The following is a 108,414-nucleotide window of genomic DNA, read 5'->3' on the forward strand; positions in this document are numbered from 1 at the left end:
TCCCCCACTCTCGGCTTCGCTCGAGCGGGGGGACCCCCATCGCGGCGGAGCCGCAGGTCGACGCCGCCCCGCGCCCCTTTGGGGCGCGGCCTTGCTGCTCCGGAAGCGGCCTGTGAGCCAGGCTGTCAGGGCGACCGTCAGACCCAGGGTGATCAAGATCCAGCACGCCTCGCGGAGGGTTGCCGTCAGGGCGTCGTAGACGGCGGCCGCGGCCGGCTGCTGGGTCTCGTCGGGGAGGCCGGCGAGGGTGAAGTGGCGGCCGATGGTGACGGCGAGGGCGAGCAGCGCGCCGCCGAGTGCCGTGCCGAGGGCGGTCGCGGTGACCGCGCGGCGGCGGCAGGCGGCGACGGCGATCCCGGTCACGGCGAAGACGACGGCCGCCACCGGCAGCCAGAAACCGGCGACTTCCAGCACGTGGAATCCCTTCCGGAGGCGGTCCAGTTCCTGGGCCGGGAGTACCGGGACCTCGGTGTGCTCGACCGGGATGCGGTTCGCGAACGGGACGTGGTCCACGGCGAGTTGACGCTTGACCTGGGCGGTGACGGGGGCGAGGTCGACGGTGACGTCGCGGTCGCTCTCGTCGTGCAGGGCGCGCAGCACCGCGTCGTGGACCGCCCGGTTCCCGGAGTCCCAGGCCAGCCGGAAGGCCTCGGTGCCGGTGAAGGAGTGCACCGCGTCGTGCACGAAGGGGCGCACGGTGCCCCGCAGCGGCCGTACGTCCCGCCGGTCGTCGACCTGCTCCATGATCCCCGCGCCGACGGTGTCCGCGACGGCGTCCCGCACGGCGGGGTCCCCGGCCAGCGGTGCCATCGTCGTGACGTAGCGGCTCGTGTCGGTCAGGTCGTACGCCGCCCAGGCCGCGAGCGTGCCGCACGGCGCGAGCAGACACGCGAGGGCGATCAGTGCCGCCGACAGGGCGTGCCGCACGCGCTCAGGTCGCTTGGGGGCCACCTCTCCAGGCAACGGCCCGGGGGCGGGGTCCGCGAGCGGGGCGCCTCCATACGGGTTCCGTCCGGGTGCGCCGCACCCGGGGGCCGGTCAGCGGATGCGGTTGCCGACGGCGTCCTCCCGCGTGTAGTAGCGGTAGAAGAACACCAGGAAGATGCCCGCCGTGACGACCACGCCCAGGGCCACGGAGCGGTAGACCGACTCTCCGGTCTGGCTGTAGAGGAAGCCGACCGCGGCGCCCGCGAAGCCGGACTTCACCAGTGAGTGCAGTTCACGCTTGAGCAGCGGTGCGAACGTCGCGACGGCGATGCACAGCACGATGAACACGGCCGCCGTGACGAAGCCGAACAGGATGTTCCAGCCGGTGATCTCGCCGCCGCCGCGCCGGTTGGCGGCGCACCAGAAGCCGTAGACGAGTCCGAGGACGACGGGGATCCCGTACCGCCCGACGGTGTGGACCCGCTCGTCGAACAGGTCGGGTGTGCGAGTGGGCCGGGCCGCGCGGTTCAGCCTGACCTTGCCCATCATTCCGCCGGACGTGGGTGCCGCTTGAGCCATGAGAGCACTCCTCTCTCTCCTCGCCCCTGCCTACCAGAGCACACCTGGAGGCAGGGCCTGGCAAGTCGGTGGACGGGGGCAGTTCCGGGTGCGGCGCGCGCGAAGAGGGGGCGAGGGACATCTTTACGTGATCTTGACCGGGATTGGATCTCCCTTTTCCACGGCTTGGCGGGGCCCCTACCGGGCGTTCCTAGACTCCGGGGAGCAACGCACGCGCTTGCAAACGATGGGGGACTCATGGGGGACGGCTTCCACGTCGACCCGGACATGCTGCTGAAGTACGCGGCACAGGCCGAGCAACACCTCGACGATCTGCCACGGGTGGCCTCCGCGCTCGCCCACATCACCGTGCCGGGCGGTGCGTTCGGCAAGCTGCCGGACTCCGACGAGCTGCATTCCGCCTATCTGGAACACGCGGCCGCCGCCGAGCACAACGTGCGGGACCTCGTCTCGGTCCTGGCGGACGTGGCCCAGAGGCTTCGGGACGTCGGAGGCCAGTATCTGAGCAACGAGTACGACCTGGGCCAGGGGATGGACGGCATCGGCGCATGAGCGACACGGCAGCCGCCTACGCCTGGACGAGGAAGGAACCCGCGCCGCTCCCGCCGCTGGAGGACGTGGGGCCCAGCCAGGAACACGGCCTGGACGCCGGCATCGACGACCTCGTCCGGGGCGTCCTGGAGGCGACCGGCATGCTCGACGAGCTGGAGAAGGTCACCGGCATGCCGGCGCAGCTGCAGGAAGCGGCGCAGAGCTGGCACGGCCAGGCGAAGGCGCTCCAGTCGCTGGCCGACACCCTGCGCATGGGCGCCGCGAAGCTCCCCGAGCACTGGGAGGGGGAGGCTTCGGAGGCCTTCGGCCGCGGTATGGGCGAGTTCGTCGACGCCATCGACGGCACCGCCGAGGACATGGGCCGGACCGCGGAGATCCTGTGCAGTGCCGCGAAGGAGTGCAAGCTGGCCGAGGACACCGTCGTCGCCATCATCCGCGAGGCGATCGAGATGATCGCCATGACGGTGGCCGCGGGACTCGTCGTCGACCTGCTGACGGCAGGACTCGCCACGGCTGTGGACGCGCTGGCGGTGGACGCCGAGGTCACCGTCTACGTGGAGCGGGTGGAGCAGGTCTCCTCCAAGCTGGGCAAAGCCCTGCGGGAGCTGATGGACGCCGTGAAGGACATGAAGAAGGGGGAGAAGACCTTCAAGGACGTGCGCAAGGCCGCCAAGGGTGTCCGCAAGATGGCCGGCTGGCGCGGCATGGGGGGTGAGGGGACGCACAAGGGCCTTGTCTGGGCCGCGCACCACGAAGGGATGAAGCAGCTCAAGGAGCATGTCTTCAAGCCCGCGTTCGGGCAGGTCCCCGGGCTCACCGGAGACCCGGCGGGGCCCGTCAAGGAGGCGCTCCACAGCGACACCGTGAAGGAGGCTCTGGTGCGGGACCAGCAACTGGCCGACGACCAGCCCTACCGGGTCAACAAGCGCAGCATCGAAGAGGACTTCGGCTGAGCGCCGGGTCGCTAGGGAGAAGCCAGCCGTGTCACAGCATGCCCAGCCGAATGACCCGCCCCGGCGGATGACGAAGCGGGACGCGCGTGGTCAGGAGGACGACGCACGCCGTCAGGAGTACGCCGCCCGGTGCCTCGCGGGCGGTGAGCGGCTGCTCCGTGCCTTCTCGGCCCGGCTGGATCCGCTGGCGCCGGAGCGGGTTCCGCGCCGCCATCGACCGCCGCGGCCGCCTCGTGCGCCGCAGCGCGGGACGCAGGACCGGAGCTTCCGAGGCCTGGGGGTGCTGCTGCTTCCCTTCTACTGGATTGCCGCGGCGGGTGCCGTGCTGATGGCCCCGGTGGAGGCCCTGGCCGACAAGCTGCTGGAGTGGATGTGGCGTGGCTTCGGCATCCGGCGGCTGGTGCGCGGCCGGGTGTGGCAGGGCGGCTGGCAGAGTGACGCGGGCCGCTGCGTGATCGCTGTGCGGGCGGCCGACGGACGCGGGCTCTACGAGAACGACAGCTTCCTGCTGACGTTCACCGACCGCCGGGTGCTGCTGCTCAGCTCGCCCCGCTCGCCGGAACGCGATACCCCGGAGCTCCTCGCGGAGTATCCGCGGCAGGTGCTCGCCCCGCGCAGCGAGCCGCACCCGGCCCGCCACCGCAACCGTGTGGACGTCGCCTTCCCGGACGGCTCCTGGGTCGCGCTCGCGATCGGCAGCCGGGACCGGGTCGGCGAGGTACGGCAGTCCCTCGCGGCGGGCCGCCCGACGTCGGGTTTTCGGTCCTGACACCCACCTTTGCACCCGCAGCGGTTACGGTGCTGCCGTAAGTGATCGACGGGGGATGGGGAGGGAACGATGCCCGGAACCGTGCTGTTGCTCGCCGCGTCCCCGGCGGGCAAGGGGTGCCTGGTGGACGCGGCGTCCGTGCTCCCCGTCCTCGCGGCCGTCCCGCCCGCCGTCCTGTCCGGCACGGACACGGCGAACGTCGTCGAGCTCGCCGACCCGCTGGAACCGCAGGCCGTGCTCACCCGGTTGCGGGCCGCCGCGGGGGCCCCGGGGCCGCTCGCCGTGTTCGTGACCGGTCAGCTCCAGCTCGACCGGCGACAGCGGCTGCCGCACCTGGCGCTGGCCCGTACGACGCCCGCGACGGTGCGCTACACCGGGCTGCCCTGGCACTGGATCAGGGAGGAACTGCGGCTGCGGGCGGCCGGTTCCACCACGCTGTTCCTGGATCTGCACGCGGATGCCGAGGCCTGGGAGTGGTTGCGGAGCGCTCCGCTGGACTGCGGGGCCAACAACGCCGTCTACGGCCGCGTGGCACCTCCGCCGTCGCGGCGGGCGGTGGCGGTACCCGCGTATATGAAGGCCGTGGCGACGATTCTGCGCAGTGGGCTGCGGCCTCCTGCGGAGCAGTTGCACCAGCAGGCGCTGGGCCGGGTGGGTGCGGAGGGGTATGCGGACCTGGTGCTGGGCGCGCCCGGCGTGGGGGGTCCCGTCCCTGGGGGCTTCGCCCCCAGACCCCCTTATCGGCCTGAACGGCCTCGTCCTCAATCGCCGGACGGGCCGGGTATCGCCGACCGGCCGCGGAGCAGGGACGCCGACAACCGCGCGGCCGACCCGCACGTCCTCATCTCCGCCGCCGTCGAGTCCGGTCGCCACTCCGACGCCGACGCCCTCGCCGCCCGTCACGAGCAGGCCGCCGTGCACGCGCACGGGCCCGGATCCGAGGAGGCCTTGCACTGGGCCGAAGTGCGGGCGGATCTGGCGATGTTCGCCGGGGATCCGGTGCGCAGCTGCCGGACCTGGCTGGGGGTGGCGGCCGCGCGGCTGGCGGCGGGGCAGGCGGCGGACGCGCCGGCCGTGGAGGCGGCCGTGGACCGGGCGCACCACCAGTGGGGGCAGGTCCGGGATGCGGCGGCGGCGCGGGAACTCGGGGCGGCGCTCGCCGGGTTGCGCTCGCGGGTGCCGGGGCGCAGGCGGGGTGCGCTGGACCATGTGCGGCGCCAGCTGCGGCAGTTGCAGACCCAGGGCTGAGCGGGCCCTACACCTCGGCGGTGGCGAACAGTTCCAGGTGCCCGCACTTGGGGCAGCGGTACGCCTCGATCTGCCGCCGGGGCCGGCCCATCCGCCTGGCACCCCCGAAGGGCCCCCGCTCCAAGGCGCCCTCGATCCAGCGCGCGTACCCGTGCGTGCCCTGGCCCTCGTCCTCGATGAAGCCGTCCATCAGGCCGATGGTGCCGCAATAGGTGCACTTGTAGTTGTTCACGCGGTGAGTGTAGGAGCGCGATCACCCCGTGAGACGGGCGAGCTATGTGAGATACGCGAGGGCCCCCGACACCAGCGTCCGCACGCCCGGTGTGACCGTCGACAGGTCCGGCGCGAAGTGCGGGCTGTGGTTGCTCGGGACCGCCAGGAACTTCTCCATCAGGTCGGTGCCGGGTGCCGCGTCCCACACGTCGGCCGGGGTGGTCGTGACGAACCAGTAGGAGTACGGGATCGAGTCCTGCGCCAGGTGCGGGAAGTCCTCGCTGCCCATCACCGGGCCGAAGTCCAGCACCGTCCCGGCCCCGAGGACCTCCTCGTGCACGGCGGCGATCCGCCGGTCGGTGCCGGCGTCGTTCGTGGTCACCGGGAAGGTCGCGCCGACCGTGACCTCCGGCTCCCGCGGGCAGCCGGCGGCCAGGGCCTCGCCCGCCGCGATGCGCCGGATCGCCGCGATCATCCGCTCGCGCACCTCGTCGGACTGGGTGCGCAGGTTCAGGGCGATGCGCGCCTCGGACGGGATGATGTTGTGCCGGGTGCCCGCCTCGATCCTTCCGACGGTCAGCACGGCGGACTCGCGGGCGGCGATCTCCCGGGCGACGACGGTCTGGAGACGGGTGACGAGGTAGGCGGCGGTGACGACGGGGTCGACGGTCGTCTCGGGGCGGGAGCCGTGGCCGCCGCGGCCGTGGATGACGATGTCGATGTCCGTCGACGCCGACATGATCAGGCCGGGTGAGTGGGCGTAGAAGCCGACGGGGCCGGGCGCCGCGTGCTGGCCGAGCAGGACGTCGGGGCGCGGGTGGCGCTCGTACAGGCCGTCCGCGATCATCCGCTGCGCGCCCTGGCCGGTCTCCTCGGCGGGCTGGCCCACCACCAGCAGGGTGCCGGACCAGGTGTCGCGCCCGGCGGCCAGCGCCGCGGCCGCGCCCGCCAGCCAGGTCACGTGCAGGTCGTGCCCGCAGGCGTGCATCACGCCGGGCGTGGTGGAGGCGTACGGCAGGCCCGTCTCCTCCTGCACCGGCAGCGCGTCCATGTCGGCGCGCAGGAGGACCGTCGGGCCCTCGCCGTTGCGCAGGACGCCCGCGACCCCGGTGCCGCCGACGCCCTCGGTGGTGTCGTAGCCCGCCTTGATGAGCCGCTCGGCCAGTTTGGCGGCCGTGCGGTGCTCCTGGAGCGACAGCTCGGGGTGGCGGTGCAGGTCCCGGTAGAAGTCCTCCAGGTCGGAGACCGGGAGTTCGGCGGTGAGGTCCAGGGCGGTGCGGGCGGCGGGAGACGGCATGGGGGCAGCGTAGGCGGCGCCGGGCTCCGGGAGGACGGAATGCCCCCACAGGGCGAGGGCCGCGCGAGGGCAGTGCGGCCGCCGACGCGAAGGGGGGAGTTTGCGTCGGCGGCCGCGAGGGGGGGGGTTCCCGGTGAAGAGCCTGGCAGGCGGGGAGTTGATCGGCACCCCGGTCCTTGGAGGTAATCAATTCCGCGGGCCCGTCGTCTGTGGGGCGGGGGCCGGTCAGGCGTACGGGTCGAAGGGGATGCCGCTCGGCTTGGCCTTGTTCAGGTGGTCGGCGAACCTGGAGTCCTGGAGCGGGAAGTTCGCGCTGCCCCAGTCGGAGGCGTTCAGCTTGTCGCGCAGGCCGGACGCCAGGCCGGACCAGCTGAGCAGGTTCTCCTGGTGCCAGGCACCGGTGTCGTTCTCCGGTGTCTCGCCCCACTTGGCGAAGCGGAAGGCATGGGTGGAGGCGCCGTCCTTGTGGTAGACGGCCTCGACGCGCTGCCCGCTCATGGGCACGTCGGCAAGGGGGTGGGTGCTGAAGCCGCCGTGCGCGGAGGCGGACAGATAGGCCGGGGTGGACGCGCCGTCCTGGACCCAGACGACCATGCACTCCCAGTCGTGGCGGTGCCCTATGCCGGGGGAGGCCTCGTCCTTCTCGAAGTAGCTGGCGTAGATGATCCCGCACCAGCCGTTGTTGCACTTGGACCGCGAGTAGGTGTTGGCGTGGCCGAGGTGGCCGGAGCGGCACTCGCCGGTGATCGGGCCGGTCGGCTTCAGACCGCCGTTGAGGTTGCCGTCCGGGTCGATCGCGGCGGCCGGGTAGCAGGCGTCCGTGTCGTAGTCGTAGAGCGGCTCGAAGTTCTTCTCGAACGAGGTCGCGTTCTCGGGCAGGTTCTGCAGCACCCCGGCGAAGGCGCTGCCCGGCAGGGCGAGGGCGAGCACGGCGGCGCTGCCGGCGACGGCGGCGGCCCTGGCGAGGCGGTGGGACCTGGCGCTGCTGGCTGCTGGGGACATGGGGGCTCCAGTCGACGGTCCGTTCGTTGCGGACATGACATCCGGGTGCGGGACGAAGACTGTCGCAGGTCGAGAGTTCACTGGAAGGGCTTTCCGTCAAACTCGCGGCGGCTTTTGGCGGTGAACCGGTACCGCGTTATTTGGCGGGACGTCAGGTCGCCGTTTCTCCGGGCGCGTACGAAAGCCGTACTCGCGGGCGCGGTGGAAGGTCCTCATCGCCAGGTGTGCGGGGCCCGACTGCGACCGGGAACGTCGGGTGCGTCAGCGTCCGTGGTGGACCTGCTGCACCTGGTCGACCGGCCTCGTGTCGGCCGCCTTCGCCGGGCCCGCGTTGGCTGCCAGGACCAGGGCGGCCACTGCGACGATGGCTGCGCCGAACCCTCGGGCATAACGCTCGGAGATGTGTCGGAGCACGGCAACCTCTCAACAGCGTCTCAACAGTGTTGTATTAAACGTGCTTAAGACGCCGTTTAACGTAGGGGTCGACGGGGGCCAACGGCAAGAGGTTCAGGGGGAGTTGTCGTGTCGGACCGTGACGATCCAGTGACCATCGGTCGCAGAGTCCAGCAATTGCGGTCCGAACGTGGGCTCACACAACGGCAGTTGGCGGAGCCCGCCTACACCCCCGCCTACATCTCCACCCTGGAGGCCGGCCGGGTCCGCCCCTCCGACGAGGCGCTGCGGCACATCGCCGAGCGCCTGGGGATCGCCTACGAGGAGCTGGTCACCGGGCGTCCGGCCCGCCTCGCCACCGATCTGCGCCTGAGACTGACCGAGGCGCAGCGCACGCTCGCGGGCGGCGGGGCCGAGCAGGCGGCGGAGCAGTACGCCGCGCTGCTCGCCGAGGCCGAGAGCCACGAACTCGTCGACGTCCAGGCGGTGGCGCTGCTCGGGCTCGGCGAGTGCGCCCTGGACACCGGAGAGCTGGAGGCCGCCCGGCAGTACTTCGAACACTCCGAGCGCGCACTCGCCGACCTGCCGCTGCCCGCCCGGGTGCCCGCCCTGCGCGGTCGTGCCGTCTCCCACTACCTGGCCGGTGAACTCCGTTACGCCGTCTATCTGCTGGAGTCCGCCCTCGACGAGCTCAACCGCGGCGGACTGCACGACCCGGATGCGCTGCTCCTCCTCTACGCCAGTGTCATCGGCCCCTACATGGACATGGGCGCCCAGGCCCGTGCCGCCCAGGCCGCCGAGTTCGCGCTCGCCCTCGCCCCGCGGTCCGGGGACCCCGCGCTCGTCGCCCGTATGCACCGCTCGGTGGCCCGCACCCTGCTCGCCGAGGGCCGCATCGCCGAGGCCGACGCCTCCCTCGCCAAGGCCGCCGAGCTGTACCGCACCCTCCAGATCCGCACCGAACTGGCCAACTGCCACTGGATGCGCGGCTACGTGTACGCCCAGAACGGGGAACTCGACCGCGCGGAAAGCGAGTTGAGGAAGGCGCTCGACATGCTGTCCGCGGGGCGCGCCGCCCTCTACAGCAGCCAGGTCGCCGTCGAGCTCGCCGACGTACTGCACCGGCGCGGCAAGTCCGACGAGGCCGCGGCCCTCCTGCGCGACGTGCTCAGCGACGATCTCGGCCCCGAGCGCGGGGCCCTGCACTCCGCCGCGGCCCACCGGCTGCTCGGCATCATCGCCGAGGACGCCGGTGACTCGGAGGCCGCCGAGGAGCACTACGTCCGTGCCCTGAGCATGCTGGAGCGGGCGGGCGCGGCCGGTGACCTGGCCGACCTGTGCCGGCTGCTGGGCGATCTGCTGCGCCGCACCGGCCGGGTGGAGGCGGCCCTGGACGCGTACCGCACGGGCCTCGGCCACCGCACGGCCCTCGGCACCACCACCCTCGGCCCCGCACCCGCACAGCCGCCTCTGTGACCCGTCCGAGGGGCGTCACGCGGACGGCGTTTCGTCCCTCGGGGCAGGGGTAGTCGGGCAGCGCCCCCAGATGCAGGCCCCCCACTGCGATCGGAGGAGGCGATGGCCGTGGACGCAGTAAGGGCCATCGACATGATCGCCGAGGTGGTGCGTGATGCCCGGCCCGGGGAGGCACCTGCACGGCTGTGCACGGTGGCGGAGAAGCTGCTGCCGGTCGTCGGCGCGAGCGTGTCGCTGCGCAGCAGCGGAATGCCCATCCGGCTCGCCGCGAGCAACTCCCTTGCCGCGTATCTCGCGGAGGTCCAGACCACCCTCGGGGACGGCCCGTGGCTGCACGCCTACCTGATCGGCGCCCCCGTGCTCGCCTGCGACCTGACGGGCGGCCGGGACATGCGCCGCTGGCCGCTGTTCGCGCGGCAGGCGGCGGCCGTCGGCGTCCGGGCCGTGTACTCGATGCCGCTGGGCACCGACGACGGCCTGACCGTGGGCACGCTCGACCTCTACCGCGACAGCCCGGGCGACCTGACCGAGGACGAGCTGCGCCGTGCCCAGCTGGTGGCCGCCGTCATGACGCTGGCCCTGACGACCCTGCCACGGGAGGAGAACGGCGGCGGCGAGGAGGCCTGGCTGGGCGGTCTGGCCGCCCAGCACGACGAGGTCTACCAGGCCATCGGCATGGTCATGGCGCAGCTCGGCGTGGCCGCAGAGGAGGCCTCGGCCCGGCTGCGCGGCCGCGCCTTCGCGCAGGGCCGCACCGTCCTGGAGGTGGCGCACGACGTCATCTCGCACCGGGAGAGACTGGACGGCGACTGAGCGACCGCCGGACCGGGCCCCGGATCCGGGGTCCTTATGATCATGGCATGGACATACTGGGTTTCTCCCTGCTCACCCTGCTGGTGCTCTTCGGTATCGGCAGCGTCGAGAGCCGGATCTCCCGCGCGGACAGCCGGGCTGCCCGGATCGAGCGCAAACTCGACCTGATCCTCGGCCACCTGGGGCTCAGCGAGCCCGAACCGTGGTCGGACGAGGTGAACGCACTGCTGCGGGACGGCAAGAAGATCCAGGCGATCAAGGTGTACCGGCAGGCGACGGGGGCGGGCCTGAGGGAGGCCAAGGAGGCCGTGGAGAAGCTCGGCTAGACCTCCGCCGGGCGGAGCGCCGGTCAGACGCGGAGCCGCGGCTGCTTCCTGACGTCGGCCAGTCGCTGCGCACCCACCTGTACGAAGGCCTTCGTGGTGTCGGCGGACACGTCGCCCGTGCCGCCGTGACTGAGGGCGATCGTGTCGTCGCCGACGCGGACCACGGCGACGTCGAGGGTGAGCAGGGTCTGTTCCCCGGTGGCGGTCGCGCCGGTGAACGTGATCCGCAGCCCCTGCCGGTCGTCTCCGACCACCGGCAGTGCGGCCTCGTCGACCCGGACGTTCTGGAGCGCGCCGCGCCCGGTCACCGCCGTGAACTTGGCGCAGGCCTTCGGCAGGGTCCGCATCCAGGCCAGCGTCCGGCCCACGGCGGCGGGCTTCAGCGACAGCACCTGGTAGCGCAGCTGCGTCTGGTCCATGGCGTCGTCGAGCCCGGTCACGGCCCGCGTCCCGGCGGCGTCCGCACCGAACAGGTCGTCCGTGTACAGCGCCTCCAGCAGCTTGCGGCATTCGGGCACGTCGGCGTGGGCCTTGAGCACCCCGTCCCGCCAGGTCGCGGCCCCCTGCGTGGGCGCCCACGGCGCACCCAGATCCGCCTGGGTCACCAGCGCGGCCTGAGCCTGCGCCTCGGTGAGGGGCGGCGGTGCGGCGGGGGCCGTGGGGGACGGCTTCGCACGGTGCACGGCACTGTGCGAAGCGGTCGGCGACGGCTCCTTCGCCCCCGGCTCCGGGCCCACACCCACGATGAGACCGCACGCACTCACGCTCATCAGCGCCCCCGCGGACATCGCGGCGACGACGAGGACACGGGACGGGATGCGGGTCATCGGACGCCTCCTGGCCACCTCAAGATCGGTTACGTCTCCAAGGGACCACCGCGCACGACACCCCACCAGCGCGCCGGGCCGTCCGGGTTACGCCCCACACAAAAACCCTTCGCACCCGTCCCCGCCCCGCGTTACCGTCCTCCCATGCAGCGCGCACAGTCGTTCCTCACGACGACGCCGGAGAGTGTCCCGGCGCGCTGATCCATGGACTGGACGTCAAAAGCCCCGGGGCGAGTGCCCCGGGGTTTCGTCGTGGGTCTCTCGCCCCGTACCACGAGGAGAGAGACCATGTACGACCACCGTCGGCTCGGCCGTGAGCTGGACCTGTTCGACACCGACCCGCTGATGGGCGCGGGGCTGCCGTACTGGCTGCCCGACGGCGCGATCGTGCGGCACGCCCTGGAGGAGTACATCCGCGAGGTGGAACGCGCGGCCGGCTACCGGCACGTGTACTCGCCCGTCCTCGGCAAACGCGAGCTGTACGAGATCTCGGGGCACTGGTCGCACTACAGCGACGACATGTTCCCGCCGATGGAGCTGGGCGGCGAACAGGTCGTCATGCGGCCCAGCCTCTGCCCCCATCACGCCCTCATCTACCGGTCCCGCTCGCACAGCTACCGCGAACTGCCGCTCCGTGTCGCCGAGTTGGGTGGCATGTACCGCTCCGAGCTGTCCGGCGTGCTCGGCGGGCTGACCCGCGTACGGTCCATCCAGCTCAACGACGCCCATGTCTTCTGCACCCTGGACCAGGCCGTGGACGAGGCCCGCGACGCGCTGGAGCTGATCGGCCGCGCCTACGCCGACCTCGGCATCCGCGCGTCCCGCCACCGGCTGTCCCTGCCGGGGGAGGGCGGCAAGTACGTCGCCGACCCGGAGCTGTGGAAGCGGGCCACCGGGCTGCTGGAGGAGGTGCTGGCGGGCGCCGGTGTCGCGTACGAGGCGGCTCAGGGCGAGGCCGCCTTCTACGGGCCCAAGATCGACGTCCAGGTCGTCGACTCCGCCGGCCGCGAGGCCACCCTGTCCACCGTCCAGATCGACTTCCACCAGCCCGAACGCTTCGATCTGCACTACATCGGCGCCGACGGCGCGAAACACCGGCCGGTCATGGTCCACCGCAGCATCATCGGCAGCGTGGAGCGGGCGGTGGCGCAGATGATCGAGGAGCACGGCGGAGCCTTCCCGGCCTGGGTCGCACCCGTCCAGCTCGTGGTGCTGCCGGTGTCGCAGGCTCAGGAGGAGCAGGCGCACGACCTCGTACGGCGGGCCGTGGCACGCGGACTGCGCGCGGAGGTGGCCGCTCCCGAGCAGGGCAGCCTCGGTGCCCGCGTCCGGGCGGCGCGTCTGGTGCCGTACCAGGCGGTGATCGGCGAACGGGAGGCCGAGGGCGACCTGGCGGCCCTGCGGCTGCGGGACGGACGGCGGCCGGGGGCCGTACCGGTGGAACGGCTGCTGGAGCGGATCGGGGAGTGCGTCCGGACCCGTGGCGCCGAACTGTGGGCGGCTGCGTAAGGTCACTGTCGTAGCCCCCGGCGCGCAGCCCGTGTCGTAGCGACCCGCGTCGTCGTAGTGAGAGGAGCCCGGCCGTGACCGGTCAGCCCATCCCGGTGATCATCGACTGCGACACGGGTGTCGACGACGCCCTGGCCCTGCTCTTCGCCGTCCGCCACCCGGGGATCGACCTGCGCGCGGTCACCTGCGTCGCCGGGAACACGGACGTGGACGGCGTCGTCCGCAACACCCTCACCGTGCTGGAGCAGGCCGGCGCCCCCGACATCCCCGTGGGCCGCGGAGCCGAGCGTCCGCTGATCGAGCCGGCGCGCTCGGCGCGGCATGTGCACGGCTCCGACGGCATGGGCGACCTCGGCCTGCCCGCGCCCACCCGCACCTCCGCCGACGTGGACGCGATCACCCTGCTGCGCCGGGAGATCCTCGCCTCGCCGCGCCCGGTCACCCTCGTCCCCACCGCGCCCCTGACCAACATCGCCCTGCTGCTGCGCACCCACCCCGACGTCACCCGCAACATCGAGCGGATCGTGTTCATGGGCGGCGCGGTGGCCACCGGGAACGCCACGGCGGTCGCCGAGTTCAACGTCTGGCACGACCCGGAGGCGGCCGCCGTCCTGCTCACCGCCGGGGTGCCGATCACGATGTACGGCCTGGACGTGTTCACGCAGGTCGTCGTCCCCGGCGCCGATGTGCACCGGCTGCGCGCGAGCACCGAGCCCGGCACCCGGCTGGCCGGCGAGCTCCTCGCGCACCGGCCGGCCCACCCGGGCGAGGCCCCCGAGGCGGAGGAGGCCGGCGGCCTCGGGGACGCGGGCGCGGTCTGCACGGTCGTCGACCCTGCGGGCATCACCACCCGCCTGCTCCCCGTCGAGGTCTCCCTCGCCCCCGGCCCGACCCGCGGTCAGACGATGGTCGACCGCCGCCCCCGCCCCGGAGAGTCCGAGATCCACGAGGGAGCCCGCCGACAGCCGCTGGTGGACGTGGCGTTGGACGTGGACGTGAACCGGTTCGTGAAGCTGTACCTGGAGACGGTGGAACGCTGAGCGGGCCGGGCGAAAGGCCGGTGGGCACCCCGCTCGAGCGAAGCCGAGAGTTCATGAACGTGCCGTCGAGCGTGTCGACCAGGCTCATGCGGTCACGCTCCAGCACCTCGTGGAGCGTACGGCTGCTGCTCAAGCCCTGCGTGGCGGACGGGAGTTGACCGGTTCGCGGATCCGGCGGCACGAACGCCCCGGAGCGGGGGTCTCCGGGGCGTTCGTATCGGGAGTGGCTATCGGGATGTCCGCCGGTCCGCCGGGCGGGGGCGGATCACTGGTGGGCCGTGCGGCGGCGCCTGGTCACGACGACGATCGCTCCGCCGGCGGCCAGGAGCGCCGCGGCGCCGCCGGCGATGATGCCGGAGTCGCTGCCGCCGCCGGTCTGCGCGAGGCCACCGCCGCCGCTCGGGGTGGCCGCGGGAGCGGTGGTCGACGCGGAGGCGACGGGGGTGTCGGTCCCGCTCGGCGTCGACTCGGAGGCGCTCGGGGTCGGGGTGGGGCTCTCCTCGGCCGGCGTGGAGGGCTGCCCGGCCGGCGGGGTCGAGGCGGGCGGGGTGGACGGCGGCTGCGACTCGGTGTTCGTGCAGTCCTTCGTGCCGCCGTTCCAGGAGGCGATCAGCTTGTCCTTGATGACCGGGTGGTCGGGGCCCTTGGGCAGATCGCCGTGCTCGAAGCCGTCCTTCGCGTCCAGCTTGCCGTCGAACTTCACGGCGCCCCGGTAGAGGTCGATCTGCGCGAAGCAGCCCGCGTCGGGCACTGCGATGTCGAGGGAGTCGGTCTGGCCCTGCTTGACCGTCACCGAGTCGAAGTCGACGAAGACCTGCTCGCCGGAGGTGGCGAAGGACGGGCCGTGGGCCAGGTAGGAGGCCAGGGAGGCCGTGCAGGTCGTGGCGTCGCCCGCGGTACGGACCTTGATGTGGATCTTGCCGTCGTCGGTGGGCTTCAGGGTCTGGTCGTCGACCTTGACCGAGTCGTAGAAGTTGCTGCCGTCCAGCGAGAACTGGCAGCGGTCCGTCTCCGTCTTGGTGCCGGCCCCGGTGCCGGGCCGGTAGCCGTCGGCATGCTTCCAGCCGTCACCGCCGGGCGTGCCGGTGGCCCAGGCTCCCGAGGCCGCGGCGACGGTGGCGGCGCACAGGGCGAGCGAGGCGGCGCCCGTTCCCAGGAGGCGGCGCGCGGTGACACGTCTGGCTATGGACATGCAGATCCCCATCTTGGCGTGTGCAGTTCCCGGCGCGGCGGCGCAGGGCAGCACGCCGCGCCCGGCCGCACCGGGGGTGAATGGTCTGAGGAACACCGGGCCCATTGGTCACATGAACCCCAGTGCGATCACATCGTGGATCTGTTGGCGGAACGCTGTCAACCTGCGGTAACCGACGAGTAGTTCAATCGTCTATTACAATTTCGCCACAGACGGAAGGGGCGGCTCCTGTACTGCGGAGCCGCCCGGATCTCACCTCACGGTCGGGCTCGGAGCGGCGTTCTGGCCGGTCGAGGACTCACCCGGCAGGATCGGCGGCTGGGTGGTGCTGTCCACCGGTGGGGTGAGGACGACCTCCGGCTGGCCCGCGACCGGGGGCGGCGGGGTCAGGTCCGTGGCGGGCAGCTTCGGCGGGGTGGTCTCCTGGAAGAGGACCTGGTCGAAGTTGACCAGACCGGTCTCCTCCATGACCGTGATGTGGTCCAGGACCGTCGCGTTGGCCTGGTTGGCCAGCACGCGCACCACCGTGTTCTTGGTCGTCGAGCGGATCTTCGCGATCGTGTTGAAGATCGAACCGTGCGTCACACGCAGGATGTTGGCGAAGTCCGTGTCGAACTGCTTGCCCTGGTCCGCGGCGAGCGTGTTGACGAAGCCGACCTGCTGGGGGCTGGCCACGTTGGGGATCGTGATGTTCAGCATCGTGCTGATCTTGCGGCAGCTGGCGTCCAGCGCGGCGTGCCCGTCGATGAGGTGCTTGCTCGCGGTGATCACCGCCTTGCTCTGCCCCTTCTTCAGGCCCATCTGGCCCACGGGGTACTCCCACAGCCCCGCCGCACGCACCTTGACCACGAAGTCCCGGTCGGCCTCCGTCAGCGGCCCCCACTGGGTCTGCGCGATGACGCGGTCCCCCGAGCTCGACACGGTGTTGACTCCGAGCATCGCGGGATAGGCGAGCGCGGCCAGGGTCAAGCTCAGAGCCCCGCCCACGAAGAGAGTTCCCGTCGCATTCCGCGAAAAGCGCACCGTGCCTCCTGTCCGGTCGGGGGTCCCGCCGGTGGGTGGCGGGAGGGTCGACGGAGAGGAGTACGGATGAGGTTCCGGCCCGGAACCTTTTGGTTTGGTAAAACCCTGCGGGTGTGAGGCAGGTAACGGCCACTGGACCCCGGCCGGTTGACGGAATGTTGACCATTTCACGGGAGAGACGAGACGAACTCCAGACCTAGATTCGCCCCATGCCCCCACAGCCCCGGAAAGCCCCGACGGTCCTTCCCGTCCTCCCCTACCGCAAGCCCACCAAGGGCCGCGACTACTGGGTCATCGACGACGTCCTGGCCGACGTGGACGCCGTACGGGAGCGCTGTCTCGCCAAGGACGACTGGGTCAAGGGTTACCCGTACACCTCGGAGACCTGGCCGGGCCTGCGCACCATGCCGGGCCTGGAGCCCGCCGAACTCGCCCGTGTGGAACGCCTGGTGAAGAAGGCGACCGGCGCGAAGGAACTCTGGGTGCAGGAGGCCCCCGGCGGCGGCACCCTCAACCACAACTGCATCCAGGTCGTCGGCAAGGGCGAGAGCGAGCCGCGCCCGCACACCGACTCCCGTGCGCTGTGCCGCTACGCGGCCGTGCTGTACCTCAACCCCGACGTCCCCAAGGACTGCGGAACCGCCTTCTACCGCCAGTCCCTGCCCGGCGGCCGGCTCGGCGGCAACATCGTGCAGGCCCCGCACAACAACCTCGTCGAGGCCCTTGGCACACGGTTCGTGCCGGGGGACCACTTCGAGGAGGACGTGCGGGTCCCGCACAAGTACAACCGCCTGCTCCTCTACAACGCCAACCTGGTGCACAGCGCGACGGGCTACTCCGGCACCACGCTGGAGGAGAAGCGCATGACGGCGGTGTTCTTCTGGATGGCGTGAGCCCCCGGGACGTCAGAGGCGTCCCAGGCCGCCGCCTCCGAAGGAGCCGCTGGAGCCGGGCAGCCAGCGCCTGCGGTGCTGGTCCTTCCCTGTCTTCGTCCCGGATGGATGGAGCTCGTACGGCATCAGCCGTTCCTTGCCCTCCGAGTGCGGCACCTCGTCGGGTTCCCGCACCTCGCGCGTCTCCCGGACGGGACCGCCGTCGGGGAGGTGGGGATGCTCGTCCGGATTGGGCCGCGGCAGTTCGCGGTCCCGGACCCTCATGCCGAACTGCACGGCCCAGACCAGTGCACCGGCGATGATCAGGCCACCGACAAAGGCGGCGATCACGTTGAGTACCTCACTCGACGTGGCCGCAACAACAAACGTCGCAGTACTCATGCCCCCATTATCGCCGAAAGGGAGCGATTGCGGAGTGTTCGGTATTTCCGCAGGTCATGAGTACTTTCCGGGCTTCGCATAGGTGTCCGCGGTGCGCGTGGTCGACTACGACCCCGACTGGCCCCGCAAGGCATCCGCCGCGATGGACGCCCTCCGCGCGGCGGCTCCCGGGCTGTTCGTCGCGCTGGAACACATCGGCTCCACCGCCGTCCCGGGCCTCGCGGCCAAGCCCGTCATCGAGCATGGGGGTCCCCCCGCTCGAGCGAAGTCGAGAGTGGGGGAGGCCGCGGTACCGGCCCTCGCCGACGTACGTCCGCACGAGCCGGCCCTCGCCACGCTCCGCTTCCTCCCCCACGACAATGGCATGACCGACCGGCTCCTGTACGTCCGCTCCGAGGCCGGCGTCCGCAGCCACATCCTGCACGTGGTGACGCGGGACAGCTGGCCCACCCGCAACCAGCGCATCCTCAGGGACTACCTGCGCGCCCACCCCGAGGAGGCGGCCCGCTACGCCGGGCTCAAACGGTCCCTCGTGGCAGCGGGCACCCCGGCCCGGGACTACGCGCGTGCGAAGACGGCACTCGTGCAGGAGCTGACCGACCGGGCCCGCGCCGAACGCGGCCTGCCGCCGCGGCCCGTCTGGGAGAAGGGGCCGAAGTGAGCCAGGTCTCCCGCGGGTTACGGATCGCTCAAGCCCTGGTGTCCGCGTGGTGAGCGCCGCACCATGGGCGCATGACACCGGCGCAGAGAGCCATGGACCAGCTGGCCGCGTGGCCCGACCTCAGCCCGTGCGAGGCCGGCTGCGGCACGGGCCGCGCACTGCGTTCCGCACGTGACGAGATCGTGCACTTCCACTCCGAGCGGGACGTGGACCTGCACCTCACCACCCGCGCGATCCAGCGGCTCCACTACGACTTCGCCGAGTCGACCGCCATCCGCATGGTGCCGGGCTCCCGCTGGGTCACCGTCCATCTCGACTGCGAGACGGACGTCGACCTGCTGCTCAGCCTGGTCAGCGTCGCCCTCAAGGCCCACTCCGCCCACCCGGGGCACCCGGCGCCGGCCGTCTGCAACTTCCACCGTGTGACGGTGCTGGCGCGCGACGACGCCGACGAGGACGACGAGGTGGCCGAGGCCGATCAGGCCGGATAAGGCCCCAGAGCAGGGGCCCCGCACCGGAAGTCCGCACACCGGAAACCCCCTCCACAACTGTCACAGGCATGCCATACGCTGCTCCCAGCAGCCGCGCCCCGCGCGTCACCGCCGTAGAGCGGTCATGTGGGTGTTGCGCGGCGCACTCATCTCCCCGGTCGCACCGGGTTTTCTTGTGGGGGTTACAACACTGTGCGTACGCGCAGCATCTCGACCGCGACAGCGCTTGCGGTCCTCTTCAGCTCGGCGGCGCTGAGCGTCGTCGCGGCGGGCACCGCCTCGGCGGCGACGGCCCATGTCAGCTCGCCCGGCGGCATCGTCGCGGACGGCCCCCTGAAGCGGGTGTTCGTCGGCGACAGCACCGCCGGGACCGTCGCGGTCACCGACTACTCCGGTGCCGTCCTCGGTTCGGTGAGCGGCGTCACCGGCGTCAGCGACCTCGCGGTCTCGGACGACGGGGCCACGGTGTACGCGGCCGCTCCGCAGATCCACGAGATCTGGGCCATCGACGCGGCCACCCTCGACGTCAAGACCCGCTACACGGTCTCCACCAACTACGGCCCGCGCCACGTCGCCGTCTCCGGCGGCAAGGTGTGGTTCACGTACGGCGACCAGTGGGACGGCAACCTCGGCTCGGTCGACCCCACGGTGGACCCGGCGGGCGGCACCGACCCGGTGACGCTGACGCAGTTCCCGAGCGGGGGCAGCATCTGGGGCCAGGGCCTGCTGGACACCGACCCGAGCCAGCCGGGCATCCTCGCCGTCGGCGAGACCGGCCTGTCCACGGACTCGATGGCCGTGCTCGACGTGTCGAGCGGCAAGCCCGCACTGGTCGCCTACCACAACGGCGACTACACGCTGAACAACGGCATCGGGGACATCGACCTGGTGCCCGGCGGCACCCAGGTGCTGGTCAACGGCAAGGACCGGGACGCCTACGCGGACGGCAAGTTCAAGGCGGTCGGCTCCTACCCGGACGGCCAGCTCGCCGACGTGGCCTCCAACGGCCTGATCGCCCAGGTCAACGGCAGCAAGGTCCTCACGTACCAGCCGAACGCCACGCTGCCGCTGCACACGTACGACCTCGGCACCTCGCGCACGGCCGCCCTCACCTGGGCCCCGGACCTCACCAAGGTCTTCGCGCTCGTCGGCACGGACGTCGACAGCGGCGGCTACAACCTCAAGGTGCTCGGCGACCCGACGCTGAACAACCCGACCCTCACGCTCAACGCCCCCTCGACGGCGACCCGCGCCAAGCAGCTCACCGTCACCGGCCGGATCTCGGCGTCGGTCGCGCTGCCGGCCGGTGTGCAGCTGCAGGTCACCCGTACCGACCTGGAGTCCCCGAACGGCAAGGCGCTGCCCGCCGTCACGGTCAAGGCGGACGGCACGTACTCCTTCAACGACACCCCGCCGGCCGGCGGCACCGTCACCTACAAGGCGACCTACGCGGGCGACGCCGACCACTCGGCGGTCACCGCGAGCGACAAGGTCGCGGTCTCCCGCAACGCGACCACGCTGAGCCTGAACAACAACGGCAAGGTGTACTCGTACGGCGCCGACGTGAAGTTCACCGCGCACCTCGGTACGACGTACAAGAACCGCACGGTCGAGATCTGGGCCAACCCCTACGGCGGCGACAAGCCCAACAAGCTGCTGAAGACCGGCACGGTCGACTCCAGCGGCAACATCTCCGCGATCGTCGACATGACCCGCGACACCGAGGTCAGCGCGGTCTTCAAGGGCGACGCCCGTTACGCACCCAAGACGGTCAAGTCCACGGGCTACGCCAAGGTGAAGGTCTCCACGGCCGTCACCAAGAACTACAAGAAGGCCGCGATCGGCTCGCACACGTACTACTGGTTCCACAAGAGCACCTCGCCGCTCGTCACGACGACCATGACGTACTACCCGGGCCGCAAGCAGCGCCTCGAGCTCGAGGTCTACTACAACGGCACGTGGTACCAGACCGAGGACAGCCCCCAGTACTTCACGCTGGGCTCGAACGGCCAGTCCGCGGTGAGCCTGGGCGCTCCGGGCGAGTCCGGCATCAAGGCCCGCGTCCGCGCGGCGTACATCAACAACTCGTCGGGCGACAACGTCAACACGACGACGTACACCGGCTGGAAGTACCTGTACTTCACCAACTAGCCGATGGCTGCATGAGGAGCGCCGGGCGGGTGGCGAAGGCCATCACCCGGCGCTTCTGGTGTTCGCCAGGCAGCGGCGCAGCGGAAGCGCGGTGATCACGACGAAAATGCCGAACGCGGTGATGGGCAGCAGTCCGGCCGGCCGCAGATAAGCCGTCGGATCAGCCAGGACCGCATGCCACGCGCCGTCCCAGTTGCCGGCCAGATCCAGGAGCATGACCGCGGCGGCGAGCAGCGCGCCACTCGGGAGGGCCCGGACGATCAGCACGGCGACGAGCAGGTCCAGCAGCAGGAGTGCGTGGAACAGCAGCTGGACGGGCAGCGGCGCGTAGCCGTAGGCGTGCAGCCCGCCCGTTGCCAGGAAGTACGCGTGTGCCGCCGTTCCCTCCAGGAAGCCGATGGCGTACGCACCCGCCACACACCGGACCCATACCGGACGATCCCCCCATCGCATGGGGATCACCCTAACGACAACACGCTGCCCGGTCCTGCCGTTGATCGCGCCTGAGCCGGGCTCCCACGAGCGATAATCCGGGCATGGCCGCACTGACCGACCTGCAGCGTCGCATCCTGACCGACGTGCTTGCCGTGGGCAGTGCCTACCCGCTCGTCCTCACGGGCGACTGCGCCGCGCAGGCGCACGGCCTGGTTGAGCACCGCAGCGAGGACCTCGATGTCGCCACCGAGAACCCCGCGGGCATGGAGCAGATCGGTGCCGCGGTGCGGACGGGGCTGGAGGAACGAGGCTGGCAGGTCAGGGTGGTGGAGACGGATCCTCTCTCCGCCCAGCTGATCGTCACCGACCCGGACAGCGGCGACGAGTGCGAGGTGGACGTCCTCAAGGAAGTCATGTGGCGGCCGCCGGTACAGACCGAGTTCGGCCCTGCCCTCTCCCTCGAGGACGTCGTCGGCACCAGGGTCTGGGCCCTGGCCGACCGTGGCCTTGCCCGCGACCTCATCGACGTACGGGCCGCCGCGGACCGCTGGACCCACCCCGAACTCGAGGAACTCGGCCGTCGCCACGCCCGGGACACCTTCGACCTCGCCGACCTCCAGGCGCGGCTGTCGGGCGCGGACCTGATGGACGACAGCGAGTTCGCCGCCTACGGGCTCGACGCGGGCGCGATCGCGGAACTCCGCCGGTGGGCACAGGTATGGGCCGACGACATCGCGGAACGGCTCCTCGAAGGCGAGCCGCCTCAGGACGAGTGAGCGACCTCGGTCACTCGGCCCGCCGGCTCCGCTTCCGCTTGAAGGGCATCTCGAAGAACTCCGCGAACACCCATGCCGACAGCACCGAGGCAGGCAGCCCCAGAGCCACCGTGAAACAGAACGTGGGCAGTCCCGCCGACACATGGTCCGGGGCGATTTTCCGCACCACGACCATGACGATCGGCAGATGGATGAGATAGAGGCTGTACGAGAAGTTGCCGAGACCGCGCATGGGCCGGGTGGCGAGGAGCCGCAGCAGAAAGGCGGGGCGTCCGGTGGCGATCCCCGCGAGGAACATCGCCATGGCGGGGGCGACGGCGAGATCCACCCAGAAGTAGTGGTGCACCGTCCAGACCGATCCCTTCACGGCCACGAGTGCCATGACCGGAATCACCGCCGAGGCGGCCAGCCAGTGCCAGGGCAACCGCCGGACCTTCTCTCGCGCGACAACGACTCCCGCGCCGACCAGACCGGCGACGAACACGGGCACGAGATTCGGGGCCAGCCAGTTGTCCCCTTCCACCGGGGACCCGCCTGCCGCCACCAGGCCGCGTGCGACCACCAGCAGTGTCACACCGCTGACCAGGGCCACCGCCCCCAGCCGCCGCCGGACGAAGAGCAGCAGCGGGAAGAGGAGATAGAGCTCCACCTCCACGGCGATCGACCAGAACGCACCGTTCGGCGTACGGGCCGTGAACATGTCCTGGAGCACCAGGCCGTACACGGCGACGGTCCGGTAATCCGGCGGCCCGTGGTGCGAGGCACGCACCACGAAATGGGCGACTGCCACGCTCAGTACGAGCGCTGCCCAGTACGGCGGAAGGATCCGCCAGGCACGCCGCCGCAGAAACCGGGCCACGCCACCTTGCTGCCAGCCCTTCCGCGCGGGCGAAAGCGCCAGCGAGAACCCGGACAGCACGAGAAAGAAGACGACGGCGAGCCGCCCGTACATCAGCCAGCCCAGCCAGAACGGACCCGAATTCCGGGGAAACCCCGGAAAGGCGAGCAACCAGCAATGAAAAAGAACCACGTACAGTGCGGCCAGCCCACGAAGCCCGTCGAGCCCCGGCACATGGCTGCCTGCGTCTACTTCCCCCGTACCGTCCAACGGCCGTACCAGGACGGCCACATCAGTACTCCTGCTGTCGGGACGGATCGAATCCAATAAAATTGTTCGGCCCTTCCTTTCGGCGCCGTGATCCTCTCGTGGGCGCGGGACGGCTCCACACAGTGACTCGTACGTTGCGCGGAGCCAGGAAGTTCAGCTCGGCTTCCCGCTCCTCATCGGCCGAAGGAAACCGGCAGCCCGGTCAGCCCTCGCAGCAGCGTGCCGCTCCGCCACTCCAGTTGCGCCGGGTCGGTGGCGAAGGCCATCTCCCGGCGCTCCCGTACGAGCAGCCGCAGGGCGATGGCAGCCTCCGCTCGGGCCAGTGGGGCGCCGAGGCAGTGGTGCAGGCCGTGGCCGAAGCCCAGGTGGCCCCGCGGCCGGCGGGTGATGTCGAAGTGGTCGGGGGCGGGGAAGTGGAGGGGGTCGCGGGAGGCTGCTGCGAGGGAGACCTGGACGGCGTCGCCGGCCGCGATACGGGTGCCCGCGAGGTCCAGGGGCTCGGCCGCGAAGCGGAATGCCGTTGCGTGGACGGGGGAGTTGTAGCGCAGCGACTCCTCCACGGCGGCGGGGGTCAGGGACGGGTCCGAGTGCAGCAGAGCGAGCTGGGCCGGATGGGCGAGCAGAGCGTGCACCGTCCCCGAGATCAGGTCGACCGTCGTCTCGTGGCCCGCGACCAGGAGCAGGAAGGCCATGCCGAGGAGTTCCTCGGTGTCGAGGCCGGACGCGGCGGCGGTGAGGTCGCTCAGCAGGGTGTCGTCCGGGGCGGTGGTTTTCCGGGCGGTCAGGTCGGTGAGGTAGGCGGTCAGTTCGGTGCTCGCCGTGGCCGCCGCCTCCGGGGACGTCGGCATGACCAGTTCGTTCGACCAGGTGTGGAAGACGGTGCGGTCGGCCGCCGGGACGCCCAGCAGGTCGCAGATCACTGTGACGGGCAGTGGCAGGGCGTACTGGCTCACCAGGTCGGCAGTTCCCTGCTGGGGCAGTCCGGCGAGCAGTTCGGCTGCAATCGTCTCGATCCCCGGCCGTAGCGCGGCGATCCGGCCGGGTGTGAAGTGCCCCGCCACCAGCCCGCGCAGGCGGGTGTGCTCGGGCGGGTCGCTCTGGAGCATGTTGCGGCCGGGGGCGTGGCCGCCGTCGGTGCGCCAGGAGGAGGAGTGCCGGATGTCGTTGCGCAGACGCGGGTCGGTGAGCGCCGCGCGGGCCGCGTCCCGCGTCACGACCAGCCAGCACTCCCCGCTGCCCGGGACCAGGACACGGTGTACGGGGCCCTTGGCGCGGAGCGTTGCGTAGACGGGATACGGATCGGTCGCCAAGTCGTGCCCGTCAGGGGCCAGTTGCTGCAGGGTGAGGGTGGTCATGACACAGGCCCTGAAGGGAGGTGATGCCTCTCCTGAGTGCCGGTCACGCCTGCCACACCTCCGCCACCGACTCCGCCAGCGCCGTCGCCTGGGCATGTCCCGCGCGGGCCGTGTCAGGCACGCGCGAGTTCGCGGTCATGTTCCGGCCCATCGCCCGGCGCGCGTCGCGGTCCGGACACAGGAGCGATACGGCGGCTCCGCCGGCGGTGAGTTCGGCTGCCTGTTGCTGTGCGCTCGGGTGGGGGCCGACCGCGTTCGGGATCGGCACGACGGCGAGCACCCGACGGTATCCGCGGGCCAGTTGGAGGTTGGCCGTGGAGCGGGTGCCGCCGTCGATCCAGTGGCGGCCGGCCAGTGCGACGGGCGGCAGGACCAGCGGGACGGCGCAACTGGCGGCCACCGCGTCGACGAGCCCCACCTTCGCGTCCGCGTCGAACGCCGTCACATCCCCGCTCTCCGCGTCGACCGCGGTGATCCGCAACACCCGCGCGGGCCAGTCCGTCGCTCCGCACAGCCACTCCCGTACGGCATGGAGTACCTCGGCCGCGGGTGGGGTGCGGGCGGCGAGGGCGGCGCGGCCCAGGCGCCGTATCGAGCGCTCGGGGTCCCGGGAGCCCAGGGCGGCCCAGAGGAAGCGGAGGGTCTGGGCGGCGGTGACGTCGAGGTCGATGCGGTCGGCGCCGGACAGCTGGCGCTCGTACAGCTCGCGCGGGGGCTGACCCCAGAGCAGCCGGGAGCCGTGGATCGCGCCGGCCGAGGTGCCGATCACCACGTCGGCCCGGTCGAGGTCGATGCCCGCGTCCGTGAGGCCGGCGAGCACCCCCGTCATCCACGCGGCGCCGACGGGACCTCCGCCGCCGAGTACCAGTGCCGTGCCGCTTGCGCTCACCACGTCCCCCTCGGGCAGTGCTGAGCGGTCCCGCCCTCCCCCGTGGAGCGGGACCGCTCCTTGAAGTGGGGAGTACTCCCCGTTTCTCTGTTCGACGATAGCATGAGTACCGGGGAGCGCTCCCCGCTTCTTCCCGGAGGATGACGATGGCCATCGGCGCAGGCGATGCAGCCGCCCCGCGGCGGCGCGACGCGCGGCGCAACCGGGAGCTTCTGGTGGAGGCGGCCCATGAGGTGTTCACCGAGCAGGGGCTGCAGGCGCCGCTGGACGTGATCGCCCGCCGGGCGGGGGTCGGCAATGCGACGCTCTACCGGCACTTCCCCACCCGGGCCGCCCTCATCGACGCCGTCTTCCGCGACCAGCTCGGCGAGACGGTCGCCGCGGGCGAGCTGGCCCGGAGGGCCCCCGACGCCTGGACCGGCCTCGACACCTACCTCCGGGCCGTCTTCCACACCCTGGCCGCCGACCGCGGCACCAACGACCTCATGACCACCCACGTCCAGGGCATCGAGGCACTGGACGACGTGCACGCACACAACCGGGAGACGCTGGAACTGCTGCTGGCGCGCGGGCGTGCGGAGGGTGCGATCCGCGCGGATGTCACCACGGAGGACGTCCTGTTCGCGCTGGCCGCGCTGGGGCGCGCCGTCCCGGCCCTGACCGCCGCGACCGCACCGGACACCTGGCGCCGCCCCCTGGCCCTGCTCCTCGACAGCTTGCGCCCGGCGCCGAAGTCCCTCCCGGACGCCGCCCTCACGTCCTCCCAGCTCGCCGACGTGCTACGGGAATTGGGGCCGCACCGTGCGCCGGCGCGGCAAGTGCGGGATGAGTGAAGTACCGGTGCCAGGCATGTCGATGTAGCGGTAGTCGTCCCCCGTCGGCGAGGATGCCCCGGTGAACGACCACATAGCACCCCCCACAGCTGCTCCCGCCCCCGCTCTGCAACCGGTCCGTGCGGCAGGCCTCGTCGCCAGTGCCGCCCTCGCCCTCGCCGGCCTCGGCTGGGCGGTGCGGGCCGTGTGGCAGGTCCGGCTCGCTACGGCGGGGGAGCCCGCCTCTGGGCCGCCGGACCAGGGCGACGGGGTGCACCGTCCGCTGACCTCGCTGGAGGACTCGTACCACCTCGTCAGCAACGTGTCCGGCGTCGCGGCGGCGGTCTGCGCGATCGCGTTCATCGTGTGGATGGGCCGCATCCGGGACAACGGACGCGAGCTGTCCGGGACCAGGCCGCGCTACTCCGGGCTGTGGGTGTTCTTCGGCTGGGTGGTGCCCGTCGTCAACCTGTGGTTCCCCCGCGGCATCATCGCGGACGCCTACCGTGCCGGCGCCCCCGGTGAGCGGCTGCCCCTCTCCCTGAACGTGTGGTGGGGCCTGTGGCTGATCGGCATGCTCAGCGGAGTCGGCCTCATGTCCGAGAATTCCACCGACGAGATCATCGCGCGCGCCTACACGGACGTGTGGCAGCTCCTGGCGTCCGACGCGGCGGTCGTGGGCGCGGCCGTGGCCGCCGTCTTCGTCGTCCGCGCCGTCACTGCCGTACAGGAGCGGCATCTGAACCGGCCGTAGGGCAAAGGCAGTGGGAAACCAGTTGACCCTGGCCGGTCACGGCCAGGGTCAACGTGCGAGCGAGGGTCAGGTCAGCTGACGCACAGCAGACCGAGGACGCAGATCCCCGACGGGGAGGTCGCCGAGGACGAGTTGTCCGACTGGGACGTTCCCGAGGTGCTGGTGGAGGACCCCGAGGTTCCGGAGGATCCGGACGTGCTCGACGTTCCCGAACCCGTGCCGCCCGTGGGCGTCGCGGAGGGGGTCTGGGTGGTCGTCGTCGTGCCGCCGGTGACGGGTGGCTTGTCGACCGAGGGGGTGTTGACGGTGGCCACGGAGCCCTGCTGGGCGGGCTTCGTCGCCGGCGTCGAGTGCGCGGCGGGCGTGTACGGCTGCGTCCGCGCCGAATCCGTGTGGGACGCGGTGGCTCCGGAGTGCTGCTGAGCCTTGCCGCTCGTGGTGGAGTGGTCGGCCGTGGTGTCGGACTTGCGGTGCTTGCCCGTGCCGGCCGGCGGGAGCTGGGCGTTCTGGTCCGCGGACCCGTCCTCCGAGCCCATGCTCGACAGGTCCGTCGCCGTCGACGCCTCGGCGCGGTGGCCGGAACCGCGGTCCATCGAGGCGAGGGTCAGGCCGCCGCCGACGAGCGCCACGGCGGTCGCGACCACGGCCTTGCGCTGGTTCTTCTTCCAGCGGGCCCGCTGCCTGCGCCGGGCGGCCCGCCCCTCCGACAGGGGTATCGCGGCTTCGGCGCCGCCCTCGGCGTCACCGTATGCGTCGGTCTCCGGGGTCTCTTCCACCTCCGGCCACATCGCCGTCGCGGCGGGCGCCGGGACGGCGTGGCCGTGGGAGGTCACCGGTGCGATGTCGGGGGCGTAGGCACCGCAACCGGGGCACACCAGGGCGCCGTTGAGGTGCCGACGGCATGAGGAGCAGTAATCCATCCGCTGTCTTCCTGACCCTTCGCATGGGAGATGCACCGGAGATGCATGGGAGATCGAACGGGCTGCAACGGTAACGAGGGTTTCGAAAGACTGTGTGAGGTCTGTGTGCTTCTCCTGCGCGGATTCTCTGCACGCCTGGCACATTCCGGTCGAATGGCCAGGTCAGCGCTGGAATTTCCCTGTGACGTGCGAGTCCGTGGCACTGATCACAGTCGCGAGGAGCACGGCGGCCGCGCCGCCCACGACGGACGGAGGTGAGGGCGCGGCTCCCGTGCTGAGCCTGCGTCTCCTACCAGCGCGTGAACCGCTCGAATGCGTGGCTGAAGTACCAGGTGTCCTGCGCGATCCCGGAGCAGGAGTTGGAGCCGGCGGTGCCCACACACCCGCCGTTGTCCCGCTGAAGCGCCCAGAAGGAGAGGGTGTTGATGCCCTTGGCCTCGGCCCACTGCTCGACCTTCACCGCGTCCTGGGTGGTGAAGGTCTCCTGGGGCCCGAAGTCGTCGATGCCGGGCATCTCGGTGACACCGACCATGTGCCAGAGCCTGGCCAGGCTCTTCTTGGGGTAAAGCGCGGCGAGTTGGCCGACGAGTCCGGCACCGGCGGTCTCGGTGTCGGCGGCCATGTCATGCGTGGCGCCGTCCCAGTAGTCGAACGTCATGATGTTGACGACGTCCACGCGCGCGTGGTTGTCGACGGCGTTCTTGAGGAGGGCCACGCCGTTCGGCGCGAGCCCGGTGGTGGTCGTGGGCAGGGTGTACGAGAACTGCACGCGCCGCCCGGTGCGTTCGGCCCACCGCTGCACCTGGGCGATGGCCTTGTTGCGGCGGTCGATCCCCGCCGAGTTGTTGATGGAGTCCGCCTCGATGTCGAGGTCGATGCGCGAGACGCCGTACGTCGTCACCAGGCTCTCGTAGACCTTGGCGATGGCATCGACGCTGGTGCAGCTGTCGGCGAGTTCGGTGCCGGTGGTGTCGGCTCCGTAGCCGCCGAAGGAGGGGACGACGTTGCCGCCGCGGGCCTGGATGGCCGCGATGTCGGCGCCGAAGGCCGCCTTCGAGACGGGCTGGGTGGTGTCGCCGTTCCAGTACGCGGTGCACGAACCGGCGGCATCCGTCTGCAGGAAGGCCATGGTCAGGTACTTGTTGCCGGAGGCGGCTGCGAGTTGGGCCGGGCTCTCCCCGGTCCACGCCTCGAAGTACGGCGCGGCGACATGAGCGGGCATGGGCGCAACGGGCAGCGAGGGCGCGGCATCCGCTCCGAACGCCCCGCCTCCCCCGAGCGCGACAAGACCGGCCGACAGGCCGGTCACGGTGATGCAGGACAGCAACGCACGAAGAGCAGGACGCGGTCGTCTCATTGACGCTCCCAGGGGATGGCGGAGAGGAAGAGGGGAGGGGTGTGGGGGCGAACAGACGACCATATTTGGACTAGACCAATTGCCTGTCAAGGTTCTTTACAGTTACCTGACCCTTCTGGGGCCTCCGTAGGATGCGTGCATGGCGGACGGGAACGAACGGGCAGTCCAGGCGGCCGTCGCTGGAGAGCTGCGGCTTCTCGACCCTGAGGTGCGCGCTTGTCCGGCTCTCGTCTCGGAGCTTCTGGATCCGGAGTTCAGAGAGATCGGAGCGTCCGGTCGCCGGTGGGACGCGGAGTCGATCCTCACGGTGACCAGCGCGGGAACCGTGTCCCCGGCCGCCCCGGTCAAGGTGAGCAAGCTGTCAGGGACCGTCCTGGCTCCGGGGATCGTGCACCTGACGTACTTCGCCGACAACCAGGGCCGCCGCGTGTGGCGAAGCTCCTTGTGGCGCCTGACGGAGACGGGCTGGCGCATGTACTTCCACCAAGGCACTCCGGCCGGCTGAGGGGAAGCCGCCGACAGCTGTCCTCGTCATACGAGAGGACAGGGCAGGGTGGGCGTCGAGCGGTTCGGGGAACAGGTCACCACGGCCAGGTGCAGATACGAGGGCCTTTCGAGGTAGAAGCCGTACGAGACGTCCCCTCCCGCATCGAGCCGTTCAACGGCTGACTCCACCAGCGTGAAGAGTCGGGCGGCGCTCCGGTCGTACGCGCAGACGAACCGATGCGCGTACTCGGCGAGCCGCTTCCCGATCCAGGAGGCCGCGTCCTTGGCCTCGTCCCAAGTGCCCCGAACCAACGAGCGCGGCTTGATCAGCCAGTACGCAGTCTCCAGCGGCGGCAGATCCACGGTGGGGAACTCGGCTGCCACTTCCCGGTAGCGCTGGGCGAGCTCCGGCTTGCTTCCGGCCGGGGGTGGGTCGGGGTGGGGAGGCCGCCGCAGGGCTTCCTGATCGAAGCGGTCTTTCGGCCCGGTCCACAGATAGCCGTGGTGGTGCATATGTCGTTCCCCGTTCGGCGTCGGCAATCGGTGGCTGAGCAGGGCCCAGCCCAAAGGGAGCTATGGGGTGAGCTGGGCCCTGCTGGGGGGAGAGTCAGACACTTAGGCCGAAGCGCGTCGGGTCAATCCCGGCCGCCGTGAGCTCCGCCGACGTGAAGCGCAGCGGCTCCAGCTCCGGCCGCTTGCTGTCGCCCAGAGCCCAGGCGTCCTCTCCGATGCGGGCGAGCACGACGCACCCTTCGGTGCAAGGGCCTCCGCAGGCCTGGACGAAGTCCACCGCGTTGATGTCGAGCGCGTACAGGTCGGTACCGTTCTGCATCAGCGTGCCTCCTGATCGTCTTCACGGCCGTGCGCAGGCCGCCAACCGCCCCTGAGCGGGCGGAAGTCTGTGAGGGAGAGGGAGAACAAGAGAGAGGGGCCCGATGCTGGGGCTATGACCCGGGCTTCCGCGGGGCCGGCGTCAGGCTTGCTCGGGAATTCCCGATGCGGCCAACGCTTCCCGCAGTGAGGTGGTCGCAGTGTCCGCCTGACTGGGGCTGTCCCTCCACGTCTGCATTTCCATCAGTGCGCCCCGGCCTGGTGTACGCGGAGTTCCACGTTGCGGTCGGATACGGCGCTGTAGTCACCGCTGGAGCGGGCGTTCTGCCTGGCGACCACGAGGGAGAGACACGTTGTACAGCCAGGTACGGCGGAGAGCTCGGTGGGCAGCTCGGCCAGTCTGTAATCCTGCGGCTTCTGCGTCTCCATGTGTCGCCTCCACGACTGCGCGGTCCTCGATGCAACGAAGCTACGAAGCCCGCGAGTTACCGATCTATGGACTTGCACAATCTTGCGCAGCGATCACCCGATGGCGTCGATGGCGGCGGTGACGAGCGACCTGGCCTGCGACCCGTACACGGCGATGGCGGACAACTCGGCGAACGTCCTCGCGTACTCCGCGATCTCGCCGGGTTGGGTGACAGTCAGGTGCGCGGAGACGAGTTCGACGTTGACCTGCGCGTCGTCGTACATCGTGAACGACTCGACGGGCCACCCCGCACCGCGCGGTGTACCGAGAGGGATGACCCCCAGGCTGACCGACGGGAGCGACGCGACCGAGATCAGGTGGCCCAGCGCTCCGGCCATGGTGCGGCTGTCGCCAATGACCGTGCGCAGTACCCATTCCTCGACGAGCATGGCGAACCGGTGGTCGCCCGCGTGCAAGATGCGCTGCCGGTCCATGCGGACGGACACAGCGTCTTCGACGTCGTCGGGTACGTCCCGGAGGTGGGCGACCGTACTCAGTACGGCGCGGGTGTACGCGGCCGACTGCAGCAGACCAGGAATGACCCAGGACTGGTAGACGCGAAAGCGGCGGGTGCGTTCGAAGAGCGGTGCAACAGATTGTTGGACACGTCGCAGACCCGCCCGCTCCATGCGCCGCCACTGGACGTACGCGCCCTCTATACCGCGTGCGGTAGCGATCAGGTCAGCGGTTTGGTCCTCGGCGGCGCAGAGCATTGTGTACGTCCGAATGTCCGCATCGGACGGGGGTGTACGCCCGTTCTCCAGACGCGAGCACTTCGACTCGTGCCAGTCGGCACGCCTGGCCAGTTCCCGTGCCGTGAGGCCGGAGTCCTTGCGGATCTCGCGAAGACGCCGGCCGAGGGCCTGTCGTGCCTGCTGGACACTGGAGGAAGTCACGCTGGAGATTGTGGATCAGGTCGGCCGGTAGTCCGCGTGCGGCACTGCCATGGCCCAGACCGCTTCGAAGGCATCAGCACACAGTTTTACGACGGCTGGATCATCGGTGAACTCCTCGTCTTCCGGAGCGAGTTCGCCATCACCGGCAAAGTGATGGAACACGACCGAGCTGCCATCGAAGAGCCAGAAGTCGTTGCCGGGCAGGGCCAGCGCGGACGCCCGACGGCGAGGCAGCCAGCGAACCTGCTCACCTGCATCCACGGTGGGTCCGGTCAGGTGGTGCTCGAACCGGATGTACTCCGACACAGGCTCTGACACGATCCGGGCCCTGCGCACTTCAATACCCTGGCCCACGAGATCGGTGATGAGCCGCAGCCACGGCCGACGCTCCGGGTCCCGCTCTGCGGGATCGTCACGGACGCCGTTCTGCCAGGCTGCGAACCGAGGGTCGGAGCGCATGTATTCGTCGCGCATCTCCAGATGGACGGCGGAGCGGGTGCAGCGCCGCAGCCGTTCCTCAAGAGTCGGTACCGCCACGGCTCTTCACCTCCGGGAAGAACTGCACCATGCGCTTCGGGATCTCGACCACGTCCTCGTGTCCCGGAAGGTCGAGCTGCGAACGCCGGGCCTCGTCAACCACCTTCCAACCCTGTACCAGGTAGGTGCCCTTCTCGTCGTCGAGGTAGAGCGTGGGTGACTTACCCTCCGGGCTCTCGGGATCCTGACCAAGTTTGATCAGAGCCATCGCTGTCTCCCTTGTCGTTGGGCCTCTGTGCTCGATCTTGTGCCCAACTCCGAGCGCCGACCAGGAACTTGCAGGAACTTGCACACCGATTGCTTACTGCTCGTGCTCAGTGCCTGGTGTCCGATGCGTGTGCGAGGAATGCTGCCCAAGGGGCCGGCGGGAAGACGAGATGAGGGCTGGCGGGGGACTTGGAGTCGCGGATGTGGACGGCGGTGGGGGTGGTGGCTATTTCGACGCAGTTCGAGCCGTCGCCGCTGTAGGTGGACTTCTGCCAATGGAGGGTCTGCACGGTTGAAATTCCTTCACAGGTCTTGGAGGCGATGGTGGATGAAGTCGCGCGTCTTGGCGGGGCTCAGTGCGCAGGACTCCATGCGGTCCAGTACGGCGCGGTATTTGCTCAACTGCGCCTCGGCATCCAGGAATTCGCAGGCGCCGTGATGTGAGTCCAGCTGGACCGTGTCGAGCTGCGGGACGGGGCCCTCGAGGTAGTCGAATGACTGGCCAGTGGTCGGGAAGTGGTCCGTGCCGAAGGGGATCACCCGGATGGTGACCTGAGGCAGCTCGCTCATGTCCAGCAAATGCTTCAGCTGGCCGCGGGCCACGACCGGACCGCCGAAGTCCATGCGCAGGGCCGCTTCGTGAATGATCGCCGTGTACGGGGGCGGAGCCGACCGGTGCAGGACGCCTTGCCGCTTCATGCGGTGTGTGAGGCGGTGCTCGATCTCGTACTGGCGCATCGGTGGCACCACTGCCCGGAAGAGAGCGCGGGCTTGATCGGTGGTCTGGAGCAGCGCCGGGATGTGGATCAGGAGCGCCACACGGAGTCCGGAGGCGTGATGCTCCAGCTCAGCCAGGTCGACCAGGGCGACCGGTACGTGGTCGCGGTACTCCTCCCACCAGCCGCGGGTGCGTCGACCCGTCATCGCGGCGAGAGCGTCGATGAGTCCCTCGTCGTTGCAGTCATAGACGCCCGCCATAGCGCGGAGCCGATCGGCACTGATGGGCGTACGGCCGGTCTCGATCATGCTGACACGCGCTTGGTTGACGCCGAGCAGTTCGGCAGCACCGGTGGCCGTGAGCCCCGCCCGCTCGCGGAGTTTGCGCAGTTCTGCCCCCAGCCTTCGCTGCCGGTGCGTGGGGCTGCTGGTCGGCGGCACGGCATCTCCTTCCTGGCCTCGACGCGGTGTTGCGCTCACTCACACGGGTGAAGCCTGGATGCTTTCAGTGTATTCGGTTAGATGTATCTAACTATCTGCTCTACGGTGATCAGGTACCGCCCAACTTCCGTTACTCGTAAGTCGGAAGCGCACCAAGCCAGGCAATGCCACCGCCGAGCATGGCAGTTGAGCGATCTCGCACCACCCTTCCTGCGAGGCTCCCGGAGGTCTCCATGCGCACCGTATCCCTGCCCAACACCTGGACGTACGCCCTCCGCATCCCCCACGACCCGCGCGCGGCACGGGTCGCACGTATGACCGTACGGTCAGTACTCGACAGTCACGGCCGACCCGAAGTCCTTGAGTCCGTCGAGCTCTTGATCTCGGAGATGGTGACGAACGCCTACCTGCACACCGATGGCCCCGCATCCCTCCGCCTGACCGCGCTCCCCGATGGCCGGCTCCGCGCCGGGGTCTGGGACAGCCACCCCCGAATTCCCGCTCCCTTCGGGCGACCGCCCCATGACCAGGTCCCCATCGCTCGGCCGGATGCCGAAGGCGGACGTGGCCTGCACCTCGTACAGGAATACGCCGACTGCTGGGGCGGCGTACCTTTCGGCGACGGCCCGTCCGACCGTCACGTCGGGAAGCTGTTGTGGTTCGAGGTGGGTGGGTGAGTGAGCCCTGGATCCAGGGCTCAGCCTCGAACTCTTCGCCTTCGCAATAGGGGGCCGCGGCGAGAAGGTGGGGTGGGGCGTAGGCCTCGTTGGCCTCAGTGGCCTTCACCGTGGTTCCCCGCTGTTTCCCGCTCTATCTGGTGCGCTTGTGGTGCGGTGGTCGCGCCCTCGCTCGGCGCTCTCGATGCGTCGGCCTGGCCGTACAAGTTGGTGCGGAGACGCTCTTTGGCTGCTTCGAGCCGTGGTGCGTAGTCCGACATGAAGGTCTCGCTCAGCGTCTTGTCCAGCGTTCCGGAGATCGCGTAAATCGGTGACCAGACGGCTCCGTCGTGCACAATCCCTTCGAGGTCGTCGGACTGGAACATCACTTGGTAGAGCCAGTCCGACAGCACAAACGCCTGATCGCGTGTGAGCCTGATGGTGATCGCTTCGTCGTCCACCATCTCGACCTAGTCGCCTCGACGGCGGCGTCTCGGGTCCAAGCGCTGGCGGCGACCAACACGCTTTCCAACTGTCCGCGCGCCTCTACGGGGGCGTTCGTGGGGGTTCACGGGGCAGGTCAGATGGGGTGTGCGTACGCGTGTGAACGGCGGCGGCCGTCGGCGCGCTGGGCAAAGGAGCAGGACAACGCAGGTACTTGCTGGCGTAGCTGCGTGTACGCACCGGTGCGGAGCGACGGCCGCGTGCGGTGGGTGGACTGACCAGGGATCTCGTCGCTCATCGCCAACTCGCCGTACTGCTCGCGGCCCGTGAGCCCTGAAGGCCACGTGGGATCAGACCCGCGCGATCAGTGTCGTTCCCGGTCCGAAGCGCTCCCACGGACGGCGCCTCCACTGCCGCGCCGTCATGCATTCCGGTGACCTCTGAGAGGCGACTTCCCACGACAGTTGGATCGGTGCGACCTTAGGGGCCCGCTCGTCGGTTGGTCCAGTTCTTGGCTTTCTACTCGTGGAACGTAGCGAGCATCTATGCTGATCAACGCGATTCAGACGTCATCAGCACAGGGATTGGTCGGGGGAAATGGAAACTAACTCTACCTTTCTGGTCGGCTTCGAAGGCCTGTGGCGGCGACCGCAATCCGATTACAGGCGGGCCATCCAGACTTACACCATTGCCATCGACACCAACGTGCTGCTGGACCTGTATCGATTCACTCCGAAGGCCCGGCGAGAATTGCTGGATGTCCTACGTAAGGTTCAGGACAGGCTATGGGTTCCACATCAGGTGGCGAAGGAATATTTCTCCCGTCGGGTAGACGCACTCAAAGATCAGATTGACCTTTACGACGCAGTCCCGCGAGAACTTCAGACGTTGCACGACAGGGCCATTACGCAAGTCAATACATTCTCGCGCCGGTGCTCCCTCCCAGAAAAAGACAAGAAAGCGCTAATTGAACCGCTCCAAAAAGCGCTCAGTGCCGTCACTGGGGAGATTGAACGTCATCGAAATGCTTTGGACCTGACGCTCGCCAAAGTAGCTTCAAACGACCCCGTTCTTGAAGACTTGGCGCAGATCCTGAACAATCGCACAGGTCCGCCATTTTCGCTGGAGGGCGAAAAGAAGCTACTGGAATCCTACTCCGAGCGAGCAGCAGCCAGAGTGCCGCCCGGATATAAGGACTCCGGAAAAACCGATAACCCACACGGTGACTTCTTTGTGTGGGAGCAAATGATTCGCAATAGCTCCCAGGGAAATGCTCCCACACTGTTTATCACCAGCGACGTCAAAGAGGATTGGTTCCATAGGGCGGCAGGTGTCATCGTTGGTGCAAGGCCTGAGCTGATAGTAGAAATGCGGGAGCGGGCACAGGCGGACTTCATGATTATTCAACTCAGCGCCTTCCTTAGGGAGGCCAAGGAAGCTCTTGGTGCAGAGATCAGCGAGGCGACCTACGAAGCGGCAAAGAACGCAGCGCTAGAACCGAGTGCTAAAGAGTTGTTCCCCCCTTTTCCATGAGTCGCGACCTGCACAGTGCCGTGGTGCGCCATTTGAAGGGAGAAGTTGACCAGGCGATGCAGGAACTGCGTATCGCAGAGTCGGAAGATTCCGGAAAGCCGCATAGTATCGATCATGCAGTCAAATCCCGAACAATCTCACAGAAAAGGGTCGCAGTCGACGCCAGCCTCGCGCGTCTCGAACTATTCGAGTCGTTCCCGGCTACTCGTATGCGGAATGGCCTAGTCGCCATCCGTGTGCAGGACAGGGAAGCCCGAAAGATGGTTGATCGACTACTGAGAGAAGTAGACGGCAGACCAGAGGCCCCGCTTGACTCGGAATACGCGCAAACCGAGAAGGGGTCGACTGCTTGGGTTAGCCGACTCGAAAACTCACTGGCGCCACACGTCGACCACCTGTCTGTCAGATCTGTTAGCCCAGATTCAGTTACTTTCCACGTGGACGATATTTCAGATACGGAATCTATTCGCGGGATCGCAAAGTCCTTCGACGTCGACATTCACCTATTCGCCAAGAATGGTTTGATGTTCACAGCTTGGGCTCGCCGTTAACTCGCATCACCACGTGAGATCCATGCGTTCAACCGCTTACGCCGGTACGCACCGTCTGCGCGGAGGGCACCCGCCAGAGACGGGACACGACACCGCCACCAGGGGCCACCCAGGGGCGCCGGAAGAGATCGCAAAGAGGCTGTCGTTTCCAGTCGGTGAGAAGGTGCTGGCGCGGCGCCGCCTCTACTTCAAGGTGCAGACCCGGCGCGAGACGAAGAACACTAAGACGTCATCTCAATTGGTGGCTGATGGTGCAGAAAGTCGCTGGCAGGCGTGTTGTGGGGACGGTTGAATGTCGGGGTGAGCGACTACTGGACACCCGCACATCAAGCGGTCGAGCAGGAGGATGCTGAGACCCTGGCTAGGTTGCTGGCCGCCGGCTCCGATCCCGACGAGGTCTTCAGCAACATGACACTGCTGACGCACGCAATCGATGCCTAGGGTGATGGCTCCCTGCAGAGCGGGCAGCCGTTGACCGTGCACACCACGGCCGTGCTGCTGGCCTTCGGGGCTGATCCTGAGCTCGCAGACCCGGACGGCCGCACCCCTTTGGACATGGCCAATCGCTACGGCCACGACCTGGCCGTGAAACTGTTGCAGGCTCACATCAGCAGACGAGCCGCCGGTAACAGATGAGGGTGCAGGCGATGCTGGTGAAGGCGAGGAAGTGCTCAGCCTTGCGCTCATAGCGACGATGGAGGCGGCGACAGCCGGCGAGCCACGACATGGTGCGCTCGATGATCCAGCGGTGGCGGCCCAGACGCTGCGAGGTCTCGATCCCCTTGCGGGCGATGCGGTGCTTGATACCACGTCCTCGTAACCATCGCCGCAGGTGACAGTAGTCGTAGCCCTTGTCTGCGTGGAGCTTGTCCGGCCTGCGTCGCCGCCGTCCGCGGCGGGAGCGGATCGGTGGTATGCCCTTCACCAGGGGGATCAATGCCTGGCTGTCGTGCAAGTTCGCCCCCGAGATTCCGACGGACAGGGGCAGACCCGTCCGCTCGGTGATCAAATGGATCTTCGATCCGTACTTGCCCCGGTCAACAGGATTCGGGCCCGTCAGGTCCCCCTTTTCAAGGCCCGCATGTTCACCGAGTCGATCGCACAGCGGGACCAGTCCAACTCGCCGCGCGAGCCGAGCTCGTCGAGGACCAGGCGATGGAGCTTGGCCCACACCCTGGCCTTCGTCCACTCGGAAAAACGGCGGTGAGCCGTCGCCCCCGACGGACCGAACGACGCGGCTGGCAACTGCTGCCACGTGCAGCCCGAGGTCGCCACGAACACGATCGCGGCCAGCACCTCACGGTCGCCATGCCGGCGGCGCCCACCGCCCTGAGGCCGCGAAGGCGCCTCCGGCACCACTCTCTGAAACAGCTCCCACAGCTCATCCGGCACCAGCCGCTCGACAATCCCCACGACCTGTTGCGCCTACGACTTGCTGGAGCATGTGGTCTCGGTCCAGGTCGCCTGGAGGTCACGGCAGACAACGGTGAGGGTGCCGTCCCAGCAGGCGATCTCGTGGCTGCAGCCGTCCCTGCGCGGCAGGATCTCGTCGAGAATCACAGCCCCGAGGTCCGTTTCTGGGCCCTCGCCGACGGGATCGATGACGAAGCTGGACACCCCTACGTAGCGGATCAGCAGGTCTTGGTCGTGCTTCCAGCAGTTGTGTTGGAACTCGACCTCCGTCTCCTCACCGCCGGCACCCCGGACAGCTCGAAGCGTCAGATCCTTCACACAGCGCCGACTGCGGAAGTCGTAGTGGTCCGTGTCCGTGGCGAAAGCCCGGGCGCCCGGCGGCAGATCACCGGAGATCGAGGGCAGGTGGCTCAGGTAGCGAGCCGGGTTCAAGACCCCTGACAGGTCGCCGACCTGCGCATCGAGATTGATGTACTCCATCGACCTTCGCCTCCCGCTCATGGCTTCCCGCTGGCCGACGAATCGTCGCACAGACTCGCCAAATGAGATGACGTCTAAGCCCCGGGCCGGCCGCCGCGCCGTGCCCCTCCCCGGTCCGCTGGTGGCCATGCTCCGGGCCCATGCCGAGACCCAAGAACGGGAGCGCAAGGTGGCCGGCGACCTGTGGACCGAGTCGGACTACGTGTTCACCAAGCCCCTGGGCGGCCCGCTGAGCCCGAACACGGACACGGACTATCACCCCTGGAAGCGGCTGCTGGAAGATGCAGGAGTTCGGGAGGCCGGCTGCACGACGCCCGGCACACGGCCGCTACCGTTCTCATGCTGCTCGGTGTCTCCGCCCGCGTCATCGACCAGATCATGGGTTGGGAGCGGGGCGCCCCCGAGAGCATGCGGGCCCGGTACCTCCACGTGCCGGACGCCATGCTCAAGGACGTGGCCCGGAAGATCGCCGATGCCATCTGGGGAATCCCGGAGACATTCGCTGTGGACAAAAACCAGGACAACGACGTCTGTCCGCGAACGGCGCTGAATGAGACGGAAACTGAGACGGATGGGCAGGCGGCACTGAGGCGCTCGACCTGCCAGATTGCCGGTCTGACAGCTTCGTCCGTACGAGGATGCTGGCATGCGCCGCGCAGACGAAGAGCAAGAGCCGCTCAAGTTGATCCGCCGCTACGTCACGCCCGACCGGCGGTACCTCAAACTCGGCGGCAGCCTTCTCGGGATGAGCGGACGCGACCGAACCAAGTTCCTCCTGAAGCTGGGGCAGGCTGCCGGTGAGATCAGCCCTCGCGAACTGGACACGCTGCTCGACCGAGGATGGCGCGAGCGCAAGACGGCAGCCTGGCTCGTCGCCGTGGCCGGCAGAACCGAGTTCCGGGATCGCCTTGGCGAACTCCTGCTCGCTAGTGAGGGGCCTTACGCGGGGCAGGCTTACTGTGTCGCTCTGGCATCCTTCGGCACCTCTGCCGACGCCGACCTCCTGGTCGCGTACCTCGACCGCTACCTGCTGCGCCCCGACCTCTACTACGACCAGACAGCCGCCCTCGGCGCGCTCCTGTTCCTCGACGCCAAGCTCGGTGCTGACTACGCGCTCCGGTTCCTCGCGCCTGACGGACTCTGGCAGCAGTGGATCGACGGGCCGCCCAGTAAGGACCGCGAGGTACCCGACAGCTACCGAGACTTCATCGGCACGCTCTGCGCTTTCGCTGATGAGGCTGCCAAGCACTGCCCCGACAGGCTGACACGCTGGAACGGCAGGCACTGGATGACGTAGTCGAGGAACTGGATCGCGGTGGCCTAATTGAGCGTCGGGTAGATCCGCAGCACCCGCAGCCTGGTGCAGTCGTCGATCGCGGTGAACTGGAAGTACTTGGCGCAGGCCTTCGACGCCCTCGGCCTGGTAGTGGCCGTACCAGGAGTAGTACGCCTGCCGGCTGATCCCGAAGTACCGGCAGGACATCGCAACGTTCCCGGAGACCTCTTCGACGTGGCCTATGACGGCCAGGCGCCGCTTGGCCGCACGGTCAAGCGGCGGGGTGATGTTGGACTTGGGCATATGGATCTCCGTAGTGATCGGAGACCCAGGTGTCAACGATGATCGTCAGTTTTAGAATGTGCGGTATTCGGCTCTTTTCGCGCTCAGCGCCCGGCTTGTCTTTCAACCTGCTATCTCTGCTGCGCCCTTCAGTCGGAGCGTGGTGTACTGAGCCGTTTTCAACCTTGGTTTGAGCAGGTCAGGTGGAGGGTGAGGACGGCCTGAACAAGGCTGGTGATGCGGGTGGTGCCGCACCGCAGCTTGCGTAGGAGTCTCCAGGTCTTGAGCGTGGCCATGGCCTGCTCGCCCAGTGCCCGGATTTTGGCATGGGCGCGGTTGACCGCCTGCTGGCCTGCGGAGAGCTTCTCCCAGCGACCGCGGTAGGGCACGCGGACGGTTCCCCCGGCTCCTTGGTATCCCTTGTCGGCCCAGCAGTGGATGCCGGCCGCGGCCAGGGAGTCGAGAATGTCGTGTTCGCGGACCGCGCGAAGGTCGTGAACGGCTCCGGGCAGCGCGGGTGAGGCCCACAGCAGTCTTCCTGCCGGGCCGGCCAGGACTTGGACGTTCATGCCGTGTTTCTTGTGTTTGCCGGAATAGAAGGGCTGGTCGGCGGCGATGCGGTCGATCGGCAGGAGGGTTCCGTCCAGGATCACGAAGGCTTTGCGGGAGGCGGCGCGTACCGCTTCGGCGAGGTCGGGAGCGAGGGCGGCCAGCAGTTCGACGGCCTCGCTCACGTACCGGTAGACGGTGCTGAGGCTGATGTCGAACCCGGTGGCCAGCTGGGCGTAGGTGTGTCCGCATCGCAGGTGGGCCAGGACCAGCAGGGCCTGCCGTGCCGTTCCCAGTCGGCGCCACCGTGTTCCGCGTGCCCGGCGCAGGGCTGTCAGCTTCCCGGCCAGGAACCGCAGGGCTGAACTGGACAGATCGAGTCCTGATGGGTAGACAAGCACGCGAAGCTCCGGGTGGACAGGTTGATCTTGGTCGACAACTCGTCTACCAGGAGCTTTACTTCGTCACGCACGCGGTGCCCCGCTGCCGGGCGACCTGAACCGCCCTGGACAAGGGGGCGGAGACTCCGCACCAGTGCTCAGGGGGCAGGCAGTGGGAGCGCCACCCGCCGCCCGAGACCGAACTCCTCGGCCTCGTCGTTGCTGACGACCGCAACGGCTCCAGCAGGGATCCCAGGCAGCGTGGCCACGCGGGACGCCACCATCAGAAGATCCCCCTCACCGGCTCCGGTGACGAAGAAGACGTAGACGTTCCCGTCTTCCTCTCCCTCGTCGAAGACTTCCACGTCACCTCGGTCTTCGAGATCGGACAGGAAGCCCTCGACCTCCTCGATCCAGGGAAACGGGTAGGAGCCGTCTGGCAGGCCGGGCGTCGGCAGCAACGGCACGTGGATCTCAACAACCATGGTGGGCACGAAGACATCCTGCCCCCAGAGCCTCCGCCCGGCTCAACCAGGGGCGAGCCTCGCCAGCAGCCCGCTGAGGTTGAAAAGGGCTCACTGATCGGCTGTCTGGCTGGGTTCATGGGGCGGCGTACGACAGAACGCTGGGGAGCAAGCATGTGGGACGGTCCCTTTTACCGGGTCAGGCGCGACGGTTACGAGATCTGCTTCGTGCCCGGTGAGGGAGAGGACCTCGACGAGGTCTGCAACGTGGACATGTGGGTCACCCGCGATGACGGCGAACGTTGGTCCGGAACCGTGTTCACCCTCGATGAGGTTCACCGGCTCATGGATCACCGCCGGCAGGCAGGCGAACCAGAAGGCGACTACTGGTGGTGCTGGGACGGCCTCATCGTTCGCGAGGCGGGTCTGCCGGCGATGGTCAAGGTCATCGACGGGCTCGTCGCCGCAGGCGAGTACGAGGCAGTCCTACGCCACATTGGACCCGAAGAGGACGTTTGATCTCGTACCACAGTCCGGTGGTCGATCTCTCCGGCGTCCAGGGAACTGCCGCTGCCGGGTCCGCCGGGAATTCGGTCGTGTCCCTTGTGCCGGCTCTTCAGACCTGGCCGTAATGGGTCGCCGGATCGATCAACTGGATCTCGGGTTCCGCCTCGGCGGCAGCGCGGGATGTGCGGATGTGCCGGATGCGGTCGATGTGGGCCATGCTCGCTGTGTCGTTCCACTTGGCGTCCCCGATGGCCAGGAGCGGGGGTCTGCCGGCGTCGGCGATGCCGATCACCGCCACGTCGACCTCATGGCAGATACGGGCCTTGGGGTCGTGGACCACGCCGTGCCCGACGAGGGCCGGCAGACCGCCCGGGAGTACCGGGTCCGCGTGGTGGAGAGCCCAGTCGCGGCAGACCTGTTCGAAATGAGGTCCCAGGACTTTGCTGACGAAGCGTCGGCGGCCGGCCTGCCAGGCCCGTGCCGCACTGCCGGGGGCGTTCGAGCCGGCCCCAGACCGGGCGCATGAAGCGCGGGTACCCACGCCTGCCCGCCGTGCGGAGAGGTCAATACACGCACCGGATGAGGAGATTCCGTAGGAAGTTGAAGGGATGACAACCGGATGTCTTGACGTGGTCTCCACGGACCCGTTGGCTTCTTGCTCACCCGGTGGTCCGCTCCTCCACTGCCCGGAAGGCACCTGCAAGTGATGGCTCACACCCCCCGCAGAACCGGCGTACGTCGTTTCGCCGTCGTCCCCGTGCTCGCCTCCGCCTCGGCGCTCCTGCTCTCCTCGTGCGGTGTCATCGACGGCGTCAGCGGGAGCAGCAGTTCCGCGAGTCCCAGGAAGGGCGACGACATCACGGTGGGGCTGTTGCTGCCCGACACGGACACCGCGCGGTTCGAGAAGTTCGACTACCCCCTCATCAAGGAGCGGGTCGCCTCCCTCACGCAGGACAAGGGCAAGGTCCGCTACGCCAACGCCGGTGCGAGCGTGGGCAAGCAGAGCAGGCAGTTCGGGGAGATGATCGACGCCAAGGTCGACGTCATTCTGGTGGACGCCGTGGATGCCAAGGCCATCGCGCCGGATGTGCAGAAGGCCAAGGACGCCGGGATTCCGGTGATCGCCTACGACCGGCTCGCCCAGGGGCCGATCGACGCCTACATCTCGCACGACAACGAACTCGTCGGCGAGGTGCAGGGCCGTGCCATCACCGACGAGCTCGGCGAGAAGGCCGCCTCCAGCAAGGTCGTCATGATGAACGGCGACCCCGGCGACCCGAACACGGCCCGCTTCAAGGAGGGCGCGCTCAGCGAGCTGAAGGGCCGGGTGAACATCGTCAAGTCGTACGACACCGACAAGTGGCTGCCCTCGGTCGCCAAGGCGAACATGCAGAAGGCCATCCAGTCCGTCGGGCTCGGCAACATAGCCGCGGTCTACTCGGCCAACGACGGCATGGCGGGCGCCGTCATCGACGCGCTGAAGGCGGCGGGTGCCACCAAGATGCCGCTGGTCACCGGGCAGGACGCCAACCTGGACGCGGTGCAGCGGATCGTCGCCGGCGAGCAGACGATGACGGTGTACAAGTCGTTCCTGCTGGAGGCGACCAACGCCGCGGAGATGGCGGTGGACAAGGTGCAGGGCAAGAACCTCGAGTTCGACGCGCTGACCCAGGACTCGGTCGACAGCCCCACCCAGAAGGCGATCCCGGCGATGCTCGTCCCCGTGGTCGCCCTCACGAAGAACAACATCAAGTCCACGGTGATCAAGGACGGCGTCTACACCGTCAAGGACATCTGCACCGCGAAGTACGCGGCGGACTGTGCGGCCATCGGCCTGAAGTAGTCCTCACCGCCACACCGCCCGGGACGCGACCTCGCGTCCCGGGCCTCGGTGTCAGCGACCGTTTCCCTTGCCGCCGCCGGCACCGTTGCCGCCCCTGGCCGGGGACCGGCGGCGCCCCTGCTGGCCCGGGCGGCCGCGCCGTGCCCGCGGGGCGGAACCCGCCGTACGCGCCGGGCGGCTCTCGGGAGCGGGCGGCGGGGTGAGGACCACGGGCACGCCCGACGGGGCCTGGGCGCCGGTGATGCGGCTCAGTTCCGCCTCGCCGGAGCGGACGCGGGTGGTCCGCGGGGTGATGCCGGCGTCGGCCATCAGACGGGACACCTCGCGGCGCTGGTGGGGCAGGACCAGGGTGACGACGGTGCCGGACTCGCCGGCGCGTGCCGTACGGCCGCCCCGGTGCAGATAGTCCTTGTGGTCGCCGGGCGGGTCGACGTTGACGACGAGGTCGAGGTTGTCGACGTGGATGCCGCGGGCCGCCACGTTCGTGGCCACCAGCACGCTGACCTGTCCGTCCTTGAACTGGGACAGGGTCCGGGTGCGCTGGTTCTGCGACTTGCCGCCGTGCAGCGCCGCCGCGCGCACCCCGACGGCCAGCAGCTTCTTGGCGAGCCGGTCCGCCGCGTGCTTGGTGTCCAGGAACATGATCACCCGCCCGTCGCGGGCGGCGATCTCGGTCGTGGTCGCGTGCTTGTCCTCGTCCTCCACGTGCAGCACGTGATGGTCCATCGTGGTGACGGCGCCCGCGGACGGATCCACGGAGTGCACGACGGGATCGTGCAGGTAGGTGCGGACCAGGCGGTCCACGTTGCGGTCCAGCGTCGCCGAGAACAGCAGTCGCTGACCGCCCGGGCGCACCTGGTCGAGGAGGGCGGTCACCTGCGGCATGAAGCCCATGTCGGCCATCTGGTCGGCCTCGTCCAGGACGGTGATGGCGACCTGGTCCAGACGGCAGTCGCCCCGGTCTATGAGGTCCTTGAGCCGGCCGGGTGTCGCGACGACGACCTCGGCCCCGGAGCGCAGGGCGCCCGCCTGGCGGCCGATCGACAGCCCGCCGACCACGGTGGCGAGCCGCAGCCGCAGCGCGCGGGCGTACGGCGTGAGCGCGTCGGTGACCTGCTGGGCCAGTTCCCTGGTGGGTACGAGGACGAGGGCCAGCGGCTGCCGGGGCTCGGCCCGCTGCCCCGCGGTCCTGGCCAGCAGGGCGAGCCCGAAGGCGAGCGTCTTGCCGGAGCCGGTGCGCCCGCGGCCCAGGACGTCCCGGCCGGCCAGGGAGTTCGGCAGCGTCGCGGCCTGGATCGGGAACGGGGCGGTGACGCCCTCGGCGCCGAGTGTGGCCAACAGGCGCCCGGGCATGTCGAGTTCGGCGAAGTCCTCGACGGGCGGAAGTGCCGGGGTCACCGTGACGGGCAGTGCGAACTCGCCGCCGGACACGGCGGGCCGGCTCCGGCCCGTACGGGAACGGGTGGGTCTCTTGGTCGTGCGAGTGTTCGTACGGGCGGTGCGGTTCATGCGGAAGCCTCCTCGATGCGGCACGTATCGAGGAATGCCTCCCGGCGGACGGACCGTATGAGGATTCGCAAGAAGGAGCCGAAGAAACCGAAGGAACGGATGGAGAATTCGAAGTGAAAGGTGCGGTGACGAATGGAGCGGAGTGCGGGGAAAACGCAACGAGCCGGGGCCCGCACCCAAAGAGTGCGGGCCCCAGCCACGTGGTACGTACGCGTCAGCGTCAGGCGGGAAGGATGTTCTCGGCCTGCGGGCCCTTCTGGCCCTGCGTGACGTCGAAGGTCACCTTCTGGCCCTCATGAAGCTCGCGGAAGCCGGAGGTGGCGATGTTCGAGTAGTGGGCGAACACGTCGGCGCCGCCGCCGTCCTGCTCGATGAAGCCGAATCCCTTTTCCGCGTTGAACCACTTCACGGTGCCGGATGCCATACGAAATCTCCCTCAACAAAAAAGAGTGCTCGCCGACGGAAGGTCGAAGAGCACTCAAAAGCCTCTGGTAACCAAAACTGCCATTTGGCACCGTAGCACAGGTGGTGGCCCGATGCTGGGGTATAACCGGGCCATGATCTATCACGTCGTGTCGAGCGCCGAGTGGAACGCCAGTCCCGACCGGCCCTACGCCCCCTCCTCCCTGGCAGAGGACGGTTTCGTCCACTGCTCCCCCGACGAGGCGACCACGCTCAAGGTCGTCGACGCGTTCTACGGCAGCGCGCCCCGGCCGCTGTTCGTGCTGCTGCTCGACGAGGCACGGCTGAGCGCGAAGTGCGTATGGGAGGCGGCGGATCCGGCGCCGCCGCCGGGAGTCGCCGAAGGCACCCTGTTCCCGCATGTGTTCGGGCCCCTCGACCGGGAGGCGGTGGAGCGCATCCTGGTGGTCCGGTGGGACGAGGAGGGCCGCGCGACGGGACTTGCGGACGTACCACCCGACGTACGGCCCTGACCAGCACATCCGCCCTCCCGTTCAGGTTGCTTTCAGGCTCGGACGGGCCTCGGGCAACTCGTGCACTACAAGCGCCAAAACTCTGGCAAAGGGGCCTGTGGCGACGGCTGTTCGTCATGTCATCGTGCCTGCCATGAGCACAGATCACCTCACCTCCGACCGGCCCGCGCAGCCCTCGCGGCAGGCGCGGCACGCGGGCCCCGTACGGCACGCGGCGAGCAAGGTGCCGGAGGTGACCGTCTACTTCTGGATCATCAAGGTGCTGACCACCGGCATGGGCGAGACGGCCTCCGACTGGCTGGCGCACCTGCTCGGCCCGATCCCCGCGGTGGGCGTCGGCGGCATCGCGTTCGTGGCCGCCCTGGTGGTGCAGTTCGCCGCCCGCCGGTACGTCGCGTGGATCTACTGGACGGCGATCGTGGTGGTCAGCGTGTTCGGCACGATGGCCGCCGATGTGCTGCACGTCGGCCTCGGGGTGCCGTATCTGATCTCCACGCCGTTCTTCATGGTGGCGCTGGCCGCCGTCTTCGTGCTCTGGTACCGCAGCGAGGGCACCCTCTCCATCCACAGCATCCACACCCGGCGCCGCGAGGCCTTCTACTGGGCGGCGGTCCTCGCCACCTTCGCCCTCGGCACCGCCGCGGGCGACCTCACCGCCACGATCGGGCTCGGCTACCTCGGTTCGGCCGTCGTCTACGCCGCCGCCATCGCCGTACCGGCCCTCGTGCACCGCTGGGGCGGTCTGAACGCGGTGGCCGCCTTCTGGTCGGCGTATGTCATCACCCGTCCGCTCGGGGCCTCCGTGGCCGACTGGATGGCCGTGGGCCACGACCGGGGCGGACTGGCGCTGGGCCTCGGCCCGGTCACCCTGTCCTGGACGGTCGCCATCCTCGGCTTCGTCGGCTACCTGGCGGTCTCGCGTACGGATGTCCGCGGAGAGGCCACGGTCTGAGCCGGGCCGGCGCGCCGGTACGGCCGTGGAAACGGTCAGCCGGTGCGGCGGGCCGCCCCTCGCACCGCCACCACCGCGCACACCGCCGCCAGCGGCAGCTCCGCGCCGAACGCCATGGCCAGCGCCGAGAGTTGGTCGCTGCCCGGGGCCGCCGTCACCGTGTCGAACCAGGCGTCGGCCACCAGCAGGGTCGCGGTCGCGGAGGCCGTGAGCGGGTGCAGAGGGTGGCCGCGGGCGGCCAGCAGTCCCGTGACGATCAGGCCCGTCGCCTCCAGGGCGTCCAGGCCCACCCAGGCGGTGTTCCAGTGCGCGGCGACAGCGGTGCCGGGCAGGCCCTTCGCCAGCACGACCAGCCAGGGCAGCAGGGCAAGACCGCAGCCGACGAGGACATGTTCGGTGCGGCAGCGGTGGTACCAGCGGCGGGCGCCGGGAACGGCCACGCGGCGGGTGACACCGTGCTCCTGACGGATCATCAGCATGCTCATCGGTTCGGTCTCCTCGTGTTTCCGGCTCTCCTGCACGGCCTCCAGCCTTCGTCAACCGGCGGTCACAGTCAGTAACCCAGCTGTCCGTTGTGGGGGTGGCACTAGGTGCACCCCCAGCCGGGCACCTGCGCCATGGACCGCCCCTGACCTGGGCAGTAGCGTTTCGGCAATGCGCATCGTCACCCGCCTGCGGGGCCTCGTCCTGCGGCCGTTGCGAGGGGTCGGCCGCCCGGTCGCCTTCCTCGCCACGGGCCTGCTGATCCAGTTCGGCGTGCTGCTCGTCGCGGCCCTGCCGTGGCTGCTCTTGCTCCCGGTCCTCGACCCGGCGGGCCAACTGCTCCTCGCGGTGCTCGTGCCGCTCGCCGCCGTGGTGCTCGCGGGACCGCTGCTGACCGAGGCGCAGCACGCCCGTTTCCGGGTCCGGCTCGGCGTGGACATCCCTTCGCCCTACGAGGGGCGGCGGCCCCGGCCGCACCGGTGGGTGCGGTCCCCGGTGGGAAGGCGGCAGCTCCTGTACCACCTGCTGGACGGGCCGCTGCTTTCCCTTGCTGCGGTCTTCGTGCTCCTCATCTGGGCCGCCGCGATTGCCGCTGTCTCGGTCTACGTGTGGATCTGGGCCGTACCGCTGGACTGGCGCATGCAGCACCTCGGGTATTCGACCTGGGCGGCCTACCTCACGGCTGCCGGGGTCGCCCTGCTCCACCTGGCGGCCTGGCTGTCCGGCGCCCTCACCCGGCTGGACACCCGCGTGGCGACCGTCCTGCTCGGACCCAGCCGGGCCGAGCAACTGGAGCGCCGGGTCGAGGTGCTGACCGAGAGCCGGGCGGGACTCGTGGACGTCGTCGACGCCGAACGGCGCCGCATCGAACGGGACTTGCACGACGGCGCCCAGCAGCGGCTGGTCTCCCTGGCCGTCAACCTCGGAATCGCCAAGGCCACCCTCGGCGACCTGCCCGAGGACGCCCGCCGTGTGATCGACGAGGCGCACCGCGAGGCGAAGGAGGCGATCGAGGAACTGAGCGGTCTGGTGCGGGGGCTGCATCCGGCCGTCCTGGAGGACCGCGGCCTCGACGCCGCGCTCTCCGGCCTCGCCGCCCGGGTGCCGGTCCCGGTCCGGGTGACGGTGGACCTGACCGCGCGGCTGTCCCCGACGATCGAGTCCGTCGCCTACTTCGTCGTCTCCGAAGCGCTGACGAACGTGGTCAAGCACGCGGAGGCGTCCGAAGCCGAGGTGACGGTGGAGCGTGCCGGGACGACCCTGCTCGTCGTCATCCGTGACGACGGTGTGGGCGGTGCCCGAATCGGCGCCGGGACCGGCCTTTCGGGGCTGGCCAAGCGGGTCGCCTCGGTCGATGGCACGCTGTCGGTCGACAGCCCCGCCGGGGGGCCGACCGTCATCGCCGTGGAGCTGCCGTGCGTGCCGTGATCGCCGAGGATTCCGTACTGCTCCGGATCGGTGTGGTCAGGGTCCTGGAGATGGCCGGTTTCGAGGTGGTCGCCGAAGTGGGCGACGCGGAGGCGCTGTTGGCGGCGGTGGAGGAGCACCGGCCGGACATCGCGGTGGTCGACGTCCGCATGCCCCCCGGCTTCACGGACGAGGGCGTACGGGCCGCGCTGGTCGTCAAGCGCCAGTGGCCGAAGACCGCCGTACTGCTCCTGTCCCAGTACGTCGAGGAGCGGTACGCCACCGATCTGCTCTCGGCCCACACCTCCGGCATCGGCTATCTGCTCAAGCAACGGGTCGCGGACGTCGAGGAGTTCGCGGCCACCCTGCGCCGGGTGGCCGCGGGCGGCACCGCCCTCGACCCGCAGGTGGTCTCCCAGCTGCTGGTACGCCGTCACAGCGACCCGCTGGACCGGCTCACACCCCGGGAGCGCGAGGTCCTGGAACTGATGGCGGGCGGCCGGTCCAACGCCGGTATCGCCGAACAACTCGTGGTCAGCGAGAGCGCGGTGGCCAAGCACATCAACAGCATCTTCGCCAAGCTGGACCTGCCGAAGGCGGACGCGGACCACCGGCGGGTCCTTGCGGTGCTGCACTTTCTCGGGGTGGCGTGAGCACCGGAGCCGACCGGGAAACACGAACGGCCCGGGTGCGGAACCCGGGCCGTCCGTGTCGTGCGAGAGGTGTCAGCCGCGGCCGCTCGCCTTGGCGAGAGCCGGGACGAACTTGAGGGCGTCCACGGTGCCGACGCCGGTCGCCAGGTCGTAGCCGTTGACGGCCTTGTAGCCGGTCACGCCCTGGTAGCTGTTGTCGGTGCCGTCGTTGACGTCGACGATGCCGTTGGCCTTGGCGTTGTGGGCGTAGAGGGCGTACAGGGCCTTCTGGATGTTGCCCACCCGGTGGCCGGCCGCCTGGTCGGCGAGCGCGACGATGCCCGAGAAGATCGGCGTGGCCTCGCTGGTGCCGCCGGTGACGTCCCAGCCGACGGCGGTCGGGTCGTAGCTGGAGTAGATCCAGGCGCCGCCGTTGACGGCCGCGGCCATCGAGATGTCCGGGGTGCCGCGGCGGGTGCCGACCTTGCTCTTCACGCCGTCCTGGAAGGAGGGGCGGGTGAAGACGTGGGACTGGCCGCCACCGCCGGAGCCGTAGTCGTTGTAGACGCTGTCCGGCTTGACGCGGGCGCCCGCGTCGTTCAGGTGCAGCTGCGTGCCGCCGATCGAGGTGACCAGCGGGTCCGAGGAGGGCCAGGAGTTGACGCGCTTCTTGTAGTACGTCTTCCCGTCCAGCTTCAGGTCGGTCGCGCCGCCGTCACCGGAGGCGGCCAGCACGGTCACCTTCTTGCGGTTCGCGTCCTGGAAGGCGTACCGCAGCTTCTTGATGCTGGAGAAGTCGCCGTGGTCGAAGCCGGGGAAGGTGTTCTCCGTGGCGCCGAAGCTCTGGCTGATGACATCGCCGACGCCGTGGTCGATCAGGGACTTCTCGGCGTCCATCATCTCCGGCAGACCGGTGGTGCCCTCGGTCTCGGAGACCGCCGTCTCCACCACGACGATCTTCGCGGCGGGCGCGACCGCGTGCGCCAGCTCGACGTCGAGGGTGGTCTCGCCGGCCCAGCCGGTCATGTCGGAGTTCTTGGGGTCGAAGGCGGGGACGTGCCCCCACTTGACCACCTTCACCTTGGTGCTGGGCAGACCGAACTGGTGGCTGTAGACGTCGAGGTCGTGCTGGACGGTCGGGGAACCGTACGAGTCGACGATGACGATGGTGCGGCCCTTGCCGGTGACGCCCTTGCGGTAGAGGGCGTTGAGGTCGTACGCCTTGCGGTACTGCAGCGGCGTGTAGCAGTTGATGTGCCACTTGGTCTGGCACTGCTCGCTGGTCAGCGGGCTGCTCACGTCGTGGACCAGAGTGTGCCCGGCGACGGCCGGTACCGCCAGGGTGTGCGGTACGGCGGCGGGCGCGGCGGTCCCCAGTGCGGTGACCGCGAGGGCGGCGACGGACGTGGCAGCCGCGACGCCCAGCCCGATACGGGCTATGTGCATGAATCCCCCTGGATTCGGAGTCTCACGAAGTGGATGCGCGAAACGGGTTCGCGAAGGACTCGGTCTCACGTGGTGATCCCGGAGTGGTCTACGCGCATCCCATCGAACGAGTCATGTGCAGTTCAAGACCGTTGAAGGGACGATGCCGAACCCTTTACCTCCCGATTGACCGGCAACTTTCCTGATTGAGCTTCAACTCTGCCGATTGACGCTCAGCTCTCCCGTTTGATCCACTCGCTGCCGCCCAGCGGGTAGTCGTAGCCCGGGCGGCCCGCGTCGGCGCTGGTGCGGAACGCGGTGCCGGAGTTGTCGATGTGGACGGTGCCGCGGCGGCTGCCGCTGGACCAGTCCAGGGTGAGGTCCCAGCGGACGTCGTGGGCCTTGGTGTGGGCGACGACGTAGAAGACCTCCGGGTCGGACTCGCTGACCTTGTACGGGAAGTCGCGCTGGCCGCCCTTGACGGTGACCGTGGGACTGCCGTTGTCGAGGTCGACGTCGAAGGACTTGGTCTCGACGCCGCCGCCGCAGCCGACGCCCATCGAGTAGTCGTTCCAGGCGAGCGGCGCGCCCTTGCTGAGGATGCGGACGTGCAGCGCCTCCAGGACGACGGTCTGAGCGCCGGTGCCCTGCACCGTGAGGGCGACCTCCTGTTCGCCCGAGGAGACCGCTCCGTAGGCGGCGGCCCAGCGCGTGGCGGTGTCCTCGCCGGCCGGCGGGCCGACCTGAGCGGGTTCGCTGTCCACGAGGAAGTGCTGGCTGCACGGGCTGTCGTAGACGTAGGGGCGGGTGCCGACGGTGAGCGGGACGGCGCCGGTGGCGGAGCCGCCGGTGGACCGGTCCTGGCCCTTGCCGGACCCGGCCGTCCCGGACCCGGTGGGGGAGGCGGTGGCCGACGCGGACGGCTTGTGGCCCTTCGGGCTCGGGGACGAGGTGGCCGACGGTGTCCCGGAGTCCGCCGCGCCGCCGGTCGTGGCGCCCGCGCCGACCTCCTGCCGGTCCGCTGCGTTGTCCCCGCCGCCGAAGCCCGGATGCACGGTGAGCGCGACGACCCCCAGGACGGCGGCCGCGGCGGCGGACGCGATCAGGACGGTACGGCGGCGAGTCGGACGGCCGGGCGGCGTGAGCCCGCGGGTGTCGACGACCACCGGCTCATCGCCGTCGGTCCTGGCCTCGCTCTCGCCCTCGCTCTCGTGCTCCCGTTCGCCCTCGCTCTGGCCCTCCGGCTCCCTTTCGCTCTCGCCCTGGCTCCCGTCGGGCCCGTGCGAGGCCGCCGGGCCGGGGCCCACCGGCTCGACGGTCTGAGCCTGTTCCGTCCTGCGTCCTCGTGCCGCGTCCGCCAGGATCCAGCGCCGGTGCAGCTCCACCAGCTCCTGCGGCGTCGCGCGGCACACCCTCGCCAGGCGCTCCACCGGTGCGTACTCGACCGGCACCGCGCTGCCGTTGCAGTAGCGGTGCAGCGTCGACGTACTCATGTGCAGCCGCTTGGCCAACGCCCCGTAGCTGAGCCCCGAGCGGTCCTTGAGCTCCCGCAACAGCCGCGCGAACGCCTCGGTCTGCGCGGTCCCGCTCGCCTCCGACACCCGTTTCCCCACCCCTCCGTATTCCCCCGTGTTCCAGCCGCCCGTTCCAGGAGCACTGCATTCGAGCTGGTCAGAGCACGTTTCGGCGTTCCGGCGTCCCCAACTGCCCGCCATGCGTGGCAGGTGGGACGGATCGCCTCACAAACTTCGGTCATCCAATCACCACCGCCACCGAACACCGAAGGGGCACAGTCACATGTTCAACTTCCGCACCTCCCGCACCCGTTTCATCGGCGCCGCCTCGACCGTGGTGCTCGCCGCGCTCTCCCTGACCGCGTGCAACAACGCAACCGGCACCCGCGCGGAGGGCGCCCCGGTGGCCGCCACCAGGACCGCGACTGGCTCTGCCGGCGCCTCTGCTTCCGGCGGCTCGTCGTCCGGCTCCGGCTCCCACTCCTCCGCGGGGTCCTCCTCTTCCTCCGCGGGCTCGTCGGGCTCGTCCTCCGGCTCCACGGGCGCCAAGCCCGCCACCGCCGGCCCGGGGTCCGCCAAGCACACCTCCCCGCCGAAGGCGCCCGGCTCCGCCGACAAGCCGGTCACCTGCGAGGGGTCCAACACCAAGACGGTCGCGGCCCCGTTGAACCGCCCCGTGAACCACATGCTGCTCACGGTGACCAACACGGGCAGCCGGACCTGCTTCCTCTACGGCTACCCGGCCGTCCGCTTCGGCGAGGCCCAGTCCGTGCCTCCGGTCATCGAGGACTCGCAGCCCCAGGCCGTCGTCACGCTCCAGCCGGGCGAGTCGGGGTATGCCTCCGTGAACCTGTCCGCCACCGACGGCAGCAGCGCGAACGGACACACCGCGAAGTCCCTGACGGTCTACTTCCAGGGCCGCTCGATGAGCGGGAGCGTCGGCAAGGGCGCCCGTCCGGCGCTGCCCGCGAAGGGCGTGTACGTCGACGACTCGCTGAAGGTCACCTACTGGCAGCAGTCGATGGACGACGCCGTCAACTGGTGACGCCGTGACGGCGAACGGGCCCAGGTCATCGACCTGGGCCCGCGTCGCGTGGCTGGAACTGCTCGGTGGAGCTACTGGGTGAAGGCCGCCACACCGTTCGGGGTGCCGAGGCCCGTCGGGCCGTCGTAACCCTTGCCCGCCTTGCACTGGTAGTCGCTGCAGGACCCGTTGGCGCCGTCGGTGACGTCGTTCAGCTTGTCCGGGTGGGCGTAGGGGTACGCGGCCGGAACGTCGTTGGCGGGAGTGCCCGCGAGGGCGTACACGCCGGCGATGAACGGCGAGGAGGCGCTGGTGCCGCCGTACACGTTCCAGCCGGCGGCCTGGTAGGTGTCGTAGACGGCGAGTCCGGTGGCCGGGTCGGCGACGGCCGCCACGTCGGCGACGGCGCGCTTGGCGCAGCCGCTGTCCTTCTGCCAGGACGGCTTGGCGTCGAACTGCGAGCAGCCCGAGCCCGCCCCGTTGCCGCCTGCCGAGGTGCCCCACACGGACTCGGACCAGCCGCGGGTGCTGCTGTCCTTCTTGAGCGAGGTGCCGCCCACGGCGGTGACGTACTGCGAGGCGGCCGGGTACTCGACGCCGTAGCCGCTGTCGCCGGAGCTGACGGTGATGGCGACGCCCGGGTGCTTGAAGTACTGGTCGTCCGAGGTGGTGTCCGCGGCCTCCTCGCTGCCGCCGTAGCTGTTGGAGACGTACTTGGCGCCCTGCTTGACGGCCTGGTTCACGGCCGCGCCGAGGTCGTCCATGTTGGCGGACTTGGCCTCGACGAGCAGGATGTGGCACTGCGGGCAGGCGGCGCTGACCATGTCGACGTCGAGGGAGATCTCACCGGCCCAACCGGCGTCCGGCGCCGGGTAGTTGGTGCCGCCGTCCTGGTCGATCTTCTTGAAGCAGCCGTTGGCCGTGCTGCACTCCGGCAGGCCGTACTGGGAGCGGTAGGCCGCCAGGTCCTTCTCGGCGTTCGGGTCGTCGTTCGCGTCGACGATCGCGACCGTGGCGTCCTTGCCGCCGTCCTTGGGCAGGTTGTAGGCGGCCTGCAGATCGGCCGGTCCGAAGCCCTTGGGGGTGTCGTGGCGGCCGAGGGACTTCTGCGTCCTGAGGTCGGTGCGGACCTCCGCCTGGCACGCCATGTAGCCGGGCCTGCTCGGCTGCGAACAGAGCCGGTGCGTGTGCACCGTGGTGGTGGTGGGCGTCGCGGTGGTTGTGTTCGCGAAGGCCGAGGACTGCGAGGCGACGGCCAGACCGCCGGTGAGCAGAGCCGCTGCCGACAGCAGGGCGGGCGCGCCGCGGCGTATCAGGTTCCTTCTGCGGTGAGAACTCAATGAACTGCCCTCCGTGGGGGGATGGGTGGCTCCGTGTCGGCGGCCGGAAGCGCCCACGCCATGACTGATGTCACGTGCATGACAAGCGGTTTCCGTTGGGGGTGGCCGAGTGGGGAGCCCTGTTCCGGGCATGGTGTTGGGTGCCACCCCGGTCAGTGGTGGCTACCCATGAGGTTATTGACAGTTTGCCGAAGAGAACAGTGCGGGTTGGTAAAACCTTGGCCTCCAACTCCACTGCGGAGACAGGTACCTTGTGCAGCCATGGAACTTGAAGACGGAACCATCAACGACCTGATGTCACTGGGCCTGGCCCGGTACGAGGCACGGGTCTACCTGGCGCTCGTCAGGCGTGGTTCCTACACGGCCGCCGAGGTCGCCCGGGAGGCCGACGTCCCGCGCCAACGCGTCTACGACGTGCTGGACGCGCTGATACGGCGGCAGTTGGCCACCTCTCACCCCGGCCGCGTGGCCACGTACTCCGCCGTCACGCCCGAGCTGGCCCTCGCCCGGCTGATGGCGCGGCAGCGCGAGTCCGTCGACCGCCTGGAGCGGGTCTCGCAGGGGCTGGCCGGTGTGCTGCAGCCGCTGTTCTCCCAGGGGCGGGAGCACACCGATCCGCTGGACTACATCGAGATCCTGCGCGACCCCAGGGCGATCGCCGAGCGCTTCGCCGACATCCAGCGGCAGGCGCAGCACGAACTTCTCACCTTCTGCAAACCGCCGTTCGTCGCGCCCGCGGACAACGCCGAGGGCATCACGGTGGTCCGCCGGCTCCACCACTCCGGCGGCACCGTCCGGGCGATCTACCTCGACGACGCCCTGGCCGACCCCGAGACGGCGGAGCACGTACGGCGTTTCGCCGCCGCCGGGGAGGAGGCCCGCTTCGCCGCCGAACTGCCGCTGAAACTCGTCATAGCCGACGCCTCCCTCGTCCTGTGCGACATGCCCGACCCGGTGGCCGGCGCGGGCTCCACCACCACCCTCTTCATCGAACACCCGGCCCTCGCGGCCTGTCTGCGGCTGTCCTTCCACACCGTGTGGGAGGCCGCCGCGGCCGGGCCGTGATCACGGACCACCGGCCCTGCCGTCACCGGTGATGTCACCCACGCCCACGATCACGTCGTACGGCGCGGGCGAGGTGTCAGCGCATGCCCGCCGCGTCGAGCAGGGTGGTCACCGTGGGTGCGACGAGCCCCGGCAGTCTGTCCGCCCCGATGCCCGCGCGGGCGCTGGCGCCGTCGAAGACCAGGCTGAGCTGACGGGCCAGCAGGTCAGGATCGCTCGCCCCGCCCTGTTCGGCCTCGGCGCGGAAGAAGCCGGTCAGGCTCTCCTTGACCCGGTGGGCGACCCGGCTGGCGGGGTGGCTCTGATCCTTGAGCTCGATCTGGACGGCCAGATACCGGCAGCCCCGGAACTCGGGCGCGTCCGCCTCCGACTCCACCCGCTCGAAGACGTGCAGGATCCGCGCCCGGGGCGGACGGTCGTCGTCCGGCGCGGGCAGGAGCGTCGCCGCGTAGGCGGACGCGCGCTGCTCCAGGCTCGCCGCCAGCAGTTCGTCCTTGCTCTCGAACAGCTGGTACATCGAGCGCTTCGACACCCCTGCCGCCTTGCACAGGGCGTCCACGCCGACAGCGACGCCCTCTCGGTAGGTGAGCGCGGCCGCCGCCTCAAGCAGCCGCTCTCGGGGGCTCTGCTTCGCCTCGGTGGTCATCCTGCGAGGTTAGCTCGATTCCGACGGGATGAAAACTGATCGGTTTCCAGGGCTTGCGCTGGGAAACCGATCGGTTTACGGTGGCTGGAAACCGATCGGTTTCCGATTCTCCGGAGGTAGTCATGACCGCATTGAAGGGCGCGAACGTTTTCGTCACCGGCGGCAGCCGTGGCATAGGCAAGGCCCTGGTGGAAGAGCTGTACGAGCGTGGTGCCGGCAAGGTCTACGCCACGGCCCGCGATCCGCGCGGCGTGACGCACCCCGACGCGGTCCCGGTGGCGCTGGAGGTCACCGACCCGGCCTCGGTGGCGGCGGCCGCCGCACAGGCCCAGGACGTCACCGTGCTGATCAACAACGCCGGTGCCGCGGTCGGCGCGTCCTTCCTCGGCTCCCCGGTGGACGACGTACGCCGGGAGTTCGAGACCAACTTCTACGGCCCGCTCCTGGTCGCCCGGTCCTTCGTGCCGGTCATCGAGCGCAACGGCGGCGGCCACATCCTCAACGTGCACTCCGTGCTCTCCTGGCTGGCCCTCGGCGGCTCCTACAGCGCCTCCAAGGCCGCCCTGTGGTCGCAGACCAACTCCCTGCGCCTGGAGCTTCTGCCGCGTGGCATCGGTGTCACCGGACTGCACGTGGGTTACGTGGACACGGACCTCGCGGCGGACGTCGACGCACCCAAGTCCGACCCCCGTGACGTCGCCCGACTCGCCCTCGACGGCGTCGAGACGGACGCGTACGAGGTGCTCGCCGACGACATCTCGCGGCAGGTCAAGGCGGGTCTGGCCGGGGACCTGGCGGGGTTGTACGCCCAGCTGGCGAAGTAAGCCCCTTCACACACCCCCTTCACACACGAGGAGTCGGTGAGATGCCCGCCCAGGACCCACGTCCCACGATCCACATCCCGGGGACCACCAGCCACACGATCCCCCCTCGGGGCGGCCGTGAGGGACAGCTGCGCTACCTCAAGGCCGGCAGCGGCGCCCCCGTGGTCCTGCTGCACACCGTGCGCACGCAGGCCGAGCACTTCCGCCACCTCATCCCGCTGATCGCGGGCCGGTACACCGTGTACGCGCTCGACCTGCCGGGGATGGGCCACTCCGAGATCGTGCCGGGTGCGTCGTACGACGAGCCGGCGATGCGTGCGGGCGTCGAGCGGCTCCTGACCGGACTCGACCTGACCGACGTGACGCTGGTCGGGGAGTCCATGGGGGCGGTGCTCGCCCTGACCACGGCGGCCGATCTCCCGGACCGGGTCCGGCGGGTCGTCGCGGTGAACGCGTACGACTTCCGCGGCGGGATCGCCCGCTCCGGCCTCCTCGCCCGCGTGGTCGTCAGCGGCGTCCTCGCCCCCGGCGTGGGGCCGGTGATCGCCGGGGTGGAGCCCAGGCCCGCCCTCCGCAAGATCCTTCAAGGCGGCCTCGGCGACAAGAACGCACTGCGCGAGGACTACGTCGACGAACTCCTCCAGGTGGGCACCCGCCCCGGCTACCCGACCGTCGCCCGCGCCGTGTACCAGGCCCTGCCCGGCCTCATCGCCGCCCGCTCCCGCTACCCCGAGATCAAGGCACCCGTCCACCTCGTCTACGGCGAGCAGGACTGGTCCCGGCCCTCGGACCGGGAGGCCAACCGGCTGCTGCTGCCGGCCGCCGACTTCACACAGGTGCCGAAGGCCGGCCACTTCATCGCCCTGGAACGGCCCGACATGCTCGCCGACCTGCTGAACGGGGCGGAGTGACCGCCCCGGAACTGTTGTGACGGGAGGAGCGATCATCGCGGGCGTGATCGGAGCGGACCCGGGCACGGCTGCCTGAGGCACCGGCGGCGGCCCGGCGCGCGCAGGCGACGGCTGCCGGTGAACGCCGGTCGCCGGCCGCATCGGCCCCGGGCGGGTGATCCGCTGGTGTGGGCGAAGCGGCCGTGGTTGTTATTGAATGAGCTGTGCGGTCAGGAATCTCGGGGCCTTGTCGCCCGGGTTCTGATACGACCCCGGCGCTGTGCCGGGGCCGGCGAGCGAGCTGAGAGAGCCGCATGGACTCCACCCCCTCCCCATCGTCCGCGTCGCCGTTCGACATGGTCAGCGGCGCTTTGGCGCGGTACATGCCGGGCGAGGGAGCGGCGGCCGACGGTGCCGCCGATCAGCAGGACGACGCCGCCGCCCGCCGAGGTGGGGACAGCGATCCGGCCACCGGCCGTCCGGAGCAGATCCTCGGCGCGGTCAGTCTGGACCGGGACCTGAGAATCATCCGCTGCAACCTGGACGCCCCCGTCTTCGCGGGCGTGGAGGCCGTGACCGGGAAACTCTTCGTCGACCTTCTGCCTCCCTGGGACGTACCGACGGTCACGCGGCGGCTGCGGCAGGTCCTGGAGACCGGTGAGCCGCATGTCGCGCGGGTCCAGCGGCTGCGGCGCGGTGACGGGTCGGAGCTGGTGGTCTCGATGAGCATCCTGGCCGCCGCGGCGCCCCAGGAAGGCCTGACCGTCTCGCTGATCGCCATGGCCAGGAGGCTGCACCTGTTCGCCGCCGAGACCGCGATCGGCACCTCGCTGGACATCGGCGAGACCGCGCAGTCCCTGGCACAGTCCCTGCTGGCCTGGGGAGAGGTGACCGCCATCGACCTCGACTTCGCCGTATGGACGGGCGAGGTGGTCACGGGGCAGCCGCAGGACCGCATCCGGCTGCGCCGGGCGGCCCTGGTGCCGGACCGGGCGTGGCCCGAGGGCTTCCTGACCCCGGGCGACGACCTTCCCGGCGACGCGAGCCGCCTGCTGTCCCAGGCGATACGGCGTGACGACGCAGCGCAGGCCATCGTCCTACCCGACCGGGAAACGATCGAGCGGGTGCTCGGCAGCCCGCGGCTGGTGCGTGCCCTGGTGCCTGGTGACCAGGCGGTGGCCGTGGCGTGCATCCCGCTCGTCCTGGACGGCACGCCGCCCGTCGTTCTGGGCGTGGCGGAGGTCTGGCGGCGGGCGGACCGCCCCTTCGAGGACAGCGAGCTGTTCGACCTCCAGGAACTGGTGGCCAGGACCTCCCACCACGTCGACCTGGCCCGTCAGCACCAGCGCGAGCACACACAGGTGCTGGCACTGCAGCGCCGGCTGCTGCCCCGGTCCGCCGGCGACACCATCGAGACCGCCAGCGTCTACCAGCCCGCCACCCCCGACAGCGCGGGCGTCGGCGGGGACTGGGTGAACAGCTTTCCGCTGCCGGACGGCCGTACCGCGCTGGTGGTCGGTGACGTCGTCGGGCACGGTCTGGGAGCCGCGGCGACCATGGGGCAGCTGAGCATGGAGGCCCGCGCGCTGCTGTCCGCGGGGCTGGCGCCCGACGAGGTGCTGGAGCACCTGGACGAGACGGTGGCGCTGCTGGACGACGCGGAGTCAGGGCTCGCGGCCGGTTACAGCGCCCTCGGCTCGACCTGCTGCATCGCCGTGTACGACCCGGTCGGCCACCATGTGGCGCTGGCCAGCGCCGGCCACCTCCCTCCGGTCCTGATGCCCCCGGGCGGACCCGCCGGCCCGGTCGCCGTACGCACGCACCCCGGGCTGGGCGCCGAGTTCGCGCTGCGGGAGCCGTACGAGGTGCACGCGTTCGCCGCGCCCCCGGGCTCCCTGCTCGCCCTCTACACCGACGGCCTGGTGGAGGATCCCGAGCTGTCGATCGACGAGGGCATCGGCAGGCTTGCGGACGCCGTGGCCACGGTGCACCCCTGGGATTCCCTTCAGGAGGCAGCGCGGCGCGTGGTCTCCGCGCTGGCGCCCGTGCACCGGCGCGACGACGTGACCCTGCTGCTCGCGCGCATGATCGGCTACCGCAAGGGGGACACCGCGACCTGGCGGCTGCCCGCACGGGTCGACGCGGCGGCCCGGGCCCGCACGCTGGTCTCCGCGCTGCTGGCGCAGTGGCGCATCAGGGACGAGACCCAGGACAGGGTGCTGCTGGTGGTCGACGAACTGGTCGCCAACGCGGTCCGCTTCGCCGGCGGACCCCTGACGGTACGGCTGATCAGGACCGGCCAGGGGCTGCTGTGCGAGGTGGGTGACACGGGCAACGGCCGACCGCGGCTGGGCCGGGGCGGGCTCCTCGACGACGGCGGTCGCGGCCTGCACGTCGTGCACGGCCTCACCACCCGGTGGGGGGTGCGCTGGACGGACACCGGCAAGGTGGTCTGGGCGTCGGTCGAGAGGTGACGCGGCCCGGACAGCCCTACAGCCACTCGCCTTCCAGGGCGGTGGCCGTCAGGCCCGGGGCCGCCGCGTACAGGACGGCACGACTGCCCGGTTCCTGCCCGGCGTCGCAGGCCCTGCGCATGATGTCGAACACGGCGGCGCCTCCGCGGTTTCCGGTGGTGTAGCTGTCCCGGCTGTAGTCCAGCAGCCCCGACGGCCACCCGTCGGGCATCGTCTGCTCCATGTACTCCAGCACGCGCGTCCCGCCGGGGTGCGCGAGCAGGACGTCGGGGTGCCAGGAGTCGGGGTCGTCCTGGTAGCGCAGGCGCAGCCACTCCCACATCGCGGTGACGGTCTCCTGTACGGCGCGCGGTCCGCGCCGGTCCATCACGAAGTGGGTGCCGTCCTCGCGGGTCTCCAGGCGGTGCAGGTCCTGGGTGCCGGGCAGGGTGTGGTTCCAGGAGGCGTCCAGTCGCAGCGTCGACTCGGGCCGGGGGCGGCCCGTGACCACCGCGGCGACCGCGGTGTCCGCGAACAGCAGCCGGACGATCAGGGACTCCAGGGTGTCGTCCGCGGGCTGGTACGTCGTGCTCAGCGCCTCCGCGATCACGACCAGGACCACCCGGTCGGGGTCCGCGGCCACGAGATCCGCCGCCAGCGCCAGGGAACGGGTCCCGGCGATGCAGGCCCACTGCGTGGCCGGCAGCAGCAGTACGTCGTCCCGGAGCGGGAGCCTGTTGGCCAGGGCGACGTCCAGCCCCGGCAGCGCCGGGGTGGTGGAGTGACTGGTGATCAGACAGTCGACGTCCGAGGTGTCCAGGCCCGCGATCTGCAGGGCCCCGCGCGCCGCACGCTCCCCGCAGGACTGCACGGCCGCCCAGGCCGGCGCGGTGCGCTCCTGGACGGTCTGCGGCGCGGGTATCGCCTCCAGGGCGGCTATCACGCGGTCGACGTCCTGCTCGGTGAACCCGTCGCCGGCCAGCGCCTGACGGGCCGGCCCGATGCCGGCGGCCGGCAGACCGCCCCCGTTGCCGGGTGCGACGGCGGCCTCCAACGGCAGCATCCACCCGCGGGATTCGATGCCCGTACTGGCCGCGATGCCGTCGATGCGCGGCGCCCACGCCGCGTCGGGGTGGCGACCGCGCACCTCCGCCACGATCTGGCTGGTCTGCACGGTGTGTTCGCCGTGTATCACGGCAGGCGGGCACAGGTAAGCGGCCATGGCGGCACCTTTCTCCGGGGGAGGGGGCGAGGCGGAACGCCACGAACGCCGAATCATGGGCCACTTGGGCGCGTTGTGTCCAAGTCGGTAGCGTTTCGCTCCACTTCGGGCTTCTTGAGCCGCTTCGAGGATGGACGCCAAATGGGCATTTACGCTGTGATCTGGACAACTTGAAGGGTTATGGGTGTGCGTGAGACGGCACACATGTGGGGTGATTTGTCCCCTTGATGCGCATCTGTCGCGTCAACAGCTCACCCTGTCACCGGCCAGCTGCTCTTCGATCAGATCGGCGGCGCGGCGGGTGCCGCCCTCGGCGCGGACCTCGGACCACAGCCACGCCGAGCGCGCGGCTACCTGGGGATCGCCGATCAGTTCCATCAGGGCGGTGCGCAGTGCCGCCGCCGTGACGTCCGCGGCGTCGACCCGGCGGGCGACGCCCAGTTCGACGAGCCGGTCGGCGTGCAGGGACTGGCCGGGGCCGTTCGGCACCACGATCATCGGCACACCGGTGCACAGGCCCAGGCTGCTGCTGTCCGTCCCCGTGTGCGCCACCCACACGTCCGCCTGCTCGAGAACGGTCAACGGCGAGGTCCACGGCCGCACTTCGAAGTTGCGGGGAACCCGCTCGCCCAGATCGCCGGCACTGCCCGTCTGCAGCACCACATGCCATCCCGGCAGATCCGTGAACGCGGCCACACACTGGTGGTAGATCTCCTGCGCTCCGTGGTACGCCGAGCCGGCCAGCGACACCAGCAGCACCTTCTTCGCCTCGGCGGGCCGCGTCCAGCCGTCCTGCTCCCGGTCGACGCCGAGGCACGGGCCGACGAACGTCACCGCCTCGGTGTCGACACGTTCCGCGTGCGGCTGCAGGGCGCGCGGGATCATGGCGAGCACTCGCTCCGGGCGGCCGGTGAACTCCTCCACGTTCGTGGTCACCGCGCCGCACCGGGCCAGCCAGTCGGCGAACCGCGCCCGGTACGCAGGGCCGTTGGGCAGTTGGGCGTAGGCCGCGGCGATCTCCTCCCGGACGCCCTCCCAGGCCACATGCCCCGCGGCCAGCTGGACGTGGCCGCGGCCCTGTGCCTCGGCCAGCGCGCGGCCCGCGTACGCGCCGACGTCGTAGAGATAGAGGTCGGCGGGATCGCCGTCGTACACGGCGTGCAGCTGGGGCAGCACGGCCATCGCCTCGTCGAGGAAGCGGGAGGCGGATCCGATGGGATCCTGCGGCCAGTCCCGGCCGGCGACCGTGAGGGTGGACTTGACGCCGATCACCTCGGCGCCGGTGGAGGCGACCGGCTCGGCGAGGGGGCCGGCGTTGGCGTAGGTCACGCGATGACCGCGCGCCACAAGCTCACGGATGATCTCCAGGCTGGGCAGCACATGCCCGAGCAGAGGCGTACCGACCATGGCGATATGAGCAGAACGGGGCATGTCCGGACTTCCTTGGATAGAGGTCTCTACGACACAGCAACGCCAAGAAGCCCGCTCGGGCAACGCCGTCCTCACCCCCAACCGCCCACCCGCGCATGCCGCCACCGGCCGCGGGGCCACCCCCGGCACCCGTTCCCGGCGGTCGCCGCATCCCATTCGCCCGTTCCAGGGTGGCCTTGTTCTCCCAGGTCAGAGTGCGTTTCGGTGTTCCAGCGTCCCCAACACCCCGCTGGGCGTGGCGGTTGGGACGGATCGCCTCACATGCTTCGGTCATCCGATCAGCACCACCACCCGAACTCCGAAGGGGCACAGCACCATGTCCGGTCTCCGTACCTCCCGCACCCGTCTCGCAGCCGCCGCCGCAACCGCCGTTCTCGCCACGCTCTCCCTGACCGCGTGCAACAACGGAACGGGCGCCCACGACGAGGGCGCGGCGGCGACGCCCTCCACGAGCGCTTCGTCCGGTGCGACTTCGTCGGGCACGGCCTCCGGCTCCACGGGGTCGACCGGCTCCACGGGTTCCACCGGCTCCACGGGTTCGGGCTCCTCGGGCGGCGGGTCCACCACCGGGTCCAGCACCGGTTCGAAGCCCGCCGGCGGTTCCTCCGCATCGAAGGTGCCCGGCTCGGCAGGCAGGCCGGTCACCTGCGAGGGGTCCAACACCAAGACGGTCGCGGCCCCGTTGAACCGCCCCGTGAACCACATGCTGCTCACGGTGACCAACACGGGCAGCAGGACCTGCTTCCTCTACGGCTACCCGGCCGTCCGCTTCACCGACGCCCAGTCCGTGCCTCCGGTCATCGAGGACTCGCAGCCCCAGGCCGTCGTCACGCTCGAACCGGGCCAGTCCGGATACGCGGCCATCAGCCTGTCCGCCACCGACGGCGGCAGCGGCAGCGGCTACACCGCGAAGTCCCTGACGGTCTACTTCCAGGGCCGCTCGATGAGCGGGAGCGTCGGCACCGCCGCCCACCCGTCGCTGCCCGCCCAGGGCGTCCACATCGACGACTCGATCAAGGTCACGTACTGGCAGCAGGAGATGAGCGACGCCACCAACTGGTGACACGTCAGCGCCAGTTCAACGACGAGCACCTCACCGACCCGGAAGGCAGGCACCCATCATGCGCAGGATCACCCGCTTCGTCACCGCCTACGTCGGCGCCGCCTTCCAGGTCGTCGTCATGGGCAGCACGAACCGCCTGGCGGAGGAGGCGGGGGTCCTCCACCGCCAGGCGGCTCGTGCTGCACCCCCGCTTCCCTCCCGCGTCCGCAACCGAGCCGTTCACATGTCGTGAGGTACGTGCTCGTACGGGTCGAAGGACTCGTCGCGCCGGACCACGCACAGGGCCCAGATGATGAACCCGGAGAGGGCGATCATCACGACGGACCACACCGGGTAGTACGGCAGGGAGAGGAAGTTGGCGATGATGACGAGTGCGGCGATGGCCACGCCGGTGACGCGTGCCCAGGTCGCGGTCTGGAACAGCCCGATGCTGACGATGACGGCGACCGCGCCCAGGGCGAGGTGGACCCAGCCCCAACCGGTCAGGTCGAACTCGAAGACGTAGTTGCGTGTGGTGAGGAAGACGTCGTCCTCGGCGATGGCCATGATGCCCCGGAAGATGTCGAGCAGGCCGACGAGGGTGAGCATGACGCCCGCGAAGGCCGTCAGGCCACCTGCCCACCCCTGCTTCGTCGCGTCCGCCTGCCGTGTGTGTGTCGCGGTCATGCCGGTGCCCCTTCGCGTGTCGTCCTGGGCGGGTCAGCGTCCGGGGGCGGAGGGGGTGGTGCCCGTGCCGTTGGTCGGCCCGTGGCCGGTCAGGACCAGTTCCTTGGCCTTGCTGAACTCCTCGTCCGTGATGTCGCCGCGAGCGCGGATCTCGGACAGCCTGGCGAGTTCTTCGACGCTGCTGCGCTGACCCTGGTCGCCCACGGCCTCCCGGACCCGGGCGTCGAAGGCGTCCTGCTGTGCTCGGGCCTGCGCTATCTCTCGGCGGCCCATGTTCTTGCCGCGGGCGATCACGTAGACGAAGACGCCCAGGAAGGGCAGGACGATGGTGAATACCAGCCAGCCGGCTTTCGCCCACCCGTTCATGTCGTCGTCACGGAAGATGTCGATGACGACGCGGAAGAGCAGGACGAACCACATGATCCACAGGAAGAACAGGAGCATGCTCCAGAAGACGCTCAGCATGGGGTAGTCGTACGCCAGGTACGTCTGCGCGCTCATGTCACTCCTCCATCCCGGGCGCTCGCCCGGACGCGGGTGCGTGCTCGCTTCAGTGTGCGCAGGGGTCAGGATCCGGTGCCTCACCCTCCGTGGGTGAGCGTGCGGGCCGTCCGGTCCGCCCGGTCGACGTGCTCCCGCGGTCGGTTCGGGGGCCGGTTGTCAGGTCGTCGCGGAGGGGCCGTGCGAGCCCGGGCCGAGCGCCCTTCGGAGCGCGGCCCGCCAGGCGAGGGCGACCGCCGCTTCGGCCAGACCGAGCAGGACGAGCCACAGGCCGAGCAGCCGGGTCAGGGCGCGGGCCGATTCAGCCGGCAGGGCGAGGACCACGATCCCCGCGACGATGCCGAGCAGCGCGACGCCCAGGACGACGCCGCGGTGCGGCATGTCCTTGGCGGCGATGCACGTGTAGAGGGTGAGAACGCCGGACACCAGCCAGACGACGCCGACGATCAAGGACAGCGCGGCGATGGTCTGCAGCGGGTTCCGCAGGCACAGCACCCCGGCCAGGACGTACAGCAGGGCCAGCAGCAGCCCCGGGAGCCGTTCGCCGTGTTCCTCCCGGCCGAAGCAGGCCACGAACCGGAACGCCCCGGTCACCAGCAGGTACAGGCCGATGAGGACAGCCAGGATGTGCAGGGTCTCGTCCGGCCAGACCAGCACGATGACACCCGGCACCAGCGTCGCGACCGCCGAGCCCAGGATCCAGGTCCACGAGCGGCCCAGTCGCGCCAGTACGTCCTCGGCATCACTCACCGGGCGGGGGGCCGCCCCGTCGGCAGGCGGTCCCGGTTCGGCAGGCGACGCCGGATCACGCGACATGGTCATGGCTCCTCCTCGCGCGATCGTGCGGGTCGCTCCCGGACCGCCGACGGGGCGGTGCGTGGGGAACCCCTGGCAGCCTCAGCGTCCCGCCGGCCGACCGACCGGCGGGTCACCCACGGCGGGTGATCGGGCGGCGCCCACCGGCCGGGACCGAGCCGTCGCCCCCCATCCGCCCCTGTTCCGGTCGCTCTCGTGTCGGGACTGTCAGTCGGCCCGGTCCTCCGGCAGTTGCCGCATCTCCAGGACGCGCAGTCCCAGCGACTGCAAGCGGGCCAGCAGCCCGTAGAGGTGCCCTTCGTCCACGACGGGGCCGAACAGGACTGTCTGGCCGGACATCACCACGTGGCCCAACTCCGGGAAGGCCTTGGTCAGCGTTTCCGACATGTGTCCCTCGACGCGGATCTCGTAGCGCATGGGCAGTTCTCCCGTGGGCTGCGTGGGGGCAGGCGGACGGCGCCCTTCTCTGAGATCGTCCACCTCCCTGCCTGTCCGGACCTCACCCGGTACAGGTGACCCGCCGCCCGGCGCATGTGTGATCTCGTGTGGTATCCGACGGCGCGGGCCGGGGAAGCTGTCACGCTCCCCGGCGCTCAGGGGCCGGGGCCCCGGGCCTGCGGCACCGGGTCGAGCCGCGGTGGTGACGCTCGTCGTGCCGTACGAGGAGAAGCCATGGACGACTACCCCCCGATAGCCGATCACGGGCTGGTCGGCGACCTGCAGACCGCGGCGCTGATCGCCGCCGACGGCACCGTCGACTGGTGGTGCACCCCGAGGTTCGACTCTCCCAGCGTGTTCGCCTCCCTGCTCGACAGCGACCGCGGCGGTCACTGCCGGCTGGCCGCCGACCCCGGTGACGAGGTCACCGTCCGCCAGCTCTACCTTGCCGACACCGCCGTCCTGGTGACCCGCTACATGGCCCCGGACGGCGTCGGCGAAGTCCTCGACTTCATGGATCCGGACCCGTCGACGACCCCCTCCGCCATGCACCGCTTGGTCCGGGTGGCCCGTGTGGTGCGCGGCAGCCTGCCGTTCGAGCTGATCTGCCGGCCGCGCTTCGACTACGGCCGGGCGGAGCACTCCCTGGACCGCCTCGACGACGGGTCCGTCGTCTTCCACGGCCCCGACACGGACCTGCATCTGCAGGCCACCGACCCGGTCGAGCTCCACCCGGACGGCAGCGACGTCACCGCCCGCTTCACCCTGCACGCCGGTGAACTGGCCGCGATCGTCCTCACCAGCGAGAGCGGCGACGCCGCCGCCCGCAGCGGGCGGCCCGGCGGCCCGGTTCCCGACGCCGAGGCCATCGCCGCGGCCTTCGACGCCTGCCGCACGTTCTGGCTGACCTGGCTGCGCTCCTGCCGCTACCGCGGCCGCTGGCACGAGATGGTCGTACGCTCCGCGATCACCCTCAAGCTCCTCACCTACGGCCCCACCGGCGCCCCGATCGCCGCCGCCACGATGGGCCTGCCCGAGCAGATCGGCGGCGAACGCAACTGGGACTACCGCTACACCTGGATCCGGGACGCGTCGCTCTCCGTCCGCGCACTGATCGACCTCGGTTTCACCGAGGAGGCGGGCGCCTTCCGCCGCTGGCTGCGCGAACGCCTCGATGCCGGTGCGTCCGCATCCGGCGAACCGCTCCAGATCATGTACCGCGTCGACGGCGAACCCCACCTGGTCGAGGAGGTCCTCGACCACCTGGAGGGGTACCGCCGTTCGGCACCCGTCAGGGCCGGAAACGCGGCCGCAGACCAGCTCCAGCTCGACATCTACGGCGAGGCCGCCTACGCCCTCGCCCAGGCCGAGGACATCGGCGGCATCCGGGGCTGGAAGGCCTTCGGCGGCCTTCTGGACTGGCTGGCCGACCACTGGGACCGTCCCGACGAGGGCATCTGGGAGACCCGCGGAGGCCGTCATGACTTCACCTACAGCCGGCTCATGACCTGGGTGGCCTTCGACCGCGGCGTCCACCTGGCCACCGCCCACTCACGCCCCGCCGACCTCGACCGCTGGCTGGCCGCCCGCGACACCGTCTTCCAGCAGATCGTGGACCGGGGCTGGAGCGAGAAGCGCCGCGCCTTCGTCCAGCACTACGACACGGACGTCCTCGACGCCTCCCTGCTGCTCATGCCGCACGTCGGATTCCTCGCCCCCACCGACCCCGACTGGCTGACCACCCTCGACGCCATGGACGAGGAACTCGTCAGCGACAGCCTCGTCTACCGCTACGACCCGGCCGCCTCCCCCGACGGGCTGCTGGGCTCCGAGGGCACCTTCAACCTGTGCAGCTTCCTCTACGTCGAGGCACTCGCCAAGTCCGGCCGCATCCACCAGGCCCGCTACGCGTTCGACAAGATGCTCACCTACGCCAACCATGTCGGTCTCTTCGCCGAGGAGATCGGGCCGTCCGGCGAGCAACTCGGCAACTTCCCCCAGGCGTTCACCCACCTGGCCCTCATCGACGCGGCGATCGCGCTCGACGAGAAACTCGACAGGGCAGAAGACGCGGCCCGTTGACCGCCCGGCGCACGACCCGACGCGAGGGAGTGCAGGGACCATGACCGCGCAGAGACCCCCAGCCGACCTCCGCCTTCCGCCGCAGGCCGGTTCCCGCCGACGGGCCTTGGCCCCGCTCGCCCTTGCGCAGTTCATCTGCAGCTTCGCCGGGTCGAACATGAACGTGATGATCAACGACATCAGCCACGACCTCGACACGACCGTCCAGGGCGTCCAGGTCGCCATCACGATCTTCCTGGTGGTCATGGCCGCGCTGATGATCCCCGGCGGCAAGCTGACCGACATCCTCGGCCGTAGGCGCTGCTTCCTGACCGGCCTCGTCGTGTACGGGATCGGCGCCGTGCTCAGTGCGGTGGCGCCCGGCCTCGGCGTGCTGATCCTCGGCAACTCGATCCTCGAGGGCGTCGGCACCGCTCTGCTGATCCCGCCGGTCTACATCCTCACCACGCTGCTCTTCGCCGACCTGACCTCACGCGCACGCGCCTTCGGTGTCGTCATGGCGGCCGGCGGCATCGGCGCGGCGGCGGGCCCGCTGATCGGCGGTCTGATCACCTCGGCGATCAGCTGGCGGGCGGCGTTCGTCTTCCAGGCTCTGGTGATCGTGCTGATCGTCGTCCTGAGCGTCTCGCTCGAAGACCCGCTGCCGCCCGATCCGGGCCGGCACTTCGACGGCCGCGGCGCCGCGCTCTCGGCGGCCGGCCTCGTACTGATCGTCACGGGAATCCTCGCCGCCGACAACAACCTCTGGCTGATGGCCGCGCTGCTGGCGGCCGGGACACTCGTCCTGGTCTGGTTCCTGCTGTGGACCCGCAGAGAGGAGAAGGCAGGGCGGGAGCCGCTGCTGTCGACCGGCCTGTTCCGCAACCGCACGTCCAATCTCGGCCTGATCACCCAGAACGCCCAGTGGCTGGTGCTCATGGGCACCTCGTTCACCGTCGCCGCGTTCCTTCAGGTCGTCCGCGGCTACGACGCCGTCGAGACGGGCGTGATCTTCACCGCGGCCACCCTCGGCCTGCTCGTCTCCTCGCTCGCCGCCGAGCGCCTCGCGAAACGATGGCCGCAGCGCTCACTGATCATGACCGGGTTCGCCGTGGCCGTCGCCGGGATCGGCGTTCTGATCGGCCTCGTCGCCGGCTCCTCCGGACCGTGGGGGTTCGCCCCGGGCCTGCTGCTGATCGGCCTCGGGCTCGGCGTGATGCTGACGCCCTCCGTCAACGTCGTCCAGTCCGCCTTTCCCGAGCAACGCCAGGGCGAGATCTCCGGTCTGTCCCGCAGCGTCTCCAACCTCGGCTCGTCCTTCGGCACCGCCATCGCCGGCACCATCCTCGTCGCCGGTCTGACGAAGAACGCCTACGCCTGCGCGATGGCCGTGCTCGGTGTCGTGGGGCTCGGCGGCCTGACCGCCGCCGCCTTCCTGCCCCGTACCACCGCGCCGGCCGCGGGCCACCACCCGGCCGACCTCCGGCAGACGCCGGGACCGCACCGGTGACCGGCTCCAGGCACACGCAAGGCTCTCGTCGGACCGTTCACCGACGCCGGTTCACAGCAGTTCGAGGTCGCGCGCGCGGCGCACCGCTTCGTTGCGCCGGTTCACCGCCAGCTTCCGGTAGACGCTCTTGAGGTGGGTCTTCACCGTGTTGACCGACACGTAGAGGTCGGCGGCGATCTCCTCGGTCGACATCATCGCGGCCAGCCGCTCCAGCACGTCGTGCTCGCGTCGGCTCAGCCCCTCCGCGACGAGCGACAAGGGCCGCTCGTCGACCGCGGTCGGCTCACCCGGTCGTGACGGACCAGGCGTGAGCCAGCCCGCAGCCAGCTCGCCCAGTGCCTCGGTGGAGAGGAAGGAGCTGATCCACGGCCGGGCGTCGAGGAACGGTCTGCGAAGTCGCTCGCGCCGGGCATCGAGGAGTGCCTGCTCGACGAGCCTGCGGGCGGTGGCCGTGTCCCCCGCCGCATCCGCGACCCGGGCTCTGACCAGGCCGGCCCGGACAGACACCGCAGGCCCGGTCCGGCCCCGGGGCACCGTGATGCTGTCGAGCAGGTCGACCGCCGCTCCCGGACGGCCCGCGGCGAGCAGGGTCCGCGCGGCCTCCACGGCACATGCCGGTTGGTCACCGGACACCACCTGGAGCACCTCGGCGGCCCGGTCCGGCCGCCCTTCGGCCAAATGCGCCGCGGAGGCGACCAGCGCCTCATGACTCGCCGCCCAGGGTGAGGACACGACGGCTCGGACGCCCGGGTGCGCCGCCTCGACGGCGGTACGTGCGTCGCCCTGGAGCAGCAGCAGACGAGCCCTGGCCATGGCTTGTCCCGCGGCCATCACCGGATCGTGTGCCGTGGCGGAGAGCAGGACCGTCTCGTCGAGGAGAGCCTGGGCCCGGTCCAGCTCGTCGCGGTCGAGGGCCACGGCGGCGAGCACCAGCAGTCCCATGCCCGTGCCCGCGACCGGTCCGGAGGCGCACGGCTGGGACGGACCGAGCCGCCCCGCCTCGGAGACCCCCGCCAGAGCCTTGTGCTCCGCCCGGCCGATCCAGCCGTTCAGGTAGTCGATCAGCGCCAGGTGTCCCATCGACTCCTCACGGGCAAGCACGGTGGACGATCCGCCAGGAGTACCGGCCACCGTGGTCAGGGCGGCCCGCGCGTCCTCGAAGCGCCCGGCCCACAGGCGTGTGGAGCCCAGATGGGTCAGCAGGAGCGCGGTGACCTCGGGATGCTTGTCCAGGAGATGTCCGGGGACCTCCCGCCGGAGTTCGTCGGCCGCCTCCGCGGCCTTCTCGGCCCGTTCCGGAGAGCCGGTCAGCCGGGCGGCCAGTGCCTCCAGCAGCGCACAGCTCAGTTTCGCGGCCGGCCCGACAGGCTCGGAGGCCAACCGCTCCTCGGCTTGGTGCAGGTGGGAGAGTCCGCGCTCGACATCGCACCGGGACAGGTCGCGGGCCGCCCGCACGAGGTCCGCCGCGGGGCCGGTGGCCTCGAGGTCCATCCCGGCGAACAACTGGTCCAGGTCACCCGAGCGCAGGCTGGTGAAGAGCTGTCCGATCGCCAGGTCGTCGACGAGGGCACCGGCGGTGAAACCCCAGTCGCCCGAGGCCGCGCCGTGAGCCAGTGTCTCCGGGAGGGATCCGCAGCTGAGCAGCCACTGCGCGGCCCGCCGGTGGAGTTCGGGCTCCAGCCCGGGCAGGCGCACCCGCAGATGGGCCCGGAGTATCTCCCCGAACAGCGGGTGGAGCCGGTACCACGAGTGTCCGAGGTGCTCGACGAACGCGTTCGCGCGGTGCAGTCCGACGAGGATGGGCTCGGCATCGGTCCGCCGGGTCAGCGCGTTCGCCAGGTCCGGACAGAAACGCTGCAGGACGCTGACGCGCAGCAGGAGGTCCTGCGCCTCGTCCGTCTGCCGCTTGAGCACCTCGGCCAGCAGGAAGTCCGCGACCGTACTGCGTCCCGCCTCGAACTCCTTCAGATACAGCTCCGGGTCGGCGCTCTCCCGCGCGGCCAGGGCGCACAGGCGCAGGCCGGCAGCCCAGCCCCGGGTGCGGTCCACCAGGGCCTGCGCGGCATGGACCGGCAGGCTCAGACCGTGCAGCTCCAACAGGGCTACGGCCTCCTCGGGGGTGAAGGCCAGCTCCGCCGCGCGGATCTCCGTCAGCTCGCCGGCCGTCCGGTAGCGGTGCAGCGGCAGCAGGGGTTCCGTGCGGGTGACGAGGACCAGGCGCAGGCCCGGGCCGGCGTGGTGCAGGACGAATTCCAGCTGCTCCGCCACCTCGGGGGCGGTCACGCGGTCGTACTCGTCGAGCACGACCACCACGGGCCGGTCACGTTCGTTCAGTTCGGCGGCGAGCGTCGCCAGCACCCTGTGGTCCACCCCGGCCGCCTCGGTCAGCAGCCCGAGGGCACCGGCGGCCGGCACACCGCACGCGCCCAGAGCCTTCAGGACGTACGCCCAGAACACACCGGGACGCCCGTCCCCCTCCTCAGCGGTGAGCCAGGCGACCGGCTGCCGCAGTCCGGCGGCCCAGTCGGCGGTCAGCAGGGTCTTTCCTGTGCCGGCCGCTCCGTTGACCAGGGTCAGAGGCGTCTGAAGAGCCTGGTCCAGGTGCCGGACGAGCCGCTGGCGCCGCAGGTATGTCGCCGGCCTCGACGGCAGCGCGATCCGGGTGCGGAGAAACGGGTCCCCCAGAGGATCGACGCCCACACCAGTGGGATCGGCCGGTCCTCGAGCACGGTCGTCGGCATCCGCCACGGCGCTCACCACCACTGTCCGTCAGAAGTCGCGTCCTGGGCAGCGCTCTTTCATCCAGCATCCCAGTGTTCCTGCTCCCGCGCGCGCGAGCAGGGACGTGCGTGCTGGTCAGACCCGGGCCGAGCCGTCCTGGAGGTCGGGCCGGAAGGTGCCGATCACGCCATCGCCCGGCTGGATGACGCCGTAGCTGTTCTCCGGTACCTCGTTCCAGGCGCCGGGGAGGTCGCCCAGTGGTTCGGACACGACGAGGCGGGTCTCGTCGGAGACGTTCCGGAGGAACTCCGCGTCCGGGTGGAGTGTGCGCAGGGTGTCCACCTTGGTACTGAAGTACAACGACCGTGAGCGCCCTTCGCTGGAGTAGCGGAAGACCCATACGCGCTCGCCGTCGGCCACCGCGACGGTCATCTGGAGCGGGTGCCGGACGCCGTGCGCGTGCCCCGTTCTCTCGACGAGGCCCGCCATGCGTGCCACGGCTTCGGGCGGATGCTCCGGCAGGCCGAAGGTCAGGGCGAGGAAGAACATGAGCTCCGAGTCGGTGGACCCCTCGATGTCGGGGTACAGCGCCGGATCGACGGCCAGGGCGAGGTCACGCCGCAGGAGGCGGAATCCGTTGATCATCCCGTTGTGCATCCACATCCAGCGGCCGTTGCGGAAGGGATGGCAGTTGGACTGCTGCACGGCTGTCCCGGTCGCCGCCCTGATGTGGGCGAAGAAGAGACCCGAGCGAACGTGTTGGGCGACCTCCCGCAGATTGCGGTTGTTCCAGGCCGGCCCCACGTCTCGCACGATCGCCGGAGTGTCGGCCGTGTCCTGGGCGTACCAGCCGATACCGAAGCCGTCGCCGTTGGTCGTCTCCACCCCCATACGGGAGTGCAGACTCTGGTCGATCAGAGAGTGGGCCGGCTCCAGCAGAACCTGGCTGAGAAGGACGGGGGTGCCCGAATAGGCGATCCAGCGACACATCTGGGATCCCTCCACTCCTGGGTCAACAGCCGTTTCCCCGCCTTCGCGGGGGCCGCTGATCGGCGTGGCTGTGCGGTGCTGAGCGTTCTTGTCCGGGCACGTGCGGGCGCCGGATCGCGCCGGGGCCTCAGCGGGGCCGACGCCCCACCGCGGTCCGTCCCATCGTCCTCGCGAGCCGCCCCACCTGGCGCCAGTTCATGGCGGGTCTGCCAGGGGGGACACCGGGACGGTGGCGGGGCACGCGCACCCGGAGGGCGCGCGGCTCGATCCGGCAGTGGACGGGGGTCCGCAGGACGAGGGCCTCACCGTCGACGCCCACGGGAACGCTGGGCGCGTCCGCGGCCACCACGACGTCCTGGGCGGTGAGCGAGACCAGGCCGGGTGAATGTTTGCCGCGGAGCATCCCGGCCGCCTGTGCGGCGTTGTCGACCTTGACGCCGAGCACCCCGAGAACACCGGAATCCAGCCGCTCGCGAAGTCCCAGCCCCGCCGGGTCGTCCGTTCGGTAGGGGTTGTTGCTCACCAGTACGGCCTGTGGTGCCTCGATGACCGCCTCGCCGTCCGCGGTCCGCGCGCGGACGGTGAGGCACGGGCCGCTGTGACGGGTCAGCAGGTCCGGGAGCATCTGGAGGGCGGTGCGGGCCTTGTCCTCGCGGTACGCGGGACTCTGGACGACGGTCGCGTAGGCGCCGAAGGAGGCGTTGTTGACGAAGACCCGGTCGCCGACATAGCCCAGGTCGATGCGGAGTTCGACGCCGTCGGTGAGCGCGTCCAGACACAGTGAGGGATCCTCCCTGTCCAGGCCGAGGTCCAGGGCGAAGTGGTTGCGGGTACCGGCGGAGATCACCATGAACGGAAGCCCGCGCTCGACCGCCACTCCCGCGACCAGAGCCTGGGTGCCGTCGCCTCCGGCGACGCCGAGCAGGTCGGCGCCCTCGTCGGCGGCCTGCCGGGCGAGCGCGGCCACGTCCTGGTGATGGGCCGGGTCCAGGACGACGACCTGCGCGCCGAGGCCCTTCGCCTTCTCCTCCAGGTGGAAGCGCCCGACCTTTCCGCCGCCCGAGCGCGGGTTCATGATGAGGAAGGGCCGCCGGGGGGAGGCGACCGCGCGTTCCCGAACACCGGTCGGCCCACGGTCGGCGGCCAGCGCGGTCCGGCCGCTGAGGACGGCCAGCACCCACAGCGCGAGCGAGACGAGCGCAACCCACAGCAGTCCGGCCACCGCGTAGAGCACGACCACGGCGACGGGCGCGCCCAGGGCCAGCACGACGGCCAGCGCCCTGGCCGGGCCGGTGCGGGCCAGCGCCCACCAGACGCCCGCGGCCGCGATCCCCAGCCCGGCCAGCCCCACTCCCACCAGCAGAACGCTCTGGAGCCCGGCGAACAGCAGCAGGACCACCGCAGCCGCCGTTCCCGCGGCCAGGGACAGGCGCGCCGTCCACCGCGGAGCCGGGCGTCTCCTCACGAGTGCTGCCCACTTCATGCGACCTCCCGTGTGCGGACGTGCCTGTCCCATCACATCGGAGCCCGCTTGAACCGGAATCACCCGCAGAGGGCGATCTGGTGGACGCAGACCCAAGGGCACTCGCCTGCACCCGTCGGGTCAGGAACCGAGCAGCTTGCGCTTCTGGTCCTCGAACTCCGCTTCGGTGAGAACGCCCTGGGTCTTGAGGTCGCCCAGCTGCTTCAGCTGCTCGATCTTGCTGGTCATGTCGGTGGCCGGGGGAGCGTACGGCTCGGCAGGAGGCGCGGGCTGCGGTGCGGGCGCCTGGTACTCCTGCTGGGCCGCCCATCTCCCCTGCTGCCGGCGGGACACACGGTTCGACACGGCGGTCGCCGTTCCGGCGACGACGGCCGTACGGGCGACTCCTCGGAGGAGTCCTGGCATGGCGATCTCCCTTCTCGCTTCCACTCGCTCGTCAGGGCGCGGTCTCGGTCGCGTCGAGCGCGGCCAGAACGGCCGGCGCGGGAATCCTTCCGGAGGCGACCAGCTCGGCACCGCCGCGGTGCAGGGCGGCGGCGAACGGGGCGGCCCAGAGGTTCTCGTAGATCAGGACGCCGGCGGAGTTGCCGGGTTCCAGGGCGGCGGCTGCCTCTTCGAGGTCGTCCTGGCCCAGCAGCCCGGAGGAGGCTCCTTCGAAGACGGCCAGGTCGAGTCGGCCGTCGCCGGTGAGATCTCCGATCTCCAGGACGCTCACCGATCCGTCGGTGTCCTTCCGGATGAACGTCAGGTCGAGAATCCGGATGAGGCCGCGGTCCACCAGATCGACCAGGATGGGGAGGCCCTCGCCGGTCATTCGGTTGCCGGGAAACTCGACGACCAGATAGTCGATCGGTCCCATCTCGCCGGATGTGTCGACTTCGTCGAATGCGTCGCTCACGGCGTCACCTCTGAGCTCGTGGCTGTCCCCCATGCCATTGCATCATCGGACCCCGCCGGTCGCACGTCGTGCGCGGTTCACCCGTCGGGCCCACCCGGGTCGCGCCTGCGGCATCGCATGGGTCTTCTGGTGCCCATGGCACCCACAGCTGACGAGCCGCTCTCGAACAGCGAGCGCAGCGAACTGGATGAACTGCGGCACCGCGTGGGTGCCCTCGAGAGTGGCGCGCGCCCGCAGGCGGCACGGCATCATCCGTTCCGGTCCACGGGCTCCGTCCTGCTGATTCTCCTCGCGGCCCTGTTGTCGCTGCTGTCCGTCGTCGCGGTCTGGGCGAACAGCATCGTGCGGGACACGGACCGCTACGTCGCCACGGTGGGGCCGCTGGCAAGCAATCCGGATGTGCAGAAGGCGGTCACCCGGCGGGTCACTGACGCGGTGCTGGCACAGATCGACGTGGACGCCCTGGTCAAGCAGTTGCAGGACACCGTGTCGGAGAAGGGCGTCCCACCGAAGGCGGCCCAGCTGGTCGGCAATCTGCAGGCACCGATCACCAACGGTCTGAAGCAGCTGGTCAGCGGCACCGTTGAGCGAGTGGTCACCAGCAGTGCCTTCGAGACGGTCTGGGTGGAGGCCAACCGCAGAGTGCACTCGGCCGTCGACAAGGCCCTGACGGGCAAGGCCGATGGCGCGGTCTCGCTCAAGAACAACCAGGTGGCCATCGACGTGGGGCCGATCGTGGCCAAGGTCAAGGAGCGGCTGGTCAACGCCGGCCTTTCCGTGGCCGCGAAGATCCCGGACGTCCACACGAACTTCGTGGTGTTCGAGTCGAAGGACATCGGCAAGATCAGGACATACATGAGGGTGCTGCAGATCATGGGCGGCTGGCTGCCCGTCGTCGCCCTGCTGGTCGCCGCCGCGGGGGTCTACACCGCGTTCAACCGTCGGCACGCGCTGATCGGGGCCGCGTTGGCGGTGTTCGCGGCCATGCTGATCCTCGGCATCGTGCTCACCGTCTTCCGTGACGTGTACCTCGACCATCTGCCCCCCGGCGCCTCGCCGGCCGCCGCCGGAGCGGTGTACGACGCGCTGATCAAGTTCCTGCGCGCGGGTGTACGGGCGCTCGGTGCCGTAGCCCTCATCACAGCCGTCGGCGCCTTCCTCAGCGGCCCGTCCCGGATCGCCGTCCTCGTCCGCACGAGCTGCCGCAGGAGCATCGGCGCCGTGCGTGACGTGGCGGTCTCCGGAGGGCTTCGACTGGGGGCGGTCGGGCGGTTCGTGCACCGCTTCAAGCGCTGGATCGGGGTCGCGATCGTGGTGGTCGCCGCGATCGTCCTGTTCACCTGGAGTTATCCGACCACGATGGTCGTGGTGTGGACCGCGGTCATCGTGCTGGCGTGCTTCGCGATCCGTGAATTCCTGGACACCGGATCCGCACCTGCCGCCACCGACTCCCGGACAACCACCGTTCCCTGACGTATCGCCAGGACTGCCCCGTGGACATCGCGGTCCGCGCGAACTCGCCCCGGTTCTCGGGACGTCGTCAGCCACGACAACGGTGGAAGGCACACGCCCGTGTGTTCAGGCGGAGCCGGCGCGGCCCGCCGATTCGCCGGCGGCGCGACGGTACTCGGCGTTGATGCGCTGCGCTTCCTCGAGCTGGTCCTCGAGGATGACGATGCGGCACGCGGCCTCGATCGGAGTCCCCTTGTCGACGAGCTCCCGGGCGCGCGCGGCGATCCGCAGCTGGTAGCGGGAGTACCGGCGGTGTCCTCCCTCCGAGCGGAGCGGAGTGATCAGACGAGCCTCACCGATGGCTCGGAGGAAGGCCGGGGTGGCGCCGAGCATCTCGGCTGCCCGGCCCATGGAGTACGCGGGGTAGTCGTCGTCGTCCAGACGATCATTCAGGGGGTTGTCCGATGTCATGTCACCTCGCTGTGCAACGCGTCGAGGGGCCCTGGTGCCGTACGGCACCAGGGCCCCGAAGGAAATTGAACACCATCTGTCGGCCCTACTGCTGTGCCGACCTTCTGTCCGCTACCCGGCTCGGCAGAGGGGGGTGCGGGGGGATCGCAGCTGCTTGACCGGGGATCACCATCCATTCGGGGTTCTCGCGGTACCCGGTCCGAACTCCTCGGGCCGGGCGTTTCTGATGGCGTCTGCCCGCCAGTTCGTGTCTGGCGGCTCTCTTGGACCGTCTCTACGAGAAGAAGCGTACCCACGCCAGGGGCAAAAATCTACTCCAGCGAGAGAAGATTTCACTCTTCTGGTGGAGGAGGAACCCTGCCGTGGCCGGACCTCATCGGTGGGCCGACGCCGCCTGCTCGTCACCGGGCGCGGCAACTTCGGCCCCGCGGGGGTTTCGGGTGGGGGCGGGCCGCATAAGCTCTGCTGTCATGTCGAACCCTGATGAGCTGCTCGTCGCCATCTCCGCCGCGGTGGAGTCCGAGCGAAGCAATCAGATGTCGCTGACCGTGGTCGTCGGCGGCGCCGTCATCACCGGCCGGCTGGCTCCGGAGGCCGTATGGAGGGAGCGGGTGGCGGAGGTCCTGAAGGACTCGGACCGTCTCGGCCCGTTCTCGGACGTCTTTGCGAGCAGTCCGCGAGAGAACCGGTCCGATCGCGGGGAGGCGCCCACGCATCTGCACTTTCATCTCGCCCGGATCCTGCAGGGCACCCTCGGTATTCCGGAGACGGGTGGCATGTACCGAGTCGCGATCGAGGACGTCAGCGCATGGACCGTAGGAGATCTCATCCACTTCGACCGGTGAGACGCCGCTTGAGCCCACCGGGACAGGGGTGAATCACCCCGGGAATGAAACGAGCTGGGGCCCGCACCTCAAGGTGCGGGCCCCAGCTACGAAGTATGCGTCAGTGCCGGTGCGTCAGGCGGGAACGATGTTCTCGGCCGTCGGGCCCTTCTGGCCCTGCGCGATGTCGAACGACACCTTCTGGCCTTCCTGCAGCTCGCGGAAGCCCTGGGTGGCGATGTTCGAGTAGTGGGCGAAGACGTCGGGGCCGCCGCCGTCCTGCTCGATGAAGCCGAAGCCCTTTTCCGCGTTGAACCACTTCACAGTGCCGTTGGCCATTGTTTTCTCCTTCGGAGGCGGTGTACGGGAATACGCCCTGTGCGCATTCCGTGTCGCCGTGATGATCAGCCGTCGGAAAAACCTTCTGGCAACCACACCTGCAACTGGCTTCGACAGTAGCACGGTGCGATCGGCCCTGCGTGGTGGAAAATTCCGCTCCACCGGACGGCCGAGAAATACTCGCCGCACCCCGCACCTATTTCTCATTTCACGGGTACAGATATTGCTTTCCTCGGACGCGGCTTTTCTGCTGTGACTTCCACCCGGAACCGTCCGGGACGGCCCGGGACGGGGTCAGTGGCTGAGCCGGTTGACGGCAGCGGCGGCGATGCCTTCCATGTAGCCGGGGTCGTCGCTGGGCTGACCGGTGAGTTCGACGATGCCGAACCTGTGGCCGCTGCGGATCACCGCGACGCCGCCGGCAACCTTGCCGTCGCCGTTGAAGGCCGGGTACCAACTGCCCTCGCCGGCCTTGACGGTGATCGCGTGCCCCTTGCCGTAGTACCAGTGACCCTGGGGCTCGTCCTGGCAGCCGCGCACCAGCTTCTCGAGCCGCTTCTTGTACGAGGCCGCCGACGCGTCGGTGGAACCGTCCGCGGCGGATTCGGTCAGCGAGGTGGCCTTGGTGTCGAAGGTCCAGGTCACCTCGGCATAGGCGGCGGCCTTCCCCCTGGTCAGCTCTCGCATCGTCTCCTCGCCGGAGCATGCCGAGAGAGCTTGCTTCCCGGTCAGGCCCACCGCCGCGCGGACCGGGACCAGGCCCTGCTGGAAGAAGTCGTCACTCTGCAACAGGCCGGCGGAGCCGAGGCCGGGTCCGGAGGCAGACGCGGTGGCCGACCGGCTCGCGGAACCCGTGTCCGCGCCGGCGGCGGGAAACGCACCGATGCCCACCGCTATCAGTGCGGCACCGACGGCGGCGGCCACTCCTGCGGTACGCCCGCGACGCGCGAACTTCCTGTGGCCTGCCTGGTTGTCGAACATCTCATCTCCTGTCTGGTCGCGACGCGGTTGGCGTCGTCGTACGTCTGGGAGATGCCGGAGGTACGGGAGATGTTGGATGGCGATCTGCCGAGATGGGTGTGATCCACGTCACACCTGTCGGCAGGGTGGGCGGGGTGGTCTCAGAGCCGTGTCACGGCCGCACGGACGATCCGCGTCATCGCGGCAGAACCCAGGCAGGCATCGACCTCCAGGACCCCGTAGTGCGAGCCGTTGCGGAGTACGGCAATGCCTCCACACGGCTCCTTGCCCCGGGGAGCGGTCCCTGTCGTGTTCAGATCGCCGCTGTAGACACCCATCCAACTCGCGGTGATGTCCGCGGCGACATCAATCGTGTGCGTCGGCCCGTACACCCAGTGCGTGGCCGGTTCGCTCTGGCACGGCACCTCCTCCAACAGCAGGCGTTCGGCGTAGTTCTGGGCCAGCGCCCGGCTACCGGCGTCGTCGGCGACTTCGCGTGCGACCTGATCGTCGATGTTGCCGGCCTGGGTGGGGTCGCCGCCGGTCCCCGCCTTTTCGTTCGTCACCAACCCGCGGAAGTGCGCGCCGTACGCTCCCAGGGTCTCCCCGAGGGTCTTCTCGCCGGTGCAGGTCGCGTTGGCGTAGTTGCCGTCTCCGACGCGGTCGCGCACGTAGATGCGCTGGGAGACACCGACTTTCCTGAACTCGGCCACTGTCAGCAGGTGCCGGGTCGTCATGGGCCCGCTCGCGGGCCTCGGCCTCGGAGAGCCGCTGCCCGGCGAGGATGCCGCGGTGCCCGGTGTCGTCTTCGGTGTGCCCGCGGCAGACGGCGCGGGCAGCACGAACCGGCCGGTCAGCAGGCCGAGTCCGAGGGCTACCGTCAGGACGAGGACGATGGTCCGAGGCCGCACGGCAGCACCTCCCGGCCCGCGGTCGCGCTGATGCCGGGTGGGAGCGGGGAGGCGGGGCGTCTCAGAAGCCACCGCCGAGGCGGTCCCGCATGAAGCGACGGGCCTGATGGATGCGGTCCTTGACCGTGCCCAGAGGAGCGTCGGTGATCTCGGCGACCTGAAGATAGGTCAGGTCGCCGAGATCGCGGAGCACGAAGGACTCCACCAGGGCCGGGTGCCGCTCCTCCAGTGCCGCCAGCGACTCCATCAGGTCCAGACGGGTCCCCGCGATGACGCTCGTCGTCCGGGGGTCGACACCGTCGGGCACGACCGCATGACTGTCCTCCGCGCGCCGGCGCATCGAGCGATACGTGGCCCTGGCGGCGTTCGACGCGATCACTGTCACCCAGCCGAGGAACGAGCCCCGCCCGCTGTACTCGTGCAGATGCGTGCTGATGGAGAACAGGGCGTCCTGCGCGGCCTCTTCGGCGTCGGCGTGGTGCGGAAGGAAGCGGGAGCAGCGGCGCATGACGGTGGGCCGAAGCCTGACGAGGAGGCGGTCCAGGGATGCCCGGTCACCTGCCTGGGCAGATGCCACGAGCTGCATCAGCTCATCCTCCTCGAACACCCTGCAGTCCCCCCGCTATCGTCCGACCTGGACCCCCACCGGGTCGCACGGACGTCCCCGACCACGGCCGACCACAGTCGGCCATCTCGCTCTCCGCCACCTCGCCCCGGAAAAATGTTGCCACATGCAGAAGCTAGGTCGTTATCTCCTCGAGGACAGGCTGGGAGCCGGTTCGTTCGCCACCGTCTGGAAGGCATACGACCCCGAGCTCGACACCGATGTCGCGGTCAAGGTGCTGGCCGACAACTGGGCGTCGAACGCCGATGTACGGCAGCGCTTCCTGGCGGAGGCGAGGCTGCTCCGCCGGATCTCCAGCCCCCGCGTCGTGCGCGTGCACGACGTCGGCGTCCAGGACGACCGGCCCTACTTCGTCATGGACTACGTCCGCGGCGGCACGCTGGCCGAGCAGACGGGGCACTGCCCGCCCGCGGAGGCGCTCCGGCTCGCGGCCGAGGCCGGGTACGCGGTTCAGGTGCTCCATGACGCGGGCGTCGTCCACCGCGACATCAAGCCGTCGAACCTCCTGCTCGACGCCGGCCGCACACCTGCCGCCGTACTGGTCGCGGACCTCGGCAGCGCGAAGCAACTGGCCGACGCGTCGGGGCTGACGGTGACCACCGGCACTCCCGCGTACATGGCGCCCGAACAGGCCTTCCAGACCGGCGGGTTCGACGGTCGAGCCGATGTGTACGCCCTCGGTGTCGTCGCGTTCGAGTTGCTGACCGGACGCAAGCCGTTCGGGTCGGGCGGTCGCACAGTCCTGGTGACGCGGCAGACGTCGACGTCGTCGTTGCCGGCCCTTCCCCGAGAGCTGGGGGTCCCGGACGGCATCGAAACACTGCTCCACGCCGCGCTGTCCGTAGACCCCGACGAACGACCGCAGACCGCACAGGCCTTCGCGGATGCGCTGCTGGCCGGGGAGAACGAGGAGTGGACGTCGGCCAGGCCCTCGGGACCGACGAGCCTGACGGTCTGGCTTGCGGCGGTCGTCGTGTTCCTGTTGACAACGGCACTGACCTGGTTGCTCCGCTGAACCCACGGGCGACGACCGCGTCCCGCCCGACGGCGCGCCCGGTCCAGTGAGACCGGCTGGGGTTCGGCGGCGAACGAGGCCGTCATGGCGGCGGTCCTGCTGGTCATGTCCCCGCTCCTGCCGGCCGAACTGGATCACGCGGCGACGCGTGCGCTCGGCCTGCACCGGCGCCGCTCGGGGAAAAAACGAGCAGGGGCGGCCGCGGCGGTCCGGACGCGTCCCAGGCGGACGCCTCCCCCCATACGTCGGGGACGACCGTCGAATGCTTCGGGCGGCCTCCGCGGGGAACTCGGTCGATCCGAAAGCCCTCCGACGCAAGCGGGGTGCACGTAGATGTCCAATCCACAGCAACCGGAACAGCGGCGCAGTGAGAAGGGCGGCGCGACACCGCAGGATGTCGCCGAACTCAAGGCCCGGCAGTCCGAGTCAAAGGGCGGCGGACGTGCCCACGGCACCGACAAGGGGGACAAGGGTGGTGGCGAAGGCGGAGGGGTGCCGCCGGACCAGCAGGCCGAGCACCCGTGAGCCGGTCACGTACGAGCTCTGTGGGGTGGGTACGGGAGCCCTTGAGTCGCGGCAGGTGGGAGTAGTCGTACAGCTCGACGGCCGCCGCTCATGCAGCCGTGGTCAGTGCGGTGGCCGTCGCGATCGCCGTGTCGGCGCGGGCGTGGACCACCAGTCGAATGCCTTCTTCGGTGTCGGCACCGGCCGCGAGGAGGCGTCGTAGGGGGGCGCTGTGGGTGGCCACGGACATCACCAGGTCGAGGCGGCTGCACAGGCGGTGGGCGCGCAGGACGACGCTGAGCGTGGCCTGGGTCGGCGCGGGATGGTCGAGGACGATCACGACCGACGCCGGCTTGTATCCGTGGACGAGGTCGCTGATCTCAGTGAGCAGGGCAGCCCTCATGTCGACGCCGGGGTCGTCGTGCACCGTGATGACGAGCACACGTCGCTCAAGCATGTGAGACACCATCACGTTTCCCCTCTTTCATGGAAGAGCACCCCATATGCGGATTCCCCGGCGATGGGATTTCCATGTATGCGGCCCATGAAGTGGCGAGGCATGAAGGCGTCCGGCCGCCCGGTTGGCGACAGCGCTGCCGGCAGCGACAGGAGGAACACGTCCGAACAAGCCGTCTCCGTCACGGGAGTCAAGCTCCTCGACGTCCCGGCGGTTCACCGCCCAGGTGAAAGCACCCATCCGGCGCTTTCGCGGTCGGAGCGCCTCTGACCTGGTCGTATGTCCGCTGACACAGCGGTCGGGAGGGCGGGGTCGCACCGCTGTCGACCGTGGTTGACCGCTCCCATGGGCACGCTGCGGGGCACAGGACCCAGGAACGGCCGCGTCGGCGGGCGTAGGCTCGGAGGCACCGAGGGCACCTCGTGTGCCGGCTCACGCGCCGGTGCCGTTCTCGGCGAACGACGACGCCGGGGCGGACCCGTCCGGACCCGGAGCAGGGTTCGCCCATGACCGTGAACACGCCGGACCGCCCGCAGTCCGCCTACCTGGGGACCCCCGGCCGACAACCAGCGCTCACCGAGGCGCCGCCGCAGCGGGGCCGGCGGGGGCCCTCACCCGAGAAGGGCGAGTTCGTCCGTCCGCTGACCCGGTGCCAGATCGACGACCGCATACAAGAGCTCGGCGAGCTGTACATGAACACCTCTTCGCACCAGGTGCGGGGCTCGGACGCGTCGGGGCAGGGCCGGTCCGCCGCGTTCCGGCGACGGCTCGCGGGCCACATGCGGCGACCGGGGTTCGAGCTGCTCGTGGCGGAGACCGCCGTCCCCTCGGGCGCCGTCGGCCTCACGGCCTGTGCCTACGGTTTCCCCGTGCGGGGCGACGGGCCCTGGTGGGACGGCCTCGACGGGTATCTCCCGCAGAGCCTGCTCCGTGTCGCCGCCTTCGGCAGGCTCTTCGCGATCGCCGACATTCTCGTGGAGCGACGGGTACGCACCCAGGACCAGAGCCGAGAGTGGAACCTCGCCCGGCGCCTGCAGAAGCGGCTGCTGAGCGATCACGCGGCAGCGCTCGGTGTCACGCTGGTCGACCGGGACAACGCGGACACGCTCGAAGCACTGCTGTCCTGGGGCTGGCGCTGCCTGTCGGCCGACGCGCGCGAGGCGTCGCACCTCGCTCCCGGCAGGCTTCTTGTGCTCCGCTGACCGGGGGGTGGCGACCGGCGACCGGCGGGCGTGGGCCCCTGCCCGTTCTCGGCCGGCACGCGCGTCGACCGCACTGCCCCTGCTCGCGTTCCACCCGTCCCGGATCCGTCCCGACCCCTGGTGAGGAACCATGCGCTGTGTGATCGCCCGTTATCCCTTCGACCTGTCCAAGGCGGGCGTGGAGATGTCGATGCAGAACGTCCTGCCCGAGCCCGTGACAGGGGAATGCGTCGTCATCGGGGACCGGGTGTACCCCGTCAAGCAGGTGGGCGTGGTGATCACCCGCCAGGACCCGCGCGACTTCACCGCCACGGAGATGGTCCGGGCACTGGTCCGGCTCGGCTTCACCTGCCGGACCGCACCTCAGCAGCCCCCGCCCGGCCTCTCGTACGGTTCCGTCGACCGGTCACTCGGCTGACCCTCCCGTGCGCCCGCCGCGATCCGGCCGATCCGGGACGCGGCGGCCCTTCTCCGTGCCCGGCACGGGCTGCCGTACGTCACCGGGCCTGCGGGCCGGCAGTACGCGCCGATGTGGGGGCGAGTGCTCCGCCACGCGCTGCCGAAGGCGTTCCGCTCCAGGCGTCCTGGGCGCTGGCATAGGCGGGGAAGCGGCCGAGCACCCCGCCGTCCAGCATGACGAGTTCTATGCCACGGCTGCTGTGGACGACGCGGACCCAGCCCTGCCGGGCCCGGCAGTCGTCCCACGCCTCGCACAGCGGTTGCAGGATGCTTCCGTCCGCGAAGGTCACCTCGCGGAGATCGACGATGAGGAAAACGCGGCCGCACCCGGTACGGGCACCCTCCAGGGCGTGCACCAGGCATGTCATGGCGGTCAGGTCGAGCTCGCCGTGGGCCCGCACCATCCGGCATTCGCCGAACAGTTCGGGCACAGGGAAAGGCTCGGGCGGGCCGGGATGAGCGCACATGCGCCCCATCTCCTCTGTCCGGTCGGAGCTGGGGTCACGCGTCCTGGAGGCCGGGGCTCCCGAGAGCTTCCGAGGCGGCCTGGAGGGGGCTGCGGGCACTCGCATCCATCGGCGCGGCCTCGGGACGGGCGTGGCAGGTGAAGCCGAGGAGGACCATGGCCCGGAGGACCTCACGGCCGCTGAAGTCGCGGCGGTCCTGCCGGGTGATGACCTCGCCGACCTGCATCACGGGATAGCGGCGGCGGCCGATGGTCACGGAATCACCGGTGACGATCTCGGGCTTGACGCCCGCCATCGCGTCCAGCACTCCGGGCCTGGTCAGTTCGAACGGGTAGCGGGCGATGACACAGCGCATGGTGCCTCACAGGGAGAGGGTGGAAGGTCTGACGGCCGGGCACGGTGCGCCGAGGACGTCCCGCAGCCGGATGTGGTCCGTGTAGGCGGAACTGTCGCGGTGCACGGCGAGTTCGGCCCGGGTGACCGAGCCGGTGCGCTCGTCGTCCCCGTCGCACAGGAGCAGGTGGTCGACACCGGCGCCGGCCATGACGGACAGGGCCACCTCGACGGTCATGTCGTCGAACACCCGCAGCTCGGTCGCGTACCGGTGGTCGACCCGGGCCATGACGTCGGGACTGGTCGGGTTTCGATGCGTCTGAAGCGGTGTCACAGCTGCCTCCTGCGGTGCGGGCGGATTCTCTGAGCGCGACGGCTTTGCACAGCCAGTCCGTCGCCGGCCGGCGACGGACTGGCGACCTGTCATGCTGCGCGGCGCTTCGCCGAGGACCGGCCCCGGGGGGTGCGCCCCCGTCGGCTCCGGGCCGAGGCCGACCCACCGGATGCGGCCCGGCGAGGAGGCTCCGCGGTCGGCGCGGTGATGACGACCGGGACACCGGACGGGGCCTTGGCGCCGGTGATGCGGCTCAGTTCCGTCTCTCCCGAGCGCACCGCGGTGATCGTCGGGTTGATGCCGGCCGAGGCCATCAGCCGGCTCATGTCACGGCGCTGGTCGGGGGTCACCAGGGTGACGACGCTGCCGGACGCGCCGGCGCGGGCCGTACGGCCGCCACGGTGCAGATAGTCCTTGTGGTCACCCGGCGGATCCACGTTGACGACCAGGTCGAGGTCGTCGACATGGATGCCGCGCGCCGCGACATTGGTCGCCACCAGCGCCGTCACCTGCCCGCTCTTGAACTGGGCGAGGGTCCGGGTGCGCTGCGGCTGGGACCTGCCGCCGTGCAGGGCGGCCGCCCGGACACCGCTGCCGAGCAGGTGCCTGGTCAGCCGGTCCACGGCGTGCTTGGTGTCCAGGAACATGATCACCCGGCCGTCCCGCGCCGCGATCTCGGTCGTCGTGCGGTGCTTGTCCGCCTCGTGCACATGGAGCACGTGGTGCTCCATCGTGGTGACGGCGCCCGCCGACGGGTCGACGGAGTGGACCACCGGGTCGCTCAGATAGCGGCGGACCAGCTTGTCGACGTTGCGGTCCAGGGTGGCCGAGAAGAGCATCCGCTGGCCTCCGGGACGCACCTGGTCGAGCAGCGCGGTGACCTGGGGCATGAACCCCATGTCGGTCATCTGGTCCGCCTCGTCCAGGACGGTGACCGCGACCGCGCCCAGTCGGCAGTCGCCCCGGTCGATGAGGTCCTTCAGCCGCCCCGGCGTCGCGACGACGACCTCCGCCCCGGCCCGCAGCGCGTTCGCCTGTCTGCCGATCGACATCCCGCCGACCACGGTGGCCAGCCGCAGCCGAACGGCGCGGGCGTACGGGGTGAGCGCGTCGGTGACCTGCTGGGCGAGCTCGCGGGTGGGCACCAGGACGAGGGCCAGCGGCTGTCGCGGCTCGGCTCGCCGGCCCGCCGTACGGGCCAGCACGGGGAGGCCGAAGGCGAGGGTCTTGCCGGAACCCGTGCGGCCGCGACCGAGTACGTCACGGCCGGCCAGGGAGTTCGGCAGGGTCGCCGCCTGGATCGGGAACGGCACGGTCACGCCTTCGTGGCCGAGCGCGGCCAACAGCGGTGCCGGCAGGGCGAGTTCGGCGAACGACTCGACGGCGGGCAGCGCGGGCTCGATCGTCCTGGGCAGCGCGAACTCGCCGCCGGGCACGGCCTGTCGGCTGTCGTGGCCCTTGGGGCGGCGCCGGGCGCCGGAGCGGTGTGCGGTGGAGCCCTCGAAACGGTCGTAAGGGCGGGTGGCGGGCGTGGTTCGCCGGGGGCGTTGAGCGCGTGAAACGCTTGCTCTGCTCATGTGGAATCTTCCTCGATGCGGGCGCGTATCAAGGAATTCCCGCAGCCTGATGAACGGCGCAGAGAATCGCGAGAACGAGCCGAAGGCGACAGGGGCGATTTCCCCTGAAAATGCAGCGAGCTGGGGCCCGCACCCCAAGGTGCGGGCCCCAGCTCGGAAGTATGCGTCGGTGCTGTGGTCAGGCCGGAACGATGTTCTCGGCGGTCGGGCCCTTCTGGCCCTGGCCGATGTCGAACGACACCTTCTGGCCTTCCTGCAGCTCGCGGAAGCCCTGGGCGGCGATGTTCGAGTAGTGGGCGAAGACGTCGGCGCCGCCGCCGTCCTGCTCGATGAAGCCGAAGCCCTTTTCGGCGTTGAACCACTTCACAGTGCCTGTAGCCATGTCATTTCTCCTTCGGAAACGGTGCTCGGAGTTCGCCCTGTGCGCCCTCCGTGTCGCCGCGATGATCAGCCCGTCGGAAAATGAACCTTTTGGCAACCACAACTGCAACCTGTCTCGACAGTAGCACGCGCACTGGGCCATCTGTCGCGAACAATTTCGCTCAGCCGGGTCGGTGGGGGGAATATTCCTTCTTCCCCGTCCTTAATTCTCTCTTCGAGGCGACAGATATGTGTCGATCAGCGGGTCAGCAGCGCGCTCGCGCCGAGGTGGACCGCGGGGTCGGCCGCGGCGGTCATCAGCCGGGAGGCTTCGTCGGGAGGCTCCTGGGGCGGGACGACGAGGAGCACCCAGCGTCCGACGGTGTCGCAGTCCAGGGTGATGACGTGCTCCTCGCCCGCGGAGCGGGTCTGTTCCACGGTGATCACTCTGCCGGGTGACATCACCGTGTGCGGTGCGTCGGGCCACTGGGCGGCGGCCACGGTGACGGCCACCGTGGTGAACCGGTCCGGCTCCAACGCGGCGACGAGCGAGGGCAGTTCCAGTTCAAGCGCGTCGCAGCGCGGCCACCAGGCTCCGTCCAGCGGGCCGTGGCTGACTTCCGGGGTGAGGGCCAGGCGGGGCAGGGGCATGCGGTAGGTGTGCCCGCTGTCCGCGGGTGGGTCTTCGGCAGGCGTTCCGCTGTGTTCCATCGTGCGGTCCCGTCCCGGGAGCCGAGGGCGGCTGCCCGTTTCGTCATTCGCCGGGAACGGCACCGCCGGTCGCGCTGCGCGAAAAGCCCTCGGTTCGATCAGGCTACGCCTGGACGGGGAGGAGCGGTTCGAGGAGCGACGCCCGGGGAGTCCCGGACGGCCGCCGCCAGGAATCGAACGACCGGCGGCGGCCGTCGAAAGGCGCTTGCGCCGGCGGACCCGTGGCCGTTCGTGCGCGCGGCATCCTCCCGGTTCAGACGCGCAGCAGCCGCCCGGTGATCTCCCGGTACTCCCGCAGCGCGAGCCGGAGTTCGGCGGACTGCGTCTCGGGGTCCCGGTCCTGCCAGCCCGCGCGCAGGACTCGCCGACGTTCCGTAAGGGCGTTCACCAGAGCCTCGGTGGCCTCGTCGAAGGCGTTCTCGGCCTCCTCCAGGGCCTCGCCCGGAGCGTCCGCGAAGGTGTTCACGGCGTGTCCGAGGCGCCGGACGATCCTGTCCCGCTCGTCGGTCGGGAGCAGCGGTTCCACGCCCGGGGCGCGGCGCCCGGCGAGGCCCGGGGGTCGGTCGGCGGGTTGCTGGGCGCGTGTCTGGTCGTACATCGTCGTATCCACCGTTCCCGTGGTGATGGGGGGCGCCGCCCGAAGACGCCTTTGGCCTTCTCGGCGGCCTGCTCCAGGCTGCCTGAAGCCCGATCGGCCCTGCCATCACGGCCTTGCGCCGTCCCGTCAGTCAATGTCCCGCGACGATCCGTGTCAACGCGGTACCGGCCCGAGCGCACCCCTCCCGGGGGCCTGACCAGCGGTCTACGAGTGCTTCCCGGCCCGGGGAGTACGGTGGGGACACGAGGGTGCGTCGTGCCTAGCCGACAGGTCGTCTCCAGTACACCACCCCAGCCACCACGGGCAGCCCGTGACCCCGGCCGCACCTGCGTCCCAGCGGCCTCCGCCGAGGTCAAGGAGCCCCTCCATGTCACCCAGGTCCACCGCGGCGGCCCCGCCGGGCGGCCCGTTGCCCGGCCGCGGCGGCGGGGGAGCGGCTCCACGTGGCCGTGACGGCAGTGATCGTGGTCCGTCGGCATCCTTCCGCACCAGGCACCAAGACCGGGCCGCCGGCCCGCGGCCGCCGGCCCCGGGCTCCATCGGTGAGAGCCCGCACCACCCCACCAACAGAACGACGCCGACCGCGGTCGGCTCGCCCTGTCGTGCCCGACGTCAACCATCCCATTGTGCAAGGCAGTTGGCAGGAGCCGTCATGACCAGCGCACTGCAACCCCCGCTTCCTCCCCGGCCCGCCCTGCGTCTGCGTCTGGCCCCGCACAGGGACCTGCCCCGGGCCATCGACGGCGCGTGGTGGCCTCGTTCGTACGACCTCCTCGCCGAACTTCCGCAACTGCTCTCCGGGTTGCCGCGCGAGTGGGGCCCCATCACCAGCGTCACGGTCAGCGGGGCGACGTGGTCCGCGGTGCCGGGCCGGATGCTCGTCTCCAACCAGGTCGTACGGCTGCGCAGGACACCGGCGGCATCCGCCCCGCGCACCGTCGTCCTGCTCGCCCCCGGCCAGGGGCGCTGGGACCTGCTGGTGGTGCCGCCGGACACGACCGACGAGGCCGCGGAACCGCTCATGTCGGCCGCCGCGGGCGGTCGGGCCTGACCCGGCCCGTGAGGGGAGCCGGCCGTCACGTGCCTGCCGCCGGCCGGTCCGCCGGGCCGGCCCCGGTGTCGTACGACGAGGCTGTGCCGTCGGGCTGTTCCGCCGCCACGAGGGCGGACGCGGTCCGAGGCGGGCCCGTGCCGGCGCTCGCGGCGGACATCAGCCGGGCGGCAGCCGTGTCGTCGGTCTCCGGGGGAACCACCAGGAGGTTCCAGGGGCCCGACGCGCCGGACAGCAGCAGAATCTTGTGCGGATCCAGCTCCGAGGTGAACCAACCGACCTTCACCACATGGCCGTTGACGAAGATCCTGCGCGGAATGATCGGCCAGTAGCGGGGATTGACGGCGATCCGGGTGATCCGGCCCCACAGCGGGTCCAGTGCGTCCGTCAGCGGGGTGAGTTCCTGTGTCAGGTCACGTGAGCGGGGCCACCAGGCGCCGTCCAGCTCGACGGGTCCCGGGGAAGGTCTCGGGGGTATGAGGGCGAGGCGTGCTGCCGGAGCCCCGAAGGGCGTGGCGCTCAGCGGAGGACGGCCGGTGGTCGCGGACATCGTGCGGACCTGTCTCCGGACTCCCTGCGCGCGGGCAGTTGTCCGGCGTTGTCGCTCACCAGGAACGACACCGGCATCGGGGCCGGTGCGCGAAGTGCTCCCGATGACCTCACGCTACTCCTCGGACAGGCCGGGCGGACCGCCGCCGGCCGTCGCCTCACTCGCGCCGGCTGTCTGCTCCCGGGGGGCGGCTGGTCTCCAGCCAGGACCGCGCCGGTTCCGCCGCCCTCGTTGTGTCCACGACGAGCTCGAGGCGCGTTCCGCCGCCTGTGCCCGCGGGATAGCTGCGCTGTTCGGTCGCCGCGAAGCAACGACGGAGCACCTCTGCGACACGACGGGCGACCTCGGGGGAGGCCGCGACGATGCGTACGTCGGCGTGGCCTTCCGAGGGGGTGTGCTCGGGCTGCTGCATGGCGACCTCGGGTCATCTGGGCACGGACGAGCGGACCGGATCTTCGACTCTACTCCGGCGTGTCTCGCGACTCACGCGCGTGACCAGCGCCTTCCCGGCCGCAGTGAGCCGCGGAGTACCGTGAAACGAGGAATCCACTCCGCGTTTCCGCCGACGGACAGACAGGTGAGTGTGATGCCCGACCACGACCCCCCGCGTGCGGCCAGGCTCCTGCCGGACACGTTCCCTCAGGGGGCGAGGCCCGGGACGGCCGTCCTGCGGCTGGAGACGACCCATGAACGGCAGGGTGTTCTGGACGGGGCATGGTGGCCGCGGTCCCGTGACATCGCAGCCGAGCTGCCGGCCCTGGTCACCGCACTGACCGAGCATCTCGGGCCGGTGACCCGCATCGGCCTCGACGCCACCGCCTGGGAGCGACTGCCGACGCGGCTGATCGTCGACGACCGCGTCGTCCACATCGACTCCTTCCCGGTCGGCGACGACACCGTCCTCGTCACCAGGGGCGAGACGGACCACTTCTCCCTCCTCGTCGTCCCGCCGCACGCGACGCCCGAGGCGGCCCGCGCCGCGATGGCCGCAGCGGTACGCGCCGACAACGTCACCCAGGCCGCACAGATCCTCATCGACACCGGCACCGGCCGGATGGCGCCGGAGACGTGACGACGACCGGCCCGTCGCCGGGCCGGCCGACGTGTCGAAGTCGCCCGGGATGATCCGGGGGGCGAGGTCCGGCAGGTGCGGACGACGGCCTGGCACCCGGACGGGGCCTGCGCCGGAGATCGCGGAGGAGCACCCCGGCGCCGACGCGGTGAACGTGGCGCATGCCGCGGACCGCGACAGTGAGCGGGTGACGAGAATCGAACTCGCCCACCCTGCTGGTCGACGGTATCTCTCCGCTCGCCCGCCCGGGAGTCCTGCGGATCAGCTCTGGCAGCCGCATCCCGAAACGGCCTTGGCCTCCGCCACGGTGGTCGACGGGTCGGCTGCATGTTCCTGCGGGCTGCAGCACGCGGTGACTCCGCAGCAGGCGTCGGCCGTGGCAGCGGAGTTCCCCGGCTCATGGGCGCTCGCGGGCTTGACCGCGCGGACGACGGCGGAGTGCATGCCGTCCGCGACCGCGTGCGTCGGGGTGATCTCGATGCCGGTGAATCCGGCGGCTTCCAGGCCGGTGCGGTACTCCGCGAAGGACAGGGCACCGGCGATGCAGCCGACGTAGTCGCCGCGTTCGGCGCGCTGTTCGGTGGTGAGGGTGTCGTCGGCCACGACGTCGGTGACGCCGATACGGCCGCCGGGCCTGAGCACGCGGAACGTCTCGGCGAAGACGGCGGGCTTGTCGACGGACAGGTTGATCACGCAGTTGGAGATGACGACGTCGATCGTGTCGGCGGGCAGGGGGATGGCCTCGATGGTGCCCTTGAGGAACTCGACGTTGGTGGCTGACGCCTTCTCGGCGTTGGCCAGGGCCAGGGCGAGCATCTCGTCGGTCATGTCGAGCCCGTACGCCTTGCCGGTCGGGCCGACGCGGCGGGCGGAGAGCAGGACGTCGATGCCGCCACCGGAGCCGAGGTCGAGGACGCGCTCGCCTTCGCGGAGTTCGGCGACGGCGGTGGGGTTGCCGCAGCCGAGGGAGGCGGCGACCGCTTCGGCGGGCAGGACGTTGCGCTCGTCGGCGGCGTAGAGGGTGGAGCCGAAGTTCTCGTCGACCTCGACCGGCTCTGGCCCGCAACAGGCGGTGTTGCCCTCACTGACCTTCACGGCTGCGGCGGCGTAGCGCCGGCGGACGGTTTCGCGCAGGTCGGTGGACTGCTCGTTCATCACTTCACTCCTGGGTGACTGGGCATGGCGGTGCCCGGAACGGCCTGTATCGAAGTTCGTTGATGCAACCTTGCGCCTTGAATCGAAAAACGTCAACATAGAGGCATGTCGAAACAAGAGCTTGAGGTGATCGGCCAGGACGCCGCCTGCTGCCCGGGGCTTGCGTCCGCGCCGCTGGACGAGGACCGGGCGGCCGACCTGGCGAAGGTGTTCAAGGCTCTGGGTGACCCGGTCCGGCTGCGTCTCCTGTCGATGATCGCCTCACGCGGCGAGGGCGGCGAGGTCTGCGTCTGCGAGCTGACCCCCGCCTTCGACCTGTCCCAGCCGACGATCTCCCACCACCTCAAGCTCCTGCGCCAGGCCGGTCTCATCGACTGCGAGCGCCGTGGCACGTGGGTGTACTACTGGGTGCTGCCGGCGGCTCTCGACCGGCTCGCCGCGTTCCTGAAGACGCCGACCGCGGTCGAGGCACTCGCGTGAGCGCGCCCCTGTGGCGCCGTGCCCTGGCCGAGGCCGTCGGCTCGGCGGCGCTGGTCGCGGTGGTGGTCGGCTCCGGCATCCAGGCCACCGAACTGTCCCAGGACGTCGGCGTCCAGTTGCTCGCCAACTCGCTGGCCACGGTGTTCGGCCTCGGTGTGCTCATCGTGCTGCTCGGGCCTGTCTCCGGGGCTCACTTCAACCCGGTCGTCACCCTTGCGGCCTGGTTCACCGGCCGCCGCGACGGCGAGGGGCTCACGGCCCGGGACGTGGCCGCGTACCTCCCGGCTCAGATCGCGGGAGCGACAGCGGGTGCGGTCCTGGCCGACGTCATGTTCGGCAGACCGCCGGTGCGGTGGTCGACGCACGACCGCTCGGCCGGCCACCTCCTGCTGGGCGAGGTCGTGGCCACTGCCGGCCTCGTCCTCCTGATCTTCGGGCTGGCCCGAGTCGGCCGTGCCCAGGTCGCCCCGGTCGCGGTGGCGTCGTACATCGGGGCCGCGTACTGGTTCACGTCCTCGACGTCGTTCGCGAACCCGGCGGTGACGATCGGCCGTGCCTTCACGGACACCTTCGCCGGTATCGCGCCCGGTTCGGTCGTCCCGTTCACAGCGGCACAGGCGGTCGGTGCGGTACTCGGACTGGCGCTCGTGGCGGCGGTCTTCGGGCGCCCGGCTCCCGCACAGGCCGAACCCGCCGCCGGGCCGGCCGAGCCCGAACTCGCCGCCCCCGCTCTCCCCTGACCCACCGCCCAGGAAGACGTCACCATGAGCAGCACTCCCGCCGCCCACCGGCCCTCCGTCCTCTTCGTCTGCGTCCACAACGCCGGCCGCTCCCAGATGGCCGCCGCTTTCCTCACGCACCTCGCGGGCGACGCGGTGGAGGTCCGCTCGGCCGGCTCGGCCCCCGCCGACACGGTCAACCCGGCCGTCGTCGAGGCGATGAGCGAGAACGGCATCGACATCTCCGCCGAAACCCCGAAGATCCTGACCGTCGAGGCCGTCCAGGCGTCGGACGTCGTGATCACCATGGGGTGCGGGGACACGTGCCCCGTCTTCCCCGGCAAGACGTACCTGGACTGGACGTTGGACGACCCGGCAGGGCAGGGCGTCGACGCCGTACGCCCCATCCGCGACACGATCGAGGACCGCGTCCGCGGCCTGCTCACCGACCTCGGAGTGCAGCCCCGTGCATGACAGCCGCCACCTGTGCGGCCGATCCCAAGCAGCCCCTGAATGCCTCTGAAGTGGCCGCTTGCCTCGACCTGGGGCACGCGAACGCTTGGCCGGTCATGTGGCCGTTGACCTGGGCTCATGCATCGGTCCGCAACCGAGCACGACCGCCGTTCGAATCCGGGGCCGGGCGCTGTTAGGATGCGCCCCCCGATGTTGTTAAACGCGCAACCAACGCGCACATCCTTGCCAGGAGAGGGCGACCGGGGGATGGTCCTCGATGACGCGTCCGCGGAGTTCCACGAATTCTTCGAACGCCACTATGCCGAACTCGCCCGTCTGGCATACCTCCTGACCGGCGAGACCGACGCGGCGGACGACCTCGCGGCGGATGCCCTGCTCGCCCTGTGGCAGCGCTGGGACCGGTTGCGGCAGGCCGACCACCCGCTCGCCTACGCCCGTGGTGTGGTGGCCAATCTGGCGCGGGGACGGATCCGCAGCTCGGTGCGCGAGCGGCTGAGGATCACGCTGTTCTGGTCCCGCAGCCCCGAGAAGGTGGAAGGGCCGGACACGGCGGCCGTGCTGGACGTCCGCGCGGCGCTCGCCCGGCTGCCGTACCGCAAGCGCGCCTGCGTGGTGCTGCGGCACGCCTTCGACCTGTCGGAGAAGGACACGGCGGCAGCGCTGGGCATATCGGTCGGCACGGTGAAGAGCCAGACCTCGAAGGGGATGGCCGAGCTGGCAAGGATACTGGGCGCACGAGCGGCCGGGGACCTGGTGGCAGGGAGGAGGAACCGGTGAACGACGAGATCGCCCGTCAGCTGCGCGAGGCCGCCGAGGCCCACCGGCCCGACCGCGCGCGGATGCTGGCCCGGGTGCAACGCGGCATGGCCGGCCCCGCCGTCCGTCACCGCGCGCGGCCGTTCGCGAGGTCCGGGACCAGGGTCGCGCTCGCCGGGCTCGCCGCCACCGGCATCCTGACGACCGGCGGCCTCGCCGTCGCCGCCATCGTCGCGCACTCGTCGCCGCCGGCCACCGTGACCACGCCTGCCACCCCGTCCCCGACCGTCAGCTCCCCGCACCCGACATCGGCCCGCCCCACCCCCGTCGCGCCGGCCCCGGTCACCACCCCGGGCAGCGCCCGCCCGACTCCGTCGGCCACCAGCCCCTCGCCCGCCGTCGGCGAGAGCCAGAACGGGCCGCTGTGGTCGGCCGGCTCGTTGGACCCGCGCAGCACCGTCTACTGGACGCAGAGCAACCTCGCCCTCCGGACGACCCGGCCCCTCACCTCGCTCACGGTCGAGATCCGGATCGTGCAGACCGGCCGGGTGAAGAACACCGGCACCTGGCAGACCCTGCCGAGTGATGACTTCACCGTCACCGTCCAGGAGGCCGGCGGCGCGCTGGTCTACCGCTGGGTCCTCAAGCCGGGCCTGACCGTGCCGGCCGGCAGCCATGAGTTCGCCGCCCAGTTCAACAACGGCACCAGCGTGCGCAGGGCCTCAGGCGACGGCTACCGCGTCGACGCGCAGGGTTCGGGCGGCTCCGCGTCGGTCCGGGGAGGGTTCGTCCCGACCCGGTGAACGCCGGCGGGTCGCCGTGGAACCGGGTGGGGACGGTGACGGCGGCCGTGAAGATTCTTCCCTCGATCGCGGCAACCTTTGTGTGCAGGGCGGCAACTGGCAGGAAACGGGGGGCCGAGACCAAGGCCCACCTCGCCAGAAGGACAAGCCGTTGCCAGATCAGAACCCCTCTCATCGCCGCCGTCCGGCAACCCGCCGCCTGATCGCCGCCGCCGCGGTGCTCGCCGCCGTGGGCGCTGCCGTACCGCTGGTCGCCCAGGCCGCATTGACGCCGAGCGTCGGCACGCCGACCGTGCTCGCCGATGCGGCGGCCGGCAGTGGCCGCTACTTCGGTACGGCGGTGGCCGCGGGCAGGCTCGGCGACTCGACGTACTCCACCCTTCTCGACCGGGAATTCAACATGATCACCCCGGAGAACGAGATGAAGTGGGACACCATCGAACCGTCCCGCGGCACCTTCAACTTCGGGCCCGGCGACCAGATCGTCAGCCACGCCGCCGCACACGGGCAGAGGATGCGCGGGCATACGCTCGTCTGGCACTCCCAGCTGCCCAGCTGGGTCAGTTCCATCACCGACGCCACCACACTGCGCAGTGTGATGGACAACCACATCACCCAGGAGATGACCCACTACAAGGGCAAGATCTACGCCTGGGACGTGGTCAACGAGGCGTTCGCCGACGGCGGCAGCGGCCAGCACCGCAGCTCGGTGTTCCAGAACGTGCTGGGCAACGGCTTCATCGAGGAGGCGTTCCGCACCGCGCGGGCCGCCGATCCGGCGGCCAAGCTCTGCTACAACGACTACAACATCGAGAACTGGTCCGACGCCAAGACCCAGGGCGTCTACACCATGGTCAAGGACTTCAAGTCCCGCGGCGTACCCATCGACTGCGTCGGCTTCCAGAGTCACTTCGGCACCGGCGGCCCGCCGTCGAGCTTCCAGACCACCCTGTCCAACTTCGCCGCGCTCGGCGTGGACGTCCAGCTCACCGAACTGGACATCGCGCAGGCGTCCGCCACCGCGTACACCAACGCCGTCCAGGCGTGCGTGAACGTCGCCCGCTGCACGGGCATCACGGTGTGGGGCATCCGCGACAGCGACTCCTGGCGCACCGGTGAGAACCCTCTGCTGTTCGACAACAACGGCAACAAGAAGCCCGCCTACGATGCGGTACTCACCACCCTGGGCGGCGCCGGCGGCACCAGCGGCACCACGTCGGGCGGCGATATCACCTCCGGCACCGTCTACACGCTCTCCGACGTGGCCGCCGGACGCGTTCTCGACGAGCCCGCCGGCCAGAACGGCAACGGCACCCCGCTCCAGGTGTGGGACGCCAGCGGTGCCGCCAACCAGCAGTGGCGGGCCACCAAGAACGGCGACGGCTCCTACACCCTGACCAACGTCGCCAGCGGCCGGGTCCTGGACGAGCCGGGCGGCCAGACCGCCAACGGGACCAAGCTGCTGGTCTGGGACAACAACGGCGGCGCCAACCAGCACTGGAAGGCCGCCCGGAACAGCGACGGCTCCTACACCCTGACGAACGTCGCCAGCGGCCGAGTCCTGGAGACCCCCGGCGGCAAGACCGCCAACGGCACCCCCGTCCAGATCTGGGACTCCAACGGCGGCGGCGCCAACCAGCACTGGAACTTCAGATCGTCCACGTCTGCGTCCACGCCGACGCCGGTATCGACATCGACATCGACATCGACATCGACATCGACATCGACATCGACGTCGACGGGCGGCACCTGCGCTCTTCCGGCGACCTACCGGTGGTCCTCTACGGGTGCGTTGGCGCAGCCCGCGAACGGGTGGGACGCGGTGAAGGACTTCACCACCGTGACGTACAACGGCAAGCACCTGGTCTATGCGTCGAGCGTGGCGGGATCGTCGTACGGCTCGATGATGTTCAAGCCCTTCACGAACTGGGCGGACATGGCCTCGGCCGGTCAGACCGGCATGAGCCAGAAAGCGGTCGCGCCCACGCTGTTCTACTTCGCGCCCAAGAAGATCTGGGTGCTGGCGTCCCAGTGGGGCGCGTCGCCCTTCGTCTACCGCACCTCCAGCGACCCCACCGACCCGGGCGGCTGGTCCGCGCCGCAGCCGCTGTTCACTGGCAGCATCCCCAGCGCCGAATCCGGCACTGGCCCGATCGACCAGACCCTGATCGCCGACGACAAGAACATGTACCTGTTCTTCGCCGGTGACAACGGCAAGATCTACCGGGCGAGCATGCCGATCGGGAACTTCCCGGGCAACTTCGGCTCGTCGTACACGACGGTCATGAGCGATTCGACGAAGAACCTGTTCGAGGCGCCGCAGGTCTACAAGGTCCAGGGCCAGAACCAGTACCTGATGATCGTCGAGGCGCGGGGCGCGAACGAGCAGCGCTACTTCCGCTCGTTCACCGCCACCAGCCTGAACGGTTCCTGGACCCCGCAGGCCGCCACCGAGTCCAACCCGTTCGCGGGCAAGGCCAACAGCGGTGCCACCTGGACCAACGACATCAGCCACGGTGACCTGGTCCGCGACAACCCCGACCAGACCATGACCATCGACCCCTGCCACCTGCAGTTCCTCTACCAGGGCAAGGCCCCCTCCGCGACCGGCCCCTACGACCAACTGCCGTGGCGGCCGGGCGTCCTCACCCTGCAGCGCTGACCGCCGCTCACCGCCTCGTCGAGGAACCCCAGCCGTACGCCGGCTGGGGTTCCCGTCGTTCGGGGACCGGACGGAGGCTCGGCGAGGCCTGTCGGGCTGATGGGTGGTCTGGGTGGGCTCCTGGTCCTGCGCGGTGTGGGCGTGGGCGCCGACGTCCTGGTTCGGCGTGCTGCCGTGACGCGTCAGCACCGCCATCCCCTTGTCCGCAGCCCCGCGAAGACGACGAAAATGCGCCCCCATCGAAGAGATGGGGGCGCATTCGTCGGCTTCGCCTACTTGAGCGGCGTGCCGCCCGAGTTGTGGTACGCGATCGCCTTGTTGATCAGGTTTCCGCCGTCGGTCTCGACCGAGGTCTGTTCCTGCTGCCCCGGCCCGAAGAACAGGCCGGCGACATGGGCGTTCGCCACCTGGTCCATGTGCGAGAAGAACCAGTCGACCTTGTCGTCCTTGTAGTGGTTGAGGGTGTTGTTCTGCGCCATGTTGCCCACGGGGATCTGCCACAGGACGACCGGCTTGCCCACGGACTCGGACATCGTCTTGTAGAACCCGAGGGCGGCGGCGGCCTTCTGGTCGTTCCAGAAGTGGTCACTGCCGCCGTGGGCCGGCTGGGCGTACCAGCCCGCGTCGCGGTCCGACACGTCGGTGGCCAGGAAGTCGGCGTTCTTCGCCCCGAAGCTCTCGTAGGACTTGACGCAGGCCTGCGTGTTGGTCTGCCAGTCGAAGCAGGAGAGGTGCATCCCCGCCTCGGTGTTCGGCGCGTACTTGTGCGCCATCGAGATCAGGCACTGGGCGAGCCCGGTGGCGCTGTTCTCCTGCGATCCGCAGTCCGTCGGATTCGCGCTCTTCACCTGTGCGGGAACCTGGTGCGGATCGCCGAGCGAGCGGACGTAGCCCCAGAAGTCGGGCTCGAGGTCGATCGCGGCCTGCGTCTTGCCGATCTTCTGGAGGAAGAAGCGGTAGTCGTTCAGGTAGCGGGTGAGCAGGTCGGTCCGGTTGATGGCCTTGACCTCACCCGGACCGTCGCCCTCGCCCGCCGCATCGCCGAGGTCGCGCAACGAGTACCAGGTCCACAGCATCTTCTGCGGACGCGAGCTGCCCTTGTACGTCGCCTGGGACACCACGTCGTCCCGCCAGGTCACGTACGTGCCGGGCGCCGTGGTGCTGCCGTTCCAGCAGCCCCACCAACCCGACCAGTCGTCGTGGCACTTCGCTGCCGTGTAGTAGTCCGAGGAGGGCGCGGGCTGGCTGTGCACATAGGCGTACCGCACGTCGAACGGCGCGGCGGCCGCCGAGGCGTCGGACATCGAACCGCCGATGAGCACCTTGTCACTGCCCAGGAAACGCTTCGTCGAGCTGCCGCCACCGGCCGTGGGTGACGGAGACGCGGACGAGGGCGAGGACGACGGTCGCGGGGCGCTCGGAGTCGGGCTCGCGGGCGCGCTGCTGCTCGGCGTGGTGGGCGTGCCGCCGCTGACGTTCCCGACCGCGACGAGTTTCCACTGCTGATCGGCGCCGCCCCGGTCACGGTTCTGGACGACACCGCTCCCGTTGGTCTTGGCGGCGTTGTGGACATCGACGGCCATGCCACTGAAGCGGTTGACCAGACGCACGTAGCCGTCCGGCGACTTGGCCAGCTTGAACTGCTGGTTGGTGCCGTTCTGGTCTTTCCACTGCACGAGGGCGGAGCCGGCGGTCTTCGACCAGCCGAGGTCGTCCAGCACCTTGCCGGAGTTCCGGTTCTGCAGCCGGTAGTACCCGTCACCCGAGTCGATGAACCGCCACTGCTGGTTGGCGCCGCCGTGACGGCTCCACTGCACCACCGACGCGCCGTCGTTCTTGGCGGAGGCGCGGTCGTCCAGCACCTTGCCGCTGTTGTGGTTGACCAGCACGTACCACTTCTTCAGATCCAGGGTCTTCGGCTGCGCCGAAGCCTGGCTGACCACGACAGCCGAGCCGGCCACGACCACCGTGGCGAGGCCCGCCCACAGACCCCGACGCGCGAGCAACCGACGGCCACGATGCTTCGGGCGATCACCGCGGGCGCCGCCGTCGGCACGGGACGCCACCGATGACGCGGGTGGGCCGGGGACATGTCTGTGCTCTCGTTCCAGGGACACGCCTGTGCTCTCTTTCAGCCGCTGCATCTGCCCGGGCCACTTGGCCGGACAACACTGAGTGGTCCGAGAGATCGAAAAGGTTGCCGCGAAGAGCCACAGATTTTTTTGGCCCTGACCGCTCCCGACCCGGCAAGGCCGCTCCGAGCGCCGCACCGTCAGCTCCGCGAGGGTGAGCGAGCGGCTGTGCGCGGGCCATGCGATGTGGGTGACGGGGGGTGCGTCGGTCAGGGGGACGGCGGTGTGCTCGGCCCACGGCCAGGCGCGGGCGGAGTCGGGGAAGACGGCCACGGACAGAGTCCTGCGCGCGGCGAGAGGATGCCTGGCGGGCAGGATGGCGAAGCCCAGCGCGGGAAGCGAGGGCGCTTGGGCGGGCTCTGGGCCTGGACGACCCCCAGAACTTCGTGACGGCCGTCCAGGCGGTCGTCGACACGGTCCGGGCGAAGACGGAGCGCGAGGCCCGCCGCACCTGAGCCGCAGCCCGCCGGCTTCTTACAGCGCGGACACGCCACACGATGCCGGCGGTGGGCGCCCGCGCACCGTGCGCTCGGCGATGCCGAGGCGGCGGGCGAGCCACCGGTTCTGTTCGCCGCCATCGAGGTGGGGTGAGGGCGAGTTGCGACCGCACGTGTCACGGAGCGGCTGTCGCAGAAGGCCGGGCGGATTGCCCGGTGAGGTTCTCCGGCCGCAGGATCGTGTCCAGTTGGCCGGTGCTGAGGAGGCCGGCCTCGGCGGCCAGGTCCTTGACGGAGCGGCCGGTGGCCAGGGCCTGGCGGGCGAGGGCGGTGGCGGCGGCGTAGCCGATGTGCGGGGCGAGTGCGGTGACCAGACCGATGGAGCGGTGGACGCTGTCGTGGAGGTGTTCGCGGTTGGCGGTGATGCCGGGGACGCAGCGGGTGGCAAGGGTGTCGCAGGCCGCGCGGAGGTGGGTCAGGGAGCGCAACAGGCTGTAGGCGATGACGGGTTCGAAGGCGTTGAGCTGGAGCTGTCCGGCCTCGGCGGCCATGGTGACGGTCAGGTCGTTGCCGATGACCTCGAAGGCGACCTGGTTGACGACCTCGGGGATCACCGGGTTGACCTTGCCGGGCATGATCGACGAACCCGCCTGTACCGGGGGCAGGTTGATCTCGCCCAGCCCGGCGGTGGGGCCGGAGGAAGTCAGCCGCAGGTCGTTGCAGGTCTTGGAGAGTTTCACGGCGACTCGCTTGAGGACACCGGACAGGTGAACGAAGGCGCCGCAGTCCTGGGTGGCTTCGATGAAGTCGCCCGCGGGGCGGACCCCTTCGCCGCTGATGTCGGCGAGGTACGCGCAGGCGAGTTCGGCGTAGCGGGGGTGGCCGTTGATGCCGGTGCCGATGGCGGTGCCGCCGAGATGGGACTCCAGCAGCAGGGCCGCGGCCTCGGTGAGGCGCCGACGGTCCTCCTCGATCATGACGGCGTACGTGGTGAACTCCTGGCCCAGTGTCATGGGTACGGCGTCCTGGAGCTGGGTGCGGCCCATCTTCAGTACGTCACCGAACTCGGCTGCCTTCTTCGTGAACTCCGTGGTCAGCGCGCCCAGGGAGGCGTCGAGCCGGCGCAGTGAGGCGACCAGGGCCAGGCGCACGGCGGTGGGGTAGACGTCGTTGGTGCTCTGGCCGAGGTTGACGTGGTCCAGGGGGTGGATCACGTCGTAGCGGCCGCGGGGGTGGCCGAGGATCTCCAGGGCCCGGTTGGCGATGACCTCGTTGGCGTTCATGTTCGTGGAGGTGCCGGCGCCGCCCTGGACGGGGTCGACGACGAACTCCTCGATGAGCCGCCCTGCGCGGATCTCCTCGCACGCGCTGATGATCGCGCCGGCGATGGCGGGGGGCAGCAGTCCGAGGTCGCGGTTGGCTCGCGCGGCCGCCTGCTTGACCGCCGCCAGTGCGGCGATCAGGTCGGGGAATTGGGCGATGGTCGACCCGGTGATCGCGAAGTTCTCCACGGCCCGCACGGTGTGCACGCCGTAGTAGGCGCCGAGGGGGACCTCCTTGTCCCCGACAAGGTCGTGCTCGATGCGTGTGGCCTGCGCCATGCGCTGCTCCTCGTTCTCGCGGCACCCCTTGACAGGCCACCGTCTCCGGCCTCAGTGTTACCGGCCAACACGCAGAACGCAATATATTGCATATGGCTGGAGTCTCATGGACACCGTTCACCCCCGCCCCACCAGCACGGACCCCACCGGCACAGACGCCTCCCCGACCCTCTGGCGGCGATGTCTGCGGATGCCGATCGGCATCCAGTCGGTCATCGCCGTAGGTCTCGGCGCCCTCATCGGAACCTTCGCCCCGTCCGCGGGCGAGCAGCTGAAGATCCTCGGCGACGTGTTCCTGAACCTCGTGCAGGTCGTCGTCCTGCCCCTGGTCTTCCCGCTCATCGTGCTGGGCATCGCCCGCATGGAGTCGGTCAGGAAGGTCGGCCGGATCGCAGGCAAGGCGATCCTCTACTTCGAGGTCGTCACCACCGTGATCCTGCTGATCGCGGTCGGGCTGGCGAAGCTGGCGGGCATCGGCACGGGCGCCCCCGTCCACGCGGCCGACGCCAAGGACCTCGACGGCCTGAGCCAGGGCATCGACTTCCACGAACTGATCCTGCACGCCGTACCGAAGAACATCTTCGCGGCGTTCGGCGAGGGGAACCTGCTCGGCGCGATCGTCTTCGCCCTCCTCGTGGGCGTCGCGATGGCCGCGATCGGCGAGAAGTCCGAGCCCTTCGCAGGTGTGCTGGAGTCCGTCGCGGCGGTGATGTTCAAGGTCGTCGGGTACGTCATCCGCGTCGCGCCGCTGGGTGTGCTCGGCTTCATCTCGTACGACGTCGCGTACTACGGCTTCGGCAACCTGCGCAGCCTGCTGGGCTTCATCGCGGTGGTCTACGCGGGGCTGGCCGTCGTCGTCGGCGTGCTGTTCCCGCTGATCGCCGCGATCTACCGCATCCGCTACGTCGCACTGCTGAAGTCCGTCGCCGGTCTGGCCGGGATCGCCTTCGTCACCCGCAGCTCCGAATCGGTCCTGGCCCCGCTGATGGGCAGGCTCGAAGCCTTCGGCCTCAACCGCTCCACGACCTCCTTCGTGGTCCCCCTCGGCTACTCCTTCAACACCGACGGCTCGGTCCTCTACCAGGCCGCCGCCCTGGTCTTCCTCGCCAACGCCTATGGCGCCGACACCTCCCTGCCCGCCCTGCTCCTGATGGTCGGCGTGCTGGTGGTCCTTTCCAAGGGCATGGCCGGCGTCGCCTCCGCCTCGATCGTCGTGCTCATCGCCGCCGGCAACTCCCTCGGTCTGCCCGCCGAAGGCATCGCCCTGCTGCTCGGCGTGGACTTCATCGTCGACATGGCCCGCACCGGAGTGAACGTCATCGGCAACTCCCTTGCCGCCGCGGTCGTCGACAGCTCGGAGAACCGGCGCGCGGCCAAGCGCGGCAGTCGCGAAACCGCCCCGGCCGGGCCGGAGACCACGGTGCTGAAGAAGGAACCCGCACAGTGACCACCAGCACCCGCACGGCCGCCGACGAGATCATCGGCATCCTCGGCGGCATGGGCCCGGCTGCCACCGCCGACTTCTATGCCAAGCTCGTCGCGACCACGCCCGGCACCAGTGACCAGGACCACCTCCGTACGGTCATCTGGTCCGACCCCACCATTCCCGACCGCACCGAGGCCCTGCTGCGCGACGGACCCGATCCCACTCCCTGGCTCCTGAACGGCAGCCGCGTGCTGCGCGAGGCCGGTGCCACGGTGATCGCCATCCCCTGCAACACGGCACACGCCTTTGTCCCGCGCATCGCCGATCATGTGGGCCTGCCCATCGTCCACATGATCGACGAGGTCGCACGGCACCTCACCACCCTGAGGCCCCGCATCCGCACCGTCGGACTGCTGGCCACCACCGGCACCGTCCGCTCCGGCCTCTACCAGGAGTGGCTGGACCGCTACGGCATCGGACTGGTGCTCCCCGACGCCGCAGCCCAGGACGCCCAGATCATGCCCGCCATCCACGCGGTGAAGGCGGGCACCCACGACGACAGGACAGCCGCGCTCCTGACCCGCGCCGCACGACGCCTGACAGAGCAGGGAGCGCAGGCAGTGATCGCCGGCTGCACCGAAATCCCTCTCGGCCTGCCCACCGACGCCGCGGACGTCCCCGTCGTCGACCCGGCGCTCGTCCTGGCCCGGGCCCTGGTCCGCCGGACCAGGACCGAAGGCCAAGGAGAAGCAGAAGGACAGTAGGACGGACAGGAGGGCGGACAGAAGGACGACGACGAGCGATGTACTGTACGCAATATGTCACTTGACCGCCCTGTCTCTCGCCGACTCCTCAGTGACGAGGTCTTCGAGCGCCTCCGCGACTCCATCGTGCGCGGCGAACTCGTCCCCGGTGAGAAGGTCAAGGACGGTGACCTTGCCGAGCGCCTCGGCCTCAGCCGTACCCCGGTGCGCGAGGCCCTCGCCCGGCTCGCCGACATCGGCCTGGTCGAGGCCAAGCCCGGCGTCTACACCCGCATCACCACCCTCAACCGCCGCGACGTCGAAAAGACCCTCGCCGTCCTGCGCTCCCTCGACCAGCTCGCCATCGAGACAGCTGTCCCGGTGATGACCGAGCAGGACCTCGACCGCATGCGCGAGGCCAACCGCGACTTCGAACGGGCCGTCGCCGACAACGACACCACCGCGGCCCTTGCCGCAGACGACCGCTTCCATGCCGTCCCCATCGCGGCCGCCGACAACCCCGTGCTCAGCCGGATCGTCGAGCAGCTTCACCCGCAGATCCACCGCATCCTCTACCGCAAGTTCTCCACCCTGCTCGGCGGCCGCAACACCATCGAACACCACGACGAACTCATCACCGTCTGCGCAGGCGGCGACGCCCGAGCCGCCGCCGAACTCTCCGGCCACCACTGGTCCGAACTCGGCGGCCACATCAGGGAACTCTTCGACACCAACCAGTTCGCCGAAGCAGCGACCGGCTGAAGGGCGCACCCTCCGCATCCACCGCATGTGGAAGCCGTCCAGCAACGACGCGATAGTGGTGGCGAGTTGATCGACCCGGTAGGGCGCGCGCATGCGCAGGCCGTAGGTGTCAGCCGCTCAGGTGACGCGGCGGGCGTCCGGCGCTCGGGGCGCCGCAGGACGACGTAACCGTGGGATGCGCCTGGTCCTCTTGCGTGGCAGGGGAAGGGAAACAGTTGGCCAACTCCCCTTGGAATCCGCGCCGATTGGCGTGCGCAAACCTGTGATCTCCGTCCCTTACTTGTGAGTTATCTTTTGGGGGCCGTGGGGTTCATGTGACCACTTGTGGGGCGCTGATCATTTCGCGCCACGGAGTCAAACCCCCCACTGCATCGGCTTGTCCGTCCGCCGGCGTCCATCACGGAAAGTCCCCCATGAACCCCGAACCCGAAGTCGTGCCCCCCTCCGCCTTCACCCCGGGCGGTCGCCACCGGCATCGCAAGCCGAAGCAGCTCGGCGCGGGCGCCCGCCGAGCTCTGGTCCTCGCCATGGCCGTGCCCGTCGCCTCGGCGGTGCTCGCCGCTCCCTCGGCCTTCGCCGCCGACGCAAACACCACCGCGACGACCCCCGACGCGGCCCCGAACGCCGGCGAAGACCTCGACCCTGCCGACCAGGCGATCGCCGCGAACCTCAACACCCGCGTCAACGACGCCCGCTTGGGCAGCAACGTCAGCGGCGTGGTGCTGGACGCCGAGTCGGACCACACCGTCTGGGACCACAACGGCGCCACCGCGCTGATGCCGGCGTCCAACACCAAGCTGGCGACCGCGACCGCCGCCCTGACGGTGCTCGGCCCGGACCACCGGTTCAGGACGAAGGTCGTCTACGGCGACGGCACCCTCACCCTCGTCGGCGGCGGCGACCGGACGCTGACCACCGCGGACCTCGCCGACATGGCCAAGGACGCGGTGGCCGGGCTGAAGGCGGCGGGTCTCACCGGCGTGAAGGTCGCCGTGGACGACAGCCTCTT

General features: G+C 70.1%; 118 protein-coding genes and 5 pseudogenes (1 of these 123 only partly in view). 56 read left to right on the forward strand and 67 right to left on the reverse strand.

Annotated elements, in window-relative coordinates; genetic code table 11:
* Both ACWC1K_RS00005 and ACWC1K_RS00010 read right to left on the reverse strand, forming a co-directional pair.
* On the reverse strand, positions 1 to 951 hold a 951-nt coding region (locus ACWC1K_RS00005; protein ID WP_450827343.1), incomplete at its 3' end, for a hypothetical protein.
* Positions 952 to 1,038: 87 nt separating this feature from the next.
* Positions 1,039 to 1,506, reverse strand: coding sequence for a hypothetical protein (locus ACWC1K_RS00010; protein ID WP_450827345.1), 468 nt, complete (start codon positions 1,504 to 1,506; stop codon positions 1,039 to 1,041).
* Between the two features lie 237 nt (positions 1,507 to 1,743).
* On the opposite strand from ACWC1K_RS00010, the gene ACWC1K_RS00015 reads away from it, so the two are divergent.
* The 4 genes from ACWC1K_RS00015 (at position 1,744) to ACWC1K_RS00030 (ending at position 5,028) form a co-directional block, all read left to right on the forward strand.
* Positions 1,744 to 2,058 (forward strand): hypothetical protein, encoded by a 315-nt coding sequence (locus tag ACWC1K_RS00015; protein ID WP_450827347.1) that lies wholly within the window; start codon positions 1,744 to 1,746, stop codon positions 2,056 to 2,058.
* Positions 2,055 to 3,011, forward strand: coding sequence for a WXG100 family type VII secretion target (locus ACWC1K_RS00020; RefSeq protein WP_450827349.1), 957 nt, complete (start codon positions 2,055 to 2,057; stop codon positions 3,009 to 3,011). The genes ACWC1K_RS00015 and ACWC1K_RS00020 overlap by 4 nt, the downstream gene beginning before the upstream one ends.
* Positions 3,012 to 3,078: 67 nt before the next feature.
* Positions 3,079 to 3,780 carry a hypothetical protein gene (locus ACWC1K_RS00025; RefSeq protein WP_450827351.1) on the forward strand — a complete coding sequence of 234 codons (702 nt, stop codon included), beginning with the start codon at positions 3,079 to 3,081 and terminating at the stop codon, positions 3,778 to 3,780.
* A 69-nt stretch (positions 3,781 to 3,849) separates the two neighbouring features.
* Positions 3,850 to 5,028, forward strand: coding sequence for a hypothetical protein (locus tag ACWC1K_RS00030; RefSeq protein ID WP_450827353.1), 1,179 nt, complete (start codon positions 3,850 to 3,852; stop codon positions 5,026 to 5,028).
* Positions 5,029 to 5,035: 7 nt separating this feature from the next.
* Here the strand turns inward: ACWC1K_RS00030 and ACWC1K_RS00035 are convergent, their stop codons facing one another.
* The 4 genes from ACWC1K_RS00035 to ACWC1K_RS00050 all read right to left on the reverse strand — a co-directional run bounded on the left by ACWC1K_RS00035 (position 5,036) and on the right by ACWC1K_RS00050 (position 7,954).
* A complete protein-coding gene (locus ACWC1K_RS00035) occupies positions 5,036 to 5,260 on the reverse strand; it encodes a hypothetical protein (protein WP_351473306.1) in 225 nt (74 codons plus the stop codon).
* A gap of 42 nt (positions 5,261 to 5,302) precedes the next feature.
* A complete protein-coding gene (locus tag ACWC1K_RS00040) occupies positions 5,303 to 6,538 on the reverse strand; it encodes an amidohydrolase (RefSeq protein WP_450827355.1) in 1,236 nt (411 codons plus the stop codon).
* A 225-nt stretch (positions 6,539 to 6,763) separates the two neighbouring features.
* The gene (locus tag ACWC1K_RS00045) at positions 6,764 to 7,540 is read right to left on the reverse strand and encodes an NPP1 family protein (protein ID WP_450827357.1); all 777 of its coding nucleotides are present in this window, start codon (positions 7,538 to 7,540) and stop codon (positions 6,764 to 6,766) included.
* 261 nt (positions 7,541 to 7,801) lie between these two features.
* Entirely contained in the window at positions 7,802 to 7,954 is a 153-nt protein-coding gene (locus tag ACWC1K_RS00050; RefSeq protein ID WP_450827359.1) for a hypothetical protein, read from the reverse strand.
* Positions 7,955 to 8,062: 108 nt separating this feature from the next.
* Between ACWC1K_RS00050 and ACWC1K_RS00055 the strand changes: the two genes are divergently transcribed.
* The 3 genes from ACWC1K_RS00055 (at position 8,063) to ACWC1K_RS00065 (ending at position 10,548) form a co-directional block, all read left to right on the forward strand.
* Positions 8,063 to 9,409 (forward strand): tetratricopeptide repeat protein, encoded by a 1,347-nt coding sequence (locus ACWC1K_RS00055; protein WP_450827361.1) that lies wholly within the window; start codon positions 8,063 to 8,065, stop codon positions 9,407 to 9,409.
* Positions 9,410 to 9,511: 102 nt separating this feature from the next.
* A complete protein-coding gene (locus ACWC1K_RS00060) occupies positions 9,512 to 10,222 on the forward strand; it encodes a GAF and ANTAR domain-containing protein (protein WP_450827363.1) in 711 nt (236 codons plus the stop codon).
* Positions 10,223 to 10,269: 47 nt separating this feature from the next.
* Complete coding sequence (locus ACWC1K_RS00065) at positions 10,270 to 10,548, forward strand: ribosomal protein L7/L12 (RefSeq protein WP_450827365.1); 279 nt, start codon at positions 10,270 to 10,272, stop codon at positions 10,546 to 10,548.
* 23 nt (positions 10,549 to 10,571) lie between these two features.
* Here ACWC1K_RS00065 and ACWC1K_RS00070 read toward each other — a convergent pair whose 3' ends face one another.
* Positions 10,572 to 11,375 carry a hypothetical protein gene (locus tag ACWC1K_RS00070; protein WP_450827367.1) on the reverse strand — a complete coding sequence of 268 codons (804 nt, stop codon included), beginning with the start codon at positions 11,373 to 11,375 and terminating at the stop codon, positions 10,572 to 10,574.
* Between the two features lie 204 nt (positions 11,376 to 11,579).
* Between ACWC1K_RS00070 and thrS the strand changes: the two genes are divergently transcribed.
* Positions 11,580 to 12,884, forward strand: a complete 1,305-nt coding sequence (thrS, locus tag ACWC1K_RS00075; protein ID WP_450827369.1) for a threonine--tRNA ligase — start codon at positions 11,580 to 11,582, stop codon at positions 12,882 to 12,884.
* Between the two features lie 74 nt (positions 12,885 to 12,958).
* Positions 12,959 to 13,924 (forward strand): nucleoside hydrolase, encoded by a 966-nt coding sequence (locus ACWC1K_RS00080; RefSeq protein ID WP_450827371.1) that lies wholly within the window; start codon positions 12,959 to 12,961, stop codon positions 13,922 to 13,924.
* A 265-nt stretch (positions 13,925 to 14,189) separates the two neighbouring features.
* Here the strand turns inward: ACWC1K_RS00080 and ACWC1K_RS00085 are convergent, their stop codons facing one another.
* Positions 14,190 to 15,116, reverse strand: coding sequence for an LAETG motif-containing sortase-dependent surface protein (locus ACWC1K_RS00085; protein WP_450827373.1), 927 nt, complete (start codon positions 15,114 to 15,116; stop codon positions 14,190 to 14,192).
* 252 nt (positions 15,117 to 15,368) lie between these two features.
* Positions 15,369 to 16,103 carry a DUF4142 domain-containing protein gene (locus tag ACWC1K_RS00090; RefSeq protein ID WP_450827375.1) on the reverse strand — a complete coding sequence of 245 codons (735 nt, stop codon included), beginning with the start codon at positions 16,101 to 16,103 and terminating at the stop codon, positions 15,369 to 15,371.
* Positions 16,104 to 16,348: 245 nt separating this feature from the next.
* Here ACWC1K_RS00090 and ACWC1K_RS00095 point away from each other — a divergent pair, with 245 nt between their 5' ends.
* On the forward strand, positions 16,349 to 17,032 hold the full coding sequence (locus ACWC1K_RS00095; RefSeq protein ID WP_450827377.1) for a DUF6445 family protein: 684 nt from the start codon (positions 16,349 to 16,351) through the stop codon (positions 17,030 to 17,032).
* A gap of 12 nt (positions 17,033 to 17,044) precedes the next feature.
* Here the strand turns inward: ACWC1K_RS00095 and ACWC1K_RS00100 are convergent, their stop codons facing one another.
* Positions 17,045 to 17,413 carry a DUF6479 family protein gene (locus tag ACWC1K_RS00100; RefSeq protein ID WP_450827379.1) on the reverse strand — a complete coding sequence of 123 codons (369 nt, stop codon included), beginning with the start codon at positions 17,411 to 17,413 and terminating at the stop codon, positions 17,045 to 17,047.
* A gap of 91 nt (positions 17,414 to 17,504) precedes the next feature.
* Between ACWC1K_RS00100 and ACWC1K_RS00105 the strand changes: the two genes are divergently transcribed.
* From ACWC1K_RS00105 to ACWC1K_RS00115, 3 genes are all read left to right on the forward strand, one after another.
* Entirely contained in the window at positions 17,505 to 18,074 is a 570-nt protein-coding gene (locus tag ACWC1K_RS00105; RefSeq protein WP_450827381.1) for a GrpB family protein, read from the forward strand.
* A gap of 71 nt (positions 18,075 to 18,145) precedes the next feature.
* Positions 18,146 to 18,565: a luciferase domain-containing protein gene (locus ACWC1K_RS00110; RefSeq protein ID WP_450827383.1), complete on the forward strand. Its 420-nt coding sequence runs from the start codon at positions 18,146 to 18,148 to the stop codon at positions 18,563 to 18,565.
* Positions 18,566 to 18,757: 192 nt separating this feature from the next.
* A complete protein-coding gene (locus tag ACWC1K_RS00115) occupies positions 18,758 to 20,716 on the forward strand; it encodes a YncE family protein (RefSeq protein WP_450827385.1) in 1,959 nt (652 codons plus the stop codon).
* A 42-nt stretch (positions 20,717 to 20,758) separates the two neighbouring features.
* Here ACWC1K_RS00115 and ACWC1K_RS00120 read toward each other — a convergent pair whose 3' ends face one another.
* The gene (locus ACWC1K_RS00120; RefSeq protein WP_450827387.1) at positions 20,759 to 21,133 is read right to left on the reverse strand and encodes a hypothetical protein; all 375 of its coding nucleotides are present in this window, start codon (positions 21,131 to 21,133) and stop codon (positions 20,759 to 20,761) included.
* Positions 21,134 to 21,252: 119 nt separating this feature from the next.
* On the opposite strand from ACWC1K_RS00120, the gene ACWC1K_RS00125 reads away from it, so the two are divergent.
* On the forward strand, positions 21,253 to 21,927 hold the full coding sequence (locus ACWC1K_RS00125; RefSeq protein WP_450827389.1) for a nucleotidyl transferase AbiEii/AbiGii toxin family protein: 675 nt from the start codon (positions 21,253 to 21,255) through the stop codon (positions 21,925 to 21,927).
* A 10-nt stretch (positions 21,928 to 21,937) separates the two neighbouring features.
* On the opposite strand, the gene ACWC1K_RS00130 is transcribed toward ACWC1K_RS00125, so the two are convergent.
* The 3 genes from ACWC1K_RS00130 to ACWC1K_RS00140 all read right to left on the reverse strand — a co-directional run bounded on the left by ACWC1K_RS00130 (position 21,938) and on the right by ACWC1K_RS00140 (position 25,279).
* Positions 21,938 to 23,056, reverse strand: coding sequence for an acyltransferase family protein (locus ACWC1K_RS00130; RefSeq protein WP_450827391.1), 1,119 nt, complete (start codon positions 23,054 to 23,056; stop codon positions 21,938 to 21,940).
* 152 nt (positions 23,057 to 23,208) lie between these two features.
* Positions 23,209 to 24,390, reverse strand: a complete 1,182-nt coding sequence (locus ACWC1K_RS00135) for a cytochrome P450 family protein (RefSeq protein ID WP_450827393.1) — start codon at positions 24,388 to 24,390, stop codon at positions 23,209 to 23,211.
* Between the two features lie 43 nt (positions 24,391 to 24,433).
* Complete coding sequence (locus ACWC1K_RS00140; protein WP_450827395.1) at positions 24,434 to 25,279, reverse strand: patatin-like phospholipase family protein; 846 nt, start codon at positions 25,277 to 25,279, stop codon at positions 24,434 to 24,436.
* Positions 25,280 to 25,425: 146 nt separating this feature from the next.
* Between ACWC1K_RS00140 and ACWC1K_RS00145 the strand changes: the two genes are divergently transcribed.
* Both ACWC1K_RS00145 and ACWC1K_RS00150 read left to right on the forward strand, forming a co-directional pair.
* Entirely contained in the window at positions 25,426 to 26,112 is a 687-nt protein-coding gene (locus ACWC1K_RS00145) for a TetR/AcrR family transcriptional regulator (RefSeq protein ID WP_450827397.1), read from the forward strand.
* 61 nt (positions 26,113 to 26,173) lie between these two features.
* Positions 26,174 to 26,845: a DUF4328 domain-containing protein gene (locus ACWC1K_RS00150; protein WP_450827399.1), complete on the forward strand. Its 672-nt coding sequence runs from the start codon at positions 26,174 to 26,176 to the stop codon at positions 26,843 to 26,845.
* A 71-nt stretch (positions 26,846 to 26,916) separates the two neighbouring features.
* Here the strand turns inward: ACWC1K_RS00150 and ACWC1K_RS00155 are convergent, their stop codons facing one another.
* Positions 26,917 to 27,765: an SCO2400 family protein gene (locus tag ACWC1K_RS00155; protein ID WP_450827401.1), complete on the reverse strand. Its 849-nt coding sequence runs from the start codon at positions 27,763 to 27,765 to the stop codon at positions 26,917 to 26,919.
* 298 nt (positions 27,766 to 28,063) lie between these two features.
* Positions 28,064 to 29,122 (reverse strand): annotated as a pseudogene (locus ACWC1K_RS00160) (chitinase); the annotation flags it as partial.
* A gap of 139 nt (positions 29,123 to 29,261) precedes the next feature.
* Between ACWC1K_RS00160 and ACWC1K_RS00165 the strand changes: the two are divergent.
* Complete coding sequence (locus ACWC1K_RS00165) at positions 29,262 to 29,627, forward strand: nuclear transport factor 2 family protein (protein ID WP_450827403.1); 366 nt, start codon at positions 29,262 to 29,264, stop codon at positions 29,625 to 29,627.
* 26 nt (positions 29,628 to 29,653) lie between these two features.
* Here the strand turns inward: ACWC1K_RS00165 and ACWC1K_RS00170 are convergent, their stop codons facing one another.
* The 8 genes from ACWC1K_RS00170 to ACWC1K_RS00205 all read right to left on the reverse strand — a co-directional run bounded on the left by ACWC1K_RS00170 (position 29,654) and on the right by ACWC1K_RS00205 (position 33,706).
* Positions 29,654 to 30,121, reverse strand: a complete 468-nt coding sequence (locus ACWC1K_RS00170; protein ID WP_450827405.1) for a hypothetical protein — start codon at positions 30,119 to 30,121, stop codon at positions 29,654 to 29,656.
* 94 nt (positions 30,122 to 30,215) lie between these two features.
* Entirely contained in the window at positions 30,216 to 30,440 is a 225-nt protein-coding gene (locus tag ACWC1K_RS00175; protein WP_450827407.1) for a DUF397 domain-containing protein, read from the reverse strand.
* A 242-nt stretch (positions 30,441 to 30,682) separates the two neighbouring features.
* A complete protein-coding gene (locus tag ACWC1K_RS00180) occupies positions 30,683 to 30,868 on the reverse strand; it encodes a hypothetical protein (RefSeq protein WP_450827408.1) in 186 nt (61 codons plus the stop codon).
* 93 nt (positions 30,869 to 30,961) lie between these two features.
* Complete coding sequence (locus tag ACWC1K_RS00185) at positions 30,962 to 31,813, reverse strand: helix-turn-helix domain-containing protein (RefSeq protein ID WP_450828056.1); 852 nt, start codon at positions 31,811 to 31,813, stop codon at positions 30,962 to 30,964.
* 6 nt (positions 31,814 to 31,819) lie between these two features.
* Positions 31,820 to 32,278 (reverse strand): DUF6879 family protein, encoded by a 459-nt coding sequence (locus tag ACWC1K_RS00190; protein WP_450828058.1) that lies wholly within the window; start codon positions 32,276 to 32,278, stop codon positions 31,820 to 31,822.
* A 43-nt stretch (positions 32,279 to 32,321) separates the two neighbouring features.
* Positions 32,322 to 32,549: a hypothetical protein gene (locus ACWC1K_RS00195; RefSeq protein WP_450827409.1), complete on the reverse strand. Its 228-nt coding sequence runs from the start codon at positions 32,547 to 32,549 to the stop codon at positions 32,322 to 32,324.
* Positions 32,550 to 32,655: 106 nt separating this feature from the next.
* Positions 32,656 to 32,838, reverse strand: coding sequence for a DUF397 domain-containing protein (locus ACWC1K_RS00200; RefSeq protein ID WP_450827411.1), 183 nt, complete (start codon positions 32,836 to 32,838; stop codon positions 32,656 to 32,658).
* 13 nt (positions 32,839 to 32,851) lie between these two features.
* Positions 32,852 to 33,706, reverse strand: a complete 855-nt coding sequence (locus ACWC1K_RS00205; protein WP_450827413.1) for a helix-turn-helix domain-containing protein — start codon at positions 33,704 to 33,706, stop codon at positions 32,852 to 32,854.
* A 233-nt stretch (positions 33,707 to 33,939) separates the two neighbouring features.
* Between ACWC1K_RS00205 and ACWC1K_RS00210 the strand changes: the two genes are divergently transcribed.
* A complete protein-coding gene (locus ACWC1K_RS00210; protein WP_450827415.1) occupies positions 33,940 to 34,383 on the forward strand; it encodes an ATP-binding protein in 444 nt (147 codons plus the stop codon).
* 95 nt (positions 34,384 to 34,478) lie between these two features.
* Here the strand turns inward: ACWC1K_RS00210 and ACWC1K_RS00215 are convergent, their stop codons facing one another.
* Positions 34,479 to 34,826, reverse strand: a complete 348-nt coding sequence (locus ACWC1K_RS00215) for a hypothetical protein (RefSeq protein WP_450827417.1) — start codon at positions 34,824 to 34,826, stop codon at positions 34,479 to 34,481.
* A gap of 577 nt (positions 34,827 to 35,403) precedes the next feature.
* On the opposite strand from ACWC1K_RS00215, the gene ACWC1K_RS00220 reads away from it, so the two are divergent.
* Positions 35,404 to 36,339, forward strand: a complete 936-nt coding sequence (locus tag ACWC1K_RS00220; protein ID WP_450827419.1) for a PIN domain-containing protein — start codon at positions 35,404 to 35,406, stop codon at positions 36,337 to 36,339.
* Between the two features lie 851 nt (positions 36,340 to 37,190).
* A pseudogene (locus ACWC1K_RS00225) lies at positions 37,191 to 37,526 on the forward strand (ankyrin repeat domain-containing protein).
* Here ACWC1K_RS00225 and ACWC1K_RS00230 read toward each other — a convergent pair.
* Together ACWC1K_RS00230 and ACWC1K_RS00235 are read right to left on the reverse strand one after the other, a co-directional pair.
* Positions 37,498 to 38,297, reverse strand: a protein-coding gene (locus ACWC1K_RS00230) for an IS5 family transposase (RefSeq protein WP_450828060.1) whose coding sequence is annotated in 2 segments (ribosomal slippage) — positions 37,498 to 37,958 and positions 37,958 to 38,297 — 801 coding nt in all. Because the reading frame shifts where the segments join, the coding sequence is not laid out codon by codon here. The pseudogene ACWC1K_RS00225 and the gene ACWC1K_RS00230 sit on opposite strands and share 29 nt — an antisense overlap.
* 18 nt (positions 38,298 to 38,315) lie before the next feature.
* Complete coding sequence (locus tag ACWC1K_RS00235; RefSeq protein ID WP_450827421.1) at positions 38,316 to 38,783, reverse strand: hypothetical protein; 468 nt, start codon at positions 38,781 to 38,783, stop codon at positions 38,316 to 38,318.
* Between the two features lie 73 nt (positions 38,784 to 38,856).
* Here ACWC1K_RS00235 and ACWC1K_RS00240 point away from each other — a divergent pair.
* Positions 38,857 to 39,311, forward strand: a pseudogene (locus ACWC1K_RS00240) (tyrosine-type recombinase/integrase); the annotation flags it as partial.
* 118 nt (positions 39,312 to 39,429) lie between these two features.
* Complete coding sequence (locus ACWC1K_RS00245) at positions 39,430 to 40,080, forward strand: DUF6000 family protein (protein WP_450827423.1); 651 nt, start codon at positions 39,430 to 39,432, stop codon at positions 40,078 to 40,080.
* Positions 40,081 to 40,106: 26 nt separating this feature from the next.
* Here ACWC1K_RS00245 and ACWC1K_RS00250 read toward each other — a convergent pair.
* The 3 genes and pseudogenes from ACWC1K_RS00250 to ACWC1K_RS00260 all read right to left on the reverse strand — a co-directional run.
* Positions 40,107 to 40,362 (reverse strand): annotated as a pseudogene (locus ACWC1K_RS00250) (helix-turn-helix domain-containing protein); the annotation flags it as partial.
* 158 nt (positions 40,363 to 40,520) lie between these two features.
* Entirely contained in the window at positions 40,521 to 41,291 is a 771-nt protein-coding gene (locus ACWC1K_RS00255) for a transposase family protein (protein WP_450827425.1), read from the reverse strand.
* A 137-nt stretch (positions 41,292 to 41,428) separates the two neighbouring features.
* Complete coding sequence (locus tag ACWC1K_RS00260) at positions 41,429 to 41,755, reverse strand: hypothetical protein (protein ID WP_450828062.1); 327 nt, start codon at positions 41,753 to 41,755, stop codon at positions 41,429 to 41,431.
* 153 nt (positions 41,756 to 41,908) lie between these two features.
* Between ACWC1K_RS00260 and ACWC1K_RS00265 the strand changes: the two genes are divergently transcribed.
* Positions 41,909 to 42,253 carry a hypothetical protein gene (locus tag ACWC1K_RS00265; protein WP_450827427.1) on the forward strand — a complete coding sequence of 115 codons (345 nt, stop codon included), beginning with the start codon at positions 41,909 to 41,911 and terminating at the stop codon, positions 42,251 to 42,253.
* Between the two features lie 97 nt (positions 42,254 to 42,350).
* On the opposite strand, the gene ACWC1K_RS00270 is transcribed toward ACWC1K_RS00265, so the two are convergent.
* Positions 42,351 to 42,782, reverse strand: a complete 432-nt coding sequence (locus ACWC1K_RS00270) for a hypothetical protein (RefSeq protein ID WP_450827428.1) — start codon at positions 42,780 to 42,782, stop codon at positions 42,351 to 42,353.
* Positions 42,783 to 42,947: 165 nt separating this feature from the next.
* Between ACWC1K_RS00270 and ACWC1K_RS00275 the strand changes: the two genes are divergently transcribed.
* Entirely contained in the window at positions 42,948 to 44,084 is a 1,137-nt protein-coding gene (locus ACWC1K_RS00275; protein WP_450827430.1) for a sugar ABC transporter substrate-binding protein, read from the forward strand.
* Between the two features lie 51 nt (positions 44,085 to 44,135).
* Here ACWC1K_RS00275 and ACWC1K_RS00280 read toward each other — a convergent pair whose 3' ends face one another.
* On the reverse strand, positions 44,136 to 45,593 hold the full coding sequence (locus ACWC1K_RS00280) for a DEAD/DEAH box helicase (RefSeq protein WP_450827432.1): 1,458 nt from the start codon (positions 45,591 to 45,593) through the stop codon (positions 44,136 to 44,138).
* Positions 45,594 to 45,813: 220 nt separating this feature from the next.
* Positions 45,814 to 46,017 (reverse strand): cold-shock protein, encoded by a 204-nt coding sequence (locus ACWC1K_RS00285; protein WP_450827434.1) that lies wholly within the window; start codon positions 46,015 to 46,017, stop codon positions 45,814 to 45,816.
* A 133-nt stretch (positions 46,018 to 46,150) separates the two neighbouring features.
* On the opposite strand from ACWC1K_RS00285, the gene ACWC1K_RS00290 reads away from it, so the two are divergent.
* Positions 46,151 to 46,528 carry a DUF952 domain-containing protein gene (locus tag ACWC1K_RS00290; protein ID WP_450827436.1) on the forward strand — a complete coding sequence of 126 codons (378 nt, stop codon included), beginning with the start codon at positions 46,151 to 46,153 and terminating at the stop codon, positions 46,526 to 46,528.
* Positions 46,529 to 46,661: 133 nt separating this feature from the next.
* Entirely contained in the window at positions 46,662 to 47,480 is an 819-nt protein-coding gene (locus ACWC1K_RS00295; RefSeq protein ID WP_450827438.1) for a COG4705 family protein, read from the forward strand.
* Positions 47,481 to 47,515: 35 nt separating this feature from the next.
* Here ACWC1K_RS00295 and ACWC1K_RS00300 read toward each other — a convergent pair whose 3' ends face one another.
* Positions 47,516 to 47,965 (reverse strand): hypothetical protein, encoded by a 450-nt coding sequence (locus tag ACWC1K_RS00300; RefSeq protein ID WP_450827440.1) that lies wholly within the window; start codon positions 47,963 to 47,965, stop codon positions 47,516 to 47,518.
* Positions 47,966 to 48,134: 169 nt separating this feature from the next.
* Between ACWC1K_RS00300 and ACWC1K_RS00305 the strand changes: the two genes are divergently transcribed.
* Entirely contained in the window at positions 48,135 to 49,391 is a 1,257-nt protein-coding gene (locus ACWC1K_RS00305) for a histidine kinase (RefSeq protein ID WP_450827442.1), read from the forward strand.
* Complete coding sequence (locus tag ACWC1K_RS00310; RefSeq protein ID WP_450827444.1) at positions 49,379 to 50,023, forward strand: response regulator; 645 nt, start codon at positions 49,379 to 49,381, stop codon at positions 50,021 to 50,023. Before ACWC1K_RS00305 ends, ACWC1K_RS00310 begins: the two co-directional genes overlap by 13 nt.
* A 72-nt stretch (positions 50,024 to 50,095) precedes the next feature.
* Here ACWC1K_RS00310 and ACWC1K_RS00315 read toward each other — a convergent pair whose 3' ends face one another.
* A complete protein-coding gene (locus tag ACWC1K_RS00315) occupies positions 50,096 to 51,448 on the reverse strand; it encodes a S53 family peptidase (protein ID WP_450827446.1) in 1,353 nt (450 codons plus the stop codon).
* 212 nt (positions 51,449 to 51,660) lie between these two features.
* Positions 51,661 to 53,028, reverse strand: coding sequence for a helix-turn-helix domain-containing protein (locus tag ACWC1K_RS00320; RefSeq protein ID WP_450827448.1), 1,368 nt, complete (start codon positions 53,026 to 53,028; stop codon positions 51,661 to 51,663).
* A gap of 196 nt (positions 53,029 to 53,224) precedes the next feature.
* Here ACWC1K_RS00320 and ACWC1K_RS00325 point away from each other — a divergent pair, with 196 nt between their 5' ends.
* Positions 53,225 to 53,986, forward strand: a complete 762-nt coding sequence (locus ACWC1K_RS00325) for a DUF4232 domain-containing protein (RefSeq protein ID WP_450827450.1) — start codon at positions 53,225 to 53,227, stop codon at positions 53,984 to 53,986.
* Positions 53,987 to 54,057: 71 nt separating this feature from the next.
* Here the strand turns inward: ACWC1K_RS00325 and ACWC1K_RS00330 are convergent, their stop codons facing one another.
* A complete protein-coding gene (locus ACWC1K_RS00330; RefSeq protein ID WP_450827452.1) occupies positions 54,058 to 55,305 on the reverse strand; it encodes a S53 family peptidase in 1,248 nt (415 codons plus the stop codon).
* Between the two features lie 261 nt (positions 55,306 to 55,566).
* Here ACWC1K_RS00330 and ACWC1K_RS00335 point away from each other — a divergent pair, with 261 nt between their 5' ends.
* Positions 55,567 to 56,370: a TrmB family transcriptional regulator gene (locus ACWC1K_RS00335; protein WP_450827454.1), complete on the forward strand. Its 804-nt coding sequence runs from the start codon at positions 55,567 to 55,569 to the stop codon at positions 56,368 to 56,370.
* Between the two features lie 76 nt (positions 56,371 to 56,446).
* Here ACWC1K_RS00335 and ACWC1K_RS00340 read toward each other — a convergent pair whose 3' ends face one another.
* Positions 56,447 to 57,016, reverse strand: coding sequence for a TetR/AcrR family transcriptional regulator (locus ACWC1K_RS00340; protein ID WP_450827456.1), 570 nt, complete (start codon positions 57,014 to 57,016; stop codon positions 56,447 to 56,449).
* Positions 57,017 to 57,138: 122 nt separating this feature from the next.
* Here ACWC1K_RS00340 and ACWC1K_RS00345 point away from each other — a divergent pair, with 122 nt between their 5' ends.
* The 3 genes from ACWC1K_RS00345 to ACWC1K_RS00355 all read left to right on the forward strand — a co-directional run bounded on the left by ACWC1K_RS00345 (position 57,139) and on the right by ACWC1K_RS00355 (position 61,204).
* Positions 57,139 to 57,840: an SDR family oxidoreductase gene (locus ACWC1K_RS00345; RefSeq protein ID WP_351473390.1), complete on the forward strand. Its 702-nt coding sequence runs from the start codon at positions 57,139 to 57,141 to the stop codon at positions 57,838 to 57,840.
* A 41-nt stretch (positions 57,841 to 57,881) separates the two neighbouring features.
* Complete coding sequence (locus tag ACWC1K_RS00350) at positions 57,882 to 58,751, forward strand: alpha/beta fold hydrolase (RefSeq protein ID WP_450827458.1); 870 nt, start codon at positions 57,882 to 57,884, stop codon at positions 58,749 to 58,751.
* 293 nt (positions 58,752 to 59,044) lie between these two features.
* Positions 59,045 to 61,204 (forward strand): SpoIIE family protein phosphatase, encoded by a 2,160-nt coding sequence (locus ACWC1K_RS00355; protein ID WP_450827460.1) that lies wholly within the window; start codon positions 59,045 to 59,047, stop codon positions 61,202 to 61,204.
* 16 nt (positions 61,205 to 61,220) lie between these two features.
* On the opposite strand, the gene ACWC1K_RS00360 is transcribed toward ACWC1K_RS00355, so the two are convergent.
* On the reverse strand, positions 61,221 to 62,405 hold the full coding sequence (locus ACWC1K_RS00360) for a type III polyketide synthase (RefSeq protein ID WP_450827462.1): 1,185 nt from the start codon (positions 62,403 to 62,405) through the stop codon (positions 61,221 to 61,223).
* Between the two features lie 243 nt (positions 62,406 to 62,648).
* Positions 62,649 to 63,836: a macrolide family glycosyltransferase gene (locus ACWC1K_RS00365; protein ID WP_450827464.1), complete on the reverse strand. Its 1,188-nt coding sequence runs from the start codon at positions 63,834 to 63,836 to the stop codon at positions 62,649 to 62,651.
* Positions 63,837 to 64,152: 316 nt separating this feature from the next.
* Between ACWC1K_RS00365 and ACWC1K_RS00370 the strand changes: the two genes are divergently transcribed.
* Positions 64,153 to 64,899, forward strand: coding sequence for a DUF4232 domain-containing protein (locus ACWC1K_RS00370; protein WP_450827466.1), 747 nt, complete (start codon positions 64,153 to 64,155; stop codon positions 64,897 to 64,899).
* A gap of 58 nt (positions 64,900 to 64,957) precedes the next feature.
* Positions 64,958 to 65,131, forward strand: a complete 174-nt coding sequence (locus ACWC1K_RS00375) for a hypothetical protein (RefSeq protein ID WP_450827468.1) — start codon at positions 64,958 to 64,960, stop codon at positions 65,129 to 65,131.
* Here ACWC1K_RS00375 and ACWC1K_RS00380 read toward each other — a convergent pair.
* From ACWC1K_RS00380 to ACWC1K_RS00395, 4 genes are all read right to left on the reverse strand, one after another.
* On the reverse strand, positions 65,119 to 65,565 hold the full coding sequence (locus ACWC1K_RS00380; RefSeq protein WP_450827470.1) for a DUF7144 family membrane protein: 447 nt from the start codon (positions 65,563 to 65,565) through the stop codon (positions 65,119 to 65,121). The two genes, ACWC1K_RS00375 and ACWC1K_RS00380, sit on opposite strands and share 13 nt — an antisense overlap.
* Before the next feature lie 33 nt (positions 65,566 to 65,598).
* On the reverse strand, positions 65,599 to 66,066 hold the full coding sequence (locus tag ACWC1K_RS00385; protein WP_450827472.1) for an SHOCT domain-containing protein: 468 nt from the start codon (positions 66,064 to 66,066) through the stop codon (positions 65,599 to 65,601).
* 159 nt (positions 66,067 to 66,225) lie between these two features.
* A complete protein-coding gene (locus ACWC1K_RS00390; RefSeq protein ID WP_450827474.1) occupies positions 66,226 to 66,888 on the reverse strand; it encodes an HdeD family acid-resistance protein in 663 nt (220 codons plus the stop codon).
* A gap of 201 nt (positions 66,889 to 67,089) precedes the next feature.
* Positions 67,090 to 67,299, reverse strand: coding sequence for a hypothetical protein (locus tag ACWC1K_RS00395; RefSeq protein ID WP_450827476.1), 210 nt, complete (start codon positions 67,297 to 67,299; stop codon positions 67,090 to 67,092).
* Between the two features lie 255 nt (positions 67,300 to 67,554).
* Here ACWC1K_RS00395 and ACWC1K_RS00400 point away from each other — a divergent pair, with 255 nt between their 5' ends.
* Together ACWC1K_RS00400 and ACWC1K_RS00405 are read left to right on the forward strand one after the other, a co-directional pair.
* Positions 67,555 to 69,402, forward strand: coding sequence for a glycoside hydrolase family 15 protein (locus ACWC1K_RS00400; protein ID WP_450827478.1), 1,848 nt, complete (start codon positions 67,555 to 67,557; stop codon positions 69,400 to 69,402).
* Between the two features lie 40 nt (positions 69,403 to 69,442).
* Positions 69,443 to 70,891 carry an MFS transporter gene (locus ACWC1K_RS00405; RefSeq protein ID WP_450827480.1) on the forward strand — a complete coding sequence of 483 codons (1,449 nt, stop codon included), beginning with the start codon at positions 69,443 to 69,445 and terminating at the stop codon, positions 70,889 to 70,891.
* A gap of 51 nt (positions 70,892 to 70,942) precedes the next feature.
* Here the strand turns inward: ACWC1K_RS00405 and ACWC1K_RS00410 are convergent, their stop codons facing one another.
* From ACWC1K_RS00410 to ACWC1K_RS00430, 5 genes are all read right to left on the reverse strand, one after another.
* Positions 70,943 to 73,654 (reverse strand): LuxR C-terminal-related transcriptional regulator, encoded by a 2,712-nt coding sequence (locus tag ACWC1K_RS00410; protein WP_450827482.1) that lies wholly within the window; start codon positions 73,652 to 73,654, stop codon positions 70,943 to 70,945.
* Positions 73,655 to 73,747: 93 nt separating this feature from the next.
* On the reverse strand, positions 73,748 to 74,602 hold the full coding sequence (locus ACWC1K_RS00415) for a class II glutamine amidotransferase (protein ID WP_450827484.1): 855 nt from the start codon (positions 74,600 to 74,602) through the stop codon (positions 73,748 to 73,750).
* Positions 74,603 to 74,729: 127 nt separating this feature from the next.
* Positions 74,730 to 76,085, reverse strand: coding sequence for a diacylglycerol/lipid kinase family protein (locus ACWC1K_RS00420; RefSeq protein ID WP_450827486.1), 1,356 nt, complete (start codon positions 76,083 to 76,085; stop codon positions 74,730 to 74,732).
* A 120-nt stretch (positions 76,086 to 76,205) separates the two neighbouring features.
* Positions 76,206 to 76,490: an SHOCT domain-containing protein gene (locus tag ACWC1K_RS00425; RefSeq protein WP_450827488.1), complete on the reverse strand. Its 285-nt coding sequence runs from the start codon at positions 76,488 to 76,490 to the stop codon at positions 76,206 to 76,208.
* Positions 76,491 to 76,521: 31 nt separating this feature from the next.
* Positions 76,522 to 76,944, reverse strand: a complete 423-nt coding sequence (locus ACWC1K_RS00430) for a DUF6325 family protein (protein WP_450828064.1) — start codon at positions 76,942 to 76,944, stop codon at positions 76,522 to 76,524.
* A gap of 174 nt (positions 76,945 to 77,118) precedes the next feature.
* On the opposite strand from ACWC1K_RS00430, the gene ACWC1K_RS00435 reads away from it, so the two are divergent.
* Positions 77,119 to 78,456 carry a hypothetical protein gene (locus tag ACWC1K_RS00435; RefSeq protein ID WP_450827490.1) on the forward strand — a complete coding sequence of 446 codons (1,338 nt, stop codon included), beginning with the start codon at positions 77,119 to 77,121 and terminating at the stop codon, positions 78,454 to 78,456.
* Positions 78,457 to 78,561: 105 nt separating this feature from the next.
* Here the strand turns inward: ACWC1K_RS00435 and ACWC1K_RS00440 are convergent, their stop codons facing one another.
* Positions 78,562 to 78,906: a MerR family transcriptional regulator gene (locus tag ACWC1K_RS00440; protein WP_450827492.1), complete on the reverse strand. Its 345-nt coding sequence runs from the start codon at positions 78,904 to 78,906 to the stop codon at positions 78,562 to 78,564.
* A gap of 470 nt (positions 78,907 to 79,376) precedes the next feature.
* Here ACWC1K_RS00440 and ACWC1K_RS00445 point away from each other — a divergent pair, with 470 nt between their 5' ends.
* The gene (locus ACWC1K_RS00445; RefSeq protein WP_450827494.1) at positions 79,377 to 79,751 is read left to right on the forward strand and encodes a hypothetical protein; all 375 of its coding nucleotides are present in this window, start codon (positions 79,377 to 79,379) and stop codon (positions 79,749 to 79,751) included.
* Positions 79,752 to 79,865: 114 nt separating this feature from the next.
* Here the strand turns inward: ACWC1K_RS00445 and ACWC1K_RS00450 are convergent, their stop codons facing one another.
* The 4 genes from ACWC1K_RS00450 to ACWC1K_RS00465 all read right to left on the reverse strand — a co-directional run bounded on the left by ACWC1K_RS00450 (position 79,866) and on the right by ACWC1K_RS00465 (position 82,526).
* Positions 79,866 to 80,069: a cold-shock protein gene (locus ACWC1K_RS00450; RefSeq protein WP_111583937.1), complete on the reverse strand. Its 204-nt coding sequence runs from the start codon at positions 80,067 to 80,069 to the stop codon at positions 79,866 to 79,868.
* 294 nt (positions 80,070 to 80,363) lie between these two features.
* Positions 80,364 to 81,050 carry a hypothetical protein gene (locus ACWC1K_RS00455; RefSeq protein ID WP_450827496.1) on the reverse strand — a complete coding sequence of 229 codons (687 nt, stop codon included), beginning with the start codon at positions 81,048 to 81,050 and terminating at the stop codon, positions 80,364 to 80,366.
* Positions 81,051 to 81,190: 140 nt separating this feature from the next.
* The gene (locus ACWC1K_RS00460; RefSeq protein ID WP_450827498.1) at positions 81,191 to 81,940 is read right to left on the reverse strand and encodes a hypothetical protein; all 750 of its coding nucleotides are present in this window, start codon (positions 81,938 to 81,940) and stop codon (positions 81,191 to 81,193) included.
* Positions 81,941 to 82,001: 61 nt separating this feature from the next.
* The gene (locus ACWC1K_RS00465; protein ID WP_450827500.1) at positions 82,002 to 82,526 is read right to left on the reverse strand and encodes an RNA polymerase sigma factor; all 525 of its coding nucleotides are present in this window, start codon (positions 82,524 to 82,526) and stop codon (positions 82,002 to 82,004) included.
* Between the two features lie 145 nt (positions 82,527 to 82,671).
* Between ACWC1K_RS00465 and ACWC1K_RS00470 the strand changes: the two genes are divergently transcribed.
* The 3 genes and pseudogenes from ACWC1K_RS00470 to ACWC1K_RS00480 all read left to right on the forward strand — a co-directional run bounded on the left by ACWC1K_RS00470 (position 82,672) and on the right by ACWC1K_RS00480 (position 84,105).
* On the forward strand, positions 82,672 to 83,580 hold the full coding sequence (locus ACWC1K_RS00470; RefSeq protein WP_450827502.1) for a serine/threonine-protein kinase: 909 nt from the start codon (positions 82,672 to 82,674) through the stop codon (positions 83,578 to 83,580).
* A 66-nt stretch (positions 83,581 to 83,646) separates the two neighbouring features.
* Positions 83,647 to 83,739 (forward strand): annotated as a pseudogene (locus ACWC1K_RS00475) (VapC toxin family PIN domain ribonuclease); the annotation flags it as partial.
* Positions 83,740 to 83,913: 174 nt separating this feature from the next.
* Positions 83,914 to 84,105, forward strand: a complete 192-nt coding sequence (locus ACWC1K_RS00480) for a hypothetical protein (RefSeq protein WP_351473458.1) — start codon at positions 83,914 to 83,916, stop codon at positions 84,103 to 84,105.
* Positions 84,106 to 84,193: 88 nt separating this feature from the next.
* Here the strand turns inward: ACWC1K_RS00480 and ACWC1K_RS00485 are convergent, their stop codons facing one another.
* On the reverse strand, positions 84,194 to 84,553 hold the full coding sequence (locus ACWC1K_RS00485) for a hypothetical protein (protein WP_450827504.1): 360 nt from the start codon (positions 84,551 to 84,553) through the stop codon (positions 84,194 to 84,196).
* A gap of 494 nt (positions 84,554 to 85,047) precedes the next feature.
* On the opposite strand from ACWC1K_RS00485, the gene ACWC1K_RS00490 reads away from it, so the two are divergent.
* Together ACWC1K_RS00490 and ACWC1K_RS00495 are read left to right on the forward strand one after the other, a co-directional pair.
* Positions 85,048 to 85,743: a hypothetical protein gene (locus ACWC1K_RS00490; RefSeq protein ID WP_450827506.1), complete on the forward strand. Its 696-nt coding sequence runs from the start codon at positions 85,048 to 85,050 to the stop codon at positions 85,741 to 85,743.
* Positions 85,744 to 85,873: 130 nt separating this feature from the next.
* Positions 85,874 to 86,161 (forward strand): SCO5918 family protein, encoded by a 288-nt coding sequence (locus tag ACWC1K_RS00495; RefSeq protein ID WP_450827508.1) that lies wholly within the window; start codon positions 85,874 to 85,876, stop codon positions 86,159 to 86,161.
* Positions 86,162 to 86,240: 79 nt separating this feature from the next.
* Here ACWC1K_RS00495 and ACWC1K_RS00500 read toward each other — a convergent pair whose 3' ends face one another.
* The 7 genes from ACWC1K_RS00500 to ACWC1K_RS00530 form a co-directional block, all read right to left on the reverse strand.
* Entirely contained in the window at positions 86,241 to 86,633 is a 393-nt protein-coding gene (locus ACWC1K_RS00500; protein ID WP_450827510.1) for an STAS domain-containing protein, read from the reverse strand.
* A gap of 70 nt (positions 86,634 to 86,703) precedes the next feature.
* Complete coding sequence (locus ACWC1K_RS00505) at positions 86,704 to 87,024, reverse strand: SCO5918 family protein (RefSeq protein WP_450827512.1); 321 nt, start codon at positions 87,022 to 87,024, stop codon at positions 86,704 to 86,706.
* 6 nt (positions 87,025 to 87,030) lie between these two features.
* Positions 87,031 to 87,336, reverse strand: coding sequence for a CBS domain-containing protein (locus tag ACWC1K_RS00510; protein WP_450827514.1), 306 nt, complete (start codon positions 87,334 to 87,336; stop codon positions 87,031 to 87,033).
* Positions 87,337 to 87,425: 89 nt separating this feature from the next.
* A complete protein-coding gene (locus ACWC1K_RS00515; protein ID WP_450827516.1) occupies positions 87,426 to 88,913 on the reverse strand; it encodes a DEAD/DEAH box helicase in 1,488 nt (495 codons plus the stop codon).
* Positions 88,914 to 89,091: 178 nt separating this feature from the next.
* Entirely contained in the window at positions 89,092 to 89,295 is a 204-nt protein-coding gene (locus ACWC1K_RS00520; protein WP_351473518.1) for a cold-shock protein, read from the reverse strand.
* A 236-nt stretch (positions 89,296 to 89,531) separates the two neighbouring features.
* Entirely contained in the window at positions 89,532 to 89,984 is a 453-nt protein-coding gene (locus ACWC1K_RS00525; protein WP_450827518.1) for a DUF5994 family protein, read from the reverse strand.
* Positions 89,985 to 90,237: 253 nt separating this feature from the next.
* Positions 90,238 to 90,582, reverse strand: a complete 345-nt coding sequence (locus tag ACWC1K_RS00530; RefSeq protein ID WP_450828066.1) for a hypothetical protein — start codon at positions 90,580 to 90,582, stop codon at positions 90,238 to 90,240.
* 652 nt (positions 90,583 to 91,234) lie between these two features.
* Here ACWC1K_RS00530 and ACWC1K_RS00535 point away from each other — a divergent pair.
* Positions 91,235 to 91,633 carry a DUF5994 family protein gene (locus ACWC1K_RS00535; RefSeq protein ID WP_450827520.1) on the forward strand — a complete coding sequence of 133 codons (399 nt, stop codon included), beginning with the start codon at positions 91,235 to 91,237 and terminating at the stop codon, positions 91,631 to 91,633.
* Positions 91,634 to 91,658: 25 nt separating this feature from the next.
* On the opposite strand, the gene ACWC1K_RS00540 is transcribed toward ACWC1K_RS00535, so the two are convergent.
* Complete coding sequence (locus tag ACWC1K_RS00540; protein WP_450827522.1) at positions 91,659 to 92,183, reverse strand: DUF5994 family protein; 525 nt, start codon at positions 92,181 to 92,183, stop codon at positions 91,659 to 91,661.
* A gap of 157 nt (positions 92,184 to 92,340) precedes the next feature.
* Complete coding sequence (locus tag ACWC1K_RS00545; protein ID WP_450827524.1) at positions 92,341 to 92,595, reverse strand: hypothetical protein; 255 nt, start codon at positions 92,593 to 92,595, stop codon at positions 92,341 to 92,343.
* 174 nt (positions 92,596 to 92,769) lie between these two features.
* On the opposite strand from ACWC1K_RS00545, the gene ACWC1K_RS00550 reads away from it, so the two are divergent.
* Positions 92,770 to 93,255, forward strand: coding sequence for a DUF5994 family protein (locus ACWC1K_RS00550; protein ID WP_450827526.1), 486 nt, complete (start codon positions 92,770 to 92,772; stop codon positions 93,253 to 93,255).
* A gap of 261 nt (positions 93,256 to 93,516) precedes the next feature.
* Here the strand turns inward: ACWC1K_RS00550 and arsM are convergent, their stop codons facing one another.
* Positions 93,517 to 94,410, reverse strand: a complete 894-nt coding sequence (gene arsM / locus ACWC1K_RS00555) for an arsenite methyltransferase (protein WP_450827528.1) — start codon at positions 94,408 to 94,410, stop codon at positions 93,517 to 93,519.
* Between the two features lie 105 nt (positions 94,411 to 94,515).
* Between arsM and ACWC1K_RS00560 the strand changes: the two genes are divergently transcribed.
* The 6 genes from ACWC1K_RS00560 to ACWC1K_RS00585 all read left to right on the forward strand — a co-directional run bounded on the left by ACWC1K_RS00560 (position 94,516) and on the right by ACWC1K_RS00585 (position 100,304).
* The gene (locus ACWC1K_RS00560) at positions 94,516 to 94,890 is read left to right on the forward strand and encodes an ArsR/SmtB family transcription factor (protein WP_450827530.1); all 375 of its coding nucleotides are present in this window, start codon (positions 94,516 to 94,518) and stop codon (positions 94,888 to 94,890) included.
* Positions 94,887 to 95,630, forward strand: a complete 744-nt coding sequence (locus ACWC1K_RS00565) for an aquaporin (protein WP_450827532.1) — start codon at positions 94,887 to 94,889, stop codon at positions 95,628 to 95,630. The genes ACWC1K_RS00560 and ACWC1K_RS00565 overlap by 4 nt, the downstream gene beginning before the upstream one ends.
* Positions 95,631 to 95,654: 24 nt before the next feature.
* Positions 95,655 to 96,083, forward strand: a complete 429-nt coding sequence (locus ACWC1K_RS00570) for an arsenate reductase ArsC (protein WP_450827534.1) — start codon at positions 95,655 to 95,657, stop codon at positions 96,081 to 96,083.
* 246 nt (positions 96,084 to 96,329) lie between these two features.
* Positions 96,330 to 96,860 (forward strand): SigE family RNA polymerase sigma factor, encoded by a 531-nt coding sequence (locus tag ACWC1K_RS00575; RefSeq protein ID WP_450827536.1) that lies wholly within the window; start codon positions 96,330 to 96,332, stop codon positions 96,858 to 96,860.
* Positions 96,857 to 97,642 (forward strand): hypothetical protein, encoded by a 786-nt coding sequence (locus ACWC1K_RS00580; protein ID WP_450827538.1) that lies wholly within the window; start codon positions 96,857 to 96,859, stop codon positions 97,640 to 97,642. Before ACWC1K_RS00575 ends, ACWC1K_RS00580 begins: the two co-directional genes overlap by 4 nt.
* Positions 97,643 to 97,841: 199 nt before the next feature.
* On the forward strand, positions 97,842 to 100,304 hold the full coding sequence (locus tag ACWC1K_RS00585; protein WP_450828068.1) for a non-reducing end alpha-L-arabinofuranosidase family hydrolase: 2,463 nt from the start codon (positions 97,842 to 97,844) through the stop codon (positions 100,302 to 100,304).
* A gap of 272 nt (positions 100,305 to 100,576) precedes the next feature.
* Here ACWC1K_RS00585 and ACWC1K_RS00590 read toward each other — a convergent pair whose 3' ends face one another.
* Together ACWC1K_RS00590 and ACWC1K_RS00595 are read right to left on the reverse strand one after the other, a co-directional pair.
* Positions 100,577 to 102,310 carry an RICIN domain-containing protein gene (locus ACWC1K_RS00590; RefSeq protein ID WP_450827540.1) on the reverse strand — a complete coding sequence of 578 codons (1,734 nt, stop codon included), beginning with the start codon at positions 102,308 to 102,310 and terminating at the stop codon, positions 100,577 to 100,579.
* Positions 102,311 to 103,049: 739 nt separating this feature from the next.
* Positions 103,050 to 104,474 carry an aspartate ammonia-lyase gene (locus ACWC1K_RS00595; protein ID WP_450827542.1) on the reverse strand — a complete coding sequence of 475 codons (1,425 nt, stop codon included), beginning with the start codon at positions 104,472 to 104,474 and terminating at the stop codon, positions 103,050 to 103,052.
* 106 nt (positions 104,475 to 104,580) lie between these two features.
* Between ACWC1K_RS00595 and ACWC1K_RS00600 the strand changes: the two genes are divergently transcribed.
* The 4 genes from ACWC1K_RS00600 to dacB form a co-directional block, all read left to right on the forward strand.
* Positions 104,581 to 105,921, forward strand: coding sequence for a dicarboxylate/amino acid:cation symporter (locus ACWC1K_RS00600; RefSeq protein ID WP_450827544.1), 1,341 nt, complete (start codon positions 104,581 to 104,583; stop codon positions 105,919 to 105,921).
* Positions 105,918 to 106,664 carry an aspartate/glutamate racemase family protein gene (locus ACWC1K_RS00605; RefSeq protein ID WP_450827546.1) on the forward strand — a complete coding sequence of 249 codons (747 nt, stop codon included), beginning with the start codon at positions 105,918 to 105,920 and terminating at the stop codon, positions 106,662 to 106,664. Before ACWC1K_RS00600 ends, ACWC1K_RS00605 begins: the two co-directional genes overlap by 4 nt.
* Positions 106,665 to 106,718: 54 nt before the next feature.
* Complete coding sequence (locus ACWC1K_RS00610) at positions 106,719 to 107,405, forward strand: GntR family transcriptional regulator (RefSeq protein WP_316770481.1); 687 nt, start codon at positions 106,719 to 106,721, stop codon at positions 107,403 to 107,405.
* A 413-nt stretch (positions 107,406 to 107,818) separates the two neighbouring features.
* Positions 107,819 to 108,414 carry the beginning of a D-alanyl-D-alanine carboxypeptidase/D-alanyl-D-alanine endopeptidase gene (dacB, locus tag ACWC1K_RS00615; RefSeq protein ID WP_450827548.1) on the forward strand. It continues 784 nt past the right edge of the window, so the window shows 596 of its 1,380 coding nt (coding positions 1-596); it begins with the start codon at positions 107,819 to 107,821; the stop codon falls past the right edge of the window.

The organism is Streptomyces sp. NPDC001492, assembly GCF_053597275.1.

Coding starts and splice junctions, on each gene's coding strand:
- ACWC1K_RS00505 (WP_450827512.1), bottom strand. CDS start 87,024: ATGCGCTGTGTCATCGCCCGCTACCCGTTCGAACTGACCAGGCCCGGA.
- ACWC1K_RS00545 (WP_450827524.1), bottom strand. CDS start 92,595: ATGCAGCAGCCCGAGCACACCCCCTCGGAAGGCCACGCCGACGTACGC.
- ACWC1K_RS00470 (WP_450827502.1), top strand. CDS start 82,672: ATGCAGAAGCTAGGTCGTTATCTCCTCGAGGACAGGCTGGGAGCCGGT.
- ACWC1K_RS00030 (WP_450827353.1), top strand. CDS start 3,850: ATGCCCGGAACCGTGCTGTTGCTCGCCGCGTCCCCGGCGGGCAAGGGG.
- ACWC1K_RS00380 (WP_450827470.1), bottom strand. CDS start 65,565: ATGACCGCGACACACACACGGCAGGCGGACGCGACGAAGCAGGGGTGG.
- ACWC1K_RS00315 (WP_450827446.1), bottom strand. CDS start 51,448: ATGCACATAGCCCGTATCGGGCTGGGCGTCGCGGCTGCCACGTCCGTC.
- ACWC1K_RS00125 (WP_450827389.1), top strand. CDS start 21,253: ATGGCCGCACTGACCGACCTGCAGCGTCGCATCCTGACCGACGTGCTT.
- ACWC1K_RS00190 (WP_450828058.1), bottom strand. CDS start 32,278: ATGCGCGACGAATACATGCGCTCCGACCCTCGGTTCGCAGCCTGGCAG.
- ACWC1K_RS00425 (WP_450827488.1), bottom strand. CDS start 76,490: ATGCCAGGACTCCTCCGAGGAGTCGCCCGTACGGCCGTCGTCGCCGGA.
- thrS (WP_450827369.1), top strand. CDS start 11,580: ATGGACTGGACGTCAAAAGCCCCGGGGCGAGTGCCCCGGGGTTTCGTC.
- ACWC1K_RS00345 (WP_351473390.1), top strand. CDS start 57,139: ATGACCGCATTGAAGGGCGCGAACGTTTTCGTCACCGGCGGCAGCCGT.
- ACWC1K_RS00235 (WP_450827421.1), bottom strand. CDS start 38,783: ATGGAGTACATCAATCTCGATGCGCAGGTCGGCGACCTGTCAGGGGTC.
- ACWC1K_RS00210 (WP_450827415.1), top strand. CDS start 33,940: ATGCGCACCGTATCCCTGCCCAACACCTGGACGTACGCCCTCCGCATC.
- ACWC1K_RS00560 (WP_450827530.1), top strand. CDS start 94,516: ATGTCGAAACAAGAGCTTGAGGTGATCGGCCAGGACGCCGCCTGCTGC.
- ACWC1K_RS00135 (WP_450827393.1), bottom strand. CDS start 24,390: ATGACCACCCTCACCCTGCAGCAACTGGCCCCTGACGGGCACGACTTG.
- ACWC1K_RS00480 (WP_351473458.1), top strand. CDS start 83,914: ATGTCCAATCCACAGCAACCGGAACAGCGGCGCAGTGAGAAGGGCGGC.
- ACWC1K_RS00060 (WP_450827363.1), top strand. CDS start 9,512: ATGGCCGTGGACGCAGTAAGGGCCATCGACATGATCGCCGAGGTGGTG.
- ACWC1K_RS00385 (WP_450827472.1), bottom strand. CDS start 66,066: ATGAGCGCGCAGACGTACCTGGCGTACGACTACCCCATGCTGAGCGTC.
- ACWC1K_RS00215 (WP_450827417.1), bottom strand. CDS start 34,826: ATGGTGGACGACGAAGCGATCACCATCAGGCTCACACGCGATCAGGCG.
- ACWC1K_RS00170 (WP_450827405.1), bottom strand. CDS start 30,121: ATGCACCACCACGGCTATCTGTGGACCGGGCCGAAAGACCGCTTCGAT.
- ACWC1K_RS00600 (WP_450827544.1), top strand. CDS start 104,581: ATGGACACCGTTCACCCCCGCCCCACCAGCACGGACCCCACCGGCACA.
- arsM (WP_450827528.1), bottom strand. CDS start 94,410: ATGAACGAGCAGTCCACCGACCTGCGCGAAACCGTCCGCCGGCGCTAC.
- ACWC1K_RS00520 (WP_351473518.1), bottom strand. CDS start 89,295: ATGGCTACAGGCACTGTGAAGTGGTTCAACGCCGAAAAGGGCTTCGGC.
- ACWC1K_RS00085 (WP_450827373.1), bottom strand. CDS start 15,116: ATGTCCATAGCCAGACGTGTCACCGCGCGCCGCCTCCTGGGAACGGGC.
- ACWC1K_RS00465 (WP_450827500.1), bottom strand. CDS start 82,526: ATGCAGCTCGTGGCATCTGCCCAGGCAGGTGACCGGGCATCCCTGGAC.
- ACWC1K_RS00340 (WP_450827456.1), bottom strand. CDS start 57,016: ATGACCACCGAGGCGAAGCAGAGCCCCCGAGAGCGGCTGCTTGAGGCG.
- ACWC1K_RS00295 (WP_450827438.1), top strand. CDS start 46,662: ATGAGCACAGATCACCTCACCTCCGACCGGCCCGCGCAGCCCTCGCGG.
- ACWC1K_RS00335 (WP_450827454.1), top strand. CDS start 55,567: ATGGAACTTGAAGACGGAACCATCAACGACCTGATGTCACTGGGCCTG.
- ACWC1K_RS00435 (WP_450827490.1), top strand. CDS start 77,119: ATGGCACCCACAGCTGACGAGCCGCTCTCGAACAGCGAGCGCAGCGAA.
- ACWC1K_RS00540 (WP_450827522.1), bottom strand. CDS start 92,183: ATGTCCGCGACCACCGGCCGTCCTCCGCTGAGCGCCACGCCCTTCGGG.
- ACWC1K_RS00575 (WP_450827536.1), top strand. CDS start 96,330: ATGGTCCTCGATGACGCGTCCGCGGAGTTCCACGAATTCTTCGAACGC.
- ACWC1K_RS00065 (WP_450827365.1), top strand. CDS start 10,270: ATGGACATACTGGGTTTCTCCCTGCTCACCCTGCTGGTGCTCTTCGGT.
- ACWC1K_RS00325 (WP_450827450.1), top strand. CDS start 53,225: ATGTTCAACTTCCGCACCTCCCGCACCCGTTTCATCGGCGCCGCCTCG.
- ACWC1K_RS00280 (WP_450827432.1), bottom strand. CDS start 45,593: ATGAACCGCACCGCCCGTACGAACACTCGCACGACCAAGAGACCCACC.
- ACWC1K_RS00165 (WP_450827403.1), top strand. CDS start 29,262: ATGGCGGACGGGAACGAACGGGCAGTCCAGGCGGCCGTCGCTGGAGAG.
- ACWC1K_RS00515 (WP_450827516.1), bottom strand. CDS start 88,913: ATGAGCAGAGCAAGCGTTTCACGCGCTCAACGCCCCCGGCGAACCACG.
- ACWC1K_RS00405 (WP_450827480.1), top strand. CDS start 69,443: ATGACCGCGCAGAGACCCCCAGCCGACCTCCGCCTTCCGCCGCAGGCC.
- ACWC1K_RS00365 (WP_450827464.1), bottom strand. CDS start 63,836: ATGCCCCGTTCTGCTCATATCGCCATGGTCGGTACGCCTCTGCTCGGG.
- ACWC1K_RS00390 (WP_450827474.1), bottom strand. CDS start 66,888: ATGACCATGTCGCGTGATCCGGCGTCGCCTGCCGAACCGGGACCGCCT.
- ACWC1K_RS00300 (WP_450827440.1), bottom strand. CDS start 47,965: ATGAGCATGCTGATGATCCGTCAGGAGCACGGTGTCACCCGCCGCGTG.
- ACWC1K_RS00025 (WP_450827351.1), top strand. CDS start 3,079: ATGACGAAGCGGGACGCGCGTGGTCAGGAGGACGACGCACGCCGTCAG.
- ACWC1K_RS00535 (WP_450827520.1), top strand. CDS start 91,235: ATGACCAGCGCACTGCAACCCCCGCTTCCTCCCCGGCCCGCCCTGCGT.
- ACWC1K_RS00415 (WP_450827484.1), bottom strand. CDS start 74,602: ATGTGTCGCTGGATCGCCTATTCGGGCACCCCCGTCCTTCTCAGCCAG.
- ACWC1K_RS00375 (WP_450827468.1), top strand. CDS start 64,958: ATGCGCAGGATCACCCGCTTCGTCACCGCCTACGTCGGCGCCGCCTTC.
- ACWC1K_RS00045 (WP_450827357.1), bottom strand. CDS start 7,540: ATGTCCCCAGCAGCCAGCAGCGCCAGGTCCCACCGCCTCGCCAGGGCC.
- ACWC1K_RS00245 (WP_450827423.1), top strand. CDS start 39,430: ATGCGCCGCGCAGACGAAGAGCAAGAGCCGCTCAAGTTGATCCGCCGC.
- ACWC1K_RS00595 (WP_450827542.1), bottom strand. CDS start 104,474: ATGGCGCAGGCCACACGCATCGAGCACGACCTTGTCGGGGACAAGGAG.
- ACWC1K_RS00305 (WP_450827442.1), top strand. CDS start 48,135: ATGCGCATCGTCACCCGCCTGCGGGGCCTCGTCCTGCGGCCGTTGCGA.
- ACWC1K_RS00195 (WP_450827409.1), bottom strand. CDS start 32,549: ATGGCTCTGATCAAACTTGGTCAGGATCCCGAGAGCCCGGAGGGTAAG.
- ACWC1K_RS00285 (WP_450827434.1), bottom strand. CDS start 46,017: ATGGCATCCGGCACCGTGAAGTGGTTCAACGCGGAAAAGGGATTCGGC.
- ACWC1K_RS00370 (WP_450827466.1), top strand. CDS start 64,153: ATGTCCGGTCTCCGTACCTCCCGCACCCGTCTCGCAGCCGCCGCCGCA.
- ACWC1K_RS00495 (WP_450827508.1), top strand. CDS start 85,874: ATGCGCTGTGTGATCGCCCGTTATCCCTTCGACCTGTCCAAGGCGGGC.
- ACWC1K_RS00010 (WP_450827345.1), bottom strand. CDS start 1,506: ATGGCTCAAGCGGCACCCACGTCCGGCGGAATGATGGGCAAGGTCAGG.
- ACWC1K_RS00455 (WP_450827496.1), bottom strand. CDS start 81,050: ATGTTCGACAACCAGGCAGGCCACAGGAAGTTCGCGCGTCGCGGGCGT.
- ACWC1K_RS00400 (WP_450827478.1), top strand. CDS start 67,555: ATGGACGACTACCCCCCGATAGCCGATCACGGGCTGGTCGGCGACCTG.
- ACWC1K_RS00430 (WP_450828064.1), bottom strand. CDS start 76,944: ATGGGACCGATCGACTATCTGGTCGTCGAGTTTCCCGGCAACCGAATG.
- ACWC1K_RS00070 (WP_450827367.1), bottom strand. CDS start 11,375: ATGACCCGCATCCCGTCCCGTGTCCTCGTCGTCGCCGCGATGTCCGCG.
- ACWC1K_RS00275 (WP_450827430.1), top strand. CDS start 42,948: ATGGCTCACACCCCCCGCAGAACCGGCGTACGTCGTTTCGCCGTCGTC.
- ACWC1K_RS00570 (WP_450827534.1), top strand. CDS start 95,655: ATGAGCAGCACTCCCGCCGCCCACCGGCCCTCCGTCCTCTTCGTCTGC.
- ACWC1K_RS00020 (WP_450827349.1), top strand. CDS start 2,055: ATGAGCGACACGGCAGCCGCCTACGCCTGGACGAGGAAGGAACCCGCG.
- ACWC1K_RS00490 (WP_450827506.1), top strand. CDS start 85,048: ATGACCGTGAACACGCCGGACCGCCCGCAGTCCGCCTACCTGGGGACC.
- ACWC1K_RS00450 (WP_111583937.1), bottom strand. CDS start 80,069: ATGGCCAACGGCACTGTGAAGTGGTTCAACGCGGAAAAGGGCTTCGGC.
- ACWC1K_RS00395 (WP_450827476.1), bottom strand. CDS start 67,299: ATGCGCTACGAGATCCGCGTCGAGGGACACATGTCGGAAACGCTGACC.
- ACWC1K_RS00485 (WP_450827504.1), bottom strand. CDS start 84,553: ATGGTGTCTCACATGCTTGAGCGACGTGTGCTCGTCATCACGGTGCAC.
- ACWC1K_RS00360 (WP_450827462.1), bottom strand. CDS start 62,405: ATGGCCGCTTACCTGTGCCCGCCTGCCGTGATACACGGCGAACACACC.
- ACWC1K_RS00145 (WP_450827397.1), top strand. CDS start 25,426: ATGGCCATCGGCGCAGGCGATGCAGCCGCCCCGCGGCGGCGCGACGCG.
- ACWC1K_RS00260 (WP_450828062.1), bottom strand. CDS start 41,755: ATGGTTGTTGAGATCCACGTGCCGTTGCTGCCGACGCCCGGCCTGCCA.
- ACWC1K_RS00350 (WP_450827458.1), top strand. CDS start 57,882: ATGCCCGCCCAGGACCCACGTCCCACGATCCACATCCCGGGGACCACC.
- ACWC1K_RS00265 (WP_450827427.1), top strand. CDS start 41,909: ATGTGGGACGGTCCCTTTTACCGGGTCAGGCGCGACGGTTACGAGATC.
- ACWC1K_RS00040 (WP_450827355.1), bottom strand. CDS start 6,538: ATGCCGTCTCCCGCCGCCCGCACCGCCCTGGACCTCACCGCCGAACTC.
- ACWC1K_RS00180 (WP_450827408.1), bottom strand. CDS start 30,868: ATGGAGACGCAGAAGCCGCAGGATTACAGACTGGCCGAGCTGCCCACC.
- ACWC1K_RS00155 (WP_450827401.1), bottom strand. CDS start 27,765: ATGGATTACTGCTCCTCATGCCGTCGGCACCTCAACGGCGCCCTGGTG.
- ACWC1K_RS00290 (WP_450827436.1), top strand. CDS start 46,151: ATGATCTATCACGTCGTGTCGAGCGCCGAGTGGAACGCCAGTCCCGAC.
- ACWC1K_RS00440 (WP_450827492.1), bottom strand. CDS start 78,906: ATGACATCGGACAACCCCCTGAATGATCGTCTGGACGACGACGACTAC.
- ACWC1K_RS00355 (WP_450827460.1), top strand. CDS start 59,045: ATGGACTCCACCCCCTCCCCATCGTCCGCGTCGCCGTTCGACATGGTC.
- ACWC1K_RS00095 (WP_450827377.1), top strand. CDS start 16,349: ATGCCCCCACAGCCCCGGAAAGCCCCGACGGTCCTTCCCGTCCTCCCC.
- ACWC1K_RS00550 (WP_450827526.1), top strand. CDS start 92,770: ATGCCCGACCACGACCCCCCGCGTGCGGCCAGGCTCCTGCCGGACACG.
- ACWC1K_RS00420 (WP_450827486.1), bottom strand. CDS start 76,085: ATGAAGTGGGCAGCACTCGTGAGGAGACGCCCGGCTCCGCGGTGGACG.
- ACWC1K_RS00610 (WP_316770481.1), top strand. CDS start 106,719: ATGTCACTTGACCGCCCTGTCTCTCGCCGACTCCTCAGTGACGAGGTC.
- ACWC1K_RS00530 (WP_450828066.1), bottom strand. CDS start 90,582: ATGTACGACCAGACACGCGCCCAGCAACCCGCCGACCGACCCCCGGGC.
- ACWC1K_RS00100 (WP_450827379.1), bottom strand. CDS start 17,413: ATGAGTACTGCGACGTTTGTTGTTGCGGCCACGTCGAGTGAGGTACTC.
- ACWC1K_RS00220 (WP_450827419.1), top strand. CDS start 35,404: ATGGAAACTAACTCTACCTTTCTGGTCGGCTTCGAAGGCCTGTGGCGG.
- ACWC1K_RS00525 (WP_450827518.1), bottom strand. CDS start 89,984: ATGGAACACAGCGGAACGCCTGCCGAAGACCCACCCGCGGACAGCGGG.
- ACWC1K_RS00015 (WP_450827347.1), top strand. CDS start 1,744: ATGGGGGACGGCTTCCACGTCGACCCGGACATGCTGCTGAAGTACGCG.
- ACWC1K_RS00110 (WP_450827383.1), top strand. CDS start 18,146: ATGACACCGGCGCAGAGAGCCATGGACCAGCTGGCCGCGTGGCCCGAC.
- ACWC1K_RS00175 (WP_450827407.1), bottom strand. CDS start 30,440: ATGCAGAACGGTACCGACCTGTACGCGCTCGACATCAACGCGGTGGAC.
- ACWC1K_RS00445 (WP_450827494.1), top strand. CDS start 79,377: ATGTCGAACCCTGATGAGCTGCTCGTCGCCATCTCCGCCGCGGTGGAG.